Origin of the sequence: Bacillus sp. SKDU12, from assembly GCF_010093085.1 — a bacterium.
In the GTDB taxonomy this organism is placed as follows: domain Bacteria; phylum Bacillota; class Bacilli; order Bacillales; family Bacillaceae; genus Bacillus; species Bacillus mexicanus.
The window spans coordinates 115,343-230,345 of record NZ_MSRC01000007.1; the positions used below are offsets into that span (position 1 = coordinate 115,343).

General features: G+C 41.8%; 125 protein-coding genes and 6 pseudogenes (2 of these 131 cut by a window edge). 89 read left to right on the plus strand and 42 right to left on the minus strand.

Annotated elements, in window-relative coordinates:
• The 3 genes from BTW01_RS07000 to BTW01_RS07010 form a co-directional block, all read left to right on the plus strand.
• Positions 1-821: the 3' portion of a bifunctional cystathionine gamma-lyase/homocysteine desulfhydrase gene (locus BTW01_RS07000; RefSeq protein ID WP_162102301.1), read on the plus strand. Its footprint begins 319 nt before the window's first position; 821 of the gene's 1,140 nt are visible here — the last part of the coding sequence; its start codon lies beyond the left edge, outside the window; its stop codon occupies positions 819-821.
• Between the two features lie 82 nt (positions 822-903).
• Positions 904-1,134, plus strand: coding sequence for a YrhC family protein (locus BTW01_RS07005; protein WP_162102302.1), 231 nt, complete (start codon positions 904-906; stop codon positions 1,132-1,134).
• A gap of 263 nt (positions 1,135-1,397) precedes the next feature.
• Positions 1,398-2,345, plus strand: a complete 948-nt coding sequence (locus BTW01_RS07010) for a cation diffusion facilitator family transporter (RefSeq protein WP_162102303.1) — start codon at positions 1,398-1,400, stop codon at positions 2,343-2,345.
• 408 nt (positions 2,346-2,753) lie between these two features.
• Here the strand turns inward: BTW01_RS07010 and BTW01_RS07015 are convergent, their stop codons facing one another.
• A complete protein-coding gene (locus tag BTW01_RS07015; protein ID WP_162102304.1) occupies positions 2,754-3,236 on the minus strand; it encodes a DUF1641 domain-containing protein in 483 nt (160 codons plus the stop codon).
• An 18-nt stretch (positions 3,237-3,254) separates the two neighbouring features.
• Positions 3,255-6,197, minus strand: coding sequence for a formate dehydrogenase subunit alpha (gene fdhF, locus BTW01_RS07020; protein WP_162102305.1), 2,943 nt, complete (start codon positions 6,195-6,197; stop codon positions 3,255-3,257).
• 313 nt (positions 6,198-6,510) lie between these two features.
• On the opposite strand from fdhF, the gene BTW01_RS07025 reads away from it, so the two are divergent.
• The 7 genes from BTW01_RS07025 (at position 6,511) to cypB (ending at position 13,696) form a co-directional block, all read left to right on the plus strand.
• Complete coding sequence (locus BTW01_RS07025; protein ID WP_162102306.1) at positions 6,511-6,879, plus strand: DUF2294 domain-containing protein; 369 nt, start codon at positions 6,511-6,513, stop codon at positions 6,877-6,879.
• A 261-nt stretch (positions 6,880-7,140) separates the two neighbouring features.
• Positions 7,141-7,941: a formate/nitrite transporter family protein gene (locus BTW01_RS07030; RefSeq protein WP_162102307.1), complete on the plus strand. Its 801-nt coding sequence runs from the start codon at positions 7,141-7,143 to the stop codon at positions 7,939-7,941.
• 378 nt (positions 7,942-8,319) lie between these two features.
• Positions 8,320-8,469, plus strand: a complete 150-nt coding sequence (locus tag BTW01_RS07035; RefSeq protein WP_162102308.1) for a YrzI family small protein — start codon at positions 8,320-8,322, stop codon at positions 8,467-8,469.
• Between the two features lie 152 nt (positions 8,470-8,621).
• Positions 8,622-8,780, plus strand: a complete 159-nt coding sequence (locus tag BTW01_RS07040; protein ID WP_162102309.1) for a hypothetical protein — start codon at positions 8,622-8,624, stop codon at positions 8,778-8,780.
• A gap of 384 nt (positions 8,781-9,164) precedes the next feature.
• Positions 9,165-9,707 (plus strand): class I SAM-dependent methyltransferase, encoded by a 543-nt coding sequence (locus BTW01_RS07045; protein ID WP_162102310.1) that lies wholly within the window; start codon positions 9,165-9,167, stop codon positions 9,705-9,707.
• A 222-nt stretch (positions 9,708-9,929) separates the two neighbouring features.
• Positions 9,930-10,514, plus strand: coding sequence for a TetR/AcrR family transcriptional regulator (locus BTW01_RS07050; protein WP_162102803.1), 585 nt, complete (start codon positions 9,930-9,932; stop codon positions 10,512-10,514).
• A gap of 17 nt (positions 10,515-10,531) precedes the next feature.
• Complete coding sequence (gene cypB / locus BTW01_RS07055; protein ID WP_162102311.1) at positions 10,532-13,696, plus strand: bifunctional cytochrome P450/NADPH--P450 reductase CypB; 3,165 nt, start codon at positions 10,532-10,534, stop codon at positions 13,694-13,696.
• 222 nt (positions 13,697-13,918) lie between these two features.
• Here the strand turns inward: cypB and BTW01_RS07060 are convergent, their stop codons facing one another.
• Positions 13,919-14,209 (minus strand): YrhK family protein, encoded by a 291-nt coding sequence (locus tag BTW01_RS07060; RefSeq protein ID WP_162102312.1) that lies wholly within the window; start codon positions 14,207-14,209, stop codon positions 13,919-13,921.
• 400 nt (positions 14,210-14,609) lie between these two features.
• Here BTW01_RS07060 and BTW01_RS18415 point away from each other — a divergent pair.
• A pseudogene (locus tag BTW01_RS18415) lies at positions 14,610-14,994 on the plus strand (LysE family transporter); the annotation flags it as partial.
• 94 nt (positions 14,995-15,088) lie between these two features.
• Here the strand turns inward: BTW01_RS18415 and BTW01_RS07065 are convergent.
• Positions 15,089-16,477 (minus strand): amino acid permease, encoded by a 1,389-nt coding sequence (locus tag BTW01_RS07065; RefSeq protein ID WP_162102313.1) that lies wholly within the window; start codon positions 16,475-16,477, stop codon positions 15,089-15,091.
• A 441-nt stretch (positions 16,478-16,918) separates the two neighbouring features.
• Between BTW01_RS07065 and BTW01_RS07070 the strand changes: the two genes are divergently transcribed.
• Positions 16,919-18,952 (plus strand): GH32 C-terminal domain-containing protein, encoded by a 2,034-nt coding sequence (locus BTW01_RS07070; RefSeq protein WP_162102314.1) that lies wholly within the window; start codon positions 16,919-16,921, stop codon positions 18,950-18,952.
• A gap of 41 nt (positions 18,953-18,993) precedes the next feature.
• On the opposite strand, the gene BTW01_RS07075 is transcribed toward BTW01_RS07070, so the two are convergent.
• From BTW01_RS07075 to BTW01_RS07100, 6 genes are all read right to left on the minus strand, one after another.
• The gene (locus tag BTW01_RS07075; RefSeq protein ID WP_162102315.1) at positions 18,994-19,503 is read right to left on the minus strand and encodes a type 1 glutamine amidotransferase domain-containing protein; all 510 of its coding nucleotides are present in this window, start codon (positions 19,501-19,503) and stop codon (positions 18,994-18,996) included.
• A gap of 507 nt (positions 19,504-20,010) precedes the next feature.
• The gene (locus BTW01_RS07080; protein WP_162102316.1) at positions 20,011-20,310 is read right to left on the minus strand and encodes a spore coat protein; all 300 of its coding nucleotides are present in this window, start codon (positions 20,308-20,310) and stop codon (positions 20,011-20,013) included.
• A gap of 15 nt (positions 20,311-20,325) precedes the next feature.
• Positions 20,326-20,523: a hypothetical protein gene (locus BTW01_RS07085; RefSeq protein WP_162102317.1), complete on the minus strand. Its 198-nt coding sequence runs from the start codon at positions 20,521-20,523 to the stop codon at positions 20,326-20,328.
• Between the two features lie 19 nt (positions 20,524-20,542).
• Positions 20,543-21,679 carry a zinc-dependent alcohol dehydrogenase gene (locus BTW01_RS07090; protein WP_162102318.1) on the minus strand — a complete coding sequence of 379 codons (1,137 nt, stop codon included), beginning with the start codon at positions 21,677-21,679 and terminating at the stop codon, positions 20,543-20,545.
• Positions 21,680-21,697: 18 nt separating this feature from the next.
• The gene (locus BTW01_RS07095) at positions 21,698-22,066 is read right to left on the minus strand and encodes a spore coat protein (protein ID WP_162102319.1); all 369 of its coding nucleotides are present in this window, start codon (positions 22,064-22,066) and stop codon (positions 21,698-21,700) included.
• A 17-nt stretch (positions 22,067-22,083) separates the two neighbouring features.
• Entirely contained in the window at positions 22,084-22,329 is a 246-nt protein-coding gene (locus tag BTW01_RS07100) for a spore gernimation protein GerQ (protein WP_162102320.1), read from the minus strand.
• A 296-nt stretch (positions 22,330-22,625) separates the two neighbouring features.
• On the opposite strand from BTW01_RS07100, the gene aadK reads away from it, so the two are divergent.
• Entirely contained in the window at positions 22,626-23,480 is an 855-nt protein-coding gene (aadK, locus tag BTW01_RS07105; RefSeq protein WP_162102321.1) for an aminoglycoside 6-adenylyltransferase AadK, read from the plus strand.
• Between the two features lie 68 nt (positions 23,481-23,548).
• Positions 23,549-23,824 carry a barstar family protein gene (locus BTW01_RS07110; RefSeq protein WP_162102322.1) on the plus strand — a complete coding sequence of 92 codons (276 nt, stop codon included), beginning with the start codon at positions 23,549-23,551 and terminating at the stop codon, positions 23,822-23,824.
• A gap of 130 nt (positions 23,825-23,954) precedes the next feature.
• Here the strand turns inward: BTW01_RS07110 and BTW01_RS07115 are convergent.
• Together BTW01_RS07115 and BTW01_RS07120 are read right to left on the minus strand one after the other, a co-directional pair.
• Positions 23,955-24,337: pseudogene (locus tag BTW01_RS07115) on the minus strand (sigma-70 family RNA polymerase sigma factor); the annotation flags it as partial.
• Positions 24,337-24,641 (minus strand): annotated as a pseudogene (locus tag BTW01_RS07120) (ImmA/IrrE family metallo-endopeptidase); the annotation flags it as partial. The pseudogenes BTW01_RS07120 and BTW01_RS07115, both read right to left, overlap by 1 nt.
• Before the next feature lie 129 nt (positions 24,642-24,770).
• Between BTW01_RS07120 and BTW01_RS07125 the strand changes: the two are divergent.
• The gene (locus BTW01_RS07125) at positions 24,771-25,307 is read left to right on the plus strand and encodes an AAA family ATPase (protein WP_162102323.1); all 537 of its coding nucleotides are present in this window, start codon (positions 24,771-24,773) and stop codon (positions 25,305-25,307) included.
• A gap of 362 nt (positions 25,308-25,669) precedes the next feature.
• On the opposite strand, the gene BTW01_RS07130 is transcribed toward BTW01_RS07125, so the two are convergent.
• Genes BTW01_RS07130 through BTW01_RS07155 form a run of 6 tightly spaced genes read right to left on the minus strand, consistent with a single transcriptional unit; the run spans position 25,670 to position 32,512 of the window.
• Positions 25,670-26,662, minus strand: coding sequence for a carbohydrate kinase family protein (locus BTW01_RS07130; protein WP_202923593.1), 993 nt, complete (start codon positions 26,660-26,662; stop codon positions 25,670-25,672).
• On the minus strand, positions 26,637-28,136 hold the full coding sequence (locus tag BTW01_RS07135; RefSeq protein WP_162102325.1) for a glycoside hydrolase family 32 protein: 1,500 nt from the start codon (positions 28,134-28,136) through the stop codon (positions 26,637-26,639). The genes BTW01_RS07130 and BTW01_RS07135 overlap by 26 nt, the downstream gene beginning before the upstream one ends.
• A gap of 14 nt (positions 28,137-28,150) precedes the next feature.
• A complete protein-coding gene (locus BTW01_RS07140; protein WP_162102326.1) occupies positions 28,151-29,386 on the minus strand; it encodes an MFS transporter in 1,236 nt (411 codons plus the stop codon).
• A 31-nt stretch (positions 29,387-29,417) separates the two neighbouring features.
• Entirely contained in the window at positions 29,418-30,266 is an 849-nt protein-coding gene (locus tag BTW01_RS07145; RefSeq protein ID WP_162102327.1) for a carbohydrate ABC transporter permease, read from the minus strand.
• On the minus strand, positions 30,263-31,201 hold the full coding sequence (locus BTW01_RS07150) for a carbohydrate ABC transporter permease (RefSeq protein ID WP_162102328.1): 939 nt from the start codon (positions 31,199-31,201) through the stop codon (positions 30,263-30,265). The genes BTW01_RS07145 and BTW01_RS07150 overlap by 4 nt, the downstream gene beginning before the upstream one ends.
• Positions 31,202-31,213: 12 nt before the next feature.
• Positions 31,214-32,512, minus strand: coding sequence for an ABC transporter substrate-binding protein (locus BTW01_RS07155; RefSeq protein ID WP_162102329.1), 1,299 nt, complete (start codon positions 32,510-32,512; stop codon positions 31,214-31,216).
• 239 nt (positions 32,513-32,751) lie between these two features.
• On the opposite strand from BTW01_RS07155, the gene BTW01_RS07160 reads away from it, so the two are divergent.
• Complete coding sequence (locus tag BTW01_RS07160; protein ID WP_162102330.1) at positions 32,752-33,726, plus strand: LacI family DNA-binding transcriptional regulator; 975 nt, start codon at positions 32,752-32,754, stop codon at positions 33,724-33,726.
• A gap of 148 nt (positions 33,727-33,874) precedes the next feature.
• On the opposite strand, the pseudogene BTW01_RS07165 reads toward BTW01_RS07160, so the two are convergent.
• From BTW01_RS07165 to BTW01_RS07190, 6 genes and pseudogenes are all read right to left on the minus strand, one after another.
• Positions 33,875-34,123, minus strand: a pseudogene (locus BTW01_RS07165) (IS3 family transposase); the annotation flags it as partial.
• Positions 34,124-34,278: 155 nt separating this feature from the next.
• Positions 34,279-34,566, minus strand: a complete 288-nt coding sequence (locus BTW01_RS07170; protein ID WP_162102331.1) for a hypothetical protein — start codon at positions 34,564-34,566, stop codon at positions 34,279-34,281.
• 132 nt (positions 34,567-34,698) lie between these two features.
• Positions 34,699-35,097 carry a ribonuclease toxin immunity protein CdiI gene (gene cdiI, locus BTW01_RS07175; RefSeq protein ID WP_162102332.1) on the minus strand — a complete coding sequence of 133 codons (399 nt, stop codon included), beginning with the start codon at positions 35,095-35,097 and terminating at the stop codon, positions 34,699-34,701.
• A 238-nt stretch (positions 35,098-35,335) separates the two neighbouring features.
• Positions 35,336-35,779, minus strand: coding sequence for an EVE domain-containing protein (locus tag BTW01_RS07180; protein ID WP_162102333.1), 444 nt, complete (start codon positions 35,777-35,779; stop codon positions 35,336-35,338).
• Positions 35,780-35,783: 4 nt separating this feature from the next.
• Positions 35,784-36,176, minus strand: a complete 393-nt coding sequence (locus BTW01_RS07185; protein WP_162102334.1) for a rhodanese-like domain-containing protein — start codon at positions 36,174-36,176, stop codon at positions 35,784-35,786.
• Positions 36,177-36,196: 20 nt separating this feature from the next.
• Complete coding sequence (locus BTW01_RS07190) at positions 36,197-36,616, minus strand: MarR family winged helix-turn-helix transcriptional regulator (RefSeq protein WP_162102335.1); 420 nt, start codon at positions 36,614-36,616, stop codon at positions 36,197-36,199.
• Positions 36,617-36,841: 225 nt separating this feature from the next.
• Between BTW01_RS07190 and BTW01_RS07195 the strand changes: the two genes are divergently transcribed.
• On the plus strand, positions 36,842-36,991 hold the full coding sequence (locus tag BTW01_RS07195) for a hypothetical protein (RefSeq protein WP_238391402.1): 150 nt from the start codon (positions 36,842-36,844) through the stop codon (positions 36,989-36,991).
• Between the two features lie 201 nt (positions 36,992-37,192).
• Here the strand turns inward: BTW01_RS07195 and BTW01_RS07200 are convergent, their stop codons facing one another.
• Complete coding sequence (locus BTW01_RS07200) at positions 37,193-37,939, minus strand: SDR family NAD(P)-dependent oxidoreductase (protein ID WP_162102336.1); 747 nt, start codon at positions 37,937-37,939, stop codon at positions 37,193-37,195.
• Between the two features lie 168 nt (positions 37,940-38,107).
• On the opposite strand from BTW01_RS07200, the gene BTW01_RS07205 reads away from it, so the two are divergent.
• The 3 genes and pseudogenes from BTW01_RS07205 to BTW01_RS07210 form a co-directional block, all read left to right on the plus strand.
• A complete protein-coding gene (locus BTW01_RS07205; RefSeq protein WP_162102337.1) occupies positions 38,108-38,467 on the plus strand; it encodes a winged helix-turn-helix transcriptional regulator in 360 nt (119 codons plus the stop codon).
• Positions 38,468-38,825: 358 nt separating this feature from the next.
• A pseudogene (locus BTW01_RS18420) lies at positions 38,826-39,004 on the plus strand (hypothetical protein).
• Positions 38,962-39,065 (plus strand): annotated as a pseudogene (locus BTW01_RS07210) (recombinase); the annotation flags it as partial. The pseudogenes BTW01_RS18420 and BTW01_RS07210, both read left to right, overlap by 43 nt.
• 102 nt (positions 39,066-39,167) lie before the next feature.
• On the opposite strand, the gene sigK reads toward BTW01_RS07210, so the two are convergent.
• On the minus strand, positions 39,168-39,893 hold the full coding sequence (gene sigK, locus BTW01_RS07215) for an RNA polymerase sporulation sigma factor SigK (RefSeq protein ID WP_003226102.1): 726 nt from the start codon (positions 39,891-39,893) through the stop codon (positions 39,168-39,170).
• Between the two features lie 197 nt (positions 39,894-40,090).
• Between sigK and BTW01_RS07220 the strand changes: the two genes are divergently transcribed.
• On the plus strand, positions 40,091-40,501 hold the full coding sequence (locus tag BTW01_RS07220; RefSeq protein ID WP_162102338.1) for a NucA/NucB deoxyribonuclease domain-containing protein: 411 nt from the start codon (positions 40,091-40,093) through the stop codon (positions 40,499-40,501).
• A 28-nt stretch (positions 40,502-40,529) separates the two neighbouring features.
• On the opposite strand, the gene BTW01_RS07225 is transcribed toward BTW01_RS07220, so the two are convergent.
• Both BTW01_RS07225 and BTW01_RS07230 read right to left on the minus strand, forming a co-directional pair.
• Positions 40,530-41,249 (minus strand): DUF308 domain-containing protein, encoded by a 720-nt coding sequence (locus BTW01_RS07225; RefSeq protein WP_162102339.1) that lies wholly within the window; start codon positions 41,247-41,249, stop codon positions 40,530-40,532.
• Between the two features lie 258 nt (positions 41,250-41,507).
• On the minus strand, positions 41,508-42,134 hold the full coding sequence (locus BTW01_RS07230; RefSeq protein WP_162102340.1) for a TVP38/TMEM64 family protein: 627 nt from the start codon (positions 42,132-42,134) through the stop codon (positions 41,508-41,510).
• A 509-nt stretch (positions 42,135-42,643) separates the two neighbouring features.
• Here BTW01_RS07230 and BTW01_RS07235 point away from each other — a divergent pair.
• A complete protein-coding gene (locus BTW01_RS07235; RefSeq protein ID WP_162102341.1) occupies positions 42,644-43,375 on the plus strand; it encodes an SGNH/GDSL hydrolase family protein in 732 nt (243 codons plus the stop codon).
• 304 nt (positions 43,376-43,679) lie between these two features.
• Here the strand turns inward: BTW01_RS07235 and BTW01_RS07240 are convergent, their stop codons facing one another.
• Positions 43,680-43,820, minus strand: a complete 141-nt coding sequence (locus tag BTW01_RS07240; RefSeq protein ID WP_003226124.1) for a sporulation histidine kinase inhibitor Sda — start codon at positions 43,818-43,820, stop codon at positions 43,680-43,682.
• Between the two features lie 361 nt (positions 43,821-44,181).
• Here BTW01_RS07240 and BTW01_RS07245 point away from each other — a divergent pair, with 361 nt between their 5' ends.
• From BTW01_RS07245 to BTW01_RS07280, 8 genes are read left to right on the plus strand one after another with little or no spacing between them, the layout of a single operon-like run.
• Positions 44,182-44,700 (plus strand): YqeG family HAD IIIA-type phosphatase, encoded by a 519-nt coding sequence (locus BTW01_RS07245; RefSeq protein WP_162102342.1) that lies wholly within the window; start codon positions 44,182-44,184, stop codon positions 44,698-44,700.
• Positions 44,701-44,703: 3 nt separating this feature from the next.
• On the plus strand, positions 44,704-45,804 hold the full coding sequence (yqeH, locus tag BTW01_RS07250; RefSeq protein WP_162102343.1) for a ribosome biogenesis GTPase YqeH: 1,101 nt from the start codon (positions 44,704-44,706) through the stop codon (positions 45,802-45,804).
• A gap of 18 nt (positions 45,805-45,822) precedes the next feature.
• Positions 45,823-46,665 carry a shikimate dehydrogenase gene (aroE, locus tag BTW01_RS07255; RefSeq protein WP_162102344.1) on the plus strand — a complete coding sequence of 281 codons (843 nt, stop codon included), beginning with the start codon at positions 45,823-45,825 and terminating at the stop codon, positions 46,663-46,665.
• Positions 46,659-46,949 carry a ribosome assembly RNA-binding protein YhbY gene (gene yhbY, locus BTW01_RS07260; protein WP_003226133.1) on the plus strand — a complete coding sequence of 97 codons (291 nt, stop codon included), beginning with the start codon at positions 46,659-46,661 and terminating at the stop codon, positions 46,947-46,949. Before aroE ends, yhbY begins: the two co-directional genes overlap by 7 nt.
• A gap of 11 nt (positions 46,950-46,960) precedes the next feature.
• Positions 46,961-47,530, plus strand: a complete 570-nt coding sequence (locus BTW01_RS07265) for a nicotinate-nucleotide adenylyltransferase (protein WP_162102345.1) — start codon at positions 46,961-46,963, stop codon at positions 47,528-47,530.
• A complete protein-coding gene (yqeK, locus tag BTW01_RS07270; RefSeq protein ID WP_162102346.1) occupies positions 47,520-48,098 on the plus strand; it encodes a bis(5'-nucleosyl)-tetraphosphatase (symmetrical) YqeK in 579 nt (192 codons plus the stop codon). The genes BTW01_RS07265 and yqeK overlap by 11 nt, the downstream gene beginning before the upstream one ends.
• Positions 48,099-48,455 carry a ribosome silencing factor gene (gene rsfS / locus BTW01_RS07275; RefSeq protein ID WP_162102347.1) on the plus strand — a complete coding sequence of 119 codons (357 nt, stop codon included), beginning with the start codon at positions 48,099-48,101 and terminating at the stop codon, positions 48,453-48,455.
• Complete coding sequence (locus BTW01_RS07280) at positions 48,452-49,195, plus strand: class I SAM-dependent DNA methyltransferase (protein ID WP_162102348.1); 744 nt, start codon at positions 48,452-48,454, stop codon at positions 49,193-49,195. The genes rsfS and BTW01_RS07280 overlap by 4 nt, the downstream gene beginning before the upstream one ends.
• Before the next feature lie 65 nt (positions 49,196-49,260).
• Here the strand turns inward: BTW01_RS07280 and comER are convergent, their stop codons facing one another.
• Positions 49,261-50,082 (minus strand): late competence protein ComER, encoded by an 822-nt coding sequence (gene comER / locus BTW01_RS07285; protein WP_162102349.1) that lies wholly within the window; start codon positions 50,080-50,082, stop codon positions 49,261-49,263.
• Positions 50,083-50,166: 84 nt separating this feature from the next.
• Between comER and BTW01_RS07290 the strand changes: the two genes are divergently transcribed.
• The 3 genes from BTW01_RS07290 (at position 50,167) to BTW01_RS07300 (ending at position 53,754) form a co-directional block, all read left to right on the plus strand.
• Positions 50,167-50,784, plus strand: coding sequence for a helix-hairpin-helix domain-containing protein (locus BTW01_RS07290; RefSeq protein WP_162102350.1), 618 nt, complete (start codon positions 50,167-50,169; stop codon positions 50,782-50,784).
• A 66-nt stretch (positions 50,785-50,850) separates the two neighbouring features.
• Positions 50,851-51,420, plus strand: a complete 570-nt coding sequence (locus BTW01_RS07295) for a ComE operon protein 2 (protein ID WP_162102351.1) — start codon at positions 50,851-50,853, stop codon at positions 51,418-51,420.
• 3 nt (positions 51,421-51,423) lie between these two features.
• Positions 51,424-53,754, plus strand: coding sequence for a DNA internalization-related competence protein ComEC/Rec2 (locus BTW01_RS07300; RefSeq protein ID WP_162102805.1), 2,331 nt, complete (start codon positions 51,424-51,426; stop codon positions 53,752-53,754).
• A 39-nt stretch (positions 53,755-53,793) separates the two neighbouring features.
• Here BTW01_RS07300 and BTW01_RS07305 read toward each other — a convergent pair whose 3' ends face one another.
• Positions 53,794-53,928, minus strand: coding sequence for a YqzM family protein (locus tag BTW01_RS07305; RefSeq protein WP_003229983.1), 135 nt, complete (start codon positions 53,926-53,928; stop codon positions 53,794-53,796).
• Positions 53,929-53,968: 40 nt separating this feature from the next.
• Here BTW01_RS07305 and BTW01_RS07310 point away from each other — a divergent pair, with 40 nt between their 5' ends.
• Positions 53,969-54,118 carry a hypothetical protein gene (locus BTW01_RS07310; protein ID WP_162102352.1) on the plus strand — a complete coding sequence of 50 codons (150 nt, stop codon included), beginning with the start codon at positions 53,969-53,971 and terminating at the stop codon, positions 54,116-54,118.
• Positions 54,119-54,157: 39 nt separating this feature from the next.
• A complete protein-coding gene (holA, locus tag BTW01_RS07315) occupies positions 54,158-55,201 on the plus strand; it encodes a DNA polymerase III subunit delta (protein WP_162102806.1) in 1,044 nt (347 codons plus the stop codon).
• Positions 55,202-55,215: 14 nt separating this feature from the next.
• On the opposite strand, the gene rpsT is transcribed toward holA, so the two are convergent.
• The gene (gene rpsT, locus BTW01_RS07320) at positions 55,216-55,482 is read right to left on the minus strand and encodes a 30S ribosomal protein S20 (protein ID WP_162102353.1); all 267 of its coding nucleotides are present in this window, start codon (positions 55,480-55,482) and stop codon (positions 55,216-55,218) included.
• Positions 55,483-55,685: 203 nt separating this feature from the next.
• On the opposite strand from rpsT, the gene gpr reads away from it, so the two are divergent.
• From gpr to mtaB, 12 genes are all read left to right on the plus strand, one after another.
• Positions 55,686-56,792: a GPR endopeptidase gene (gene gpr, locus BTW01_RS07325; protein WP_162102354.1), complete on the plus strand. Its 1,107-nt coding sequence runs from the start codon at positions 55,686-55,688 to the stop codon at positions 56,790-56,792.
• Between the two features lie 63 nt (positions 56,793-56,855).
• Entirely contained in the window at positions 56,856-58,061 is a 1,206-nt protein-coding gene (gene spoIIP / locus BTW01_RS07330) for a spore autolysin SpoIIP (RefSeq protein ID WP_162102355.1), read from the plus strand.
• Between the two features lie 16 nt (positions 58,062-58,077).
• Entirely contained in the window at positions 58,078-58,413 is a 336-nt protein-coding gene (locus BTW01_RS07335; RefSeq protein WP_225493890.1) for a YqxA family protein, read from the plus strand.
• A gap of 132 nt (positions 58,414-58,545) precedes the next feature.
• Positions 58,546-60,381, plus strand: a complete 1,836-nt coding sequence (lepA, locus tag BTW01_RS07340; protein ID WP_162102357.1) for a translation elongation factor 4 — start codon at positions 58,546-58,548, stop codon at positions 60,379-60,381.
• Positions 60,382-60,436: 55 nt separating this feature from the next.
• Positions 60,437-61,576 carry a radical SAM family heme chaperone HemW gene (hemW, locus tag BTW01_RS07345; RefSeq protein ID WP_162102358.1) on the plus strand — a complete coding sequence of 380 codons (1,140 nt, stop codon included), beginning with the start codon at positions 60,437-60,439 and terminating at the stop codon, positions 61,574-61,576.
• Between the two features lie 80 nt (positions 61,577-61,656).
• Positions 61,657-62,688: a heat-inducible transcriptional repressor HrcA gene (hrcA, locus tag BTW01_RS07350; RefSeq protein ID WP_162102359.1), complete on the plus strand. Its 1,032-nt coding sequence runs from the start codon at positions 61,657-61,659 to the stop codon at positions 62,686-62,688.
• 70 nt (positions 62,689-62,758) lie between these two features.
• On the plus strand, positions 62,759-63,322 hold the full coding sequence (gene grpE, locus BTW01_RS07355) for a nucleotide exchange factor GrpE (protein ID WP_162102360.1): 564 nt from the start codon (positions 62,759-62,761) through the stop codon (positions 63,320-63,322).
• A 23-nt stretch (positions 63,323-63,345) separates the two neighbouring features.
• Positions 63,346-65,181, plus strand: coding sequence for a molecular chaperone DnaK (gene dnaK, locus BTW01_RS07360; RefSeq protein WP_162102361.1), 1,836 nt, complete (start codon positions 63,346-63,348; stop codon positions 65,179-65,181).
• Positions 65,182-65,381: 200 nt separating this feature from the next.
• Positions 65,382-66,509: a molecular chaperone DnaJ gene (gene dnaJ, locus BTW01_RS07365; RefSeq protein WP_162102362.1), complete on the plus strand. Its 1,128-nt coding sequence runs from the start codon at positions 65,382-65,384 to the stop codon at positions 66,507-66,509.
• 24 nt (positions 66,510-66,533) lie between these two features.
• Complete coding sequence (gene prmA, locus BTW01_RS07370; protein WP_162102363.1) at positions 66,534-67,469, plus strand: 50S ribosomal protein L11 methyltransferase; 936 nt, start codon at positions 66,534-66,536, stop codon at positions 67,467-67,469.
• A gap of 22 nt (positions 67,470-67,491) precedes the next feature.
• On the plus strand, positions 67,492-68,262 hold the full coding sequence (locus tag BTW01_RS07375) for a 16S rRNA (uracil(1498)-N(3))-methyltransferase (protein ID WP_162102364.1): 771 nt from the start codon (positions 67,492-67,494) through the stop codon (positions 68,260-68,262).
• A complete protein-coding gene (gene mtaB / locus BTW01_RS07380; protein WP_162102365.1) occupies positions 68,262-69,617 on the plus strand; it encodes a tRNA (N(6)-L-threonylcarbamoyladenosine(37)-C(2))-methylthiotransferase MtaB in 1,356 nt (451 codons plus the stop codon). Before BTW01_RS07375 ends, mtaB begins: the two co-directional genes overlap by 1 nt.
• 33 nt (positions 69,618-69,650) lie before the next feature.
• Here mtaB and BTW01_RS07385 read toward each other — a convergent pair whose 3' ends face one another.
• Entirely contained in the window at positions 69,651-70,574 is a 924-nt protein-coding gene (locus BTW01_RS07385; protein ID WP_162102366.1) for a Na/Pi symporter, read from the minus strand.
• A gap of 173 nt (positions 70,575-70,747) precedes the next feature.
• Here BTW01_RS07385 and rpsU point away from each other — a divergent pair, with 173 nt between their 5' ends.
• The 25 genes from rpsU to BTW01_RS07510 all read left to right on the plus strand — a co-directional run bounded on the left by rpsU (position 70,748) and on the right by BTW01_RS07510 (position 93,787).
• Positions 70,748-70,921: a 30S ribosomal protein S21 gene (gene rpsU, locus BTW01_RS07390; RefSeq protein WP_003152957.1), complete on the plus strand. Its 174-nt coding sequence runs from the start codon at positions 70,748-70,750 to the stop codon at positions 70,919-70,921.
• 14 nt (positions 70,922-70,935) lie between these two features.
• Positions 70,936-71,382, plus strand: a complete 447-nt coding sequence (locus BTW01_RS07395; protein ID WP_003230022.1) for a GatB/YqeY domain-containing protein — start codon at positions 70,936-70,938, stop codon at positions 71,380-71,382.
• Positions 71,383-71,512: 130 nt separating this feature from the next.
• Positions 71,513-72,826 (plus strand): NfeD family protein, encoded by a 1,314-nt coding sequence (locus BTW01_RS07400; RefSeq protein WP_162102367.1) that lies wholly within the window; start codon positions 71,513-71,515, stop codon positions 72,824-72,826.
• 21 nt (positions 72,827-72,847) lie between these two features.
• On the plus strand, positions 72,848-73,843 hold the full coding sequence (floA, locus tag BTW01_RS07405; RefSeq protein ID WP_162102368.1) for a flotillin-like protein FloA: 996 nt from the start codon (positions 72,848-72,850) through the stop codon (positions 73,841-73,843).
• Positions 73,844-73,867: 24 nt separating this feature from the next.
• Positions 73,868-74,287 carry a hypothetical protein gene (locus BTW01_RS07410; RefSeq protein WP_162102369.1) on the plus strand — a complete coding sequence of 140 codons (420 nt, stop codon included), beginning with the start codon at positions 73,868-73,870 and terminating at the stop codon, positions 74,285-74,287.
• A 56-nt stretch (positions 74,288-74,343) separates the two neighbouring features.
• Positions 74,344-74,625 carry a sporulation protein YqfC gene (gene yqfC / locus BTW01_RS07415; protein WP_024122093.1) on the plus strand — a complete coding sequence of 94 codons (282 nt, stop codon included), beginning with the start codon at positions 74,344-74,346 and terminating at the stop codon, positions 74,623-74,625.
• An 18-nt stretch (positions 74,626-74,643) separates the two neighbouring features.
• The gene (gene yqfD / locus BTW01_RS07420; protein ID WP_162102370.1) at positions 74,644-75,840 is read left to right on the plus strand and encodes a sporulation protein YqfD; all 1,197 of its coding nucleotides are present in this window, start codon (positions 74,644-74,646) and stop codon (positions 75,838-75,840) included.
• Positions 75,837-76,796 (plus strand): PhoH family protein, encoded by a 960-nt coding sequence (locus tag BTW01_RS07425; RefSeq protein WP_162102371.1) that lies wholly within the window; start codon positions 75,837-75,839, stop codon positions 76,794-76,796. Before yqfD ends, BTW01_RS07425 begins: the two co-directional genes overlap by 4 nt.
• A 79-nt stretch (positions 76,797-76,875) precedes the next feature.
• Positions 76,876-79,011, plus strand: coding sequence for a cyclic-di-AMP phosphodiesterase PgpH (gene pgpH, locus BTW01_RS07430; protein WP_162102372.1), 2,136 nt, complete (start codon positions 76,876-76,878; stop codon positions 79,009-79,011).
• Complete coding sequence (ybeY, locus tag BTW01_RS07435) at positions 79,012-79,485, plus strand: rRNA maturation RNase YbeY (protein WP_162102373.1); 474 nt, start codon at positions 79,012-79,014, stop codon at positions 79,483-79,485.
• Complete coding sequence (locus tag BTW01_RS07440; RefSeq protein ID WP_162102374.1) at positions 79,466-79,837, plus strand: diacylglycerol kinase family protein; 372 nt, start codon at positions 79,466-79,468, stop codon at positions 79,835-79,837. The genes ybeY and BTW01_RS07440 overlap by 20 nt, the downstream gene beginning before the upstream one ends.
• A 119-nt stretch (positions 79,838-79,956) precedes the next feature.
• Complete coding sequence (locus BTW01_RS07445) at positions 79,957-80,367, plus strand: cytidine deaminase (protein WP_162102375.1); 411 nt, start codon at positions 79,957-79,959, stop codon at positions 80,365-80,367.
• On the plus strand, positions 80,348-81,253 hold the full coding sequence (gene era, locus BTW01_RS07450; RefSeq protein ID WP_162102376.1) for a GTPase Era: 906 nt from the start codon (positions 80,348-80,350) through the stop codon (positions 81,251-81,253). The genes BTW01_RS07445 and era overlap by 20 nt, the downstream gene beginning before the upstream one ends.
• Positions 81,254-81,397: 144 nt before the next feature.
• Positions 81,398-81,541 carry a YqzL family protein gene (locus tag BTW01_RS07455; protein ID WP_162102377.1) on the plus strand — a complete coding sequence of 48 codons (144 nt, stop codon included), beginning with the start codon at positions 81,398-81,400 and terminating at the stop codon, positions 81,539-81,541.
• Between the two features lie 36 nt (positions 81,542-81,577).
• On the plus strand, positions 81,578-82,345 hold the full coding sequence (recO, locus tag BTW01_RS07460; RefSeq protein WP_162102378.1) for a DNA repair protein RecO: 768 nt from the start codon (positions 81,578-81,580) through the stop codon (positions 82,343-82,345).
• Between the two features lie 297 nt (positions 82,346-82,642).
• Complete coding sequence (glyQ, locus tag BTW01_RS07465) at positions 82,643-83,530, plus strand: glycine--tRNA ligase subunit alpha (protein WP_162102379.1); 888 nt, start codon at positions 82,643-82,645, stop codon at positions 83,528-83,530.
• Positions 83,523-85,562: a glycine--tRNA ligase subunit beta gene (gene glyS, locus BTW01_RS07470; protein WP_162102380.1), complete on the plus strand. Its 2,040-nt coding sequence runs from the start codon at positions 83,523-83,525 to the stop codon at positions 85,560-85,562. Before glyQ ends, glyS begins: the two co-directional genes overlap by 8 nt.
• Positions 85,563-85,697: 135 nt before the next feature.
• Entirely contained in the window at positions 85,698-86,336 is a 639-nt protein-coding gene (ccpN, locus tag BTW01_RS07475; protein ID WP_162102381.1) for a transcriptional regulator CcpN, read from the plus strand.
• Between the two features lie 25 nt (positions 86,337-86,361).
• Entirely contained in the window at positions 86,362-87,174 is an 813-nt protein-coding gene (locus BTW01_RS07480; protein WP_162102382.1) for a pyruvate, water dikinase regulatory protein, read from the plus strand.
• Positions 87,175-87,427: 253 nt separating this feature from the next.
• Positions 87,428-87,922 (plus strand): YaiI/YqxD family protein, encoded by a 495-nt coding sequence (locus tag BTW01_RS07485; RefSeq protein ID WP_162102383.1) that lies wholly within the window; start codon positions 87,428-87,430, stop codon positions 87,920-87,922.
• Between the two features lie 33 nt (positions 87,923-87,955).
• Positions 87,956-89,767, plus strand: a complete 1,812-nt coding sequence (dnaG, locus tag BTW01_RS07490; protein ID WP_162102384.1) for a DNA primase — start codon at positions 87,956-87,958, stop codon at positions 89,765-89,767.
• A gap of 196 nt (positions 89,768-89,963) precedes the next feature.
• Positions 89,964-91,079 (plus strand): RNA polymerase sigma factor RpoD, encoded by a 1,116-nt coding sequence (gene rpoD, locus BTW01_RS07495; RefSeq protein ID WP_162102385.1) that lies wholly within the window; start codon positions 89,964-89,966, stop codon positions 91,077-91,079.
• Positions 91,080-91,409: 330 nt separating this feature from the next.
• On the plus strand, positions 91,410-91,772 hold the full coding sequence (cccA, locus tag BTW01_RS07500; protein ID WP_162102386.1) for a cytochrome c550: 363 nt from the start codon (positions 91,410-91,412) through the stop codon (positions 91,770-91,772).
• 250 nt (positions 91,773-92,022) lie between these two features.
• The gene (trmK, locus tag BTW01_RS07505; protein ID WP_238391407.1) at positions 92,023-92,673 is read left to right on the plus strand and encodes a tRNA (adenine(22)-N(1))-methyltransferase TrmK; all 651 of its coding nucleotides are present in this window, start codon (positions 92,023-92,025) and stop codon (positions 92,671-92,673) included.
• On the plus strand, positions 92,666-93,787 hold the full coding sequence (locus BTW01_RS07510; RefSeq protein WP_162102387.1) for a Nif3-like dinuclear metal center hexameric protein: 1,122 nt from the start codon (positions 92,666-92,668) through the stop codon (positions 93,785-93,787). The genes trmK and BTW01_RS07510 overlap by 8 nt, the downstream gene beginning before the upstream one ends.
• A gap of 22 nt (positions 93,788-93,809) precedes the next feature.
• Here the strand turns inward: BTW01_RS07510 and BTW01_RS07515 are convergent, their stop codons facing one another.
• Positions 93,810-94,754 (minus strand): 4-hydroxy-3-methylbut-2-enyl diphosphate reductase, encoded by a 945-nt coding sequence (locus BTW01_RS07515; protein WP_162102388.1) that lies wholly within the window; start codon positions 94,752-94,754, stop codon positions 93,810-93,812.
• Positions 94,755-94,875: 121 nt separating this feature from the next.
• Positions 94,876-95,682 (minus strand): VrrA/YqfQ family protein, encoded by an 807-nt coding sequence (vrrA, locus tag BTW01_RS07520; protein WP_162102389.1) that lies wholly within the window; start codon positions 95,680-95,682, stop codon positions 94,876-94,878.
• A 168-nt stretch (positions 95,683-95,850) separates the two neighbouring features.
• On the opposite strand from vrrA, the gene cshB reads away from it, so the two are divergent.
• Positions 95,851-97,167, plus strand: a complete 1,317-nt coding sequence (gene cshB / locus BTW01_RS07525; RefSeq protein WP_162102390.1) for a DEAD-box ATP-dependent RNA helicase CshB — start codon at positions 95,851-95,853, stop codon at positions 97,165-97,167.
• 9 nt (positions 97,168-97,176) lie between these two features.
• Positions 97,177-98,070, plus strand: a complete 894-nt coding sequence (locus tag BTW01_RS07530; protein ID WP_162102391.1) for a deoxyribonuclease IV — start codon at positions 97,177-97,179, stop codon at positions 98,068-98,070.
• Positions 98,071-98,096: 26 nt separating this feature from the next.
• On the opposite strand, the gene BTW01_RS07535 is transcribed toward BTW01_RS07530, so the two are convergent.
• Complete coding sequence (locus BTW01_RS07535) at positions 98,097-98,351, minus strand: DUF2624 domain-containing protein (protein ID WP_162102392.1); 255 nt, start codon at positions 98,349-98,351, stop codon at positions 98,097-98,099.
• A gap of 114 nt (positions 98,352-98,465) precedes the next feature.
• Between BTW01_RS07535 and BTW01_RS07540 the strand changes: the two genes are divergently transcribed.
• On the plus strand, positions 98,466-99,347 hold the full coding sequence (locus BTW01_RS07540) for a YitT family protein (RefSeq protein ID WP_162102393.1): 882 nt from the start codon (positions 98,466-98,468) through the stop codon (positions 99,345-99,347).
• Positions 99,348-99,484: 137 nt separating this feature from the next.
• Positions 99,485-99,922 (plus strand): zinc uptake transcriptional repressor Zur, encoded by a 438-nt coding sequence (zur, locus tag BTW01_RS07545; RefSeq protein WP_162102394.1) that lies wholly within the window; start codon positions 99,485-99,487, stop codon positions 99,920-99,922.
• Positions 99,923-99,966: 44 nt separating this feature from the next.
• On the opposite strand, the gene BTW01_RS07550 is transcribed toward zur, so the two are convergent.
• Positions 99,967-100,548: a hypothetical protein gene (locus BTW01_RS07550; RefSeq protein WP_162102395.1), complete on the minus strand. Its 582-nt coding sequence runs from the start codon at positions 100,546-100,548 to the stop codon at positions 99,967-99,969.
• A gap of 132 nt (positions 100,549-100,680) precedes the next feature.
• Between BTW01_RS07550 and BTW01_RS07555 the strand changes: the two genes are divergently transcribed.
• A complete protein-coding gene (locus BTW01_RS07555) occupies positions 100,681-101,070 on the plus strand; it encodes a DUF308 domain-containing protein (RefSeq protein WP_162102396.1) in 390 nt (129 codons plus the stop codon).
• Between the two features lie 25 nt (positions 101,071-101,095).
• Here the strand turns inward: BTW01_RS07555 and ispG are convergent, their stop codons facing one another.
• The 3 genes from ispG to BTW01_RS07570 form a co-directional block, all read right to left on the minus strand.
• Positions 101,096-102,229 carry a flavodoxin-dependent (E)-4-hydroxy-3-methylbut-2-enyl-diphosphate synthase gene (gene ispG, locus BTW01_RS07560; RefSeq protein WP_162102397.1) on the minus strand — a complete coding sequence of 378 codons (1,134 nt, stop codon included), beginning with the start codon at positions 102,227-102,229 and terminating at the stop codon, positions 101,096-101,098.
• Between the two features lie 122 nt (positions 102,230-102,351).
• Entirely contained in the window at positions 102,352-102,651 is a 300-nt protein-coding gene (locus BTW01_RS07565; protein WP_162102398.1) for a LysM peptidoglycan-binding domain-containing protein, read from the minus strand.
• A 93-nt stretch (positions 102,652-102,744) separates the two neighbouring features.
• Positions 102,745-103,506, minus strand: coding sequence for a DUF1189 domain-containing protein (locus tag BTW01_RS07570; RefSeq protein WP_162102399.1), 762 nt, complete (start codon positions 103,504-103,506; stop codon positions 102,745-102,747).
• A gap of 111 nt (positions 103,507-103,617) precedes the next feature.
• Here BTW01_RS07570 and BTW01_RS07575 point away from each other — a divergent pair, with 111 nt between their 5' ends.
• From BTW01_RS07575 to pstB (BTW01_RS07615), 9 genes are all read left to right on the plus strand, one after another.
• Complete coding sequence (locus BTW01_RS07575) at positions 103,618-104,100, plus strand: DUF456 domain-containing protein (RefSeq protein ID WP_162102400.1); 483 nt, start codon at positions 103,618-103,620, stop codon at positions 104,098-104,100.
• A 182-nt stretch (positions 104,101-104,282) separates the two neighbouring features.
• Positions 104,283-104,891, plus strand: a complete 609-nt coding sequence (sodA, locus tag BTW01_RS07580) for a superoxide dismutase SodA (protein WP_162102401.1) — start codon at positions 104,283-104,285, stop codon at positions 104,889-104,891.
• A 106-nt stretch (positions 104,892-104,997) separates the two neighbouring features.
• Complete coding sequence (locus BTW01_RS07585; RefSeq protein ID WP_162102402.1) at positions 104,998-106,290, plus strand: MFS transporter; 1,293 nt, start codon at positions 104,998-105,000, stop codon at positions 106,288-106,290.
• Positions 106,291-106,403: 113 nt separating this feature from the next.
• Entirely contained in the window at positions 106,404-108,554 is a 2,151-nt protein-coding gene (gene pbpA, locus BTW01_RS07590) for a penicillin-binding protein 2A (RefSeq protein WP_162102403.1), read from the plus strand.
• Positions 108,555-108,707: 153 nt separating this feature from the next.
• Positions 108,708-109,610 carry a phosphate ABC transporter substrate-binding protein gene (locus BTW01_RS07595; protein ID WP_162102404.1) on the plus strand — a complete coding sequence of 301 codons (903 nt, stop codon included), beginning with the start codon at positions 108,708-108,710 and terminating at the stop codon, positions 109,608-109,610.
• 68 nt (positions 109,611-109,678) lie between these two features.
• Complete coding sequence (gene pstC / locus BTW01_RS07600; protein ID WP_162102405.1) at positions 109,679-110,608, plus strand: phosphate ABC transporter permease subunit PstC; 930 nt, start codon at positions 109,679-109,681, stop codon at positions 110,606-110,608.
• Positions 110,608-111,492, plus strand: coding sequence for a phosphate ABC transporter permease PstA (gene pstA, locus BTW01_RS07605; protein ID WP_162102406.1), 885 nt, complete (start codon positions 110,608-110,610; stop codon positions 111,490-111,492). The genes pstC and pstA overlap by 1 nt, the downstream gene beginning before the upstream one ends.
• Positions 111,493-111,512: 20 nt before the next feature.
• Positions 111,513-112,322, plus strand: coding sequence for a phosphate ABC transporter ATP-binding protein PstB (pstB, locus tag BTW01_RS07610; RefSeq protein ID WP_162102407.1), 810 nt, complete (start codon positions 111,513-111,515; stop codon positions 112,320-112,322).
• A 10-nt stretch (positions 112,323-112,332) separates the two neighbouring features.
• Positions 112,333-113,115, plus strand: a complete 783-nt coding sequence (gene pstB, locus BTW01_RS07615; protein WP_162102408.1) for a phosphate ABC transporter ATP-binding protein PstB — start codon at positions 112,333-112,335, stop codon at positions 113,113-113,115.
• A gap of 29 nt (positions 113,116-113,144) precedes the next feature.
• Here the strand turns inward: pstB (BTW01_RS07615) and BTW01_RS07620 are convergent, their stop codons facing one another.
• Together BTW01_RS07620 and BTW01_RS07625 are read right to left on the minus strand one after the other, a co-directional pair.
• On the minus strand, positions 113,145-113,609 hold the full coding sequence (locus BTW01_RS07620) for an endolytic transglycosylase MltG (protein WP_162102409.1): 465 nt from the start codon (positions 113,607-113,609) through the stop codon (positions 113,145-113,147).
• Positions 113,606-113,959, minus strand: a complete 354-nt coding sequence (locus BTW01_RS07625; protein ID WP_162102410.1) for a hypothetical protein — start codon at positions 113,957-113,959, stop codon at positions 113,606-113,608. The genes BTW01_RS07620 and BTW01_RS07625 overlap by 4 nt, the downstream gene beginning before the upstream one ends.
• 418 nt (positions 113,960-114,377) lie before the next feature.
• Between BTW01_RS07625 and BTW01_RS07630 the strand changes: the two genes are divergently transcribed.
• The 3 genes from BTW01_RS07630 to BTW01_RS07640 all read left to right on the plus strand — a co-directional run.
• Entirely contained in the window at positions 114,378-114,653 is a 276-nt protein-coding gene (locus BTW01_RS07630) for a hypothetical protein (protein ID WP_162102411.1), read from the plus strand.
• A gap of 83 nt (positions 114,654-114,736) precedes the next feature.
• A complete protein-coding gene (rpmG, locus tag BTW01_RS07635) occupies positions 114,737-114,886 on the plus strand; it encodes a 50S ribosomal protein L33 (protein WP_003153056.1) in 150 nt (49 codons plus the stop codon).
• Between the two features lie 83 nt (positions 114,887-114,969).
• A protein-coding gene (locus tag BTW01_RS07640) for a 5-formyltetrahydrofolate cyclo-ligase (RefSeq protein ID WP_162102412.1) crosses the window boundary here: on the plus strand, positions 114,970-115,003 show its start. 530 nt of this gene lie beyond the right edge of the window; only the first 34 of its 564 coding nucleotides appear in the window; it begins with the start codon at positions 114,970-114,972; the stop codon falls past the right edge of the window.

Below are 115,003 nucleotides of genomic sequence, written 5' to 3' on the forward strand. Positions count from 1 at the left end.
AGGTGCTTAATCGTCTCGGTATTGAGTCAACATTTGTCGATACAAGTAGCAGAGAAGAAGTTGAAAATGCGATTCGCCCTAACACAAAAGCCATCTATATTGAGACACCGACAAATCCGCTGCTCAAAATTACCGATTTGGCGCTTATGTCTGATATTGCCAAAAAAGCGGATGTTCTGCTTATCGTAGACAATACCTTCAACACGCCTTATTTTCAGCAGCCGCTTGCTTTAGGAGCTGATATCGTGCTTCATAGTGCGACAAAATATCTTGGCGGACACAGTGACGTCGTCGGGGGTTTAGTTGTGACCGCTTCGAAAGAACTTGGTGAAGAGCTCCATTTTGTGCAAAATTCCACAGGCGGCGTGCTCGGTCCTCAAGATTCCTGGCTGTTGATGAGAGGAATTAAAACATTGGGTCTTAGAATGGAAGCGATCGATCAAAATGCGCGGAAAATCGCAAGTTTTCTTGAGAATCACCCTGCTGTTCAAACGTTATATTACCCTGGTTCTTCAAATCATCCCGGACATGAGCTCGCAAAAACACAAGGATCTGGCTTCGGCGGCATGATCTCCTTTGATATCGGCAGTGAAAAGCAGGTTGATGCATTTTTAGGGAAGTTGAAACTGTTTACCATTGCCGAAAGTCTTGGCGCTGTAGAAAGTTTAATTTCTGTTCCGGCAAGAATGACACATGCCTCTATACCGAGAGAGCGTCGGATTGAGCTTGGCATTACAGACGGGCTGATCAGAATTTCGGTAGGAATTGAAGATGCGGAAGATTTACTGGACGATATTGAGCGGGCGCTTAAAAATATATAACAAATGGATACAATTACTTTCTCTGTAAGCCGCCAGATTATATTATAATAGTCGTATACTATGAATCTGGCAGGTGATTCTTTTGAACAAAATTAGAATTAAATCTTTAAAAGAAGACTATAAGCATTTTGCTTTTACATTGCTTGCAGTCAGCACTTTTTTATATATAGGCGCAGTTCTTCCTGATCAAGGCTTAACGTTAGCCCAGAAATCAACGATGTTTCTAGCGGATTGCGTATTTTTAGCCGGTGCCTTCTTTTGCGCTGATCGTTCACTGATTTATAAGAAGCGTTTAGAGGAAGCTGACGAATAAAAAATGAAGGCAGAGAAGCAAAGCGTGTGTTTGCTTCTCTTTTTTCTGTTTAAATAGTTGCACATATGGTGTTTTGAAATGAGTGGTGAGAAAATTGAGAATGTTTTATGAGGGTCATTTTGACATTTTTATCATCATCATTTATATTATATGAATACATGATCATATATATCGGTTTGAGTCTTGTTAGAATGTGTAATAACAGATAAGAAATAATAATCGCACATGCATCAAGGAACTTTAATTGAAGGAGGAGATTTTTTATGGGCCACAACCATAGCCACAATCATGCTGCAGGATCCAATAAAAAGGTTTTATTGTTCTCTTTTATCCTTATTACAGGTTATATGGTGATAGAAGTGATAGGCGGGTTTTTAACAAATAGTCTTGCACTCTTATCAGATGCAGGCCATATGCTAAGTGATTCAATCTCATTAATGGTTGCCCTGATTGCTTTTACATTAGCTGAGAAAAAGGCAAGTCACAATCAGACTTTCGGCTATAAACGATTTGAGATTCTTGCCGCTGTTATAAATGGTGTGGCATTAATTCTTATTTCCCTATATATCATTTATGAAGCAATCGGGCGTTTTTCTCATCCGGCAGAAGTAGCAACAACCGGCATGCTTACGATTAGTATCATCGGGTTAATTGTGAATATATTAGTCGCATGGATTATGCTGAGTGGCGGAAATACAGAGCATAATTTGAACATAAGAGGCGCTTATTTACATGTGATAAGCGATGTGCTCGGCTCTGTAGGTGCTATTCTAGCTGCGATACTTATCATCTTTTTTGGGTGGAGCTGGGCAGACCCACTTGCTAGTGTTATTGTGGCTATTCTAGTTCTAAGAAGCGGTTACAATGTCACCAAAGATTCCATTCACGTCTTAATGGAAGGAACACCAAAAAATATAGATGTCGATGACATCATTTTGACAATTGAGGAGACAGAGGGAATTCAAAATATACATGATTTACACATCTGGTCCATCACAAGCGGATTAAACGCTCTTTCTTGCCACGCTGTTGTTGATGAGCAGCTGACCATTTCAGAAAGTGAAGGTATTTTGCGTAAAATTGAACATAAGCTTGAACACAAAGACATCACGCATGTAACGATTCAAATGGAAACCGAAGCACATAATCATGACAATGCAATCCTTTGTCAGGCCAAGGTTGAGAAACCTCATGATCACCATCATCACTAAAGCATCTGATTATTCTCGAGGCCATTATAGCCAGTATGAGCGTCTCGCGTGTTAATAACATGTACGATCGAAGCTGGTCGATTTCAAAAGGTTTATCAATTTGAAAATACGTAATGAAGTGGGGACTCTGATGTTGTCAGGGTGGCTCATTTATTTGGTTTCCTTCGCGTAAACATGGATTTTCTTCAAAATATGAATTGCTGCGTATCTACAGAAATACATTGTGAAATAATTGCAGACAGAAGTAAAAACTGCCCTCAAACGAAAGAAACAAATTGCTTAGGGATTGTCCATTCATTTTATGGCAGCCCATGCAAAAAAAATCCTTCAAACGTTCAATGAACGAAAGAAGGATTTTTTTAATCAATCAGCAAATAGTTGAATCATGATACGCTAGCAGATTTTAAGTTATTTCTCTTGCAGTTCTTTTCCCATGCCTTTTAAAAACTGAAGGCCGAAGCCGACCGCTCTGTTGATATCAGGATCGTTCATTGCTTTTAAAAGGTCAAGAATTCCGACTTTCTTGTCTTCTTTTAAAAAGCTTTGCGCCTGTTCAGTTCCAGCCATCATGCTTTCTAAAAGTTTTCCTGTGAATTCAGGATCAGCTTTTGTCAATGCGCTTCCGGCGGCCATCATCGTGTTGATGAGATTGGTGACAGGCTCGCGCGAAACTTGGCCAAGTGCAATCTTTGCGATGTCTTCCTTCGCTCTCAGCATGCTTGCTGCAGCATCAAAAATGCCAAGCTCATTGAGCTCATTCATTACCGTCATCGTTTTAGAGACGGCATCTTCATTTTCCGCCAGCAATTCTTTCAGTTCTTCTAATTTTTCAAGTTTGATTTGTTCTGCTGTTTTTGTTTCTTTTTTGATCGTTGTAATCGGAGCTGCCATTTGTTCTCCTCCTTTCGTTTAATCGGTCAGATGGACATAGCCTGGTCGGTTCCATTTTCTTTCTGCTTCAACCCCGTTTTGCGGGTGGCGTTTTTTGTTGCGCGGATTTGTTTTCGGAAGCGGCGCTGTTTCACAGCCTCCAAGCACCTCCATGCGAACTTTTGTCTGTTTGTAAGCAGGCGTATGTGTCCGTGTATCAGCCGCAGGACCTGTCAGGAAGTTAATCGCTGACTCCTTGTCTGTTGAATTCATCGGCAGATAGAGTTCATTTTTTCGCACACGGTCTGTGATCAGCGCGTTTAATTTGACTGCCCCGAACGGAGACACGAGACGGACAAACGAACCGTCACAAATTCCTCGCTCCTCTGCAAGCTCAGGTGAGATTTCAACAAATACGTTCGGTACTTTGGCTTGAATGCCTTTCGATTTATTTGTCATGTTTCCTTCATGGAAGTGCTCCAGCATCCGGCCGTTATTGATATGAAGGTCATATTCTTCTGGGAAGAACGCTGGCTCAGTCCAATCATTAAGGGCAAAGCGAGCTTTTTTGTCAGGGAAATTAAATCCGTCTTCATATAGAAGAGGTGTGCTTTCGCCTGTGAAGCTGCCCCATAGGAAGGTGTTCCAGCCTTCAAGCACCTCATAGCTTGCTTGAGCAAACAGAGGAGAAAGGCTTGCCATTTCTGAGAAAATGTCACTTGGATGACTGTAATTCCAGTTCGCTCCTAAACGGTTCGCCACCTCTTGGATAATCCACCAGTCCGGTTTCGCATCACCAAGCGTTGGGAGCGCCTGATACAATCGCTGCACGCGGCGTTCTGTATTTGTAAATGTCCCGTCTTTTTCAAGCGAAGGAGTGGCAGGCAAGATGACATCGGCATATTGAGCTGTTCTTGACATGAAGATGTCCTGAACGACAAAGAAATCAAGGCTTGATAAAATATCATGCACACGGTTTGCGTTTGAATCGACAAGCGCCATATCTTCACCGACAAGGTACATTGCTTTCATGTCACCATCTTCAATGGAATGAAGCATTTGAATATTATCTAAACCAGGCTTACCGTCAATTGTGACACCATATGCCTTTTCAAATTTTGCACGGGCATTGTCATCTGTAATATGCTGATATCCCGGCAGCCAGCCTGGCAGTGTACCCATATCACAAGCGCCTTGGACGTTATTATGACCGCGCAAAGGATAAGCGCCTGCACCGGGACGGCGATAGTTGCCTGTAGCGAGAAGCAGGTTTGAAATCGCTGCTGATGTATCAGAACCGCCTGTATTTTGTGTGACACCCATTCCCCAAAGGACACAAGTGCCGTCAGCATCACGAATCATTTCAGCAATTTCAATCATGTTTTCTTTTGAAAGACCTGTGACGCGTTCTGCATATTCAAGTGTATACGTTTGAAGCGTCTCTTTATAATCTTCAAAGAAATTCACGTTTTCATCAATAAATGCCTGATCGTGCCAGCCTTGGTCAATCATATATTTCGTCACAGCCATCAGCCAAACTTGGTCTGTGCCTTGTTGAGGGCTGATGAACAAATCAGACCGCTCAGCCATTTCGTTTTTACGCAAATCGGCAACAATCAGTTTTTGACCGTTGAGCTTGTGAGCCCGTTTGACACGAGTGGCAAGCACAGGGTGTCCTTCCGCCGGATTGGCGCCAACAATAATAACAAGACCGGCTTTGGCAATATCTTTAATCGTGCCGGCGTCACCGCCCATGCCGACAGTGCGGAACAATCCGTCTGTAGCAGGAGACTGGCAGTAGCGTGAGCAGTTATCGACGTTATTTGTCTCAAATACCTGACGCGCTAATTTTTGGATAACATAGTTTTCTTCATTCGTAATTTTAGAAGAAGAAATAAATCCGACAGAGCCATTGCCGTGCTGCTCTTTAATCGTTCCTAATCTGCTTGCGACAAGGTCGAGGGCTTCTTCCCAAGAAGATTCAACAAAAGCTCCGTTTTTACGGATTAAAGGTTTTGTGATCCGTTCTTCAGAATTGACGAAATCCCAGCCGAATTTCCCTTTGACACATGTAGAAATCGCATTAACAGGAGCGTCAGAAACAGGCTGGATTTTTAAAATATCCCGTCCTTTTGTCCATACTTCAAAAGAACATCCGACACCGCAGAACGTACATACTGTTTTTGTTTTTTTCGTTCTCGTTTCACGCATAGCCGCCTCAACTTCAGAAACAGCAAAAATGCTGCCGTAATCAGGCTCAACGTTTTTCACGAGGTCAATCATCGGTTCCATGACATCCTCTTTGATGCCTGTCATAAAGCCAGCCTGTCCGAGCATTGATTTTTCCATCAGCGCATTGCATGGGCATACAGTGACACATTGGCCGCAGCTGACACAAGAGGATTCATTAATTGAAACTCCCTCATCCCAAATCACACGAGGACGTTCGCGTTCCCAGTCGATTGAGAGTGTTTCATTTACCTGAAGGTTTTGACAAACTTCAACACACTGGCCGCAGGCAATGCATTGGTTTGGATCATAGCGGTAAAAAGGGTGAGACATATCTACCGCACAAGATGGATCTTCTTTTGGCGTATAAGGGTATTTTTGATGCTCGATTCCCATCATTTCCGCTGTATTATGCAACGTACAGTTCCCATTGTTGTTATCGCAAACCGTGCAATATAGCAAATGATTTTCAAGAAGGCGGTCCATTGCTTCGGTTTGCGCCTCTTTCACCCGGTTGCACGAAAGGTCAATTGACATTCCGTTTTCTGCAACAGTAGAACATGAACGAACCAGTTTGCCATCCACTTCTACAATACAAGTATCACAAGTTTGAATCGGGTCAACCTCCGGAACGTGGCAGATCTGCGGATACTCAATCCCATTTTCATTTAAAATATCTAAAATTGTGGCACCTGCTCGTGCTTGAATCTCTGTTCCGTCTACACGGACATTGACCGACTTAACGTCCATCATATTCATATTCCCCTCCATCTGTCTTTCAAGAAGTCAAAAAGCCATGTGTAGATACACCTGCCCTTCATTATAAGAAAGGTGTAAACACACATGGCGGAATAGTTCACTAGCAAGTCTTACTAACAGACCAATCCTTGATTTTTATAAACCGATAGACTCATAACAAGAACCTATTACAAATCCATCAATACTGCTTTTATTATAAAGTGATATTTATTATAATACAATATAGTATGAAAATTTTAACCAAGTGAAATGTCCTAAGGGGAATTGGGAAAAGCTTTTGTAAGCAATATCGGAAGGGGTAATCGGCTTGTCAAAAAAAATTCATGAGTTCAATGATATTATACGAAAACTTCGCAAAGAATTGTTCGGAAAAGGGCCTGAAAGGATTCATACTGTATTTGTAGAAAATATGGCAGTATCAACACTGTACGGAAACCTGAGTGCAAGCGAGCAGTTTATCGCCCGCACACCTGAAGGAAGAGAAATGGTGCATGCGGCCCGGACAAGCTTGATTCAAGACCTTTATTCTAAACAAACACCGGAAGGAATGGAGGAACTGATTGGCGCAAAGCTTGTTCATTTGTTTTCAGATATTAAAATTGAGGAAAATATCGCTGTATCTGTGTTTGTCTTTGACCAAAAAGTAGATGAGCAAAAAGAAGCTCTGCAAAACTAGCAAATTCGTCGTTGACACAAATTTGTCACATTTGATATGATGTTGCTACAGTTATAGAAGGCTTAAAGCGATGGAATGTATGCAAGAACTGTATATATTCTCTTTCAAAATCTTACATTCTGCTTGATATTGTTGTATGGGTATGCATACAAATTAGGCAGCATTCAAACGCCTGTTTGGTACGGGTTATTTGAGTGCTGTCTTTTTTATTGCCTTTCTGTCATGACTGAGGAAAAGAAGAAATAATGGAGGCGTTCTAATATGGCTTTTCGTAAACCGGATGAAATTGCGGATATAGCAATTGAAGCAGGAGTGAAAAAAATAAAGCTCCCGCTGTCATCTCTGCTTGTGCTCGGATTTTTAGGAGGCGCATTTATCGCGCTTGGTTACTTGCTTGATATCAGGGTCATCGGTGATCTTCCGAAAGAATGGGGGAGTCTGTCCAGCTTGATCGGAGCTGCAGTATTTCCCGTCGGTCTGGTCCTTGTGGTTCTCGCTGGCGGTGAACTGATCACAGGCAATATGATGTCAGTGGCAATGGCTTTATTTTCGAGAAAAATATCAGTAAAAGAATTGGCGATTAACTGGGGAATCATCACGATGATGAACTTAATCGGCGCATTGTTTGTTGCTTACTTTTTCGGGCATTTGGTTGGATTGACTGAAACAGGGCCTTATTTAGAAAAAACGGTCGCTGTTGCGCAAGGAAAGCTTGATATGAGCTTCGGCAAAGTTCTCGTTTCCGGTATCGGCTGTAACTGGCTTGTATGTCTTGCGGTATGGCTTTCGTTTGGCGCTCAAGACGGAGCAGGGAAAATCCTCGGCATCTGGTTCCCGGTTATGGCTTTTGTGGCAATTGGATTTCAGCACGTTGTCGCCAACATGTTTGTGATACCTGCTGCTATTTTTGCAGGTTCGTTCACATGGGGGCAGTTCCTCGGCAACATTATTCCGGCTTTTATCGGAAATGTCATCGGCGGAGCGATCTTTGTCGGTCTCATTTATTTTATCGCATATCATAAAAAAGATCGCTCTAGAAAAGAAATGAAACAAGTATCATAACTGTAGGACAAATTGATCTGATGATCCATACAATTTCCGTCCATTTTTAGTAAAATATGTTTACAAAATATAATTTGGTGGATATACTTACAAAGGAAGAAAAAAGCAAAGGAGGCTGAACAAAATGACAATGAGACAACGACGTCGACCTGTATGTGGTATTCATCGTTCATTCAGCCTGTGGAAGAGTTCGTGTCCTTCCTTAACCGTTGCTTATTGCACGCGTTAAATTTGGAATAGTCGGACATACGCAGCTCCCCGCAGGCAGTAGAGGCATTGGTGTCTTCTTTTGTCTGCGGTTTTTTATTTGCCCGCGGCAGAAAGGATAATGCCGCGGGTTATTTCGCTGAAAGTGGACTTTGAAAGGGGGTGAGCGATATGACGATTAACCTATTCTTTTTAACAGTAACGATTAACAAACGGTTTAAAAGACCGGAAGAGTTCGAACGAGAACAGCAGATTGAGCAGATTTATGATGAAATGAAAGAGTCTCAGCTAAAGCATCTTTATTTAACAAACTGGATCTAAATCAATGAGAAACCTGAAGGGGGAGATGAAATATGCTTAGAATGGAGCTATTAATGCATTATACAATAGAGAAGGACCAGGTTTAGCGAGGCTGTCAAGAAATGATCAGCCTGCATATGATAAATCAATATTACAGTAAGGCAGGTGATGGCATGATGAACAATGATCAAAAGAGACTGCCGTCGATTGGACATGGCTATGCTTCTATGCCGCATTCCTTTAAACATGGTTATGGAAATCCATTTCGTCAGCAAAGACTGATGGCCATGCAGCAGCAAAGGCTTTATGTGTTCCCTTATCATTGGCAGTAGAAAACATGTTATTTTCTTTTCGGCAGGTCGACAATTTCTTGCGTTCATTGTCAGGACTGAGGAAAGAAACGGGCGGCTAAATGCCAAACACACTCTATCTAAACAACGCAGTCATCACCTTCTAAACTTCAAAGGGATTCCATCACGCTGAAAATATGACAAAATGCTAAAATGAAAACCATTTTAGCATTTTGTCAACAAATCTAGGCAGAAAACATGTTGTTTTCTGCTTTTTTTGCGGGAGAAACGAAAAAGTTCAGTTCTATTGAAACATTCTTAAACACATTGCCGTCTAGTTGATATCTCATTCCCAATCCAATATGAAGACACTGTTTATTTTTTAAATATAATAAATCAACATAGAACCAAAAGCAGGTGTTTAAAATGCTAGAAAATAAACTTTATAAACGATCAAATTTTTTGGAATTATTTTATCGGAAATATAAGCAAACAAAAACAATTGAGTATATGATGATTGACTTTATAAACATACAAGAAAATGACAGAATTTTAGAAATTGGAATCAGTAATGGCAAGGTTTTTAAGAGCATAAACGAGAGACTGGAAAAGGGAAGTTTAAAAAGTATTGACCCTTCAAAGCGAAAAGTAAGGCAGCTTTCTCGTGCAAATCGAAGGAACAAGAGGAAAAGAGAGATTGTTCATGGCTATCCTGAGAACATTCCCTTTGCTGACCGCACCTTTAATAAAGTGTTTTCTTTACATACAGTTCAGAGCTGCACTGATATAAGGATTGCCTTAAGGGAAATTTACCGTGTGCTTCAAATCGATGGCCGCTTTTACCTCTGTATTGATGGAAATATAGGTGAGAAAAAGAACATGTATATTCAGCTGCTGAGAGATCAGTATTTTAGGGACCTTTCTGTCATGAGGTGTGATTCCTGTCTTTGTATTGTGGCTGTTAAATAAAATCATTTCTCGGGAAATATATCCAGTCCATTCATTTGATGATTTGGGTATATTTTCTTAATTTTTAATTATTTACATATAATTTATATTAAAAAAAGTTTTTTTCAGATAAACTAGGGATATAAGAAAAGATAAAGAGGTGATATCAGACAGATCAAACATCATAACGAACAAAAGGAATGAATATTCATTCCGCAAATGAATCGGAGGTTGTCACATTACATGTTATCCGCATCCAGCAGTAAATACGACATGATTATGAAAGCGGCCGTCTCGCTTTTTACGGAAAGGGGATTTAATGCTGCCACTATCCCTATGATAGCCGAGCGTGCTCATGTAGGAACGGGAACGATCTACCGTTATTTTGAAAGCAAAGAAACACTTGTCAACGTATTGTTTCAAGAAAGCATCCAGCGCTTTACGGAAAAGCTAAAGCAGGATTTTTCAGAATTGCCAGTCAGAGAGGGCTTTCACCACGTATTTTGCTGTCTTGTTCAATTTACGAAAGAGAGTGACTACGCGCTTTTTTTCCTTGAAACGAAGAAAGACGCTCATTACTTAAATGATACAAGCAGATTCATGTTAGAAAATCTGATTCACATGCTTGATGACTATTTTAACAAGGGAAAAGCAGAAGGCGTGATACGCAGCTTGCCCTCTAATGTGTTAATTGCGATTGTGTTAGGGGCGTTTCTGAAGATATATCAGCTTGTCCAATCGGGTGACATCGAGATGGACATAGGTTTAATGACTGAATTAGAACAATGCTGCTGGGATGCCATTAAGCTCCATTCGTCACAAAAATAGGAAAGGAAGATGTGTTAGTGAAACAGGCAAGCGCAATACCTCAGCCCAAAACATACGGACCTTTAAAAAACCTTCCGCATTTGGAAAAAGAACAGCTTTCTCAATCTTTATGGCGGATAGCTGATGACTTGGGACCGATTTTCCGTTTCGATTTTCCGGGGGTTTCCAGTGTTTTTGTGTCCGGACACAATCTCGTAGCCGAAGTGTGTGATGAAAGCCGCTTTGATAAAAATCTTGGTAAAGCCTTGCAAAAGGTGCGCGAGTTCGGCGGAGATGGCTTATTTACTAGCTGGTCACATGAACCGAATTGGCAAAAAGCCCACCGCATTTTGCTGCCGAGTTTCAGTCAAAAAGCAATGAAAGGCTATCATTCTATGATGCTGGATATCGCAACCCAGCTGATTCAGAAATGGAGCCGGCTTAATCCTAATGAAGAAATTGATGTAGCGGACGATATGACTCGTCTGACGCTTGATACAATCGGGTTATGCGGGTTTAACTATCGATTCAACAGCTTTTATCGTGATTCTCAGCATCCGTTTATCACCAGTATGCTTCGTGCTTTAAAAGAAGCGATGAATCAATCGAAAAGACTGGGTCTGCAAGATAAGATGATGGTGAAAAAGAAGCTGCAGTTCCAAAAGGATATAGAAGACATGAACTCTCTGGTTGATAGAATGATAGCGGAGCGAAAAGCGAATCCGGATGAAAATATTAAAGATCTTTTATCACTCATGCTTTATGCCAAAGATCCTGTAACAGGTGAAACGCTGGATGATGAAAACATCAGATACCAAATCATCACATTTTTAATTGCGGGGCACGAAACAACAAGCGGTTTGCTTTCATTTGCGATCTACTGTCTGCTTTCATATCCGGAAAAACTGAAAAAAGCCCAGGAGGAAGCGGATCGGGTATTAACGGGTGACACGCCGGAATATAAACAAATTCAGCAGCTGAAATACATTCGGATGGTTTTAAATGAAACAATCAGGCTGTACCCAACAGCTCCAGCCTTTTCTCTCTACGCGAAGGAAGATACCGTTTTAGGAGGGGAATACCCAATCAGCAAAGGGCAGCCTGTTACCGTTTTGATTCCGAAACTGCACCGGGATCAAGATGCATGGGGCGAGGATGCGGAAGAGTTTCGTCCGGAACGATTTGAAGACCCTTCGCGTATTCCTCACCATGCGTATAAGCCGTTTGGAAACGGACAGCGCGCTTGTATCGGTATGCAGTTTGCTCTCCAAGAGGCCACAATGGTTCTCGGCCTTGTATTGAAGCATTTTGATTTGATGAGCAATCCTGGGTATGAACTGAAAATCAAAGAGGCATTAACGATCAAGCCGGATGAATTTAAAATCACTGTGAAACCGCGGAAAACAGCAGAAATCAATATGCGAACAAAAGAACAAGCTGATATCAAAACAGAACGAAAGCCGCAAGAAACAAAATCCAAACACGGCACACCATTACTCGTTCTTTATGGTTCAAATCTAGGAACAGCGGAAGGAATAGCCGGTGAACTGGCTGCTTACGGCCGCCAAATGGGCTTTACAGCCGAAACAGCGCCGCTGGACGATTATATCGGCAAGCTTCCCACACAAGGCGCAGTAATCATCGTCACCGCTTCTTATAATGGGACTCCTCCTGATAATGCTGCCGGCTTTGTAGAGTGGCTGGATGAGCTTGAGGAAGGCCAATTGAAAGGGGTTTCCTATGCGGTGTTCGGGTGCGGAAATCGGAGCTGGGCCAGCACGTATCAGCGAATTCCCCGCCTCATAGATGACATGATGGAAGCAAAGGGAGCATCACGTTTAACAACGATTGGGGAAGGCGATGCCGCCGATGACTTTGAAAGCCATCGCGAGTCTTGGGAAAACCGCTTCTGGAAGGAAACGATGGAGGCATTCGATATAAACGAAGTATCTGAGAAAAAAGACAGGTCTTCCTTATCGATTACTTTTCTCAGTGAAGCGACGGACACGCCGCTTGCCAAAGCATATGGCGCGTTTGAAGGGCTCATTTTGGAGAATCGCGAGCTTCAATCAGCGGACAGCCAGCGTTCCACCCGTCATATAGAATTGCAGCTTCCTGACGGCAACACATATAAAGAAGGCGATCATATTGGCATATTGCCAAAAAACAGCCAGAAGCTCGTTCAGCGGGTTCTCAACCGATTCGATTTGCAGCCAAGCCATGTAATCAAAATCAGCGGAAGCCCTCATATGGCTCATCTTCCGATGGATCGGCCAATCAAAGTGGCAGATTTGTTGGCATCCTATGTGGAGCTTCAGGAGCCGGCTTCACGGCTTCAGCTGCGGGAACTGGCTTCATATACAGTCTGTCCGCCGCATCAAAAAGAGCTTGAAATGCTCATTTCAGAGGATCGCATTTACAAAGAGCAGGTATTGGCAAAACGTCTCACCATGCTTGATCTTTTAGAGGATTATCCTGCCTGCGAAATACCGTTTGAACGATTTTTAGAGCTATTGCCTTCATTAAAACCGAGATATTATTCCATTTCAAGCTCACCGAAAGTCCATGCCAACATCGTGAGTATGACAGTAGGTGTTGTTAAAGCTTCGGCTTGGAGCGGGCGAGGTGAATACCGTGGTGTCGCTTCTAATTATTTAGCAGAGCTGGGTACAGGTGATACAGCAGCCTGCTTCATTCGAACGCCGCAATCCGGATTCCAGATGCCTGATAACCCTGAAACACCAATAATTATGGTCGGACCGGGTACAGGAATTGCGCCATTCAGAGGCTTTATTCAGGCAAGATCTGTTTTAAAGAATGAAGGCAACACGCTTGGTGAAGCTCTTTTATACTTCGGCTGCCGGTGTCCGGATCATGATGATCTTTACAGGCAAGAGCTGGATCAAGCGGAACAGGATGGTTTGGTGACAATCCGCCGATGCTACTCACGCGTCGATAACGCACCAAAAGAATATGTACAGCATTTGCTCAAACAAGATATGAAGGAATTGATATCACTCATTGAAAAAGGGGCTCACATTTACATCTGCGGTGACGGATCGCAAATGGCTCCTGATGTAGAGAATACATTGCGTCTCGCTTATGAAGCTGAAAAAGGAGCCAGTCGAGAAGAATCAGCTGATTGGCTGATCAAGCTGCAAGCCCAAAAACGTTATGTAAAAGACGTATGGACAGGTATGTAAAAAATAAAATCCCGCCATCAGCTTGGCGGGATGATTTTGCATGTGAGAAAACCGGCACGATAATGAAATCTACTGAAAAGGATGTTATAGGGAGTATCGCACCGGCCTTATTGTTCATATCGTCACACAAGGACAAAAGTTTAGTATTTTTCACCTTGTTTTTTGAATTGAGTAGTCTTAAAGTCTTATTTTGAGTGTTTTATTCTCGCCTTTTTCTCAAGATTAGCTATCTTTTGAAGGTCGATGTTTAAATTGGTGTTCCAAATGTTTTCGGTAATGAAAGTCATGAATGAGCCGGATCGTGGGCCTTATTAACAGCAGGAAGCTTCCAAGCGCAAACAGCCATATCCCTGCTGACATTAATTGGTCATAAAAAAAGAAAAAGCTCCCGATGAGAAACAAAGCACCAATGATAAAATCATTTACTGTATAAAGAACCTTATATTGTTTTTTGAAAAAAGGCTCGTATTGAGTGAATTCCTTTTTGATCTCATTTTCTGTGTGAGGCGCCATTCTTACTCCTCCTCCTTCAATATTCCTTACCCTACTCTAAATTCTAGGTAAACATACAGAGGAAAGAAATCTCTTTTGTTTTTTACCATAATGTATCTCAGTCGAATCCTTGCATACTCACTAATTGACCGAATAGGCTATCGATTATATAGATCTCTATCAGGTTTTTATTTCAAAATGGTACAAGCAAAAGAAGTAGCTGACAAAGCTATTTGGCTGTTCAAGGGAAGCAGAGTGTGAAAAAATAATTTCATCACAGCAGGGTTCCAAACTTCTCAATCCGTGACAAATGGAGGGGAAATGCTTGTCGAAAAAACATCTACCCAAATATAGCGTATTTTGAAATCTGAATGGGCAGAAATTTTCGCCGCAACTGAATGAGATTTTCTCCAAACCTTTTTATTTAGGAATCAACATTTTTTGCCAAAAGCAATTTCTGATAGGTGATTTGCAGTCTCAAACAACAACCACAGAATGTACTCCTCCGAAACGTTATTATTAAACTTCCTTTATGCAGGAGTCACTCAGTAACATTCTCAATCCTAAAACTGTTTTGGTCTATTTACAATCATGCCCTAATTTATCAATTTAAACGAAAATATAAACCAGCAGCTCATCATTTTTGCCCCACTTTTTACTTTGTTAGCGGTGTTGTGGTTTCATTTTCTCATTTATATAATTGATTTCGTGAAAAAATGGATGAAAACTCGAAGTTTCAGAAAGCTTTCAAAAAATAAATGGAATCATATTAGTTATTTGTTGGTATCAAAACTGGTTTGAACTGATACTTGCGTTTTCTAGACTCCGGTAATATCAATTTTATTTCATGTCAGGCGCATAAAAAAAGACAGGGAGTGTGTACTCCTTGTCTTTTTGTTATTATTTGATTTTATGTCCTCTTATGGTCTGTATTTTATACATCACAATCAATAAAAGAAACCAGACCGGGGTGACAAACAAAGCAACACGCGTATCATTCGCCAGTGCCAATACGACAAGTATGAACACGAGAAATGCGAGTGTTAAGTAGTTGGATAATGGGTAAAAAGGCATTTTGAATTTGATTTCCTTCGCAGCTTGCTGTCTTGTTTTTCGATATTTCAAATGGCAAATCACCGTAATGCCCCAAATGAATATGAAGCATATAGTAGAAACACTAGTAATCAGTGTAAAGACTTGTTCCGGCATTATATAATTCAGGCTAACACCAATCAGAATAGCGATAGTGGAAAAAAACAAGGCATTGCTTGGAACGTTAGATGAAGTCAATTTTTTTAGTGCCCCAGGTGCATGATGATCTTTCGCAAGAGAATAGACCATACGGCTTGTACTGAATAAAGCACTGTTGGCAGCTGATGCCGCTGATGTTAAAACCACAAAATTGATCATACTGGCAGCCGCAACAATACCTACAGCAGAAAATACTTGAACAAATGGGCTTTCATTTGGATCCAATACGTTCCAAGGATAGATACACATAATGACAAAAAGTGCACCGACATAAAAAAGTAAAATCCGGGCAGGAATTTGATTGATGGCTTTAGGAATTACTTTTTGCGGATTTTCGGTTTCACCTGCAGTCAATCCAACAAGCTCAATTCCCACAAAAGCGAAGGCCACCATTTGAAATGAGAGGATAAATCCATGCCATCCATTAGGAAACATACCGCCGTGGCTCCAAAGGTTTGTAAGGCTTGCTGAGCCGGAAGCTGCGGAAAAACCTTTCACAATCAAGATAATACCAGTTACGATAAGAGCCAGTATGGCAATGACTTTGATTAATGCAAACCAGAACTCTAATTCTCCGAAAAGTTTAACAGTGGCAAGATTCATAGTCAGCAGGATGATAAGCGCAATAAGGCCCGGCAGCCATTGAGGCACATCGGGAATCCAATATTGCGTATAAATACCGACCGCTGTTAAATCAGCCATCGCCAGCGAAATCCAGCAAAACCAGTAGGTCCAGCCGGTGATATATGCTGCCATGTTGCCTAAATAGTCCCTTACAAAATCAACAAAAGAGTGATATCCCGTATTTGATAGGAGCAGTTCTCCGAGCGAACGCATAATGAAAAAGCAAAAGACTCCAGTGATCAAGTAAGCAAATAAAATGGATGGTCCTGCAAAGTGGATGGATTTTCCCGATCCTAAGAAGAGGCCTGTTCCGATTGCACCACCGATCGCCATTAATTGTATATGCCTGTTTTTAAGGCCTCTAGACAATTTTTGGGGTTGTCCAAAATTGTCTTTCGTAGAATTGCCTGTCAATGTCAACTTCCTCCAATAACCAAAGATAAATAAAGTTTTACCGAATATTATATCATCTAAGAGAATACAATATTTAATTTTTGAATTTTGAAAATATAATTCACTTCTTCAAAATGTTAAGTTTCTCCTGAAAAAATATTTGGTGAAGAAAGGAATGAAATCATTTTGTTCACAATAAAGGATAAAAGAACGCCCAAACCGTTAGACACATTATGCCGGATGCGCTGCCTCTAGGGTTAATATTATTGAGGCATGGATGCTGCGTAAAAGAGTGATTGGGCTGGATTTCAGCATAAGTTTTAAGGTAAGAAAGAAGAGAGAAACTGCATATATCAACGATTCGATAATAGCGAAACAGAGGAGAATGTCCAGCAGCAGATCAATTTGCACAGCAGTTTCTCTTCGAAGTGTTCAAGCATGAAGAGAGGAGCGAAGAAACAAATGAAAAAGAGGTTTTCCCAAGTTATTATTATGTTCACTTTGCTGTTTTCGATGGCATTTCCGGTTAAGGCGGCCAACCCAAGCTACTATGATGAAGATCACCGTCCTCAATATCATTTCACGCCGGAGGCTAACTGGATGAATGATCCTAACGGGATGGTATATTATGCCGGAGAGTACCACTTGTTTTATCAATACCATCCATATGGGCTTCAGTGGGGGCCCATGCATTGGGGGCATGCCGTAAGCAAAGATTTGGTTACGTGGAAGCACCTTCCTGTTGCGCTGGCTCCGGATGAGAAAGGCACGATCTTTTCTGGAAGCGCAGTTGTAGACACGAATAACACAAGCGGTTTTCAAACAGGCAAAGAGAAGCCGCTTGTGGCAATCTATACACAGGATCGGGAAGGCCATCAAGTGCAAAGCATCGCATACAGCAATGATAAAGGAAGAACGTGGGTAAAATATGCAGGCAATCCTGTCATTCCAAACCCGGGAGCAAAAGATTTTCGCGACCCGAAAGTTTTTTGGTATGAAAAAGAAAATAAGTGGGTGATGGTGCTCGCGGCCGGTGACCGTATTCTCATTTATACATCCAAAAATCTGAAGCAGTGGACGTATGTAAGTGAGTTTGGACAGGGGCAAGGGAGTCATGGGGGAGTATGGGAGTGCCCGGATTTGTTTGAACTTCCGGTAGACGGCAAATCAAATCGAAAAAAATGGGTAATGCAGGTCAGTGTCGGGAACGGAGCGGTTTCGGGAGGGTCAGGCATGCAATATTTTGTAGGAGATTTTGATGGAACTCATTTTAAAAACGAAAATCCGTCAAACAAAGTTCTCTGGACGGATTACGGCAAAGACTTTTATGCGGCTGTATCCTGGTCTGATATTCCAGCCTCAGATGGCCGGCGGCTGTGGTTAGGGTGGATGAGCAATTGGCAATACGCCAATGATGTGCCTACCTCCCCATGGAAAAGTGCAGCATCCATTCCAAGAGAACTAAAATTGAAAGCGTTTACTAACGGCGTTAAGATCGTCCAAATGCCAGTAAAGGAGCTGCAAGCCATTCGCGGGGATTCTAAGAAGTGGAAAAATCAGACCGTATCGTCCGCAAGTCAAAATGTGTTAAGAGGCCTATCTGGAGACGCGTATGAGTTACAAGCAGAATTTCAAGTGAGCCCAGGTTCAGCTGCTGAATTTGGTTTTAAAGTTCGAACTGGCAGAAATCAATTCACAAAAGTCGGGTATGATCGAAAGAACAGCAAACTGTTCGTTGACAGGAGCGAGTCAGGGAACGTCACCTTTAATCCAACCTTTCATACCGGACAACAAACAGCTCCCCTGAAGCCAGTAAACGGAAAGATTAAGATGCGTATGTTTGTTGACCGCTCTTCAGTTGAAATGTTCGGAAATGACGGGCAGCAGGTCATAACCGATATCATTCTTCCAGATCGCTCAAGCAAAGGTCTTGAATTATATGCTGTAAAGGGCGGTATAAAGCTAAAATCGTTAACGATATATCCTTTGAAAAAGGTGTGGGGGACATCACCTTTTGTCTCGAATGTGACTGGCTGGACGGCAGTAAATGGCACGTGGGCTGACACAATAGAGGGAAAACAAGGGAGGTCGGACGGTGATTCCTTTATTTTGTCTTCAGCATCCGGGTCTGACTTTACCTATGAATCAGATATTACTATTAAGGATGGAAATGGGAGAGGAGCAGGGGCGCTTATGTTTCGCTCTGACAAATACGGAAAAAATGGTTACCTCACCAACGTGGATGCGAAAAATGACTTAGTGAAATTCTTTAAGCTTGAGAATGGCGTTGCTTCTATTATTGCCGAATACAAAACGCCAATTAAGGTAAATAGCAAGTATCATCTGAAAACGGAGGCCGAGGGCCATCACTTTAAAATCTATTTAGACGATCGTCTTGTGATCGACGCGAATGATTCCTCATTCTCAAAAGGGCAATTTGGCTTGAATGTGTGGGATGCGACTGCTGTCTTTCAGAATGTAAACAAGGAGTCTTAAGTTGAAAAAAGGCACAGACCGAAGCGGCCTGTGCCTTTTTGTTATTTCAACAAATTCAATGATTCGCGGTTAAATGCTTCCAAATCATCGGGGGTTCTGCTTGTGACAATGTTGTGGCTGACGATGACTTCTGCATCTTTGTAGTTTGCGCCGGCATTGATTAAATCTTTGCGAATGCTGCGATATCCTGTAATCTCTTTGTCTTTCAGAAGATCGGTATCAATCAGCACTTGCGGGCCGTGGCAAATAGCGAAAACAGGTTTTTTATTTTCAACAAATGCTTTCGCGAATTCACCAGGACGGTCGTCAGCGCGAAGCAAATCTGGGGAGAATCCGCCAGGAATTAAAAGCGCATCAAATTCACTTGCATCCGCATCAGAGATGGCTTTATCGATTTTCACTTTTTCTCCATGCTTACCTGTAACTTCTTTACCAGCCTCCACATCAATGTTTGTGATACTATGGCCAGCTTCCTGATACGCTTTTACCGGACTCGTATATTCGATATCTTCGAATTGGTTTGTAACGAGAACTGCAATTTTTTTACTCATATCAAAAACCTCCTATATCCTTCTATGTCTATAGAATAACAAGGGGATTCGCTTTTTTTCAAAAAATGTGCTTATGGAGATCGTTTTTTTCGTGAATTTCTACTCCGTAAAAAGCTGGTCAGGCCTAACCCATTTTTGAGATGTGCAATATGGAATATCAATTACAAATTGATAATGGATTTTACTTCGGAGGATACGTTCTGTGCATTGTCTGCTTTGTCAATGCTGATGAAGTTTAAGTTTCTGCAATTGCCGACAAGTGAACCAGCAAGGCTGAGGGTCTCGGATTATTTCTTTGATAGTCATTCTTGCGTTGCACTCGCACTCACATGCAAATAAGAGCTGAAGGAGTGGACAAAGGTCAAACAAGTATTGCGAGCGGCAGAAGACGAGCTGGGAAGGAATCCTGTATTTGGTGACTCATGGCGCTTCAACTATTTTAAAAAAAACAGCTGAGCAACAGCCGGAGTCAACTTGACTGTTCCTCAGCAAATCAATCATTTTATCTTAAAGGGTTGGCAACTGAATCGCAGTTTCGATATTTTGTAAATTCAATTTGACTTGTTCGTCTGTGTTCCAAGGGTGGTACCAGCCTTTTTTCATCATATAACTTGAGAGTTGCTCGTGCATATCAAGAGCTTCCTCTAAGTGGCGGGTAAGGATCTCTTTTACTTCAGGCGTTCCAGCTTCCGTTGCGGCCATCGCATAATTCCTGACTCCGCTTTTTGCTGCAATTAATAAGTCCATGGCAATGATTTGGTCTGTTAAAACGTTCATGCCGGTCAGGTGTTCAATGATAGGGTTCATGATTTACTCATCTCCTCAGTTAGGCTTTGCATTAGATAATATAGAGGCGAATTCCTGCAGCTGCCGTGAAGTGGTGTCAACGTCTTGCTGCATGATTTCTTTAAGCTTTGGATCAGATACCAGCGCCTTCATTGTTTTGGATTTCGTTAAACAAAGTGTTTTAAATGCTGTCATTTCTTGAACCTCAAGCACTTCATGTAAGGCGTATTCCATTTCTGTAACCTCCGTTTTTTTAAGGTTTTAACACAACTTTTATACAATCATCCATTTTTGTATCAAAAATGTCATAGCCGTGCTTGGCCTCACTAAGCGGGAGGACATGACTTACAACATCGCCCGGATCAATTTTACCTGTTGATACTAATTCAAACATATATGGCATATAATGGATGACGGGGGCTTGTCCAGAGCGTATATTGATATTTCGCTGCATGATATCACCTAGCGGAAAACCGTTATATCTGCCGCCATACACTCCTGTAATTTGGATGGTTCCTCCTTTTCGAACGGCTTGGGAAGCGATAACCAATGCACTCATCGTTCCGCCATGAAGCTTTAATCCGCTGGCAAGGAACTCTAGATCGTTCATTTTCCCATCCATCCCAACAGCGTCAATGACAACATCCGCTCCGCCTTTGGTGATCTCTTTCAAGTAACTCCCTGTATGTTCATGTTCTTCAAAATTAACGATTTCGACTTTGTTTGTTCGTTTGGCATGCTGTAAGCGATAGTTTACATAGTCAACGGCTATGACGCGTTTTGCGCCCTTCAGCCAACAAAATTTCTGAGCAAACAGACCGACTGGTCCGCAGCCGAGAACGATAACTGTATCTCCATCTTTTACCCCCGCGTTGTCAACACTCCAGAAGCCGGTCGTCATGGCATCGGATATCACGCTTAGCTTCTCATCGGGTTCCTCGCAAGTTTCAGGTATTTTAAAATGGGTGAAATTCGCAAAGGGCACTCTTAAATATTCAGCCTGCCCGCCTGGATAACCGCCTGTTTGCCCTGAGTAGCCGAAATAGGCGCCCATATCCCCATTGTCATTAGATTGATCGCATTGGCTTTCCAGTTGGTTTTTACAGAAAAAGCATTCACCGCAGGCGATGTTAAAAGGAATAATAACGCGGTCGCCTTTTTTCACCTTTGTAACCCCTGATCCAACTTCTTCAACGATTCCCATCGGTTCATGGCCGATGACATAGTCTTCTTGCATATTGGGAATCATTCCATGGATTAAATGTAAATCTGACCCGCAGATGGCGGTACTTGTGACTTTTACAATCATGTCATCGGATTTTTCAATCTTTGGATCTGGAACATCTTTGACAACAACATTTTTAATGCCTTGATACGTTACTGCCTTCATGCTGTATAACCTCCAGTGTTAATGTTCATCAGGTGTCCGGTCAAACATCCCTTTTCGATTTGTTTCTTCAGGAAAAAGATCCATGTTGCCGACCATAATCGTGTTTTTTGCAGAGAGCTGATCCAGCTTATATTGTTCACTCAGCTCATATGGATGGAACCATTTTTTGCTTATCATCAGTTCTGTTATTTCTTGGTGCGTTGCGATTCCTTGCATGAGCTGTTTCCGAAGCAAGGCTCTTACATCTGGTGAAGCAGTTTCGGTCAAGGCTACAGCAGTATTTCTCACGCCTTCCTTTGCGCGAATAAGAAAATCCATCGCAAATGTAGTGTCTGCAAGTTCAGGCACATTAAGAGAATTAATGGGGTCTAAATGATCTTGGTTCAAAAGTGTTTCCCTTCCTTTCAATTGATGATTGGCGTTGGACGGCTTTGAGGGACAGGGGCCTGAAATGATGCGCGCTCGTAAACGGCTTGTAAATCAGTAAGGTCTTGAATGGATTGCTGCACATCTTTTTGCATGAAGTCCTTAAGGTCTTGGTCAAATACAAGCCCCTGCATTAATTTCGATTTCGCTATACAAAGTGTTTTAAAGTTAATGATTTCATGTAAGTCTACAGCCTCGTGAGCAGCTAATGTTTGATGATCCATCGTATTTTAACCTCCTTTAATCAACGTTACGTTTCCCGAAAGTAGGGTGAAGCATACAGAGAGAACTTTTTGCTGCTATAAATGGCATCACATTTTTTCTTGGCGCAACTGATCCGATTATGCTTTGTCACTAGGAATGATAGGATAAACAAAAGTTTGAAATGCAGCTAAGAATATTTCCTGACAATAATTGATAACAAAAAGAATTTGTTTCATAATGAGATTAATATTTCCGTTATGGAGTTAGAACTAGTTGCGCTGCAAAAAGAAAAGGGTGGAACGGAGGAAGACCGACAATGCGAAGTGAACAGGAAATGATGGACATGTTTTTAGACTTTGCTTTGGATGATGAAAGAATACGCTTGGTTACTTTGGAAGGTTCACGTACAAACAAAAATATTCTCCCTGATCACTTCCAAGACTATGATATTTCGTATTTTGTCACTGATATGGATTCTTTTACGGAAAATGATCTGTGGCTCGAACTCTTTGGGAGTCGAATAATGATGCAAAAACCTGAAGATATGGAGCTTTTCCCTCCTGAATTAGATCATTGGTTTTCATACATCATTCTTTTTGAAGATGGCAACAAAGTGGATCTAACCCTTATTCCAATTCATGAAGCGGAAGGATATTTTGCTAAGAATGATGGTTTGGTTGAGGTGTTGCTTGATAAGGATGCTTTCATCACAAATAAAGTGATCCCAAATGATCGTCAGTATTGGATCAAAAAGCCGACGGCAAGGGAATTTGATGATTGCTGTAATGAGTTCTGGATGGTTTCAACATACGTAGTAAAAGGATTAGCAAGAAAAGAAATCCTTTTTGCCATAGACCATTTAAATGAAATTGTACGTCCTAATTTATTGAGAATGATGGCTTGGCATATTGCATCCCAGCAAGGGTATACATTTAGTATGGGGAAGAACTATAAATTTATGAAACGTTACATGTCAAATAAAGAATGGGAGGAGCTAATGACTACATATTCTGTGAATGGGTATCAACAAATGTGGAAGTCATTATTCACTTGCTATGCATTATTTAGAAAATATTCAAAAGCTGTATCAGAAAGTCTTGGATATAAGTATCCGGATTACGATGAAGGCATCACAAAGTATACGGAAGGGATTTATAGCTCGTTAAAGTGATCGTCTTCTGAGCTAGGGGGCGGTAAAAAGAAATAAGATTGCGATTAATGATGGAGGGCATAGTTTTAATGAAAAAAATAATAATAGATGGAAAAGACACTGAACATAAAGATGCTTTACACGATGCTTTAAAAAATAAATTAGATTTTCCAGATTACTATGGGGGAAATTTAGACGCTTTATGGGATTGCCTTACAGGGTGGATAGAATTGCCGCAAACTTTAGTCTGGAGGAATTTTGAGTGCAGTAAAAAGTTTTTAGGTTCATACGCTGATCTTGCATTAGAAGTGTTACAAGAGGCTCAAGAAGAATTAGAAGGTGAGTTTTATATCATAGTAGAGTAGGCTTTTTTGTTTTGCTCAGCCTTGAAAAGCAAAACAAGAGTGGAGTCAGTTCCAAACTGTCGTGTTTTTTATTTGTTTTCGTTTAAAAGAATAAAATAAAGAAAGCCGGAATCGTCATCCGGCTCCCTAATTATTTCCCCTTAGTTTTCTTCCGCTTCTCCTTCTTCGCCCGATAAAACTCATGAAACATCTTCATCAGCGCCCGTTTTTCAATCCGCGATACATAGCTGCGCGAGATACCGAGTTCCTTGGCAATCTCACGCTGCGTTTTTTCCTTCTTCAAATCAAGCCCAAAGCGCCCGACAATCACTTCCTTCTCACGGTCATCTAAAATGTCGATGTATTGCTTTACTTTTTCAAGCTCCATATTGAGCTGAATCGTATCAATCATATCTTCATTTTCTGATTTCAAAACGTCGATCAGACTTTTTTCATTCCCTTCCTTATCCTGCCCGATCGGATCATGAAGGGAGACGTCTTTTTGCGCAAATGCATGAGGATTTCATTATTCATTACAAAAGGGGGGGGCGCAGATTTCCCGTAACTGTTTGATTAAATACATGTTCAGCCAGCTTCCTGTAATAAATGCTCAAACGTTTCTTAGCGAACGAAGGAGATACCTTAAATAACTAAGCTGCATTTTCAATTGCCTGTGATTATATGTAAGAAAGATTAAATTACGTAACATGGAAGTTGGAATGCAAAAGTGCATACCATGTACAGTTCGGCTTTTTCAGCTGTCCAAGCATATGTTTTAAATTCCGCTATGTTTAAGTGCGAAGCTTGTAACAGGTTCAAACAACAGCGTAATATCTAAGCATTATGCTTTAAACACACATCTGGATTTCTCTAGACAAGCAAAGGTCTTTGAGGATTTATGTCAAAATAATAGTAAGTCCCTTATGCACAAACAGGGAATTTGGTTGCTTAATAAGGAGGGGGAACTATGAAAAAAAACATTCACATATTAGGAGCCTCTGGTGTCGGAACTTCAACATTGGGTGTTGCATTATCAAAGCATTTGCCTCATATGCATTTTGATACTGATGATTACTATTGGATAGATAAATTCACTAAAAAAAGAGAAATTCCTGAAAGAAGAAAGTTGCTTGAAAAAGACTTAACAATAAATGAGAAATGGATTCTTTCTGGTGCAGTGTGTCGCTGGGGCGATGATCTAAAAAGTTATTTTGACCTTGTCGTCTTCTTATGGGTTCCACAAGATATACGGCTTGAGAGATTAAGGCAAAGGGAATTTCAGCGTTATGGAAACGAAGTGTTAGCCGGTGGCAGTAAATATGAACAATCAAAAACATTTTTAGAGTGGGCTTCTTTATATGATAATGCTGGAATGGAAGTTAGAAGTAAAGCTTTACACGAACATTGGATGTCAGATTTATCATGTCCTGTGTTAAAAATTGAAGGCGATCATTCAGTTAATGAAAGAGTTGACCGTGTCTTGGATTATCTGAATTCCAAATAAACTAATGTATAGTAGATTTGTACACTAGGTCCAAGCATACAATTATCACCAAATCGGACTCCACATACATCTAAAAAGGTTATCACCTACATAAGTGTTATATCCATAAAAACCCAATATCAGGTTGCATATATACATTTTCTTCTGATGAACCAAGTAACTCTTTCAATAATTACCTCGTTTAACGACTTCGGTTTCTGTAGTTTGATTGTCAATTCTAACAAATTGACTTGCTTTTGTCTGTCTTTTGTTAACTCGGAGTCCGAGTTATGTATTCATAATGTACGATTGTAAGAGTCGGTACGGCGCAAGAGAAATAATCCACTCTTCTTTAATAATATGAGTGGATTATTTCTAAATTCTTATTTTTCTTCGATTTCTGTCTTTGCCGAAATAAAGTCCAGTACATGCTGTCTGCCTGGTGCAGCGTGAATTGCTCCTTTTACAGAGGCAGTGAGGGCTCCGCTTGCATTTGCAAACGTCAGCAAGCGCCGGTGATGTTTACCTATTTGTTCGCATAGTGTCGCCTTTGATATGCCGATTGACATCAACTCAGATAAAAAACCGCCGATAAAGGCATCACCCGCACCGGTTGTATCCGAAACATTGACTTTAAACCCTTTATGTTTGTACGCCTCGCCATTTTTTAAATAAATCGCCGCACCGTTGCTTCCTTTTGTCAGAACAACGACGTTAACACGTCCGGTGAAAAGCGATGTGACTGCTTCTTGTTCGTCATCAATATTTGAGATAAACTTCAGCTCCTCATCGGACACTTTTACGATATCCGCAAGAGGTAAAAACCTCTGAATGGTTTCACGGCAGCTTGCCTCATCAGGCCATAAAGGAAGCCTGATATTGGGGTCAAAGCTTATGATGCCACCAATGTTTTGAAAGTCCCTAATAACTTTGATATGGGCTTGTTTCATTGGGCTGTCAACTAAATCGATTGAACAAAAGTGAAGCATATCTCCTTGGTTAAACCTTTCTGACATCAACTCATCCGGTGAAAGCAGCAAATCGGCGGCATTTTTTCGATAAAAATGGAAACTCCTTTCCCCAGACTGGTCTACGGATACAAATGCCAATCCGGTTTCGCCTTCATCACTTTGAATCATATAAGAAGTATCTACGCCATTTTCTTTAAGTACGCCAACTATATAATCCCCGAAATGATCGTTAGCAATCTTCGTCAGCATGACGGCATGCGCACCGTATTTTGCAGCAGCGATTGCCGCATTCATCGGCGCACCGCCGGCAACGCGTTCAAAGGATGTGACATCTTGTAAAGCCTTTTCTTTTTGGACGGGAATAAAATCAATCAGTGTTTCACCTATGCAAAATATTTTTTTCATGCGAATCATCTTCCTTCCAAATGTCTTTTAAAGTCCAATAGGTGAACTCTTCAAGCCTTACAGCGCCTTGCTCAGAAAACAGCTCAATTCCCAATCGGCCTTCTTTCGGATAAATGCGGCTTGTCATCGTTGTTTCCCCATGGTTGGAGAATACTTCAATCGAGGATCTGTCAATAAATATACGAAGTGTCAGCTTTCCATTTGCTTCTAGAGGCGCATTTCTCACACTGTCTCGAGATTTCCCCATCTTAGAGCAATCGAGTGAGAGCTTTTGATCAGTTATGCTGTATGTGATAGCTGTTTCTTCTTCTTCAAGGCCTCGAATCTTCAAACCTACTGATTTCGCATTACAATCTGTTAAGTCATACACGACTTGAATTTCAAGCAGCTCTTCGGCTGTTTTTGCCAAGTAATTCCCTGAGATCAACTGATCAGCACAATCCAGATGTTTTGATTCTCTCAGTAACTTAGTTTCTTCCACAGGATTCATCAAAATTTTATGATCATCCCGCAATGTTAACTCTCTCGGCAATGTCAAAGCACCGCACCATCCATCTGCTTTTGTCGGCATCTCAGATTCCCACATATCCATCCAGCCTATGGCAATTCTGCGTCCTTTATCATCTAGTAACGTTTGTACAGCATAGAAGTCATGGCCGTAATCCAGCTCTGTAAAAGCCCCGTACACAAAGTCATTTGTTGCCTCATCATATTCTCCAATTAAATAACCGGTTTGATGCAAATTCTTATATAAATCACCGTCTGCTTCAATGCCTTGAGGAGAAATCAGCAAGACATATTTGTTGCCCAATTTGAAGAAGTCAGGACATTCCCACATATAGCCGAGATTTCCATCACTTTGGGCAAGAACACCTTTGTATTCCCAATCTCGCAAATTAGGCGAGCGGTATAAAATAACTCGTCCGACGTTTTCTTTCGTTGAATTTCCGACGACCATATACCAGCTGTTACGATGCTTCCATACTTTGGGATCGCGGAAATGGCGGGAGCTATCTGCCGGCGGTTTCGCAATGACAGGGTTTTCCTGAAGCTTTTCAAACACGATCCCATCTTGACTGACAGCGATATTTTGATTTTGATAGAAAATGTCTTTCTCTTGATCTATCACATTATGCCCTGTATAAATTAAAGCAAGTTTTCCATTATAATCTACCGCGCTTCCTGAGAAACAGCCGCTTTTATCAAAAGAGTCACCAGGGGCCAAAGCCACCGGGAGATGCTCCCAATGAATGAGATCTTTGCTTTTTGCATGGCCCCAATGCATTTGTGCCCAATTCTCATCATACGGATGATGCTGATAAAAAACATGGTATTCTCCTTTATAGTGTATAAGCCCGTTCGGGTCATTTATCCAGTTAGCCCGAGGCATAATATGGTACCCCAATCGATAACGAGTGTTCATCTTTTCTTCCGCTTTTTTCAACGCTTTCTCTGCCTGTTTGATTCTATCCATTTGTGACATCCTCTCTATATCTGTTTTTTTTGAAAAGGGTGAGCATATGCGACGCCTTTCTTTGAATCTAGTAAAGTGAAAATTGAAATAACTGTGAAGCACAGAACCAGGGTTCCCATGAAAAGATATGTGTGACGAAAACCTATATTATCGTATAAACCACCCGCAATCGGGGAGAAAATCGACGTGCCTACTTGATTTGCAAATTGAAAGCCGACAAGGTAAAGAATTGATGAAAGACGTGTATCAAAATTCGCGGCTAAATATTTAAAAATCGCAATCAGCATGATTGGCAATTCTAAAGCATGAATAAGTTTCATCGATGAAATTCCGAATGGACTGATGACAATGCCTGACCCAATAATACGGAAAGACATCAAAAGCCCCGCGAGAATCAAGCTTTTTTTAGGGCCGAATCTATTCACTATAAAGGGGGCCAGAAACAACATGCCTGCCTCAATAAATACTTGAAATGAGTTTAAATATCCAAATATCTGATTCCCCATAGTCGATGTGGGGAATAAAGAAGCGTAGTAAATCGGGAATTGCTGATCATAGACGCCGTATACACATGTCACCCCGATGACGTATAACATTAAAAACCAAAAGTCTTTTAATAGAAAGAGTCCTCCTACGTCTTTTAACCGGATCGAATCCGCTCTTTCCTTATCATAATCCGTCATCTCAATTTTTATGGACATAATAATGGCTACCAATATAACTGCTGAAAGGGAAGCAATCCAGAAATTGATATTCGGATTGATATTGAACAGCTGTCCTGCAAAAAAAGTTGCTGCGGCCCAGCCGAGTGACCCCCACATCCTTGTCTTGCCGTATTCGAACTGATATTTTCGGCTGACCTTTTCAATATAGGTTTCAATAGCGCCAACTCCCGCAAGAAAAGCAGTTCCTAGATAAATACCGCCGACAATAGCGCCAAGGAAGACATCATATTGTAAAAGAGGTCCGTAGATAAAGATATAAAACGGACCGGTAAAAACGATAAGTATACTAATGATAAATAGTATGTTTTTCTTCAGCCCGAGTTTATCAGAGATAAAGCCGTATAGAGGCTGCATGCACAAAGTAAAGAGAGCGTTTACAGAAAAGATAATCCCAGTCGCCGATCCATTCAATTTGACTTCCTGTCCCAACCAAATTGCAAACAAAGAGTAGCTTGAGGACCATGTGAAAAAGAAAAAGAAAAGATAAGCACTCAGTTTCCAATACAGACTTTTTGAGCCTTTCATTTCTACAGCTCCTTTAACCCGACATTGATATCTATTTTATACCAGTCCCTGAACCGCTAAGACCTTCCAAAATGTAGCGCTGAGCCACAATATAAATCAAGATCAATGGGATGGTGGAAATCGTCAATACAGCCATAACTTGATTTGTGTAGACAGGCTCTGTGCTGTTGATAGCAGTAATCGCAACTTGAATCGGAAATTTCGACTTATCCGTCAAAACCATTAGCGGCCAAATATAATCATTCCAGCTGCCGATAAAGGCTAAGGTTCCGACAGTAGCGACAGCTGGTTTAGACATCGGTATCATAATCCGCCAGAAGATTTGCCATGTATTTGCCCCGTCAAGCTTGGCAGATTCAATCATTTCCTCGGGAATGGCCATAAAAAAGTTACGGAACAAATAAATATTGAAGGCACCCGCTAACGCTGGCAAAATAACGGCAAGGCGTGTATCGACCAGACCAATTTTATGAATAATTGTAAACTGTGAGATTAAAATTGTTTCAAACGGTACAATTAAAAGCGCCAACAAAATGCCAAAGAGCATCTTTTTCCCTGTAAATTGCAGTTTGGCGAATGCAAACCCTGCCATTCCGTTAATCACAACAGAGCCAGCTGCTACGCACAAACCATAAAAAAGACTGTTACCAATATACATAAGCAAATCAAACCGAGTCAGCACTTCCCTATAGGACGAAAACCATTCTGCCAGATGAAGAGAGGGCAGGAAGGCTTTGAAGCTGTTCATATTGTTGTAAATTTCCGCTTCCGGTTTCATTGAAGATGCAATCATCCAAATGAGCGGAAAAATAAATAGTACGGCCAGCAAAACAAGACACGTATACTCCAGAATTGTCAATGGCCCGAACTTACGTCTCAATGGTCTTCATCCTCCTTAACCAGCTTGCGTTGTGCGAGTGTCACCAATCCAATAATCGTTCCAAACAAGAGCGCGACCGAGCTTGCATATCCGACCATTCGATCGGTAAATCCAGTTTGATAAATATAATAGACAACTGTCATCGTTGAATTGACTGGTCCGCCCTGAGTCATAACCATCGGCTGAACAAGGAGTTTAAACGCGCTGATCAGCGTTGTGATAAAGATAAAAACAGATGTCGGTTTTAACAAAGGTAGTGTAATGTAAATAAAACGCTGCCATTTATTCATACCATCTAATTGCGCTGCCTCGTAGACATCCTCGGGAATATTTTGCAATCCAGCTAAAAAAATGAGCATTTGAAAACCTGCTCCCTGCCAAGCGGAAACGACAACGATCGTAAAGATTGCTTGCTTAGGGCTCGTCAAGAAAGGCTGTGGTGATAGTCCGAAGTGCGCCAATACATTATTTATCATCCCTTCATTCGGATTCAGCAAGTACATCCACAAAACGGAGATGACAACCAGTGACATGACGACAGGACTAAAGTATGCGACTTTGAAAAAAGCATTGGCTTTGCGTTTTTTATTCAATAGGAGGGCAAGCCCGAGTGCTGCCCCGATCTGTAACGGCATTAAAAAGACAACAAATGTAATGGTGTTGCCCAAACTTTTTAAGAATATCGGATCCTGAAAAAGTTTGATGAAATTATCAAAGCCGATAAACTTACGCAAATCAGGCGTCAATAAGTAGTAATCTGTAAATGCGTAGTACACAGCCATGATGGAAGGAATCACAAGAAACATTAATAAAATAAGCAACGCCGGCCCTAAGAACATATATGCGACTGCGTTTTTCCGCCAGCTTATTTTATTCACTGTCTTTCTTTCTAATGGAAAGTCCGGCCTAGTCTCTTTCAATATTGTTTTATTCATGGCGTCCACCTGCTAGTTTGCCTTATCGATGGCAGATTGCATTTCTTTTACACGTGTATCCAGCACTTTTTGAACATCCTGATTTTGATCATAAAAGCTAATGTCATCGATTGTTTGCTGAAATGCTCGAGTTACCTGCGGATATGCCGGTGTCACCGGACGTGCATGGCCAGTTTCTTTCAGCTGCTGCATAAAGACATTCATTTCATCTGAAAATTCTTTTGTCAGCACTTTCTCTGATGAATAACGCACAGGCAGGGCGGCGATCGATCGGCTCAATTCAATATTGGAATGCTTATTAGTCATCCAATCTACTAATTTTGCTGCCCAATCCTTATTTTCAGACGCTTGTGTTATTGCGAACTGCCAGCTTCCTGAAGGAGAGACGAGCTTTTTGGTTTTTGGCGATACAGGATATGGCATCACTCCATAATCGACGTCGGAAAAGTTTGTTTTCATATCGGTTATTGTCCACACGCCGCTCATCTTCATCGGGTATTTCTCCGTTTCAAACGCTTGTTTGACAGGGGTGCGTGTTGTATAGCCCTCTTTAAGCATTGTTTGTATAAACGTCATCGCGTCAGCGGTTGGTTTTTTGTTAAAGACGCCATCCGCTTTCTTCCCGTTTTCTGATAGAATATTCCCGCCAGCTGACCAAACAAATGGTAAGAGCGCATAAGTCAATATTTCGTCTTTTGACTGTAATTGCATATCGATAGCTGGTTTATCGTATTTATTTTTCAGCTTTTTGCAAAGCTCAAGAAATTCTTTCCATGTCCAAGGATCTTTTACTGTTGGCAGCGTTTTCAAATCAACCCCGGCATCCTTAAGCATTTTTTTGTTATAGTAGATGCCGACCGACGATTCACTGACGCCGATGGCATACAGTTTACCTTGGTAGGTGCCTTGCTGCTTAATGCTTGGCAATAAATCATCCTGATCTTTAACATACTCATCCATTGGTGCAATAACGCCAGATTTCGCATAAGCCGCAGTATTTGGTCCGTCCAAAGTGATGACATCAGGCAGGGTGTTCGTTGTGAGTGCCGCATTCACTTTGTCTTCATAACCTCCGCCGTTACCGCTTCGGGGGATGAATTCAATTTTTGCCTCGACATTTTCTGAAGCGAACTTTTTATTAAAGGCATCCACCCTTTTTTTATAAACCTTGCCTTCTTCGTTATCATCAGATACATGCACCCACATCGAAATCGTTTTCTTTCCGCCGCTATTTGCACTTTCGTTTTTATTACAACCCCAAACTGAAAACATGAACAACAATGACAAACTTCCTAACAATAACCTTTTCATATTCGTTATTTTCCCTCCTTTTCCATAAATTATAAAAGCGCTTTCAAGAAGAATTGTATGTCAACCGGTTTCTTGTGTCAACCGGTTGACACAAATTTATACATCATTCTAAATTCAAGGAACAAATCTGTGTATTGCAATATGATCCTTGGAAAATCCTTGCACATGTCAGTCTGATTCTCTAAAATAAGTGCGTGATGAGTACTGTAAGCCATTTCAGTAAAGCAGGGGGAAAGGGAATGAAGCCGAGCATTCATGATGTTGCAAAAATAGCGGGAGTTTCATCTACAACCGTTTCGAGAGTACTAAATAATCGCGGCTATATTAGCGAAAAAACGAAAGATAAAGTTTACAAGGCGATGGAAGAAATCAATTACTTTCCAAATGATTTGGCCCGTTCTTTATTTCGAAAGCGTACCAATTTAATAGGGCTTGTCATTCCAAACTCCAGCAATCCGTTTTTTGGCGAACTCGCCTTTTTTATTGAAAGCATTTGCACGTCTAAGGGCTATAAACTGCTGCTTTGCAACAGTTTAAATCGAATAGATAAAGAAGAAAAATATCTCGAAATGCTGATTAGAAATCAAGTGGATGGTGTCATCGCCGTCACTTACAACCGAGGAATACTCAATTATCACCAGCAAAATCTTCCGATTGTCGCAATTGACCATTACTTATCGGAAACAGTTCCTGTCGTAGGCTCAGACAACTTTGATGGAGGCAAAAAGGCAGCAGAATTACTAATAAAAAAGGACTGTCAGCACATCGTTCACATCAGTGGGCCGATTGAACTCGAAACACCTGCAAATCTCAGGAGAAAAGCATATGAAGATGTTATGCGTGAACACGGAAGACAGCCTATTACATATGAAGTGTCGTTTCATGAAAACTACCGGAACATCATTTCAAAACTATTTGATGAACAGCCTGCAGTTGACGGAATTTTTGCCAGTGATGATATCATAGCTGCAGGAGTCATTACGGAAGCCAAAAAACGTGGAAAAGACATTCCAGGTCAATTAAAAGTGATTGGTTATGATGGTACAGAAACCATTCAGGCTATTCTGCCAGAATTGACGACTATCCAACAGCCGATCGAATTAATTTCCAAAACAGCCATTGAGATTTTAGAAAAACAAATTGAAGGCGAATTTGATGATGTGCCGCTTGAAACGTATTTGCCCATACAGCTTTTTGAAAGTGGGACGACTTAATGAACATATGAGAATCGTTCTATGAAAGTAGATGGTCTGTTTTTATATTTGATATGCATAAAATCAGAAACAAGAGTTGATTTTGAATGTTGAACCAAAATAATTCACTGGTTAAGAAAAAGTTTTGAGACAGGAATCAAAACACCTTTTAAACAGCCAATTGCCGATAGTGTAACGGTGATTGGCTGTTTAGTGTCGTTTGAATACGAATGTTGTTATCATATTGAATGTAGTCTTCGGCAGTACGCTTTTTGATGGGGGTCGGAGTTCGAACTATGCTGTTGAGATAGAACGTTTCAGAATTCTGTGTGGAATGAAACGATTCGATGGTGGCTTTATCAACGGGCATTCCTCGGGACATGCTCATGGTAATGCCTTTTCCTTTTACAGCCCTCTGTTTGATTTCAACCGGATAAACTTACCCTTGTTCCATAGAAAAACACCTCCAAGTCTAATGTCGGATAACAATCATCCGTTTTCAAACTTGAAGGTGTTTTTTGTTTGTCTCATTTTATGGGGGCAGTTACATTCAAGAGGACCTTTTGTATTATATTAATCCTCAATATTTTCGATTACCTGTCTAACCATCTCATGTATTTGGTCAAATTGCCATTCTACATCACCAATTACTAAATGTAACTGTAGTAATTCAGAAGTTAGTTTGTCTTTATCTTCAATTTGACTTAAGTTAGCTAAAATTTTATTCATTCTTTCATCTATTTGCGGAAGTTCTTTAATATTTTCCTCTTCCTCTAAAAGTTCTTCTGTGGAAATTAATGTACTATTATATTTTTCATTCAATTCTTTTAAAGCATTAAAGGTTTTTTCGATGTTTTTCATTTTTTATATCACCAATACTATCCTTGAACTTCACTTCACAATTAGGGTATGTTTGGATATATCTTTCTTACAATACCCCATGTTGCTTATTTTACAAAATCAGCTATCAAAAACGATTGGAGAATAAGACACTTATTTCACTTTATATTTTTCTTTTATTTTTTGTAAATATCTTTGTACTGCTTCAGCCTCTTCATTGTGTTTTTCAACATAAAAATCGCAGACTATCTGCAAATAATTACACAACTCGCCAAACGTGATAATATCATGCCAATTATCGTCTACTCCATAATAGAATAAAACCTTATCTTCTCCAAAGTAGCCCTCGTCGCTTTCGTCGAACTCATCTGAGTAAACAACACCAATTGTATCCCTTCTTATTACATCCTCTTTAAAGAAACCATCTAAAACTTTTATAAAGTCGAAATCTAAAGCGAATTTAGCTAGGACAGTAATAACAAAACTTTTATTTAGTCCATTCTTTTTAAATCTGTCGACTAATAATTGATAATCTTTTTGAGAATTTTCCATAAATTGTTCACTCCTAATTAATTACTCATTTAAAGACCTCTTATAAGAGAAGGGCTTTCCACCTTTTAATACCGGAGAAAGTATGAAAGAGCCTTCCTCCTCCAAAAGAAAATGGTGGTTTCGGAATAGCTTAGAGTTTGAATCTTTTCTTCATATGATAAATGGTTAATTTTAAAACTTGTTGAATCGGGATGCAAATAGTGACAAGTTAAAGATATATAAGAAAGTTTTAAGGAGATTAGAATATTCTAATCTCCTTAAGCATCGCCATTTTTTTTGCAATTAGCATAAAATCTTTTTCACTTATCTCAAAATGTCCAAATCGAAAAGAATACCCCCAACGCTGCTCGTCTTTAATGAAAGAAAGCTTTGGGATTAATGGTCGAATCGGTGTTTCTGTGCAATGAATAAAACTTATTTTTCTCCGGAAAGGTTTGAAGTCATTTCCCATTTCAAACTGAAAAATATGATTATCTACTACTTTGCCTAAAGCAGTAAATTTTTGATGTGGTGTGCTTTCCTTAAAATTCATCTTAGGGGAGTAATAAATAATCCAATCACCAGTATTCATCTTTTTTAAAGGTGCCTCTTTGCCATGACAAAGTTGAGCAAAACCACCTTGGACAGCTCTCATTACATGATCTCGAGAAGCAACCCCAATCCAGTATCTTTTATCTTGCACTAAGTCAACACCCACAATTATCAGGTGTGTTATTGCCTTGATCTGAGTTTGTGATAGGAAAGTTCATTTCTTTCCATGCTGCAATACCACCGGTCAATTCTTTGACTTTATATCCATGTTCTAATAAAAACTTAGCAACTTTGGCAGCTGTATTGCACCAGACATCCCAACAATAAACAATTATTTCTTTATCCTTTGGTATTTCATTTAAACGAGATTGCAGTTCTTGTTCAGGAATAACATTAGCATCCTTAATTGTTACACTCCTTACATGAGTTGGACCGTTTCTGACATCGATTAAGAAGTATTTCTCGGGACTCATTTGCTTCGCTTTTACATAATCCATAGGGCTTATCGTTGCTTCGAGACGTGTATTAAAATAATCGAGAGCATGCATATTATGAAACCTCCTGTTTTTTATAGTGACTTCCAAATCTTAACGAGAAAATCTTTAAATAATTGTCTTTCTTGTTGATTTAAAGGATCTAATACTTCTAATTCCGTCTTCATTAAAAACTCCCAACGTGAATCCAATACATTGTTACCCTTTTCCGTGATTTTAAGGCTATAGGATCTTCTGTCATTAGGATTTTTTGTTCTCTCAACAAATCCTAAAGTTTCGAGATGGTCGATATGACCGACCATAGTAGTCCGATCTATTTGCAGATTTTCAGAAATATCTTTTTGCGATGAGTAAGGGTTTCCTTTGATAAACAATAGAACTCCGTATTGTCTAGCATTAATCTCATATGGATTAAGCCCTTCAGCAAATTTGCTTTCCAGTCGTTGAAGAACTTTTCCGAGTAAAAAACCATAAGATTGATTCCATCTCTCCAATTAAGTTTGCACCTCCTGTTAATCAGTTTAACATATAATCAGTTTAACTGATTATTTTTTAGAAAACAAGGTTTAAGTTCAATTTTATTAAAGTATGTCTAACAAGAATGGTCTTCAGTTAGTAGTATTCATATTCATATGGCTATTTTAATAGACTGACTTGTTGCGGCATCAGGTGACACAACAGATGAACCTAAGGATGCTAAAAAAATAGCAGTAGCGATAATGGGAGATCCGCCAAATAAGAATAATGATTATACAGTAGAGGCTACTTGGAAAGAAAATGGGAAAACGCAAAAAGACATTATTCAAGTAAATAAAGAGATCAAACGGTCAGTTATTCCTAATATAAAAAGAATTTTAAGTTTAAGATAAAGCTAAAATACTCTCATGGCATAAAAGCAGGTAAAAAAGTTTTATTAAAAGTCAAGATATTTATTAAAACCCTTATTAATATTGGTTTCTTATTTAATGTCAGACATTATTAGAGTAAATAATAAAGGATAGATGAGCAGAATACAATCTGCTTTATCTATCCCTTTTTTGGGGACTATTTGTAATCTCTGCGCAGTGAAATTATACCTGTGCTAGCCCGCCATCTACGAACAATTCAACACCCGTCAAGTAACTGCTTTCGTCTGAAGCAAGGAAAGACACAGCGTTTGCTACTTCTTCAGGTGTCCCAACTTTTCCAGCTGGAACAGTATTTCTGCTATTTTCCATTACTTCTTCAAGTGCATCACCAAAAAGCTCATCGTAGGCAGGTGTAAGAATACCTCCTGGACTAACCACATTTACACGGATTTCAGTATCTTTTAGGTCAAGAATCCAGTTGCGAACTAGTGCTCTTAATGCTGCTTTAGATGCTCCATATACACTAAACGCTGGGTTGCCAATTGATCCAGCAGTAGAGCCCGTTACAATAATAGAACCTACTTTGTCCGGGAATAGTGATAACGCTTTTTGAACAGTAAAGATGGTTCCTTTAACGTTAATGTCGAACGTTCTATCAACCTGCTCTTCAGTAATTTCACCTAATGGAAGGAAGTTGCCGATGCCTGCATTAGCAAAAAGGATGTCCAACTTACCTTTTTCCTGCTTTATAATGTCATATAGTTTGTCTAAGTCTTCAAGCTTAGAAATATCACCTTGAACACCGGTTACGTTCTTGCCAATTTGGTTAACAGCTTTATCAAGTTCGTTTTGTCTACGTCCCGTGATATAAACATATGCACCTTCGTTTACAAATTTTTGTGCTGTAGCAAGACCAATCCCACTTGTTCCACCCGTTACAAGCGCTATTTTACCTTCAAATTTACCCATACTTAACACTCCTTTAGAATTATTTTTATTTTATGTTTAATACCTTTAAGTACTTGAAGAACAACTTACAAGATATAGTATCCTTCAGTAAGCATATTAACGGAAGTACCCACTTTTTTGTAATATAGTAACTAAAAAGTAATAAATGTGGAATGGAGAGGTTTAGTCTTGAAAAAATTCAGTTGTGGGTTTGAAGTGACAAAGGAAGTTATTGGCGGAAAATGGAAAGGTCTTGTATTATACTTTTTAATGAATGGACCAAAGAGAACGAGTGAATTAAAGCGCATTGTCCCAAATATAACTCAGAAAATGCTGATTCAAACACTTAGAGAGCTTGAAGACAGTGGACTTGTGAGCAGAAAGATGTATAATCAAGTACCACCGAAGGTTGAATATTCATCCACTGAACTTGGAGAATCTCTTAAACCTATCTTGCAGGAGCTCTGTCAATGGGGAATCCATTATGCGGAGCAAGAGTATGCAGAAGGTGAATATGAAATTGTACAACCAGAACAAGTTTCATATTAAAGATAATATAATTTCATAGAGATCTAAAGGTATTAGTCATCTTAATCAATACCTTCAGAATAAGGTTTAGGAATACTTGAACCATAATGTAATACAGCATTACCTAAAACACGGAGGACTACTTTAGATTAGATGAATCTTATTATTATTTTAACTTACTTAATTACTATAGTATTTGTAGTTTTTATCTGATATATTTTCTAAAATTACAAAAAAAGAAAAGTGGGCGTGGTATATGTCAGAAAAGAAACCGATGATTCAAACCATCGGTTTTTTTATTTGCTTTCATACTCATTGAAAATCACCTCATTAGGACAAACAGTTGTTACATAGCATTACCCAAGGGGTGATGCATTTTATGAAAGTAATAATCATCGAGGGACCGCAAGCTGACAAATGCATTAACGATTGCTATCATTATTTAATAAAACTTTATAGGAAGGAGATCCAGGGTGATAGCAATATATGTAAGGGTATCGACCGAGGAACAAGCGATCAAGGGATCGAGCATCGACAGCCAGATCGAGGCCTGCATAAAGAAAGCAGAGACTAAGGATGTGCTGAGTAGGCCGATGAAGGATTTTCTGGAGAGCTTATCAGTGATAACAAAATGATATTCATAACTCTTTTATATATTCTTTCTCTATTTCTTTTAAAAGAAATAGAGAAAGCCGGAATATGAGATCCGGCCACTTCTTTATTATTTCCCCTTCGCCTTCTTCCGCTTTTCCTTCTCCGCCCGATAAAACTCATGAAACATCTTCATCAGCGCCCGTTTTTCAATCCGCGATACATAGCTGCGCGAGATACCGAGTTCCTTGGCAATCTCACGCTGCGTTTTTTCCTTCTTCAAATCAAGCCCAAAGCGCCCGACAATCACTTCCTTCTCACGGTCATCTAAAATGTCAATGTATTGCTTTACTTTTTCAAGCTCCATATTGAGCTGAATCGTATCAATCACATCTTCATTTTCTGATTTCAAAACGTCGATCAGACTTATTTCATTCCCTTCCTTATCCTGCCCGATCGGATCATGAAGGGAGACGTCTTTTTTGGTTTTTTTCAATGCGCGCAGATGCATGAGGATTTCATTTTCAATACACCGCGCGGCATACGTCGCCAGCTTTGTCCCTTTTCCGGCGGAATAGCTTTCAATGCCTTTGATCAGCCCGATTGTTCCGATGGAGATTAAGTCCTCTGCATCTTCACCTGTATTTTCGAACTTTTTCACAATATGGGCGACCAAGCGAAGATTATGCTCAATCAGCATGTTTCTGGCATGTTCATCCCCTTTAGCCATGAGCTCTAAGTATTTTTTTTCCTCGCTGCTTGAGAGCGGTTGTGGAAAGGCATTGTTTTTCACGTAAGATACTAAAAAGACAAGCTCTTTAACAACAAAGCCGAGCGCTGCGAAAACACCTGTCATCATCGTCACCTCCACAAAAGTATGTAGGCAAAAGCCTATATGTAAATGTATGTGAGCGGGAGGCTGTCTGTGTCTGTACCGGGAAATTTCTCGCGGGTGAGCAAAGATATCGTGAGCGGCAGCCAAATTCACATTTGAAAAATATTCTTTATCCAGTGCCCATACATTGAAAGGAACAAATGTATGGGGGGATGGGGATGAAAAAATGGATGGCAGGCCTGTTTCTTGCTGCAGCAATTCTGCTTTGTTTAATCGTTCCGCAGCAAATTCAAAGCGCTTCTTTGTATGACAAAGTGTTGCATTTTCCGCTTTCTCGCTATCCGGAAACTGGGAATCATATGAAAGATGCGATTGCAGAAGGACACTCTGATATTTGCACCATCGACAGGGGCGGAGCAGATAAAAGGCGAGAGGAATCATTGAAAGGAATTCCGACGAAGCCGGGCTATGATAGGGATGAATGGCCGATGGCAGTTTGTGAGGAAGGCGGCGTTGGGGCTTCTGTCCGATATGTCACACCGTCTGATAATCGCGGGGCCGGCTCATGGGTAGGGAATCAAATGAACGGTTATCCTGACGGCACCAGAGTATTGTTTATCGTGCAGTGATCATAAAGAGGCTTTTTTATGGGCCTCTTTATGTTCCATCACGCTGAATGTTCGGGAGGGCGGTTTGCGTTTTTCGCCAATACTGGCGTGTGCCTTCGTCTCGAACAACAATACCCAGCAGTGCAAGCTCGAGACGGAATTCTTCCATATCGTCTGTGTCCTCTTCTTTCAGCGCTTTTTCGCGCGCTTTCAATAAAGCATGGTCGCCTGGCGAGAGGTCTGGTGCATCAGGTATCCACCGGCGAAATTGATCTTTAAACGGATCGCCATATGCTGTCCATTCATAATGATGCTGCCTGAAGTCCTTTTCGACGTTCGCTGGTTTTTCATCGATTTCCTCCCGAGCCAATTCATATCCGGCTGTTCCGAGAAGGACAAGCTGTTTGCGGTCGATAAATACTAAAGTGATGTCCTCGGAACGAATCGTTTGCACTTTTTTTCCTTTGATTAATTTTACTGTGTCATTTGTTATCTCTACAGACAGCAGCATGGCGATAACCGTATGAACGAACCATATCCTTGAAGACAGCCCGATAAGTGCGGTGATAAATGATGCTGGTGATCCTTGAAAAGAGGTGACCAGCCGGAGCGGTCCTTCAAAAGGATTCCACGGGAGGGATAACGCCCATTTCGCAAACTGCGGGATAAAATACCCGATTGTAAGCCCGATGATTGCAAATACGGCGTATAAAAAATATGTAGCGGTTTTCGTAACTCCAATTGTAGTGTGAGATTGATTGTGCAACATATCACCTTCTTTTACAGAAAAAATCGAATTATTTTCCATATTTTAACTTAGCGTGATGGTGAATCAAGGGTAAACTGAATGTTTTGTTATAAAAGGAGAGTAACAAAAACATAAGAAATGAATGGTGGAGGTAATGCCTAAGCTAAAGACCCGCAACTCCCTTCTGATAAGATACCGCTCTTTAAGAAACGGTACGTTTACAGGCTTCGTTCGGAGGGCGTGCGACAGAAAAGAAGGAAGGGGGCGGATAGGCTCCCCTTATTTTTTTTGCACCTTCAGCAGATGAGGAAACTTTTTATAAATGATCAGCACCATGATCAGAATATAGGCTCCGTAAATGCTGAAAGAAAGCAGTTTATTGCTGTCAAAATTGGCACCGGCAATGGTGACAACGACAATATTGGGGATTTTTCCTATAAAAGACGCGAAGAAAAAAACATGCCAGCGAACCTGACTTAGTCCGCATATCACGTTCATGACAAGAGAAGGAATGAACGGAACGAGTCTTCCTAATAAAACTGCGGCAAAAGCATTTTTGTGGAAGGAAACCTCGTAATGTTGAATGGCAGGATAGGCCTGAGCTTTTTTTCTGGCCCAATCTCTAAAGCTGTACCTGGCGAGAAAAAACAGCATCATTGTACCAAACATTGAGCCGATCAGTGTAATCCAAATCCCGTTGACTATTCCGAACACAGCTCCATTTAAGGCGGCAATCAAAGCAAACGGCACAATTGGGAAAAAGACGTCAGCAGCAATCAGCAGCATACTGAATAAAACAGAAAACATCCCTCCTGCTTTGATCGCGTCAAGCCAAGCTTCTTTCTGAAAAAAACCGACTGCGATGATTGCAATCATTACGATGATAACGATTATCTTTTTTAACATGTCTAAGGTCACTCCTAACGAAGGTGATGTCAGGAGCACAATCTCCGTCATCTAGGGTAAGTATAACTGCTGTCATTTCAGCGATTCAACTACAAGGATTGCAAACATTATTCTTTTTCACTTTGTAAAATAGGCTGTCCATCTTACTGTCGTCTGTATTATTGAGGCAGTAATGATCACGGACGTCTTGCATTTGTAAAAAGCTTTAGGTGCGCTTCATTTTTTCTAAGACACCAAAAATAATGAAAAGGACGGAATTAATGGATTAAAAAGCTCAAATCGAAATGGGGGAAATTTAAATGGTGTCGCTTCTTTCTATTAACTGTGTGTTTTTCCGATTGAAAAAAAGGGAAAAATCACCCGACATCCATATCCCGCCGCTGAGAGAATGATTTTCACTGAAGGGGATACGTTAACAAAAGGAAAAAACAGTGCTAACGAAAAAACTCTTCATTGAATGAAGGGAATCAGAGGTATAACATTAAGGTAAGGTTTTTGGGGGTGTAAAGATGAAGCGTTTTTTTATCCTTTTCCTTCTGCTGTTCGCTATAGCAGGGTGTGAGGAAAGGGGATACGAAGATGTTGTAGCATTTGGTGACAGTAATACGCGAGGCTCAAATTGGGATTATCGCGATTATCCAAAAGCACAGCAGTGGGTCAATATGTTAAAAACAGCTGAACGCGGAAAGCTTGATATACTCAATGCGGGAATTGGCGGACAGACGACAGAGGATGCCCGTCTGCGGTTTCAGACAGATGTCTTGGATCAAAAACCGAAGTATTTGTTTATTATGTTTGGTACCAATGACGCCGGGATACTGACTGAAGGCAAACCGAGAGTATCGAAGCAGCGATTTAGAGAAAACCTTGTTTATTTTGTTAAAGAAAGCAGAAAACACGGGATCAAGCCAATCCTGATGACATGTATTCCCATTGTCGAAGGAAATGGGAAACATCAGTTGTTTTACTATTCGAGATATAAAGCAGCTGCTTTTGAAGCGAAGGGCGGGGCGAGGAAATGGCACAACTCGTACAACGATATTACAAGAGATGTGTCGAAGCGCCTGAATGTCCCTCTTGTAGACAACTGGAAGCATTTTATAGAAGCAGACGGCGGCAAAGCAACTGATGAAGCGCTTATCCAATCCGGTCTGATTGATCCTTCGGGCAATCATATGACACCTAAAGGGGCAAGGGTTGTATTTGAAGGAATACAAGATGGGCAGGTTTTGAAGCACTAAGCCGGACAGAGGCCTAAGCCGTTTTACTTCTCCTACATAGGCTGTTATAAACCTTATTTAAGGAGGCGCTTCACATGTATGGCGCAGGCAGAGCATATGGATACGCTTTTATCGTTGTTTTAGTTGTTGTTCTCCTGGTTGTGGGCGGCATATATTGGTTAGCATAATGACCGTCCCTTGAAAACACCTCTTTTAGGGGTGTTTTTTGCTGAAAACAGTAGTAAAGCCCGTAACTGAAGTGATATAATATCAGTCATCTGAGTAAAAAAAGGAAATACGCCCGGAAAAAATAGACAAATTCCTATTAAGAAGATACGGAAATAATATGTCCGAGCGATCTTCTTTTTATTTCGTTTTCAATTAACTCGATAAAGTCACGGTTTAAATTCATTTCGGTGGCTTTGAAATAAGATTCTATTAGTAATTCATCAGACAGTTTTCTCATGCTAGGAACCCAATTAATGGGAGAGGCACCTCCTTAAAAGTTGGAATCATTCATGATTGAAACGCATAGACTGATAAGTTGCGTTCATCTGTGGCTGAAGTTATCTTTAATCTACCATGAATTGCATATAAGAACAATCGTTCTGTTATCCACACCAAAAAGTGGATAACTTGTGAGTATCATGTTTATAATTTGTCTAAAGATTGATGTAATAAGAGTGGATAGTGTGTGTAATTTTATCCACAACTGGTGAAGAAACCCAATTTTTGTCGAAATATTTTTGCTCAGTTTTTCATGAATCGCAAGTTCGATTTTTTTCGACAATCATTTTAAAGAGAAAGAAAAGGGAAGGGTGCGGGTTTTGTTAAAAAAGTTTTTTTTACCTGATGAGTTTGTAAAAAACATTTTTCATATTACACCTGAGAAATTAAAGGAACGAAATGTAAAAGGAATTATTACTGACCTTGATAATACGCTTGTTGAGTGGGACAGGCCGAACGCGACGCCGCGTTTGCTCGAGTGGTTTGAAGAAATGAAGGAGCACGGCATTAAAGTGACGATTGTCTCTAATAATAATGAGAGAAGAGTAAAAATTTTCTCGGAACCGCTTGGAATCCCATTCATCTATAAAGCGAGAAAACCGATGGGCAAAGCCTTTAACAGAGCGGTGCGCAATATGGAACTGAAAAAAGAAGACTGCGTTGTCATCGGGGACCAGCTGATGACTGATGTACTCGGGGGAAACCGAAACGGATACCATACTATTTTGGTTGTGCCTGTCGCTTCCTCTGACGGATTCATGACGCGCTTTAACCGTCAGGTCGAACGCAGAATACTGAGTGCTCTCAAACGAAAAGGGCACATTCAGTGGGAGGAGTAAGAAATGGAAAAGGTTGTTTGTATCGGCTGCGGAGTTGCAATCCAAACCGAAGACAAAACAGGTCTGGGATATGCGCCGCCGGCGTCGCTTGCGAAAGAAAATGTGATTTGCCAGCGTTGCTTCAGACTGAAAAACTATAATGAAATACAAGATGTTTCCTTAACGGATGATGACTTTTTAAACATCCTTCATGGTATTGGAGAAACAGATTCACTCGTTGTTAAGATTGTTGATATTTTTGATTTTAATGGCAGCTGGATCAATGGGCTGCAGCGCTTGGTGGGAGGAAACCCTGTTTTATTGGTTGGCAATAAAGCGGATATCTTGCCTAAGTCATTGAAAAGAGAGCGTTTAATCCAGTGGATGAAGCGTGAAGCGAAAGAGCTTGGCTTAAAACCGGTTGACGTATTTTTGGTCAGTGCGGGACGCGGCCAGGGGGTCAGGGAAGTAATTGATGCGATTGAGCATTATCGCAACGGCAAAGATGTCTATGTTGTCGGTTGTACGAATGTAGGGAAGTCAACCTTTATTAACCGGGTTATTAAAGAAGTGTCAGGGGAAGAAGATATTATTACGACATCCCAATTTCCCGGTACAACCCTTGATGCAATAGAAATCCCGCTGGACGACGGCTCAGCGCTTTATGATACACCGGGGATCATCAATCATCATCAAATGGCGCATTATGTCAATAAAAAGGACCTGAAAATACTATCTCCTAAAAAGGAGCTGAAACCTCGCACATTCCAGCTTAACGATCAGCAGACACTGTATTTCGGCGGACTTGCAAGGTTTGATTATGTTTCAGGGGAAAGGTCTCCTTTTATTTGCTATATGCCGAATGAGCTGATGATTCATAGAACAAAGCTTGAGAATGCAGATGCGCTTTATGAAAAGCATGCAGGGGAAATGCTCACACCTCCAGGAAAAGATGAAATGGATGAGTTTCCGAAATTGGTCGCCCATACGTTTACGATAAAAGACGAAAAGACGGACATCGTTTTCTCTGGATTAGGCTGGGTAACAGTGCATGACGCTAATAAAAAAGTAACGGCTTATGCGCCAAAAGGCGTTCACGTATTTGTCCGGCGCTCATTAATTTGATGAAAAGGGGAGAGGCGTATGAAAAAGCTGTACGGAGTTATCGGGAATCCGATTGCGCATTCCATGTCACCTGATATTCATAATGCATCATTAAAAGATCTCGGTATTGACGGGGATTACCATGCCTTCAAAGTCGAAGAGGATGATCTGGAAGATGCGGTAAAAGGAATAAAAGCACTTGGCGTACAAGGAATCAATGTGACGGTTCCGCATAAGGTTTCCATTATGGATTTTCTAGACCATATCGATGACAGTGCAAAAGTGATCGGTGCCGTAAACACAGTCAGAAGAGAGGGAGACAAGCTTGTCGGATACAATACCGACGGGGATGGCTTTGTGAAGTCATTAATCAAGGTATTGGACAAGCCCATCTCTGAATTGTCATTTCTAATGATCGGTGCAGGCGGAGCGGCAAGAGCCATTTTTACAACAATTGCCCGTCACACTCCGAAAAAGTTTGACATATGCAACCGGACGCTGGAAAAAGCCAAACAGCTTACAGAATTCACTCCCTCATTTCACAATAAAGAAGTGTTAAGCATAAAAGAAGCGGAAGAGCGGCTTGAGCGGTATGATGTTATTATCCATACAACGTCTGTAGGCATGCATCCCAACGTGGACGACGCACCGCTTTCATTACAGCGCGCAGCCCGAAGTGCCGTCGTATGCGATATCGTGTATAATCCAATTCAGACGGCTCTGTTAAAAGAAGCAAACCAAAAAGGCCTGAAAACACTCGATGGAGTGGGCATGTTTGTTGAACAGGCAGCATTGTCCTTCCAGCTGTGGACTGGGCAAGAGCCTGACATTGAAAAAATGAGATCGATTGTCATAGGAAAATTAGGAGGAACAGAATGTTAACAGGTAAACAAAAACGTTTTTTGCGCTCAAAAGCGCATCATTTAACGCCGATTTTTCAAGTGGGAAAAGGCGGGGTAAACGACAACATGATTAAGCAAATTGCTGAGGCGCTTGAAGCGCGAGAGCTGATTAAAGTCAGTGTTCTGCAAAATTGCGAAGAGGATAAAAATGATGTAGCAGAAGCTTTGGTAAAAGGAAGCCGCTCTCAATTGGTGCAGACAATCGGCAATACGATTGTGTTATATAAAGAATCAAAGGAAAATAAACAAATCGAGCTTCCGTAAAGGTGGTTGAAATGAAGAAAATCGGAATTTTCGGAGGCACGTTTGATCCTCCGCATAACGGTCACCTTTTAATGGCGAATGAGGTGCTGTATCAAGCGGGGCTTGATGAAATTTGGTTTATGCCCAATCAAATTCCGCCGCATAAACAGGACGAGGATTATACGGACAGCTTTCATCGCGTAGAAATGCTGAAGATTGCGATCCAGTCTAACCCGTCCTTTAAGCTGGAGCTGGCTGAAATGGAAAGAGAAGGGCCTTCATATACCTTTGATACCGTCTCTTTACTGAAGCAGCGTTATCCGAATGATGAGCTGTTCTTTATTATCGGTGCCGATATGATTGAATATTTGCCGAAATGGTATAAACTGGACGAGCTATTGAACCTAATTCAATTCATTGGAGTAAAGCGCCCCGGCTTTCATGTTGAAACCCCTTATCCGCTTCTCTTTGCAGACGTTCCGGAATTTGAGGTATCCTCAACTATGCTAAGAGAACGGTTTAAAAGCAAGAAGCCCACTGACTACTTAATCCCTGAAAAAGTGAAGAAGTATGTAGAGGAGAATGGTTTATATGAATCGTGAAGAGGCACTTGCCTGCGTTAAGCAGCAATTGACTGAACATCGATATATCCATACGATTGGCGTGATGGACACGGCGATCGAACTTGCGGAGCGTTTTGGAGCCGACCCTAAAAAAGCGGAAACAGCAGCTATCTTTCATGATTACGCCAAATTCCGCCCGAAAGAAGAAATGAAACAAATTATTGCGCGAGAAAAAATGCCTCCGCATTTATTAGATCATAATCCGGAGCTGTGGCATGCTCCGGTCGGCGCTTATTTGGCCCAAAGAGAAGCAGGGATTCAAGATGAAGATATTCTTGATGCCATCAGATATCATACCTCTGGGCGCCCTGGCATGACACTTTTGGAAAAAGTCATTTACGTTGCCGATTATATTGAACCGAACCGGGCATTTCCCGGTGTCGATGAGGTGCGTAAGCTTGCTGAGACAGATTTGAATCAAGCATTGATTCAAGCCATCAAAAATACGATGATGTTTCTTATGAAAAAAAATCAACCGGTTTTTCCAGACACATTTTTAACATATAATTGGCTTGTGTCTGGCAAACTGAACAGGAGGAATTTGTGAATGAACAAAACGTCCATTTTAAAGAATGCAGCTGCGGCTTGCGATGATAAACGGGCAGAGGATATTTTAGCCCTGGATATGGAAGGTATTTCATTGGTTGCTGATTATTTTCTAATCTGCCACGGGAATTCAGATAAACAGGTGCAGGCAATCGCCCGTGAAATTAAAGATCAAGCTGAAGAAAACGGCATTCAAGTCAAAAAAATGGAAGGCTTCGATGAAGCAAGATGGGTGCTCGTTGACCTTGGCGATGTGATCGTCCATGTCTTCCACAAGGACGAAAGAAGCTATTACAACCTTGAAAAACTGTGGGGAGACGCTCCGCTCGCAGATCTTGAGTTTGGGATGGAACAATGATTTACCAAGGTTTTGCAAGCGTGTATGACGAGTTAATGTCACACGCACCTTATGAACATTGGACAAAGTGGATTGAAACCTCTCTCCCGGAAAAAAGCCGTATCCTCGATCTGGCATGCGGCACGGGGGAAATTTCAATCCGGCTTGCCGAAAAAGGCTTTGAAGTCACAGGGATCGATCTTAGTGAGGACATGCTTTCCTACGCTCAGCAAAAGGTCTCTCATAACCAGCCTATTCTGTTTCTTCAGCAGGATATGAGAGAGATTACCGGCTTTGACGGTCAGTTTGATGCCGTTGTGATATGCTGTGACTCGTTGAATTATTTAAAAACGAAAAATGATGTTCTCGAAACCTTCAAAAGTGTATTTCGGGTATTAAAGCCTGAAGGCATTTTGCTGTTTGATGTTCATTCATCTTATAAAATGGCCGAAGTTTTTCCAGATAGTACATTTGCTGACCAAGACGAGGATATCAGCTATATTTGGCAGAGCTTTGCCGGAAGTGAAGAGCTTTCTGTCATTCATGACATGTCGTTTTTTGTATGGAACGGAGAAGCGTATGACCGCTTTGATGAGACGCACGAGCAAAGAACGTTTCCAGTGGATAAATATGAAGAAATGCTGGAGAACTGCGGCTTTCACCTACATCATGTGACAGCTGATTTTACGGATTCAGAGCCATCAGCACAATCAGAACGCCTATTTTTCAAGGCGCAGAAATCAAAAACCATCGTTTCCTAAGACGATGGTTTTTAAAATGCTTTTTTATGCTTTTGCATTACAGACAAAAGGATGGCATACTCGGTCTACACATGAAACTGTTTCTTCACTGCGGATATATCTTCCTCGTACTTCACATGAGTATTTTGAAATACCCGATGAAACATATCCTGCACACCGCTTTCCAGCGCTTTAATGCCTTCTCCTGTCACACCGCCCTTGACGCAGACTTTTTCCTGTAACGTGGGCAAGGTATATAATTCGGTTTCTAACAGTTTCCCCATTCCGACAAGCATTTCCTTACACATCAGAATAGCGTCCTGTTTGGACACTGACGTTTCCGCCACGGCTGCATCTATAAACCGCTGAATCAAATAGCTCATAAAAGCCGGACCGCAGCTGACGATATCTGATGCCACCCTCGTGATGTCACTTTCAATTTGGAGCGGATGGGAGATATGTCTCATCAGCCCATTGATTTTCGTTTTAGAAGATTCTCCGCAGCTTATGCCGAAAGTGACGAGAGAAACGCCTGCCAGCGCTCTGTTCGTAATACTAGGGATCACACGAGCCACTTGGCACGGCACATACTGTTCGAGCTGTTCAGTTTGAACTGGGCTTGTAATTGAAATGAGAATATGGTCTTTTCTTAAATAAGGGTACATTCTTGCTAGTAAAGGATGTATATCAAGCGGCTTCACACAAATAAAAATCATTTCGTTTTCAGAAACAAGCTCTTCCAGACTTTCTGTTACGTTTATACTGTTGTAGCGCTTTTTGATGTGCAGCGCTTTTTCAATTGTGCGGTTTGTGATTGTGATGTTTGAGGGATCGGCTGCGTTTGATTCAATAAATGATTCTATAAGGATCGTACCCATATTGCCTGTGCCGATAAAGCCTATTTTCAATGGTTTCCCCTCCTTTGGCTATTATCCTCTAAACACGATATGTGTTATGAAAATAAAATATGACGAAAGCGGGGAACATGCACGATGAAATGGTTGAATCAGCATAAGAAAGCAATTAGTTTAACTGCTTCTTTGGCTATTTTCATAGCGGTTATTTTTTTCTTTGGCACCGATAAAAACAAAGAGCCGGTAAAGCAGACTATATCAACTGAGACAGAAAATATAGAGGCGAAGAAAAAAACAGTTAAAAAGGACTCAAGCGAAACAATTGTGATAGATATCAAAGGTGCTGTCCGGCATCCTGGCGTTTATGAAATGCGAACAGGGGACAGAGTATCGCAGGCAATTGAGAAAGCAGGAGGGGCCGGTGAACAAGCAGATGAAGTGCAAGTGAATTTAGCGGAGGTTCTGCAGGACGGGACAGTAGTATACATTCCGAAAAAGGGAGAGGAAACAGCAGTGCAGCAAGCTACCTCAGGATCTGATCAAAGCGGTGAAAGGAAGGGAGCGCTGGTAAATATCAATACAGCAACATTAGAGGAATTACAGGGCATTTCAGGGGTGGGACCATCCAAAGCTGAAGCGATTATAGCATACCGGGAAGAAAACGGACGTTTCCAGACAATTGAAGATATGACAAAGGTTTCGGGAATAGGTGAAAAGTCATTCGAAAAAATAAAGTCTTCCATTACTGTAAAGTGATTTGACGGTCATGCATTATGATAGGTAAACTAAAGGTCAGGCAACACAACATTTGGAGGGAACAACGTGGAACGAATTTCATGGAATCAATACTTTATGGCTCAAAGCCATTTACTGGCGCTGCGCAGCACCTGCCCGAGATTGTCTGTCGGCGCTACTATAGTCAGAGACAAACGTATGATTGCAGGAGGCTATAACGGTTCAATAGCGGGCGGCGTGCATTGTGCAGACGAAGGGTGTTTAATGATAGATGGTCATTGTGCAAGAACGATTCACGCTGAAATGAATGCAATCCTTCAATGCTCAAAGTTCGGGGTGCCGACTGATGGAGCGGAGATTTATGTGACGCATTATCCGTGCATTCAATGCTGCAAATCTATTATTCAAGCTGGTATCAAAACGGTTTATTATGCTGAGGATTACAAAACAAATCCGTACGCACAGGAATTATTTGCACAGGCCGGTGTAACTGTTGAACAAGTGGAGCTCGATGAAATGATCGTTGATCTGAAAAACAGAGAAAAGCTTTCATTTATAGCGGGTCTTTTAGAAAAACTGGCAGATGCCGGTCTTGCAGAGGAAGATTTGAAAAAGATACATGAACAGGCGAATACACTTTTCACGAGCTATGTGTGATTGATGCGTAACGCGCGTTTAATATTGCCTTTGGCGGCAGCTTCAGCAACGGCTGGAATTACTGCCGCCGCTTATTTCTCTGCTGTTTTTCTTTTCTTCCTCCTTCTCCTCATCATTTTCATCAAAACGAGGCACGCTCTTCTCATTTTTGTTTGTTTTTTCTCTTTTCTATTGTTTTTTGTCTTGTATACAGTTACAGATTCCAGAAATGTCTCTTCCTATCAGCAGGGCACCTATCAATTTAAGGCAGTGATTAACAGTATTCCTAAAATTGACGGAGACCGTATGTCTATGGTGGTTAAGACGCCAGATGGCGAAAAATGGGCCGCTTCGCACCGCATTCAGTCTGAGGATGAAAAAGGCAGGCTGTCATATATAGAACCAGGTATGTCATGTCAATTGACTGGTTCGTTGGAAATGCCTAAACATGCAACTGTGCCGGGCACATATGATTATCACAATTATCTTTACCGGCAGCATATTCACTGGAACTATTCTGTTACATCGATTGTAAATTGCAGCGAACCTGAAAATGTCAGGCATAAGCTGCTCGGTGTGAGAAAATACATCGTATCATTCACAAACGGTCTGCTGCCTCCTGAGTCGGCAGGAATCGTACAAGCACTTACAGTCGGTGACAGATTTTATGTGGAGGACGAAGTGCTTAACGCGTATCAAAAGCTCGGTGTCATCCATCTCTTGGCGATTTCAGGACTCCATGTCGGCATTTTGATAGCTGGTTTGTTTTACATCATGATCCGTATCGGTATGACAAGAGAAAAGGCGTCATTTCTGCTGCTGCTATTACTGCCGCTCTATGTGATGCTGACAGGCGCTGCTCCTTCAGTGCTCCGCGCCGCTCTGATGTCGGGGATTTACTTAGCTGGAAGCCTCCTGAGATATCGCGTGCATTCAGCCGGTGCAATCTGCCTTTCGTATATTATTCTCTTGCTGTTCAATCCCTACCACCTCTTCGAAGCTGGTTTCCAGCTGTCATTCGCAGTCAGTTTTTCTTTAATCCTTTCCGCTTCTATTTTTCAACATGTCAAAACCCTTTTAGGCCAGCTGGCAATCGGATCGATGATCGCTCAGCTAGGCTCACTTCCTATTCTTCTGCACCATTTCCAGCAGTTTTCTATGATTAGTATACCAATGAACATGGTGATGGTTCCTTTTTATACATTCTGTGTTTTGCCGGGGGCTATAGCAGGTGTTTTTCTATTAAGCCTTTCTGCTTCAGCCGGCCGATTGTTCTTCAACTGGTTTGATTTATTGATAAGCTGGACCAACAAGCTGATCACAAAAATTGCTGAGATTGATGCGTTTATGCTCATGATTGCACGTCCTGCACCTGCTCTGCTCTTTTTGTTCACGGTCACGATCATTTTATTGTTTCTGGCGATTGAAAAACGTTCCTTTTCGCAGTTGGCGATTACTGGAGGTCTTTGCTGTGCAGTGCTCTGTCTGCTCTTTTTTTATCCGCGTTTTAGTTCTGAAGGAGAGGTTGATATGATTGATATTGGACAGGGTGACAGCATGTTTGTAGGTGCACCGCATCAACGAGGGCGCGTCTTAATTGATACAGGAGGCACCTTGTCTTACTCATCAGAGCCCTGGCGGGAAAAGCAGCATCCATTTTCACTGGGGGAAAAGGTGCTGATTCCATTTTTAACTGCCAAGGGAATCAAACAGCTTGACGCTTTAATTCTGACACATGCTGACCAAGATCATATAGGAGAGGCAGAGACTTTGCTGAAGCATCATAAAATAAAGCGCCTCGTGATACCGAAAGGGTTCGTTTCTGGACCGAAAGACGAGAAAGTGTTACAGGCAGCCAGAGAGGAAGGAGTGCCGATTGAAGAGGTGAAGCGAGGCGATGTGATGCAAATAAAGGATTTGCAGTTTCAAGTCCTGTCACCGGAAGCACCTGATCCGGCAAGCAAAAATAATTCTTCTCTCGTTCTCTGGATGCAAACGGGCAGTATGAGCTGGATTTTGACAGGTGATCTGGAGAAAGACGGGGAACAAGAGATCATGAACGTGCTTCCAAATATAAAAGCAGACATATTAAAGGTCGGGCACCATGGAAGCAAAGGTTCTACCAGTGAAGAATTCATCAAACGGCTTCAGCCAGAAACGGCCATTATCTCGGTCGGGGAAAACAACCGGTACCAACATCCTCATCAAGAAGTTCTGCAAATATTACAGAGGAATTCCATCCGCGCACTCCGCACCGACCAAAAGGGAACGATCCAATATCGATATAAAAACAGAGTTGGAACCTTTTCTGTCTATCCTCCATATGATACATCAGATATAACAGAGACGAACTAAAAAAGACTGCCGAGAAATCAGCAGCCCGGGCAGTCGCTGTTATGAACCAACTAGGTGAATAACCGTTGCCATGACAAACAAGAAGGCGAAAAATCCGAAGGACACAACAAAACCAACAGCTGAATCTACAGCATCATTTCGTTTGCTTTGAACGTTTTTTTCAAAATCATTCAACTTTATCCCTCCTGACTGATTTAAGTATAATGGAATCGTTTTGAAAAATCTAGAAGCTATGGTAACGTTTTCTGTTCTGGTGATTATCGCCTTTTTACAAGCTGTCCCGGGGGCTTGCGAACAGGCGTTTAATATAAATGGGGAAGCAGCGGTCAGGCTTCCTCTTTACTATTTTGCCAACACAATTTAGGATAGAAGAGGATGATGAATGAGAGGAAGTCGTACAACAATGGTATTTGATGTGTGGAAAAGCCTGAATAAAGGCGATGTCCATCCGGTTTATTGTTTATACGGAAAAGAGACATACCTGCTGCAAGAAACCGTCAGCAGGATCAGACAGACGGTCATTGAGCAGGAGACAAAGGATTTTAATCTATCCGTTTTTGATCTGGAAGAGGACCCACTGGATCAAGCAATTGAAGATGCTGAAACATTCCCATTTATGGGGGAGCGGCGTCTTGTCATTGTGAAAAATCCATCTTTTTTAACAGGTGAAAAGAAAAAAGAAAAAATGGAGCACAATGTCAGTGCGCTTGAAGCATATATACAATCGCCTGCGCCTTACACGGTCTTTGTCCTGCTTGCGCCGTATGAAAAGCTTGATGAGCGAAAAAAATTGACGAAAGCGTTAAAGAAGCACGCCTTTATGATGGAGGCGAAGGAATTAAACGCGAAGGAAACGACAGATTTTACTGTCAACCTTGCAAAAACCGAGCAGAAAACAATCGGCACTGAGGCTGCAGAGCATCTGGTTCTGCTTGTGAACGGACATCTGTCATCGATTTTTCAAGAGATTCAAAAGCTCTGCACATTTATTGGAGATCGCGAAGAAATTACCCTGGATGATGTGAAAATGCTTGTTGCCAGAAGCCTTGAACAAAATATTTTTGAGTTGATTAATAAAATTGTCAACCGGAAACGAACAGAGAGTCTGCAAATTTTTTATGATTTGCTCAAACAAAATGAAGAACCGATCAAAATTATGGCGCTTATTTCGAACCAATTCCGGCTGATCCTGCAGACAAAGTACTTTGCGGAACAAGGATACGGGCAAAAGCAAATCGCTTCTAATTTAAAAGTTCATCCATTTCGGGTGAAACTGGCGATGGATCAAGCAAGGCTTTTTTCAGAGGCTGAGCTCCGGTCAATTATTGAGCAGCTAGCTGTGATGGACTATGAGATGAAAACCGGAAAAAAGGACAAGCAGCTCTTGCTTGAACTGTTCCTTTTACAGCTGTTAAAAAGGAATGAAAAAAACGATCCCCATTATTGAGGATCGTTTTTATATTATGCAGAAAGTCCGTTCACTTTTTTCGCTAGTTTTGATTTGTAACGAGCTGCGGTATTTTTGTGTACAAGACCTGTTTTCACTGCTTTATCAATACGTTTAGCTGCTTCAGTAAGAGCAGTTTTCGCTTTGTCTGCTTCGTTGTTGGCAACAGAAGCTTCAACTTGTTTGATTGCAGTACGCATAGCAGATTTGATTGTCGCGTTATGAACGCGGCGTTCGTTGTTTGTTTTTGTACGTTTAATCGCTGATTTAATGTTTGGCATGTGTTTCACCTCCTAAGATACAACCTGTAGCACAGTGTCTTAAGGTTAAATCTTCTTCACAATAGAACAAATTGTATTCTATCAAACACACCTTTAGATTGCAATATAAATGTAAAGTATTTTTCGTTGAAGGATCTCTTTTTCGCATGATTTATTCAGCAAATGGCAACGATATAGGTATTGAATATGAAGGAGGCCCCCTGATGAAAAATAATGAGCTGGATGTGAATCAGTATTTGGTACGTACCGATCTAGCGGTCGAAACGAAGGAAGCGATGGCCAATCAGCAGGCTGTGCCGGTAAAAGAAATTAAAGGTTTTATTGAAAAGGAACGCGACCGCGGTGGCATTAAAATTCGCACAGTTGATATTACAAAGGAAGGCGCTGAGCTTTCTGGAAAAAAAGAAGGGCGCTATTTAACGCTTGAGGCGCAAGGGATCAGAGAGAATGATTCGGAAATGCAGGAAAAGATTTCTGCTGTCTTTGCGGAGGAATTCTCGGCTTTTCTTGAAAACCTTAAAATCTCAAAAGATGCGAGCTGCTTGATTGTTGGTCTCGGCAACTGGAACGTGACACCTGATGCATTGGGCCCGATGGCTGTAGAAAGTCTATTGGTCACAAGGCACTTATTTAAGCTTCAGCCGGAAAACGTGCAGGAGGGCTACAGGCCTGTCAGTGCATTTGCGCCAGGAGTGATGGGGATTACGGGAATCGAAACAAGCGACATTATAAAAGGTGTGATTGAGCAATCGAAGCCTGATTTTGTCATTGCCATTGATGCATTGGCGGCGCGGGCGGTGGAAAGGGTCAACACAACCATTCAAATATCCGATACAGGCATTCATCCAGGATCTGGTGTGGGGAATAAACGAAAAGATTTAAGCAAAGACACGCTCGGCGTGCCGGTCATTGCCATCGGAGTGCCGACGGTCGTTGATGCCGTAACAATCGCCAGCGATACGGTGGACTACATATTAAAACATTTTGGCAGAGAAATGAAAGATAACAGTCCGTCAAGATCGCTTGTTCCGGCCGGCATGACGTTTGGGAAAAAGAAAGTGCTCACTGAAGACGATCTTCCCGATGAAAAGCAGCGGCAATCGTTCCTCGGCATTGTCGGGACCCTTGAAGAAAATGAAAAACGCCAGCTCATTCACGAGGTTCTTTCGCCATTAGGGCACAATTTAATGGTTACGCCGAAGGAAGTTGATTCATTTATCGATGATATGGCAAATGTGCTGGCGAACGGATTGAATACAGCGCTTCATGACAAAGTGTCACAAGAAAACAAAGGCTCCTATAATCACTAAACAAGTTCTACTTCCTCTAGCTTGTTCATAGAGTAATAACTAGACAAGCGCTGGAGGGATTCAATGAGAAACAAACGCAGAAACAGACAAATTGTTGTTGCGGTAAATGGCAGGAAAGCGGTAAAAGCCATCTTTCTATTTATCGCCAGCCTTATCGTGATTTTTGTTCTATCCGGTGTGCTGACGTCTCTCCGGCCGGAGCTCAGACCGTCGTCCGACTCTTTTTACGGAATTGCTGAAGAATTGCCGGGTGACGTGTTTGCACACTTGCTGCGAATGGAGAATCATTATTTCGCTTCTGATCTTTCTCAAGCTGACAGCTCATTTCATCTCTCGCGTCTTTCTTTGAAGCTGGCGACAAGCATCAACCTCGAAGATCCGCGAAGTTTTCTCGGCCGGGAGCTGCCGGGATTTGCACAATTTGATACCGAAATTCTGTTAGCTGGACAAGGTACAGACTATACAAATATGCCTGCGGAATCTCCGCCGCCGTCTAAAGTGATGGAGGAGGAGAGAGAAGCCAATTTGGCAGTGATAGAAAAACAGCAAACACAATCAGACAACGCGCAAAAAGATCCGCCGAAACAAACGACTGGTGATAAAAAGGTAATCTTTATCTATCACACACACAATACGGAGTCGTATCTTCCTCTATTAAAAGGAGAAACAGATCCTGATATGGCGCGCCATTCTAAAGCCAACGTCACGCTTGTAGGAGAGATGCTCGGAAAAGCGCTTGAAGCCCAAGGCATTGGAGCAACAGTGAACAAAACCGATATACAGGCGAAGCTGAACAAAAAAGGATTAAACTATGCCAGATCCTATGATGAATCAAAGCCGGTCGTGAAAGATGCGCTTGCTTCAAACAAAAATCTGCAGTACATCATTGACATCCATAGAGACTCAAGGCGCAAAAAAGATACGACGGCAACGGTTAAGGGAAAAACCTATGCCCGGGTCTCTTTTGTCGTCGGCAAAAAAAGCAAAAACTTCGAAGAAAACTATAAAATTGCGAGTGAGCTTCATAAGCTGATGGAGAAAAAATATCCCGGACTCAGCACAGGTGTCTTTTCAAAAGGCTCGCCAGGCGATAACGGTGTTTACAATCAGGACTTAACTGACAGAGCGCTTTTGCTCGAATTTGGCGGAGTAGATAATAATCTCGAAGAGCTGCAGCGTGCGGCTGACGCAGCCGCGGACGTATTCAGCGAAATGTACTGGGATGCGGAAAAGGTCAACGCGGAGAGCGGCGAGACGAAAAAACAATAAGAAATAGGTGGTTGATTTGATTTACTTTGGCAAATGCCTGCTGCTTGTCACGCTCATGTTTTTAGGTGTTCTGTTCGGCATGCAGCAGGCGAATAATGGGATGCTCAGTATGAAAGGCTATCAAGACCCGTCACTTAAGGGAGCGTTCATGCTCACCGACGGGGAAAATAATGAAAAGGAAGCCTCAATCCTAGGGGAAACAGTCACTGCGAAAGATTTAGAAGAAAAACAAAAAGAGCTGGAACAGGTGGAAACGTTCAATATGTTCTCTAAAGCTGGCAAAACGCTTTCCGATACTGTGACCAACTCAGCAAAGTCAATGTATGAATGGATACGGGATATGAATCAATAGGTCGCGAAAGAGAAAAGCAGCCCAGAGATGACAGGGAACTTTTCTCTTTCTTGTTTTACATTGAATCTTTACAATCCTATTGATATAATCTAAGCTAGTGTATTTTGCGTTTAATAGTAGGAGTGATAGATTGTGACAGATAAAGAAAAGCGTTTAGAGAGGCAGTCGAGAATACGGAATTTCTCTATCATTGCCCATATTGACCACGGGAAATCGACCTTAGCGGATCGTATTTTAGAAAAAACGTCGGCAATCACTCAACGAGAAATGAAAGAACAATTGCTCGATTCTATGGATCTTGAACGTGAGCGGGGCATAACGATTAAGTTAAACTCTGTTCAGCTTACATACAAAGCAAAAGACGGAGAGGAATATATTTTCCATCTGATTGATACGCCGGGGCACGTCGACTTTACGTATGAAGTATCACGAAGCCTTGCTGCCTGCGAAGGAGCGATTCTTGTCGTGGACGCGGCACAGGGAATTGAAGCGCAGACGCTTGCCAATGTTTACTTAGCGCTTGACAATGACCTTGAAATTTTGCCAGTCATTAACAAAATCGATCTTCCGAGCGCAGAGCCTGAACGTGTGCGCCAAGAGGTAGAGGACGTCATCGGTCTTGATGCATCAGAAGCGGTTCTTGCTTCAGCAAAAGCCGGTATTGGAATTGAGGAAATTTTAGAACAGATCGTAGAAAAGGTGCCAGCACCGACAGGAGATCCGGAGGCGCCGCTCAAAGCGCTGATCTTCGACTCGCTTTATGACGCCTACCGCGGTGTCGTGGCGTATATCAGAGTCGTTGAAGGAACGGTAAAGCCGGGACAAAAAATCAAAATGATGGCAACCGGCAAAGAATTCGAAGTAACAGAAGTCGGTGTATTCACGCCGAAAGCGACTCCGACAGATGAACTGACAGTCGGTGACGTAGGCTTCCTGACTGCTTCAATCAAAAATGTCGGTGATACACGTGTCGGTGATACGATAACGGGCGCTGCTAAACCTGCAGACGAAGCACTGCCGGGATACCGCAAGCTCAATCCGATGGTGTACTGCGGTTTGTATCCGATTGATACAGCAAAATATAATGATTTAAGAGAAGCGCTTGAAAAACTTGAGCTGAATGATTCCTCCCTTCAATATGAAGCGGAAACGTCACAGGCGCTTGGATTCGGATTTCGCTGCGGATTTTTAGGCATGCTTCACATGGAAATCATTCAGGAACGGATAGAGCGTGAGTTCAAGATCGACCTGATTACGACAGCACCAAGCGTTATTTATGACGTGTATATGACAGACGGCGAAAAGGTTGTTGTCGACAACCCATCCAACATGCCTGACCCTCAAAAGATCGAAAGAATTGAGGAACCGTATGTGAAAGCGACAATGATGGTGCCGAATGATTATGTCGGCGCTGTAATGGAGCTTTGCCAAGGAAAACGGGGTAATTTTATTGATATGCAATATTTAGACGCAAACCGTGTCAGTATTGTCTATGATATGCCGTTGGCAGAGATCGTCTATGAATTTTTTGACCAGCTTAAATCAAGCACAAAAGGCTACGCGTCCTTTGACTATGAGCTGATTGGCTACAAACCGTCTCAGCTTGTCAAAATGGACATTATGCTGAACGGAGAAAAAATCGATGCCCTATCCTTTATCGTGCATCGTGATTACGCGTATGAACGAGGAAAAGTGATCGTTGAGAAGCTGAAAGAGCTTATCCCGCGTCAGCACTTTGAAGTACCGATTCAAGCGGCAATCGGCCAGAAAATCGTGGCGCGTTCTACGATAAAAGCGATGCGCAAAAACGTATTGGCTAAGTGTTACGGCGGGGATATCTCCCGTAAACGGAAACTTCTTGAGAAACAAAAAGAAGGAAAACGCCGAATGAAGCAAGTCGGCTCAGTTGAAGTGCCGCAAGAAGCATTTATGGCAGTCCTGAAAATGGACGACAGTCCGAAAAAATAATAGAAGCCGCCGCAGTCTTGTACTGCGGCTTCTTTCTGTAAAGAAGGTGAATACGTTGAAATCAGCTTATATCCATATCCCGTTTTGTGAGCACATTTGCCACTACTGCGATTTCAATAAATATTTTATTCAAAGCCAGCCTGTTGATGAGTATTTAAACGCGCTTGAACAGGAAATGATAAATACAATAACGAAAACAGGACAGCCTGATCTCCAAACGATCTTTATCGGAGGAGGCACGCCGACCTCTCTTTCTGAGGAACAACTCAAAAAGCTGATGGACATGATCATCCGAGTGCTGAAGCCCTCAAGCTCTTTAACGGAGTTTGCAGTTGAGGCCAATCCCGACGACCTGTCCGCAGAGAAATTAAACATATTAAAAGAAGCCGGTGTCAATCGCCTCAGCTTTGGTGTCCAAACGTTCGAAGACGATCTATTAGAAAAAATCGGCCGGGTGCACAAACAAAAAGATGTATTTGCCTCTTTTGAAAGAGCGCGGAAAATAGGTTTTGACAACATCAGTCTTGATTTAATGTTCGGGCTTCCGGGACAAACTCTGAAGCATCTGGATCATTCTTTAAACACTGCCTTATCGTTGGATGCGGAGCATTATTCCGTATACTCTCTCATTGTAGAACCGAAAACGGTGTTTTATAATTTGATGCAAAAAGGACGGCTTCACCTTCCGCCGCAGGAGCAGGAAGCCGAAATGTATGAAATGGTGATGAGCCGTATGGAAGCTCAAGGCATTCATCAATATGAAATCAGCAACTTTGCTAAGCAAGGTATGGAATCAAAGCACAATCTGACCTATTGGAGCAACGAGGAATATTTCGGCTTCGGAGCAGGAGCCCATGGTTATATTGGCGGCACACGGACCGTAAACGTCGGACCGGTCAAGCATTACATTGACCTGATCGCTGAAAAAGGCTTTCCGTACAGAGATACACATGCAGTGACAACAGAAGAGCAAATTGAAGAAGAAATGTTTTTAGGCTTGAGAAAAACAGCCGGTGTCAGCAAAATACGATTTGCAGAAAAATACGGTCGTTCACTGAATGAACTTTTTCCAAGTGTATTAAAAGACCTCACTGAAAAAGGGCTGATTCACAATTCGGAGTCTGCCATTTGTTTGACCCATCAGGGGAAATTATTAGGGAATGAAGTTTTTGGCGCTTTTTTGGGTGAGTTATAATTGACATTTTTCTCGTGGTTTGATACTTTTGTTATAGAATTAGCACTCGCTTATTGAGAGTGCTAACAGAGGTGATGATGATGTTAACAAATCGTCAGCTGCTGATCCTTCAGGTCATAATCAACGATTTTATTCAATCGGCTCAGCCGGTAGGATCAAGAACTCTTTCGAAAAAAGATGAAATCACATTTAGCTCTGCAACAATTAGAAACGAGATGGCTGACTTGGAAGAATTGGGCTTTATTGAAAAAACCCATTCATCCTCAGGACGTGTTCCGTCAGAAAAAGGGTATCGGTACTATGTTGACCATTTGCTGTCACCCGTCAAACTGACAAAAAGCGATCTGGATCATATCCACTCGATTTTCAAAGAGAAAATTTTCGAGCTGGAGAAGACAGTTCAGAAATCAGCTCAAATTTTATCCGATCTGACGGATTATACATCCATCGTACTCGGGCCGAAGCTGAGTGAGAATTATCTTAAACAGATTCAAATCATACCGATTCAGCCTGATATGGCGGTAGCAATCCTTGTTACCAACACAGGGCATGTGGAAAACAAAACGATTAATTTCCCGGCCAAAATGGATCTGTCTGATATTGAAAAACTGGTAAATATACTGAATGACCGTTTAAGCGGTGTTCCAATGGATGAGCTGAATGAGCGCATATTTAAGGAAGTCGTCATGTATCTAAGACAGCACATTAAAAACTATGACAATATACTTGACGCGCTTCGTTCAACCTTTCATTCCACAAGTCACGTTGAAAAATTATTTTTCGGCGGAAAAATCAATATGCTGAACCAGCCGGAGTTCCATGATATCACCAGAGTCCGTTCTCTGCTCTCATTAATCGAAAAAGAACAGGATGTTTTGAAACTCGTTCAATCCCCGCACACGGGAATTTCGATTAAAATCGGGAAAGAGAACGACTATGAAGAGATGGAAAACTGCAGTTTGATTACGGCCTCTTATTCCGTTGATCAGAAGCAGATCGGCTCAATTGCAATTATCGGCCCGACCCGCATGAATTATTCCAGGGTTGTCAGCCTGCTTGAGCATGTGACTTCGGACTTGTCAAAAGCATTAACAAGTTTGTATGATGAATAAGGTATTTATGGCTGATTTTATCGAGGGGCAGCATCGCCCTTCTCTTTACACTTTGAGGGAGGTGAACACAATGTCAGAAGAAAAACAATCCGTTGAACAAAACGAAACAGAAGAGCAGGAAGTCATTGAAGAAGAAGCTGCTGCTGAAGAACAGCAGGAAGAAACAAATGAAAGCGAACCTCTTCAACATCAAATTAACGAATTGCAAGGTTTGCTTGAAGAAAAAGAAAACAAACTTTTGCGTGTTCAAGCAGACTTTGAAAACTATAAACGACGCAGCCGTCTAGAGATGGAAACGTCCCAAAAATACCGTTCGCAAAACATCGTGGCTGATTTGCTGCCGGCTCTTGACAGCTTTGAAAGAGCGCTTCAGGTAGAAGCCGACAATGAACAGACGAAAAGTTTGCTCCAAGGAATGGAAATGGTCCACCGTCAGCTCGTAGAAGCCTTGAAAAAAGAAGGCGTTGAAGCTATCGAAGCTGTAGGGCAAGAATTTGATCCTAATCTGCATCAAGCCGTTATGCAAGCTGAAGATGAAAACTACGGCTCCAACATTGTTGTTGAGGAAATGCAAAAAGGCTATAAGCTGAAGGATCGCGTCATTCGTCCTTCCATGGTTAAAGTAAATCAATAATTACATAGCAGGAGGTTATTCAAGTGAGTAAAGTTATCGGAATCGACTTAGGAACAACAAACTCATGTGTGGCAGTACTTGAAGGCGGCGAGCCTAAAGTTATTGCTAACGCTGAAGGAAATCGCACAACGCCATCAGTTGTTGCATTCAAAAATGGCGAACGCCAAGTAGGGGAAGTAGCTAAACGTCAGTCTATCACAAACCCTAACACAATCATGTCTGTTAAACGCCATATGGGTACTGATTATAAAGTTGAGGTTGAAGGGAAAGATTACACTCCTCAAGAAGTGTCTGCAATCATCCTTCAACACCTTAAATCATACGCTGAAAGCTATCTTGGCGAAACAGTATCAAAAGCAGTTATCACAGTTCCTGCGTACTTTAACGATGCTGAGCGTCAAGCAACAAAAGACGCTGGTAAAATTGCAGGTCTTGAAGTAGAACGTATCATCAATGAGCCGACTGCAGCAGCGCTTGCATACGGACTTGACAAAACAGATGAAGATCAAACGATCCTTGTATACGACCTTGGCGGCGGTACATTCGACGTGTCAATCCTTGAACTTGGCGACGGTGTATTCGAAGTTCGTTCAACTGCTGGTGACAACCGTCTGGGCGGTGACGATTTTGACCAAGTTATCATCGATCACCTTGTGTCTGAATTCAAAAAAGAAAATGGCATTGATCTTTCAAAAGACAAAATGGCGCTTCAACGTTTGAAAGACGCAGCTGAAAAAGCGAAAAAAGATCTCTCCGGCGTATCTTCTACGCAAATTTCTTTACCGTTTATCACAGCTGGAGAAGCAGGACCGCTTCACCTTGAACTGACATTAACCCGCGCTAAATTCGAAGAGCTTTCTTCTCATTTAGTAGAGCGCACAATGGGTCCTGTCCGTCAAGCGCTTCAAGATGCAGGACTTTCTGCAAGCGAAATCGACAAAGTCATCCTTGTCGGCGGATCAACTCGTATCCCTGCTGTACAAGAAGCGATCAAAAAAGAAACTGGAAAAGAAGCGCATAAAGGCGTAAACCCAGATGAAGTTGTGGCGCTTGGTGCAGCGATTCAGGGCGGCGTAATTACTGGTGACGTAAAAGACGTTGTTCTTCTTGACGTTACACCGCTTTCTCTCGGTATTGAAACAATGGGCGGCGTATTCACAAAACTGATTGACCGCAACACAACGATCCCGACGAGCAAATCACAAGTGTTCTCAACTGCTGCTGATAACCAAACAGCTGTTGATATTCATGTGCTTCAAGGTGAGCGCCCAATGTCTGCGGACAACAAAACACTCGGACGCTTCCAGCTTACTGATATCCCGCCAGCACCGCGCGGCGTGCCTCAAATCGAAGTTTCTTTCGATATTGACAAAAACGGTATTGTAAACGTACGAGCAAAAGACTTAGGTACAGGAAAAGAACAAAACATTACAATCAAATCTTCTTCAGGTCTTTCTGATGATGAGATCGAACGCATGGTAAAAGAAGCAGAAGAAAATGCTGACGCTGATGCGAAGAAAAAAGAAGAAATCGAAGTCCGCAATGAAGCAGATCAGCTTGTTTTCCAAACTGAGAAAACATTAAAAGATCTTGAAGGCAAAGTGGACGAAGAACAAGTGAAAAAAGCCAACGATGCCAAAGACGCTTTACAAGCAGCGATTGAGAAAAACGAATTTGAAGACATCAAAGCGAAAAAAGATGAGCTTCAAACAATCGTTCAAGAGCTTTCTATGAAGCTTTATGAAGAAGCTGCCAAAGCACAGCAGGCTCAAGAGGGCGCAAACGCTGAAGGCAAAGCGGATGACAATGTTGTCGACGCTGAATACGAAGAAGTAAACGACGATCAAAACAAAAAATAAGTTCTTCTTAAAGCCAGTCCCACTTTTCGGGGCTGGCCGAAAAGAACACATTTCATAATCTGATTCAATGATTAGAAAGTCAAAGTCAGGCATCTCTTGGCTTTGACTTTTTTTCTTGCCCGGGATAAAAGGAATTGAAAAATCATAATTCAAAATGATACAATCTAATTTATGTGAGAAATTCGGGAGAGTGAAGCGAGATGAGTAAGCGTGATCACTACGAAGTGCTGGGAGTAAGCAAGAGCGCTTCAAAGGATGAAATTAAAAAGGCTTATCGGAAGCTGTCAAAAAAATACCACCCTGATATTAACAAAGAAGCCGGATCAGACGAAAAATTCAAAGAGGTAAAAGAAGCGTACGAAACACTGTCAGATGATCAAAAACGTGCGCATTACGACCAATTTGGGCATGCAGATCCTAATCAGGGATTCGGCGGCGGAGGTTTTGGCGGCGGCGATTTCGGCGGTTTTGGTTTCGATGATATTTTCTCAAGTATTTTCGGCGGAGGCACAAGACGACGAGATCCAAACGCACCGCGCCAAGGTGCCGATTTGCAGTATACGATGACCTTGTCGTTTGAGGATGCCGCTTTCGGTAAAGAAACAACCATTGAAATTCCGCGTGAGGAAACATGTGAGACATGTAAAGGCTCAGGGGCGAAACCTGGGACAAATCCGGAAACGTGCTCGCACTGCGGAGGCTCCGGCCAGTTAAACGTGGAGCAAAATACGCCGTTTGGAAAAGTCGTGAACAGACGGGTCTGCCACCACTGTGAAGGTACGGGTAAAATCATTAAAGACAAATGTGCAGATTGCGGCGGCAAAGGTAAAATCAAAAAACGCAAAAAAATTAGTGTGACAATCCCAGCCGGTGTGGATGACGGGCAGCAGCTTCGTCTCGCTGGACAGGGTGAACCTGGAGTAAATGGCGGTCCTGCCGGGGATTTATTTGTCGTGTTCCACGTGCGCCCTCATGAGTTCTTCGAGCGTGATGGCGATGATATTTACTGTGAAATGCCGTTAACGTTTGCTCAGGCTGCTCTTGGTGATGAAGTAGAAGTTCCGACGCTGCATGGAAAAGTGAAATTGAAAATTCCAGCCGGTACACAAACAGGAACGAAATTCAGATTAAGAGGCAAAGGCGTTCAAAATGTCAGAGGCTACGGACAGGGTGACCAGCATATTGTCGTTCGTGTCGTAACGCCGACAAACCTGACAGATAAACAAAAAGACATTATACGTGAATTCGCCGAAGTCAGCGGAAACCTGCCTGATGAACAGGAAATGAGTTTCTTCGACAAGGTAAAACGCGCGTTTAAAGGCGATTAATTATTGGATGAGGAGTTGGTAGTTTTGAAATGGTCCGAATTAAGCATTCACACAACACATGAAGCGGTCGAACCTATCTCAAATATATTGCATGAAGCTGGTGCAAGTGGGGTTGTGATAGAGGACCCGCTTGATTTAATTAAAGAACGTGAGAATGTGTACGGGGAAATCTACCAGCTCGACCCCAATGATTATCCAGACGAGGGTGTCATTGTTAAAGCATACCTGCCGGTTAACAGCTTTCTAGGTGAAACGGTGGAAGGCATTAAAGAAACGATTAATAATTTGCTTCTTTACGATATTGATTTGGGGAGAAATCACATCACGATTTCTGAAGTGAACGAAGAAGAGTGGGCGACTGCCTGGAAAAAGTATTATCATCCTGTGAAAATTTCTGAAAAATTTACGATTGTGCCAACCTGGGAGGAATATAATCCGGTTCATACTGATGAACTGATTATTGAAATGGACCCGGGAATGGCCTTTGGCACAGGAACACATCCGACAACTGTACTCTGCATTCAGGCGCTTGAACGCATTGTGCAAAAGGGTGATAAGGTGATTGATGTCGGCACAGGTTCTGGTATTTTAAGTATTGCGGCTGCGATGCTTGAGGCTGAATCAGTTCATGCCTACGATCTTGATCCCGTAGCTGTAGAAAGTGCACGTCTCAATCTCAAGCTGAACAAGGTGAGCGAAATTGCGCAAGTGAAGCAAAACAACTTGTTAGACGGGATTGAAGGAGAACATGATGTCATTGTTGCTAACATTTTGGCTGAAGTCATTCTTCGCTTTACATCACAAGCGTACAGCCTGTTAAAAGAAGGCGGCCATTTTATTACATCAGGGATCATCGGCCATAAAAAACAAGAAGTAAAAGAAGCACTGGAACAAGCTGGCTTCACTATTGTAGAAATCCTGTCAATGGAAGATTGGGTCAGCATAATTGCGAAAAAATAATAGTTAGTAGGTGTCACAGCGTATGCAACGATATTTTATCGAGCTCACGAAGCAGCAAATGGAGGAAACGCCGGCTTTTTCGGTTACAGGCGAAGATGTTCATCATATTGTGAACGTGATGAGGATGAATGAGGGAGACCAGATTGTCTGCTGCTCTCAGGACGGCTTCGAGGCAAAATGTGAACTTCAATCTGTTTCCAAAGATAATGTATCATGCCTTGTGGTAGAATGGACGAATGAAAACAGAGAGCTTCCGATAAAGGTCTATATAGCGAGCGGTCTCCCGAAAGGAGATAAGCTTGAATGGATTATCCAAAAAGGGACTGAGCTTGGAGCTCATGCCTTTATTCCTTTCCAAGCCGCGCGTTCTGTTGTTAAGCTGGATGACAAGAAGGCTAAGAAAAAGCAGGAAAGATGGACGAAAATTGCGAAGGAAGCGGCTGAACAATCGTACCGTAACGAAGTGCCTCAAGTAATGGGTGTCCATTCTTTTCAGCAGCTTCTTCAAAGGGTGCAGAATTTCGATAAATGTGTCGTTGCATACGAGGAGTCATCGAAGCAAGGTGAAATGAGCGCATTTGGCTCAGCAGTTAGCAGCCTTCCGAAAGGATCATCTCTTTTGATCATATTTGGTCCCGAAGGCGGGTTAACAGAAGCAGAGGTTGAACAGGTCACAGAGAAAGACGGTGTGCCGTGCGGCCTTGGACCGAGAATTTTAAGGACAGAAACCGCTCCGCTATACGCGTTGAGTGCGATTTCTTATCAAACAGAGTTATTAAGAGGTGATCAGTAATGGCAACTGTTGCTTTCCATACGCTTGGCTGTAAAGTCAACCATTATGAAACAGAAGCAATCTGGCAGCTTTTCAAAGAAGCCGGCTATGAAAGAAGAGACTTTGAACAAACAGCTGATGTATATGTTATTAATACATGTACGGTAACAAATACGGGAGATAAAAAAAGCCGCCAAGTGATCAGACGTGCCATTCGTCAAAATCCTGACGGTGTCATCTGTGTCACAGGCTGCTATGCGCAAACCTCTCCTGCTGAGATTATGGCAATCCCTGGCGTTGATATTGTAGTCGGAACACAGGACCGGGAAAAAATGCTCGGCTACATCGATCAATACCGTGAAGAACGCCAGCCGATTAACGGTGTCGGCAATATCATGAAAGCAAGAGTTTATGAGGAACTTGACGTGCCTGCTTTCACGGACCGGACAAGAGCGTCATTGAAAATACAGGAGGGCTGCAATAATTTCTGCACATTCTGTATCATTCCGTGGGCACGCGGCCTGCTTCGCTCCCGCGATCCTGAAGAAGTCATTAAACAAGCGCAGCAGCTTGTCGATGCAGGATATAAAGAAATTGTTCTTACAGGCATTCATACAGGCGGCTACGGCGAAGATATGAAAGATTACAACTTCGCTAAGCTTTTGAGCGAATTAGACACTCGGGTTGAAGGCGTGAAGCGAATCAGAATTTCTTCAATTGAAGCCAGCCAAATCACAGACGAAGTGATCGAGGTCTTAGACCGCTCAGATAAGATTGTTAATCATTTGCATATTCCTATTCAATCTGCGTCAAATACAGTGCTTAAACGGATGAGACGTAAATATACGATGGAGTTTTTTGCAGACCGTTTAAACAAACTGAAAAAAGCACTGCCGGGCCTAGCGGTTACATCTGATGTCATTGTAGGATTTCCCGGTGAAACAGAAGAAGAATTTATGGAAACCTATCACTTTATTAAAGAACATCAATTCTCAGAACTGCATGTTTTCCCTTACAGCAAACGTACAGGAACGCCAGCTGCGCGAATGGAAGACCAAGTGGATGAAACCGTGAAAAATGAACGTGTACACCGCTTGATTGCTCTTTCTGACCAGCTTGCGAAAGAATATGCTTCACAATACGAAAATGAAGTGCTTGAGATTATTCCAGAGGAAGCGTATAAGGAAACAGAAGAAGAGAATATGTTTGTCGGTTACACAGACAACTATATGAAGGTTGTTTTCAAAGGTACGGAAGATATGATCGGCAAAATCGTGAAAGTCAAAATCCTAAAAGCAGGCTATCCTTACAACGAAGGACAATTTGTCCGTGTGGTTGAGGATGAAATAACTGAACATATGCGTTTGTCTTCTTAATAAAAAACCGGTGCATCCCCATGTACCGGTTTTTTATTTTGCTGGAATAAGAAAATGAATCAAACGGTAAAACAAGTTTGTAAGCGGAAGAAATAAGAAAGCTGTCACCACATTAAAAAAGAGGCTGAAATGTGCAATTTTTTGTGCGGGATCAGATGATAACTGTTCTACAAAGCCGGTTGCAGCCGCCAGAAAAGGAAATACAAGAGCCACGCCCAGCACATTAAACACTACATGGGCATACGCTGTCTGTTTCGCCGCATACCCGCCGGATACAGCAGCCATGACAGCTGTAATGCATGTCCCGATATTGGAACCGAGCACGACGCTCATTGCCTGTGTCAGTCCGATAATTCCTTCATTCATAAAGCTCATCAAAATACCGATACAGACAGAGCTTGAGTGAATAATGGCAGTTAACACCATACCGATGAGCAAAGCGGACCAGTTTGAATCGTTCACATGGTGCAGAACCTCCGCTCCCGTTTTCAGCTTTGTAAGCGGTCCTGCAAGATGACTGAACCCGCTGATGCAAAAAAAGATGATGCCGAGACCGAGGAAGCTTGTGCCCAGCTGTTTCAAAGGATACTTGCCAGTCAGAAAAAACAATAAACCGCCTATTAGAAGAACCCAAATCAAAACATCCATTTTGATCGCGATAAATTCAGTTGTAAAGGTAGACCCGACATTTGTTCCCAGAATCATTGGGATCGTCCGCTTAAAAGACAGAACGCCTGCACTGACAAAGCCGATGACAATAACCATAAATGCTGAACTGCTTTGAAGAATGCCTGTAAATAAAATGCTGATCAGAAACGCTTTTATCGGATGGTCCGTAAATAAAAGCAAATGTTCTTCGATTTTTGAGTACGCCATTGAAACTAAGCCTTTCCGAAGCATATTCATGCCTGCTAGAAAGAATAGTATAAGAGCAGTGAAGCTAATTAGAATTAACATCTTTTTTTACCAACCCCTTTCTACCAGTATATAGACAGGCAGCCGCACTCATGACGGAAAAGTGAACTCACTTAGTTGACCTGAATGGTGGCTTATATTATAATGTCAAAGTACATGTTTATATGTGTAACTTAAAGGTAGTCGATTGGTGTATTCGGAGGGAGGGAAAGAGAATGTCAAAAACGGTCGTTAGAAAAAACGAATCGCTTGAAGATGCTCTTCGTCGCTTCAAACGCAGTGTATCAAAGACAGGTACTTTGCAAGAAGCAAGAAAGCGCGAATTTTATGAAAAACCTAGCGTAAAGCGCAAGAAAAAATCTGAAGCTGCTAGAAAACGCAAATTCTAAAAGAGGGTGGATTTATGAGTCTTCTTGAGCGTCTTAACCAGGATATGAAGCTATATATGAAAAACCGTGAGAAAGACAAACTGACTGTCGTTCGAATGGTTAAGGCTTCACTTCAAAATGAAGCAATTAAGCTTAAGAAAGACAGTTTGACCGAGGATGAGGAACTCACTGTCCTTTCTCGTGAACTTAAGCAACGTAAAGACTCCCTCCAGGAATTTTCAAACGCTAATCGTTTAGATTTAGTAGATAAAGTTCAAAAAGAGCTGGACATTTTAGAAGTTTATTTACCTGAGCAGCTGTCAGAAGAAGAGCTGCGTACAATCGTAAATGAAACCATTGCTGAAGTCGGTGCAAGCTCAAAAGCGGACATGGGCAAAGTAATGGGGGCAATTATGCCTAAAGTAAAAGGTAAAGCTGACGGAAGTTTAATAAATAAGCTTGTGAGCAGTCAACTGTCTTAAATGGCAAAGAAAAGGACATCTTTCTAAGAGAGATGTCTTTTTTTATACATAAAAAAATGAAACCTTCGATACATTTGTTACGTATAGAGAGAAGGCACTTATTATAAAAGGAAGGAGGGATACATCGCCCTTGCTTCAGAACAAAGGATTCCGTGCTGTTCTTTTGAGTATATTTTTACTTTCTTTATTAGGCGTACAGCTGCACGCCAAAGCAGAAAAACAAATAGTTTATGTAATTCCAGTAGAAAAAAATGTCGAACAGAGCCTCGCTTCGTTTTTGTCTCGTTCGTTACAAGATGCAAAAGAAGCACATGCAGATCATATTATTCTTGACATCAATACGCCCGGAGGATTAGTCAAATCAGCTATTGATATAGCGGACCTGATAACCGAAAGCGAAATTCCTGTAACTGCATATGTTAACAAACGTGCATTGTCTGCCGGTGCATATATTGCGTTGCAAGCCGATCATATTTATATGGCGCCTGGCGGAAAAATGGGGGCGGCGGCAATTATTGATGCCAAAGGCAATGCAGCTGACCAAAAAGCTGAATCACTTTGGCTGGCAGAACTGGAAGATGCTGCAGTGAAAAATCACCGCGATCCAAAGTATGCGCTCGCAATGGCTGACCCGGATATAGATGCCAAGGAAGTCGGCGCCCCGCGGGGGGATCTGCTGACACTTAACGCCGATAAGGCGATTGATGTAGGCTATTCAGAAGGCACGGCTGACAATTTATCCGCGCTCGTAAAAAAGCTTGGGTTTGAAAAAGCAAACATCAGTCATGCGAAGGAAAGCTTTGCAGAAAAGACGGTAAGGTGGCTGACGAATCCATTCATTGTTACTGTTCTGCTGACAATCGCTTTTTTAGGTTTGACGGTTGAGCTTTTTTCTCCGGGCATCGGCATTCCTGGAACGCTTGGATTCATCGCGTTATTGTTGTTCTTTTATGGACATCTCGCAGCCGGTCTTGCTGGATACGAGACGGTCCTCCTCTTTATAGCAGGGGTGCTTCTCATTCTGATTGAGATTTTCCTTCCCGGAGGCATCATTGGTTTACTGGGCTTAGGAGCGATTGTTGCGAGCCTGTTTTTAGCCGCGGGGAGTTTTACTGTCATGGCGGTTTCTCTCTTGATCGCCATAGCTGTTTCTATTACAGCTTTTATCTTACTGACAAGGGTGTTGGGAAAGCGTATGAAATTTTTTAAGAAATTTGTATTAAATGATTCTACAAATACAGAGAGCGGCTATGTGTCAAATCAAACACGCACAGATTTAATAGGAAAAGTAGGTATAACCTTTACACCGCTTCGTCCTGCTGGTACTGTTATTATTGATGATGAACGCCTTGATGTTGTTTCAGAAGGATCGTTTACAGAAAAAGATAAGGAAGTAAAAGTGGTGAAAGTGGAAGGCTCACGTATTGTTGTGAGAGAAATTTAAACAGAAACGAGGAGAATAAATATGGATCCATCAACACTCATGATACTGGCTATTATCGTAGTAGGGATCATTGTTTTAGCTGTATTTTTTACATTTGTGCCTGTGATGCTTTGGATTTCAGCTTTAGCAGCCGGAGTAAAAATCAGTATTTTCACGCTAGTCGGAATGAGGCTTCGCCGCGTCATACCAAACAGAGTGGTAAACCCGCTGATTAAAGCGCATAAAGCTGGGCTTGATGCTACGACTAATCAGCTTGAAAGCCATTATCTCGCTGGAGGAAACGTTGACAGAGTTGTCAACGCGCTTATCGCCGCCCAGCGAGCGAACATCGAACTGACATTCGAACGCTGTGCTGCTATTGATCTTGCCGGCCGGGACGTATTGGAAGCTGTTCAAATGAGCGTTAATCCTAAGGTGATTGAAACGCCGTTTATTGCCGGTGTTGCTATGGACGGGATTGAAGTAAAGGCAAAAGCGAGAATTACAGTACGCGCGAATATCGAACGGCTCGTCGGGGGAGCTGGGGAAGAAACCATCGTAGCCCGTGTTGGCGAAGGGATCGTTTCAACAATCGGTTCATCAGAAAATCACAAAAAAGTGCTTGAAAACCCTGACATGATTTCTCAGACGGTACTTGGAAAAGGGTTGGACTCGGGAACTGCGTTTGAAATTCTCTCGATTGATATTGCTGATGTTGACATCGGTAAAAATATCGGCGCGATTTTACAAACTGATCAGGCCGAAGCAGATAAAAACATTGCGCAGGCAAAAGCGGAAGAACGCCGCGCGATGGCAGTTGCTCAAGAACAGGAAATGCGCGCCCGCGTGGAGGAAATGCGCGCGAAAGTGGTAGAAGCCGAAGCAGAAGTGCCGCTTGCGATGGCAGAAGCTTTGCGTGAAGGAAATATCGGTGTCATGGACTACATGAATATCAAAAACATCGATGCTGACACAGACATGCGTGATTCATTCGGCAAGCTGACGACAGATTCGTCTGATGAAGACCGCAAATCATAATCTCTCTAAGAAGGGAGAACGCTGATGAAAGATATACTGACCAATCCGCTCATTATCGCAGCGGTTATCGGACTCATTTCTATGATTTTCGGTAAAAAGAACAAAGAGGACAAGGAAAACAGCCCAAATAGAAACAAACCTCAGCAGGTACAAACTGCTTCTTCTCAGAAGAAGCAATCACAAGAAGACGTTCCCGTGCCTCCCTCTAACCCTATGGAGCAGGAAAGACGGGATGCCGAGGAAAGACGCAGGGAAACAGAAAGAAACCTGAAAGGGCTGGAACAAAACCTTACTGCAGTTAAACAAAAAGCAGTATACACAAAACAAAAAATGCTTCAGGTCAATAAAGACACTGTAGTACAGGGAATCGTCTTAGGAGAGGTATTCGGACCTCCGAGGGCGAAAAAGCCTCACCATACGATGCGCTCGGCTCGTAAAAATTAAAGTGTTAGAACCCCCTTTCAAATCATACATATGAGATGAAAGGGGGTTCTTTTTGTATGGGGCAGAGAAAGAATCGTTTGAAAGCTTGGCTGACAAGAGCATTGGAAATTCCCCCGGACGTTATGATGGATCTGCCGCGGATTACAATGGTTGGCAGACTTCATATCTACATAGAGAACCATAGAGGTCTTTTGCTTTTCAGTGAAAATGAAGTGAGACTGATGCTGAAGCAGGGCCAATGCATCATATCAGGAAAAAATTTCGTCATCAAAGCGATCCTGCCGGAAGAAATTCTTTTAGAGGGTACAATTGATGTCGTTCGATATGTTGAGTCATAAAGTCGAGGGGGGAATATCGTGAAAAATAAATGGCTGTCTTTTTTTTCGGGTAAGGTCCAGCTTGAATTGACGGGAAAAGGAATTGAACGGCTTCTTAATGAATGCATAAGACAGGAGATTCCGGTCTTTCATGTCAAAAAAAAGAAAGAAGCCGTATCGTTATATATACAGCTTCGGGATGTCCATGCCTTTCGCCGGGTGAGAAGAAAATTCACATGTAAAGCCCGGTTTATCAATCGGAAGGGACTTCCTTTCCTGTTGCTGAAATCAAAGCTGAATGTAGGGTTTACGATCGGTTTTGCGATGTTTTTCATCCTTTTGTTTTTGCTTTCCAATATGGTGTGGAAAATTGATGTGACAGGTGCTGAGCCTGAAACAGAACACCAGATGAGGCAGCATCTCAATGAAATCGGAGTCAAAAAGGGGCGCCTGCAGTTTTTCATGATGTCACCTGAAAAAATACAAAAGTCGTTAACCAATGGGATAGACAATATCACTTGGGTCGGAGTTGATTTGAAGGGGACGACCATCCATATGAAAGTCGTGGAGAAAAATGAACCCGAAAAAGAAAAGTATGTCAGCCCGCGCGATATTGTCGCCAAAAAGAAAGCGACCATTACAAGAATGTATGTGCAAAAAGGACAGCCAATGGCCGCCATCCATGATCATGTGGAAAAGGGCCAGCTTCTTGTCTCAGGACTGATAGGCAGTGAAGAGAATCAGCAGGAAGTCGCCTCAAAGGCAAAAATTTACGGAGAAACTTGGTACAGATCCGAGGTAACAGTCCCGCTCGAAACATTATTTAACGTCTATACGGGCAAAGTAAGGACAAAGCACAAGCTTTCTTTTGGTTCTTTGGCAATCCCGATATGGGGCATGACGTTAAAAAAAGAGGAATTGAAACATCCGAAAACAGAGCTAGAAAAACATTCGCTGAATTTTCTCGGATTTACGCTCCCTGTATCCTATCTCAAAGAGCAAACGAGAGAAAGTGAAGAGGCTTTGCGAAAATATACGAAAGACGAAGCGGTTCAAGAAGGCATTAAATTGGGTAAACAGGATGTAGAGGATAAAATCGGCGAAAACGGCGAGGTGAAGAATGAAAAAGTTTTGCACCAGACTGTCGAGAATGGTAAAGTAAAGTTGATTATTCTCTACCAAGTTATAGAAGATATTGTTCAAACCACACCTATTGTCAGGGAGACTGAAGAATGACAGAACATTTACTTGCGATGAATCAAAAACTGAAAAGCCCGGACGAGGCGCTTTCCCTGTTCGGGAACCAAGATTCTTTTTTGAAATTGATGGAGAAAGATCTGAATGTAAATATCATTACGCGCGGTGAAACCATTTATGTTTCCGGCGATGAAGAATCGTATCAGATTGCAGACAAGCTGCTGGGATCGCTCCTCGCTTTAATTCGCAAGGGGATAGAGATTTCTGAACGTGATGTAATTTACGCCGTCAAAATGGCAAAGAAGGATGAACTTGAATACTTTGAAAGCATGTATGAAGAAGAAATTACAAAAACCGCAAAAGGCAAACCAATCCGTGTAAAAACGATGGGGCAGCGGGAATACGTGGCTGCTATGAAGCAAAATGACCTTGTATTCGGCATTGGCCCGGCGGGAACCGGAAAAACATATCTGGCTGTCGTAAAAGCAGTCCATGCTTTAAAAAACGGCCATATCAAAAAAATCATCTTAACAAGACCTGCTGTGGAAGCCGGTGAAAGCCTTGGTTTTCTCCCGGGTGACCTCAAAGAAAAAGTAGATCCTTATTTGCGCCCGCTGTACGACGCTCTTCATGATGTACTTGGAGCAGACCATACAGAACGCCTGATGGAAAGGGGCACCATTGAAATTGCCCCGCTTGCATATATGAGGGGACGGACGCTTGATGATGCGTATGTTATACTTGATGAAGCACAGAATACCACACCTGCTCAGATGAAAATGTTTTTGACGAGACTGGGTTTTGGCTCTAAAATGATCATTACAGGTGACATTAGTCAAATTGATCTGCCGAAAGGCGTCAAATCGGGGCTTGCAGTAGCGAAGGAGATGCTAAAAGGGATAAACGGCATTTCTATGATTGAGCTAGACCAGACAGACGTGGTCAGACATCCGCTCGTTGCGAAAATTATTGAAGCATACGATAAGCAAAATTAATGCTGAATGACCCGATCGCGCGTTATCGGGTCATTTTTATGATTGCTTAGTGGGCTTGATGTTTCAAGAGGAGGTTCTTGTGTTGAAAAAGAAGGGGAAGACCAAAAGTAGCTCGAAAAAATGGGACAGCTTTAAAAATGCCCGCTCTATGCATGTACTATTGTATCTTCTGCTGGCTGCTATTATGTTTGCTTTACTCTTTGTACATGTTAAGCCGGAAACACTTGATTTAGACCTGTTTTCTGTCAGCGACAAGACCATTTACGCTCCGGCAACCGTGGAAGATCAAAAAGCCACAGAGGAAAAAAAGCAAGCCGCTGAGGATGCGGTTGAAGATCAATACACGCTGAAAAAAGAATATGCAGACAATCGGATTGACCTTGTGTCGTCTATATTCGACAGTATCAGCGAAGTGAAAAAATCATCGGAAGAGGACAGCAAATCACCATCGGAAAAATCAATGGTTAAGTCTGTAAAGAACAAATTAACGTCCGATGTGAATGATTCCATATCAGAGAATTCCATCAAGACATTGCTGAAAGCAGACAAGGAAGAGTTTTCTTTTGTCAGAGATACGGTCATTACGGCAGTAAATATGGTCATGAGCAGTGAAATCTCATCTGATAAACTAACTGATGCGAAGGATAAAGTAGAAAAAGAGCTAAAGGGCAATTCTATCCCCTCAAAATATTTGGGCGCTGCGACGGAAATCGGGCGTTTTGCTATTATTCCGAATTATGTCTTCGATCCGAAAGCGACAGAAGCAAAACGGCAGGAAGCGTCAGATAATGTCCAGCAGGTTCAGATCAAACAGGGGCAGGTGCTTGTGGAGGAAAATGACCTCATTGATCGGGAAGTGTACAGAAAGCTTGAGCTGACTGGGTTATTAAATAACTCAAATCTCTTTAAACCGATCAGCGGCCTATTGATTATGATCGGACTTTTCATTGCAACCCTTGTGTATTATTTTGAAAAGCAGAAGCAAGACTTGAAGTATAAAAATCAATCCATCCTGCTGTTCTCCATTATCATAACGCTTTTGCTTGTTATTATGGAGGTTGTCAGTTTATTTCAGAAGATGGAGTATCATAATATCGGCTATCTTGTTCCCATTGCGGCGGGCGCGATCTTAATCAAACTGCTTATGAATGAACGCATCGCTATTTTGGGAAGTATCATTCTTGCGATTTCCGGAAGTATGATGTTTAATCAGGGTGTAACAGGTACATTTAACTACGTCATAGGAATTTACTATTTAATCAGCGGGATTTCAGGCATTTTATTTTTAGGAAAACAAAATGCCAGATCAAAGATTTTGCAGACCGGACTTTTCGTAGCGTTTATTAATATGGTTGTCGTTCTTTCCTTGTTATTAATCCAAAACACTGCGCTGTCGGGCCTTGAAATCGGCACGTTAATGCTCATGGGTGTTGTATCGGGATTTGCGACGTCTGTATTGATTATCGGTCTGATGCCATTTTTTGAGACAGGCTTTGGCATTTTATCCACTGTGAGGCTGATTGAACTGTCTAATCCTAATCATCCGCTGCTGCGCAAAATATTAACAGAAACGCCAGGTACATATCATCACAGTGTAATGGTCGCCAATTTGTCAGAGGCTGCTTGTGAAGCGGTTGGGGCTAATGGTTTGCTTGCAAGAGTCGGCGCGTATTATCATGATCTCGGTAAAACAAAGCGTCCTCAATATTTTATTGAAAACCAAATGAATATAGACAATCCGCATGACAAGCTGTCACCTCAGCTGAGTAAAAATATTATCATTTCGCATACCACTGACGGCGCGAACATGCTGAGAAGCTATAAATTTCCGAGAGAGCTTGTAGACATTGCTGAACAGCATCACGGAACATCGCTTCTAAAGTTCTTTTATTATAAAGCGAAAGAAAAAGGAGACCAGATTACAGAAGAGGAGTTCCGTTACCCGGGACCGAAGCCGCAGTCAAAGGAAGCCGCGATTATATCAGTGGCTGACAGTGTTGAAGCGGCTGTCAGATCCATGCACAACCCAAACCCTGAACGGATTGAAAAGCTTGTCCGGGGTATTATATCCGATAAACTGCAGGACGGACAGTTCAGTGAATGCGATTTGACATTTAAAGAACTGGATACTATTGCAAAAACGCTATGTGCAACATTAAAAGGAATTTTCCACTCCCGGATTGAATATCCGGAGGCTACTAAGAAGGTGAAATAGATGAGTTTACTGATTGATATCGTTGATGAAACGGGGAGTGTCTCTGAAGAGATGCTCAAAGAAGTAGAAAATCTGCTTCAATTTGCCGCTGATCGTGAAGGCATTCAGGATGAGGCTGAAGTGTCTGTCACGATCGTTTCTAATGAAGATATTCAGCAGATCAATAAAGAATACCGCGGAAAGGATACACCGACAGATGTCATCTCATTTGCTCTTGAAGAAGAGGGAGAAGGCGAAGTTGAAATTGTCGGAGCAGACATGCCGCCGGTTTTAGGTGATATTATCATCAGTGCGGATCGCACAAGAGAGCAAGCAGAGGAGTATAACCATTCTTTTAAAAGAGAGCTTGGATTTCTGGCTGTGCACGGATTTCTGCATCTTTTAGGATATGACCATATGACGAAAGAGGAGGAAAAGGAGATGTTTACTAAGCAAAAGGATTTGCTGGACGCCTATGGACTCAAGAGATCATAGAAATGAGCTGATGCGATTCTTCAAAAGCTTTGTGCATGCAGGCCGAGGCATCTGGGAAACAGCGCGGACGGAGCGGAATTTTCAATTTCATGCCGCAGCAGCCTGCGCTGTTCTCATTTGCGGCTTCCTCGTGGAGCTCAGCTCAATGGAATGGGTGGTTATTTTCCTTTTGATCGGAGGAATGTTTTCCCTGGAGCTTTTAAATACAGCCATTGAACATACGGTTGATTTAGTAACAGATAAACATCACCCTCTTGCAAAAGCGGCTAAGGACGCTGCCGCCGGGGCAGTTTGCGTTTTTGCCGTTATTTCGTGTATCATTGGTTTACTTATTTTTTTGCCAAAGTTATAATAGTTGAAAATTCTTACATTTATTTTACATTTTTAGAAATGGGCGTGAAAAAAAACGCGCGATTATGTAAAATATAAAGTGATAGCGGTACCATATAGGTAAGAGAGGAACATGTACACATGAACAGACAAGAATTAATAGCTGAAGCTTTAAAAGCGCGTGATAAGGCATATGCGCCGTATTCCAAGTTTCAAGTAGGAGCCGCTCTTCTTACCAAGGATGGAAAAGTGTACAAAGGCTGCAACATCGAGAACGCGGCATACAGCATGTGCAATTGCGCTGAGCGTACCGCTTTATTTAAAGCTGTTTCTGAAGGGGATACAGAGTTTCAGATGCTGGCTGTTGCGGCTGACACCCCTGGCCCGGTATCTCCGTGCGGAGCCTGCCGCCAGGTGATTTCTGAGCTTTGCGCAAAGGACGTTATGGTCGTGCTGACTAATTTACAAGGACAAATAAAAGAAATGACAGTGGAAGAATTATTGCCAGGCGCATTTTCATCGGAGGATTTACATGACGAACGAAAGCTTTAAATCAGGGTTTGTATCCATTATCGGAAGACCAAATGTGGGGAAATCTACATTTTTGAACAGAGTTATTGGGCAAAAAATCGCGATTATGAGCGATAAGCCCCAAACGACGAGAAACAAGGTGCAAGGAGTTTTGACGACAAGCACATCACAAACGATTTTTATTGACACACCAGGAATTCATAAACCTAAGCATAAGCTTGGAGACTTTATGATGAAAGTGGCGCAAAATACATTAAAAGAAGTCGATTTGGTCTTGTTTATGATCAATGCCGAGGAAGGATACGGGAAGGGCGATGAATTCATCATTGAAAAACTGCAGCAGATGTCAACGCCAGTGTTTTTAATCGTAAACAAAATTGACAAAATTCATCCTGATCAATTGTTTCTCCTAATTGACGAGTACCGAAAACGTTATCCTTTTAAGGAAATTGTTCCGATTTCAGCTTTAGAAGGAAATAATATCGAAACACTGCTCACTCAGATTGAAGCATATTTGCCGGAAGGACCGCAATTTTATCCGAGTGACCAGGTGACCGACCACCCAGAGCGCTTTATTATTTCTGAATTAATCAGAGAAAAGGTGCTGCATCTGACGAGAGAAGAGATTCCGCACAGTATTGCTGTGGCCATCGAATCCATCAAAGGGCAGGACAACGGTTCCATACATGTGGCTGCTACAATTGTGGTTGAGCGGGATTCGCAAAAAGGCATTGTAATCGGGAAAAAGGGAAGCCTCCTAAAAGAGGTTGGAAAAAGAGCGAGAGCAGATATTGAAGCGCTGTTAGGCTCTCGTGTCTACCTTGAATTGTGGGTGAAAGTACAGAAAGATTGGCGTAATAAAATGTCTCAGCTACGCGATTTTGGTTTTAATGAGGACGAATATTAATCCGCTTGCTGTGTCATTATCTCACAGGAAAAGGGATGCATTAGTAAATTTTGTTTAACATGAAATGGGGGACATCTGGTCAAGATAAAGGTAAGAATTTGGACTTTAGGTAAGCTAGTTTAACAACTGAAAGGTGGGTTTCTTGTGTTGAATTTTACCTGGAACGTATTTTCGCAAACAGGAAATGTTGATACGTATCTTCTTTTTAAAGAGCTGGAAAAAGAGAACATAGAAAGACCCGAAGAATTAAAAGATGAGCTAGCCCGATTTGACTATCCAATTTTTTAAACCTCTTGGCCGCTCCTGCTTTAGGAAGGTGCGGAAATGCTGACAAAATGTGAAGGAATCGTTCTTCGCACAAATGATTACGGAGAGACGAATAAAATCGTTACATTGCTGACAAGAGAGCACGGAAAAATAGGTGTTATGGCAAGAGGCGCTAAAAAACCGAACAGCCGTTTATCAGCAGTTAGCCAGCCCTTTTTGTATGGTTCATTCTTAATGCAAAAAACAACGGGCCTCGGAACGCTTCAGCAGGGTGAAATGATCCTCAGCATGAGAGGCATCAGGGAAGATTTGTTTTTAACAGCATATGCTGCGTATATTGCTGAGCTTGTCGACAAAGGCACAGAAGAAAAGAAGCCAAATCCTTATTTGTTTGAATTTATTCTAGAATCATTTAAACAGCTGGATGATGGAACAGATCCGGATGTCATCGCCTTCATTGTTCAAATGAAGATGTTTAATGTCATGGGACTGTATCCTGAGCTGAATCATTGTGTGCATTGTAAAAGCCAGGATGGGATGTTTCACTTCTCTGTCCGTGATAACGGTTTTATTTGCCATCGCTGTTTTGATAAAGATCCTTACAGAATTCCGATTAAACCGCAAACGGCAAGGCTGCTGAGACTGTTTTATTACTTTGATCTGTCAAGGCTGGGCAATGTGTCTTTAAAGCAAGAAACAAAAGCTGAATTAAAGCAAGTGATCGATTTATATTATGAAGAATATTCAGGATTATATTTAAAATCAAAGCGATTTTTAGATCAAATGGAAAGCATGAAGCATCTTTTAGGTGAAAACAAAAGTTGACATCTGGTCCATCTTTTTATATGATCATTTATTATACAATATGTTGCAGTGAGAGAAAGAAGTACTTGCGTTACCCTCATGAAAGCGACCTTAGGGCGGTGTAAGCTAAGGATGAGCACGCAACGAAAGGCATTCTTGAGCAATTTTGAAAAAAGAGGCTGGGATTTCGTTCTCAGCAACTAGGGTGGAACCGCGGGAGAACTCTCGTCCCTATGTTTGCGGCTGGCAAGCATAGAGACGGGAGTTTTTTGGTTGCTGCCGCAGTCATCTTATGAAGGAAAAGTGGAGGTGCTTGAAATGAATATTCAAGACATGATTCTAACATTGCAAAAGCATTGGTCTAATCAAGGCTGTGTGCTTATGCAGGCTTACGATGTAGAAAAAGGGGCCGGCACGATGAGCCCATATACGTTTTTGCGCAGTATCGGCCCTGAGCCGTGGAAAGTGGCTTATGTAGAGCCTTCCAGACGCCCTGCAGACGGCCGCTATGGGGAGAACCCGAACAGACTGTATCAGCATCATCAGTTTCAGGTCATTATTAAACCATCTCCTGATAACATTCAAGAACTGTATTTAGATTCCTTGCGCGCTCTTGGAATTGATCCTCTTGAGCACGATATTCGTTTTGTTGAAGACAATTGGGAAAATCCATCTTTAGGCTGCGCGGGTCTCGGCTGGGAAGTATGGCTTGACGGGATGGAAATCACACAATTCACGTATTTCCAACAGGTCGGAGGACTAGAGTGTAAACCGGTTTCTGTAGAGATTACATACGGAATTGAGCGCCTCGCGTCTTATATACAGGATAAAGAAAATGTTTTCGACTTAGAATGGACGCCAGGATTTACAGTAAAAGATTTATTCATGATGGCAGAATATGAGCATTCCGTTTATACGTTTGAAACGTCTAATGTCGATATGCTGTTCCAATTGTTCAGCACGTATGAAAAAGAAGCGATCAAGCAAATGGATAACGGACTTGTCCATCCTGCATATGATTATGTATTGAAATGCTCGCACACCTTTAACCTGCTTGATGCCAAAGGTGCGATTTCTGTTACCGAGCGAACAGGCTATATCGCAAGAGTGCGGAATTTAGCAAGAAAAGTAGCAAAAACGTATTATGAGGAACGAGAAAAACTAGGGTTCCCAATGCTTAAAGGGGAGGGCTCTTCTCATGAGTAAACAGGATTTACTTTTAGAGATCGGTTTAGAGGAAATGCCGGCGCGCTTTTTACATGATGGCATGGTTCAGCTTGGCGACAAGCTGACAGGCTGGCTTGAAGAAAAAAATATCACTCACGGTGAAGTGAAGCTTTTTAACACACCGAGACGTCTTGCAGTATTCGTCAAGGATGTAGCAGAAAAGCAGGATGATATAAAAGAAGAAGCGAAAGGGCCTGCGAAAAAAATTGCCCTTGATGCAGACGGTAACTGGACGAAAGCGGCAATCGGCTTTTCAAAAGGCCAGGGAGCAGATGTAAAAGACCTATATATCAAAGAAGTAAAAGGCACAGAGTATGTGTTTGTGCAAAAATTCCAAGCCGGCCAAGAAACGAAATCGCTTCTGCCGGAATTGAGCGGTTTAGTTACAAGCTTGCATTTCCCGAAAAACATGCGCTGGGGCAATGAAGATTTGCGTTATATCCGTCCAATCAAATGGATTGTCGCTTTATTCGGGCAGAATGTCATTCCATTTTCAATCACAAATGTTGAGTCTGGACGCTTAACACAGGGACATCGTTTCCTCGGACATGAAGTGTCAATTGAATCGCCTTCAGCCTATGAAGAGCAGTTGAAAGAACAGCACGTGATTGCTGATCCTAACGTCCGAAAACAAATGATTCAATCTCAGTTGGAAGCGATGGCTGCAGAGAACAATTGGAGCATTCCAGTTGACGAAGCCCTTCTTGATGAAGTAAACCATTTAGTAGAATACCCGACAGCTCTTTACGGTTCATTTGAATCTGAGTTTCTGTCAATTCCTGAGGAAGTGCTTGTCACGACAATGAAGGAGCACCAGCGCTACTTCCCTGTCAAAGGCAAGAACGGTGATTTGCTGCCTCACTTTATTACAGTCCGAAACGGGAACAGCCATGCGATTGAAAATGTTGCTCGAGGCAATGAAAAAGTGCTGCGCGCGCGTTTATCTGATGCTTCATTCTTCTACAAGGAAGATCAGAAGCTAAATATTGATGCAAACGTGAAGAAGCTGGAAAACATTGTTTTCCACGAAGAGCTTGGTTCGCTTGCTGATAAGGTTAGACGAGTTACTTCAATCGCGGAAAAGCTAGCTGTCCGTCTTCAAGCTGATGAAGACACATTACAACATGTAAAGCGGGCTGCTGAAATTTCTAAATTCGATCTAGTCACACATATGATATACGAATTCCCTGAGCTCCAAGGAATTATGGGTGAGAAATATGCGAGAATGCTCGGTGAAGCTGAAGCTGTAGCTGTGGCAGTGAATGAACACTATATGCCGAGATCAGCAGGAGGAGAAACGCCATCCACCTTTACCGGAGCTGTTGTAGCAATGGCTGATAAGCTTGACACAATCGTTTCGTTTTTCTCTATCGGTGTTATTCCGACCGGTTCTCAGGATCCTTACGGGCTGCGCCGACAAGCGAGCGGTATTGTTGCGATTCTCCTTGACCGCAACTGGGGGATTTCGTTTGAAGAGCTGCTTACTTTCGTCCAAACAGAAAAAGAAAATGACCTGCTGGATTTCTTTACTCAGCGCCTCAAATATGTGCTGAATGCTGAACAGATCAGACACGATGTCATCGATGCTGTGCTGGAAAGCTCTGAGCTTGAGCCGTATTCAGCGGTGCATAAAGCACAAGTGCTGGAGCAAAAGCTTGGTGCGCCGGGCTTTAAGGAAACAGCTGAGGCTTTAGGCCGAGTGATCTCTATCAGCAAAAAAGGGGTTCGCGGAGACATTCAGCCTGATCTGTTTGAAAATGAATACGAAGCAAAACTGTTTGATGCCTACCAAACAGTAAAGCAAAACCTGCGGGAAAACTTCAGCAAAAAAGATTACGAGGCGGCGCTTGCATCACTTGCAGCCTTAAAAGAACCGATTGAGGCTTACTTCGATCATACAATGGTTATAGCAGATAACGAGACATTAAAGGCAAACCGTTTAGCGCAAATGGTAAGCTTGGCGGATGAAATCAAGTCCTTTGCGAATATGAATGCCCTTATTGTAAAATAAAGAGAGAAAAGGCGGTTGCTGTGTGATCGGTAATCGTCTTTTCCCTATTTATAAGTTTTTTTTGTTTGATGACAAGATATTTACGATATAATATGGATTATTATTTCTTTACATAAGATATGAAGTGAAAAGGTGGTGAGTACGATCGAACTAAATAAACGGCAAGAACATATTTTGCAGATTGTAAAAGAAAACGGGCCGATTACAGGGGAGCATATTGCAGAAAAGCTGAACCTCACCAGGGCAACATTGCGACCGGATTTAGCCATACTCACCATGTCAGGATTCCTCGAGGCGCGCCCGAGAGTCGGTTATTTTTACACTGGGAAAACCGGTACCCAGCTTTTGGCGGATAAACTCAAAAAGCTGCAGGTGAAAGATTTCCAATCTATCCCCGTCGTAATTCACGAAAATGTTTCAGTGTACGATGCGATTTGCACCATGTTTTTAGAAGACGTGGGTACTCTTTTTGTGGTGGACGGCGATGCTGTTTTAGTCGGAGTGCTTTCGCGAAAAGATTTGCTGAGAGCCAGCATAGGCCAGCAGGAGCTTACATCTGTCCCTGTTCACATCATCATGACAAGGATGCCGAATATTACGGTGTGCAGGCGTGAGGATTATGTGATGGACATTGCAAAGCATTTGATAGAAAAACAAATTGATGCATTGCCTGTCATCAAAGATACAGATAAGGGCTTTGAAGTAATCGGCAGAGTGACAAAAACAAATATGACAAAAATACTTGTCAGCTTATCTGAAAATGAAATCCTATAAGACGGCAAACTAACGGGGGGATAATATGAATAATCGCATCATCTATGTTGTATCGGATTCCGTCGGTGAAACAGCTGAATTGGTCATAAAAGCAGCGCTAAGCCAATTTAACGGTTCGGCGGACGATACACATGTAAGAAGAATACCTTATGTTGAAGATATAGGCACAATCAATGAAGTGATTTCCCTTGCAAAGACAGACGGCGGCATTATTTGTTTTACACTCGTGGTGCCAGAGATCAGAGAATATTTGATTGCCGAAGCGGAAAAAGCAAATGTGTTATATTATGATATTATTGGCCCGTTAATTGATAAAATGGAAACAGCCTACGGTTTAACAGCGAAATACGAACCGGGGCGGGTGCGCCAGCTTGATGAAGATTATTTCAAAAAAGTAGAGGCCATCGAGTTTGCAGTGAAATACGATGATGGACGTGATCCAAGAGGGATTTTAAAAGCTGATATCGTGTTGATCGGTGTATCCAGAACGTCTAAAACACCGCTGTCCCAGTATCTCGCCCACAAGCGCCTGAAGGTTGCAAATGTTCCGATTGTTCCCGAGGTTGATCCGCCGGAAGAACTCTTTCATGTTGACCCGAAAAAATGCATCGGCTTAAAGATCAGTCCGGACAAACTGAATCATATCAGAAAAGAACGATTAAAATCACTCGGGCTCAATGACAGAGCGATTTATGCAAATATCAACAGAATCAAAGAGGAACTGGAATACTTCGAAAAGATTGTGGATCGGATCGGGTGCCAGATAGTGGATGTTTCAAATAAAGCGGTTGAAGAAACAGCGAATATTATCCATCATCTCAAAACAAAAAATATGTAACTCAGGACGCTCTATCCTGGGTTTTTGGTTATGCCAAAAGGGAATAATGAAAAATAATAGCATCTTTAAGAAGTTTGTATTATAATAAAAAATTGTGATAAAATGATTAATTTTAGGTTTAAGGTTCGTGTGATACGAATAAACTATTATGGGTAAGATGTCAAGAATTTCTCCGGGAAATTTTTCGACAAACGTAAATACATCCGCAATGATAAAGGGTGTGTGAATTTGCTTGCTTTTATGCAGGAGTTTAATGGAGGGATGGAGAATTACTCTTCTTAATGAACAAGAAAAGACGATTTTTGTCGATGCAGATGCTTGTCCGGTAAAAGATGAAATTTTACAAACAGCATCCCATTATGAAGTTCAAGTTCTTTTTGTCGCTTCATTTGAACATTATCAGCTTTCCAGAAGCAATGAAGAAAAATGGAAGTACGTTGATCCTCATAAAGAAGCTGCTGATTTATATATCGCAAATCACGTAAAGCCGGGAGATATTGTTGTAACACAGGACATCGGTTTAGCATCCCTGCTGTTGAATAGAAATGTCTCCGTCATGTCGGAAAGAGGGCGTCTCTACAAAGAAGACACGATTGATTTTGCTCTTGAGAGCCGTCATCTTTCTGGTAAACAAAGGAAAAAAGGCATATACAGTAAAGGGCCTAAAAAATTGAATAATGAAGATCGAGAACGATTTATTACACTGCTGCAAAAAATCCTGTCGAATGATGAAGGGATTTTGCACTAATGCATCGAATAATGTACGACGGAGTGTTATAAGATGGGAAATCGGATACCAGATGAAATTGTGGATCAGGTGCAAAAGTCGGCAGATGTCGTTGAAGTCATAGGTGATTATGTTCAATTAAAGAAGCAAGGCCGAAACTATTTTGGACTCTGTCCTTTTCATGGAGAAAGCACACCTTCGTTTTCCGTATCGCCCGACAAACAGATTTTTCATTGCTTTGGCTGCGGAGCGGGCGGCAATGTTTTCTCTTTTTTAAGGCAGATGGAAGGCTATACATTTGCCGAGTCGGTTTCTCACCTTGCTGACAAATACCAAATTGATTTTCCAGATGACATAACAGTCCATTCCGGAACCCGGACAGAATCGTCTGGAGAACAAAAAATGGCTGAGGCTCATGAGCTCTTGAAGAAATTCTACCATCATTTGTTAATAAATACAAAAGAAGGTCAAGAGGCACTGGATTATCTTCTTTCCAGAGGCTTTACGAAAGAGCTGATTGATGAATTTCAGATTGGCTATGCGCTCGATTCTTGGGACTTCATCACAAAATTTCTCGTAAAAAGAGGCTTTAGTGAAGCGGAAATGGAAAAAGCGGGTCTCCTGATCAGACGCGAAGACGGCAGCGGATATTTTGACCGCTTCAGAAACCGCGTCATGTTTCCAATCCATGATCATCACGGTACGGTTGTTGCTTTTTCAGGCAGGGCGCTTGGCAGCCAGCAGCCTAAGTATATGAACAGTCCTGAAACGCCGCTCTTCCATAAAAGTAAGCTGCTTTACAATTTTTATAAAGCCCGCCTTCATATCAGAAAGCAGGAAAGAGCAGTCTTATTTGAAGGATTTGCGGATGTTATATCGGCTGTAAGCTCAGGCGTAAAAGAAAGCATAGCCACGATGGGGACGTCTCTGACAGATGAACATGTCAAGATTTTGAGAAGAAATGTCGAAGAAATCATTCTTTGCTATGACTCTGATAAAGCCGGTTATGAAGCCACCTTAAAAGCTTCAGAGCTTCTCCAAAATAAAGGCTGCAAAGTCAGGATTGCAATGATTCCTGACGGGCTGGACCCTGACGATTACATCAAAAAGTTCGGCGGGGAAAAATTTAAAAACGATATTATCGATGCCAGTGTCACCGTAATGGCGTTCAAAATGCAATATTTCCGAAAAGGAAAGAACTTGTCCGATGAAGGCGATCGCTTAGCTTACATTAAAGATGTACTGAAGGAAATCAGCTCGCTCTCAGGATCGCTGGAGCAGGAAGTCTATGTAAAACAGCTTGCTGCGGAGTTTTCACTTTCGCAGGAGTCGTTGACTGAGCAGCTGGCTGTTTTTAGCAAGCAAAGCAAACCTGCTGACAATAGCGGTGAAACCAAAACACGGCGAGCGCATCTGACGACAAAGGCAAGGCAAAGACGTCTGCGTCCGGCGTATGAAAATGCAGAAAGGCTGTTACTCGCTCATATGCTGAGAGATCGGACAGTTATCAAAAAAGTAATTGACCGGGTAGGCTTTCAATTTAATATTGATGAGCACCGCGCATTAGCTGCCTATCTTTATGCTTTTTATGAAGAGGGGGCTGAACTGACACCTCAGCATCTTCTAGCCAGGGTGACGGATGAGCATATAAGCCAGCTTTTGTCTGATATACTAATGCTTCAGGTTAATCAAGAACTCAGTGAAGCCGAGTTATCAGATTATGTAAAAAAAGTGTTGAATCACAAAAATTGGTCAATGATAAAAGAAAAAGAGGCGGAAAGAGCCGAAGCCGAAAGGCAAAAAGATTTTTTAAGAGCTGCTTCTCTTGCTCAAGAAATCATTACATTGAACCGATCTTTAAAATAGCTGGTAAAAATGATGAGAAGCATGTATTGGCAATGATTCCTTGCGGAGGAGCAAATAGATCGCTTGACCTCATCATGAATTGTCATTTCATTATTCGCGCATTAATAGGCGGTTCACATAGAAAAGCCTGAATGGACCGAATAAGAATCATACCGCTTATAGAATTCGTTGCAAGCTTTGGAAGGAGGGATCCATAATGGCTGATAAACAAACCCACGAGACAGAATTAACATTCGACCAAGTGAAAGAGCAATTAACTGAGGCTGGTAAAAAACGTGGCGTTCTGACATATGAAGAGATTGCCGAGCGTATGTCCAGCTTTGAAATTGAATCAGACCAAATGGATGAGTATTATGAATTTTTAGGTGAACAAGGTGTTGAATTAATTAGTGAGAATGAAGAAACAGAAGATCCTAATATTCAGCAGCTTGCCAAAGCCGAAGAAGAATTTGACCTTAATGACCTAAGTGTACCGCCTGGTGTCAAAATCAATGACCCGGTTCGTATGTATTTAAAGGAAATCGGCCGGGTTAACCTTCTATCTGCAAAAGAAGAAATCGCCTATGCTCAAAAGATTGAAGAAGGTGACGAAGAATCTAAACGCAGATTGGCTGAAGCGAACCTGCGGCTTGTTGTCAGTATCGCGAAACGGTATGTCGGACGCGGAATGCTGTTTCTTGACTTGATTCAGGAAGGCAACATGGGCCTGATGAAAGCCGTTGAAAAATTTGATTACCGCAAAGGTTATAAATTCAGTACGTATGCTACGTGGTGGATCAGACAGGCGATTACTCGCGCCATTGCCGATCAGGCGAGAACGATCAGGATTCCTGTTCATATGGTTGAAACCATTAATAAACTAATCCGTGTGCAGCGTCAATTGCTGCAAGATTTAGGTAGAGAACCAACCCCTGAAGAAATTGCGGAAGATATGGATTTAACACCTGAAAAAGTACGTGAAATCTTAAAGATTGCACAAGAACCTGTATCGTTGGAAACACCGATCGGTGAAGAGGATGATTCGCATCTTGGTGACTTCATTGAAGACCAAGAAGCAACTTCACCTTCAGATCACGCTGCATATGAGCTGTTGAAAGAACAGTTGGAAGATGTACTTGATACGTTAACTGATCGTGAAGAAAATGTATTGCGCCTTCGATTCGGTCTTGATGACGGCCGTACAAGAACATTAGAAGAGGTCGGCAAGGTATTTGGAGTAACGAGAGAGCGTATTCGACAAATCGAAGCTAAAGCGTTGCGGAAACTAAGACATCCTAGCAGAAGTAAACGTTTGAAAGATTTCCTCGAATAGAATGGAACGGGTCTTGTAGATCCGTTCTTTTTTTGTTTTTAAAAGATATATGGTTAAGATGCCTTTATTTTACTGAAAAATGAAGTCATTTGCAAATGAACATTGTGACGAAAAGTTTCAAAATACGATTCCATATTTTCTATTGTAAGCGTATACAATCCATTATACAATAGAATAAAAAGAATATTAGAGGAAGAGATTTGTTTCTATTCAATTTTGTATAAAGTGTGAATAAAAAAAATTTGTATAGTAATCCATTTACATTTTGTAAAAATAAGTTAGAATTAGAAGTGTTTACATAGGGGTAAGGATCACAAAGGGGGAAGGGAAATGAAATGGAACCCGCTTATTCCATTTTTATTGATCGCTGTTTTAGGAATTGGTCTAACTTTCTTTTTTTCAGTAAAGGGACTTGATGATTCTCGGAAAATTGCAAGCGGCGGAGAAAGCAAATCTGCTGAAAAGGAAGATGCAAACGCTTCACCGGAGGATATATATAAGGCAAATTGCATTTCTTGCCACGGTGAAAATTATGAAGGTGTTTCAGGGCCGAGCTTAAAAGGTGTAGGGGATAAGAAGGACGTCGCTGACATTAAAACAAAGATCGAAAAAGGCGGTAATGGAATGCCTTCAGGGCTTGTTCCGGCCGATAAGCTGGATGATATGGCAAAGTGGGTGTCTAACATTAAATAAAAATGTATTTCTCCTTATATGTTCTCAGGCCGCCGAGACGATCTCGTCAGCCTTTTATTTTTGTCTGCCGCATGTAAACACAACAAAAGAAATAAACTGAAAATCATTCACTCAGCTTGGATTCCGGGCTGATTTTTTATATGATAGTAAAGGAAAAAATGATGGAGAAAAGTTGTGATGACAAGTGAATGAATTAAAATTATCTAAACGACTGCAAACAGTAGCAGAATACATACCGAATGGGGCGGTGGTGGCTGATATCGGGTCTGATCACGCTTACCTTCCATGTTATGCGGTGCTGAATCATAAAGCCAGCGGGGCAATTGCGGGAGAAATAACAGACGGTCCGTTTCTGTCAGCCAAGCGGCAGGTTGAAAAATCAGGCTTAAGCGCGCATATATCGGTAAGACAAGGAGATGGTTTGGCGGTCCTAAGAAAAGGTGAAGCCGATGCCATTACGATTGCCGGAATGGGCGGATCATTGATTGCTCACATTTTAGAAACGGGTAAAGACAAATTAACGGGGAAGGAGCGGCTTATTTTACAGCCGAATATCCATGCTGTTCATATCAGGGAGTGGCTTTATAAAGAAGGATATGAATTGACAGATGAAATGATCCTTGAAGAAGACGGAAAGTGTTATGAGGTGCTTGTCGCTGAAGCAGGGGACAGAGATGCGGCCTATGCCGGTATTTCTTTATCAGCCGGAATGCTCGTCGGTCCTTTCTTGGCTAAAGAAAAGAATGCTGTCTTTTTGAAAAAATGGACACAAGAGTTTCAGCACACGCAAAGTATTTATGAACAAATCAGCCGAGCTGCAAGTACAGAGCAGAATAAGCAGAAATTAAAGGAGCTCGCAGAACGAATAGAGCTGCTAAAGGAGGTTATCGATCATGGCTAAAAACGTAAATGGGCAGCAGATTATCCAGCTGTTTGAGCAATTTTCCCCGAAATCCTATGCGGTCGAAGGGGATAAAATCGGCCTGCAAATTGGCACTTTAAACAAACCAATTCAAAATGTGATGGTTACACTTGATGTATTAGAGAGTGTAATCGATGAAGCGATTGAAAAAGAGGTTGATTTAATTATTGCACACCATCCTCCTATTTTCAGACCGTTAAAGCACATTTCAACAGATCAGCCTGCCGGAAGGTTAATTGAAAAGTGTTTGAAGCATGATATTGCCGTTTATGCAGCCCATACTAATTTAGACGTTGCAGACGGCGGTGTGAATGATTTGCTTGCTGAAGCATTAGAGCTGAGTGAAACAGAGGTGCTGGTGCCTACTTACACCGATCCTTTGAAAAAGCTGGCCGTATACGTACCGAAAGAGTATGAAGAGCAGGTCAGAACGGCGCTCGGAAATGCGGGAGCAGGTCATATTGGCGAATATAGCCATTGCGCGTTTTCATCTGAAGGAATCGGCAGCTTTAAGCCATTAGATGGCGCTCAGCCTTTTATTGGGGAAGTGGGAGAACTTGAACTTGTTCATGAAGTTAGGCTTGAGACTGTGTTCCCTAAAAGTATCGAAAAAGCTGTTATAAATGCAATGATAAATAGCCATCCATATGAAGAAGTCGCTTACGACATCTATCCTGTCGAACAGTCTCCTGCTGAAAAAGGGCTCGGCCGTGTCGGAACGCTCAAACAGGAGATGACACTTCAGGAATTCGCTTTATTTGTAAAAGACAAGCTCGAAGTGAATGGCGTCAGAATGGTGGGTGAAGCTGACAGCTTGGTGAAGAAGGTAGCTGTTCTGGGCGGAGATGGAAACAAGTATATTCATCAGGCGAAACGAAAGGGCGCCGATGTTTATGTGACAGGAGATTTATACTTCCATGTGGCTCATGATGCGATGATGCTAGGATTGAATGTTGTTGATCCGGGTCATTATGCAGAGAAAATCATGAAAGAAGGCGTCAAGAGAAAACTGGCGTCAATGTGCAGTGATAAAAAGCTGGCCGTAAATATATTTGTTTCTGAAACAGATACAAATCCATTTACATTTCTATAAAAAAACTGAGGCTTTTACAGCCTCAGTTTTTTGCTTTTACTTTCGGGAGTATTTTTTTGAGCGGTACATTGTGTTCCGTTGTCCAAGTTGATGGATCTCCATGCTCATACTGCTCCAAAAATCGAATGACTTCCTTTGTGATCGGCGTTGGTGTTGAAGCGCCCGCAGTAACTGCGACGGTATTCACGCCTTTCAGCCATTCGAGCTTTAATTCGCTTAGATCGCCGATTCGGTATGCTTTTGTGCCGGCTACTTCCTCTGATACTTGAGCGAGCCTATTTGAATTGTTGCTTTTCGGGTCGCCGACAACGATTGTTAAGTCCGCTTTTGTTGCCTGTTCTGATACAGCTTCCTGCCGCACTTGAGTTGCGAGGCAAATCTCCTGGTGATATTCGACATGAGGATATTTCTCTTTGACAAGCTCCATAATGTCGTGAACGTCCCATTGAGACATCGTTGTTTGATTGGTCACAATTAATTTCTCTGCTTGGATATCAAGGTTTTTCACATCTTCTTCTGTTTCAACTAAGTGAACGATCTCAGGCGCTACGCCCACGGCTCCCTCAGGCTCTGGATGGCCTTTTTTGCCGATATAGATGATGTGATAACCTTTTGCTTTCATCTCTAAAATTAAATTGTGGGTTTTCGTCACATCAGGACATGTCGCATCAATTGCAACTAATCCTTTTTCCTCAGCGATTTTTCTGACTTCGGGAGAAACACCATGCGCAGTAAAAATGACAGTTCCTTTTTCAACCTGCTTCAGGATGTCCAGACGGTTAGCGCCGTCTAAAGTAAAGATTCCTTCCTCTTCAAACGCATCAGTCACGTGTTTATTATGAACAATCATCCCGAGTATATAGATAGGTCTTGGCAAGCTTTTATCTAGTGATGCGTTTTTGGCAATGACCATAGCATCAACAACACCATAGCAATAGCCGCGCGGCGAAATTTTAATTACGTCCATTTCGGTTGTCCTCCAATACTGAAGTGGGTAAAGGCAATATAAAAAGCCGTAATCAAACGGCTCTATTCTTGCATTCTTCTGATCTCATTATAGCCAATCTCACTTCAGATATCAAAGAATGTTAAATATATAATCTCGGCTTTGAACTGCCTGATGTTCTTTTCGGTGAAGAAGATGCATTTTTCTTTTTCTTTGGAGAAGGTGTCTTTGATTCTTGTTCTTTATTATCGGGTGTTTTTGATTTCTTGGGCTGAGAAGAACTTTTGGGTTTTGATTTTTTGTTCACAGCTTTCTCATCTTTTTCATCTTTCTCATCTTTCTTTTCATCTTTCTTTTCATCTTTCTTTTCATCTTTCTTTTCATCTTTCTCATCAGCGGTTTTTGCTTCAGTTTCATTTTCTGTTTCTGAGGTTTCTTCTGAATCTGTTTGCTTTTCGTTTTCCTCATTGCTCTCTGCATCATCACTTTTACTTAATTGGCTGTACAGCTTCATCATTGCCGGCAGATTGCGGACTAATGGGCCATATTGCTGGATCATAGGAGTAACTTGCTGCGCCATGCCGAGCACTTTCTGAACATTCCCGAGCATACTTGATAAAGATGCGGGATTGGCGATGTTTTGAATGCCTTGCAGACCTGCTCCTCCACTCGCTGCTACGCCTGTTCCTGGGACTCCGACGCCGCCAGCGCCACCTCCGCCGGGTAAGAATTTTGACAGCATTCCTTTTAGGCCTCCGCCAGCGCTATTTCCCGCTCCGGCATTTGCCTGGGGGAAAAATGCTCTCGTTTGCTGAAAACCTTGCTGCTGCGGTCCAAATGATGGTCTGCTCATATTAAACGCTCTTCTACCCATCATTTGCTGATTTGGCATAGGGCGGGGCGGTCCTTGCTGCGGAAAATTTCTCATCGGCTGCTGCGGTGAAAACATACTTGTACCTCCTTTCAGCTCTCTCTGCTATTAGAATATGCATGGGCCGCGGTATTTGCTTTATAAAACTGAATAAAACAACCGCCTTGCAAACGTGGTGTTTTTATACAAAATCGGGTATAATGTGATGATGGACACAGAATGTGCCGCTTTAAGGAGCTGGGAAAAATGAAAGAAACGAAATTTGAACTTTATGAATTGAAACCATTTATTATAGATGCAGTACACCGCCTTGGTTTTTACGAACCGACTGATATACAGAAAAGGCTGATCCCTGCAGTGTTAAAAAAAGAAAGCGTCATCGGCCAGTCGCAGACGGGAACTGGAAAGACACACGCTTATTTACTGCCTTTAATAAACAAAATCGATCCTGCTAAAGATGTGGTTCAGGTAGTTATTACGGCTCCAACAAGAGAGCTTGCCAACCAGATTCATCAAGAAGCTCTGAAAATCACACAGGGTGAGGAAGGCAGCCGTATTCGCTCGAAATGTTTTATCGGAGGAACAGATAAACAAAAATCAATTGATAAACTGAAGACACAGCCTCATCTCGTTGTCGGTACGCCTGGACGGATTGCTGATTTAATCAAAGAACAGGCGTTAAGTGTTCATAAAGCGGAAGCTCTCGTCATTGACGAAGCTGATTTAATGCTGGACATGGGATTTATTGCAGATGTAGATTACATTGGTTCCCGTATGCCTGAGGATTTGCAGATGCTTGTGTTCTCAGCGACCATTCCGGAAAAGCTGAAACCATTTTTGAAAAAATACATGGAAAATCCGAAATATGCTCATGTGGAGCCAAAACAGGTGACTGCTGCGAAAATCGAACATATTCTCATTCCTTCGAAACATCGTGACAAGGACAAGCTTCTTTTTGACATCATGTCTCATCTGAATCCATATTTAGGAATTGTGTTTGCCAATACGAAAAACACTGCTGATCATATCGCTCAATATCTAACTGGAAAAGGTATGAAAATCGGGCTTCTGCACGGCGGATTAACACCTCGTGAACGGAAAAAAGTCATGAAGCAGATCAATGATTTGGAATTCACTTATATCATTGCAACTGACCTTGCTGCAAGAGGGATTGACATTAAAGGTATCAGTCATGTTATCAACTATGAGCTGCCGGACGATCTCGATTTCTATGTTCACCGTGTGGGCCGAACGGCTCGCGCTGGGTCATCAGGACAAGCGATGACGATTTACGAGCTTTCTGATGAAGATGCATTAGCGAGACTTGAGAAAATGGGCATCGAATTTGACTACTTAGAGCTTGAAAAAGGCGAGTGGAAAAAAGGCGATGACCGCCAGCGCCGCAAGAAACGGAAAAAAACGCCGAATGAAGCGGATGAAATTGCGCAGCGCCTCGTGAAAAAGCCGAAGAAGGTAAAGCCTGGCTATAAAAAGAAAATGGGCTACGAGATGGAGAAAATCAAGAAAAAACAGAGAAGAAGTCAATCTAAAAAAAGAAAGTAGGGGAACCTGTTGCTGAGAATAGGCTCACACGTCTCTATGAGCGGAAAACATATGCTTCTTGCTGCAAGCCAAGAAGCAGTCTCTTATGGGGCGAACACGTTTATGATCTATACAGGCGCACCGCAAAATACGCGCCGCAAGAAAATTGAAGACTTAAATATAGAAGCCGGCCGGGCACACATGCAAGAAAACGGCATTGACGAGATTATTGTACATGCGCCTTATATTATTAATATTGGCAATACGACAAATCCGTCCACTTTTGAGCTTGGTGTCGATTTTCTTCGTTCTGAAATTGAGCGGACAGCTGCCATCGGAGCGAAGCAAATTGTCCTTCACCCCGGCGCTCATGTAGGAGCGGGAGCTGAAGCAGGCATCAAAAAAATAATAGAAGGCTTAAATGAAGTCATTGATCCGAATCAAAATGTCCAGATTGCATTAGAAACAATGGCAGGAAAAGGATCAGAATGCGGCAGAAGCTTTGAGGAGCTTGCACAGATTATAGAAGGTGTGACACACAATGAGCATCTTTCAGTGTGCTTTGACACATGCCATACACATGATGCTGGCTATAGCATTGCTGAAGACTTTGACGGAGTGCTGAATGAGTTTGATCAAATCGTCGGCATTGACCGTATTAAAGTGCTTCATGTCAATGACAGCAAAAATGTCAAAGGAGCAAGAAAAGATCGCCATGAAAACATCGGCTTTGGTGAAATCGGATTTGATGCACTGCAATATGTGATTCATCATGAGCAACTAAAAGACATTCCGAAAATCCTTGAGACACCATATGTTGGTGAAGATAAGAAGAATAAAAAGCCGCCATACCGTTTTGAGATCGAAATGCTCAAAGAAAAACAATTTGATGATACACTGCTTGAAAAAATTTTACAGCAATAAAAAATGGGGGAGTGGTCCCCCATTTTTTAGGTTGTGAATTGTTTGAATAGTTCATTAACGGTTTGGGCTGTTTCTTTTGACGTAATTGTTTCTACTTGTTTCAGCAGCCTCATTCGTTCACTCTCATTGAAAATGTTCACGTTTTTCCCGTATAACAGGTTTGCTACTTCAATGGCCTGTGCTCTTGTTAAATGAATTCCGTATTGTTTTGAGTACTTCAGCAAATCGTCAGCAGTAGCTTGATTAAGCCGCTGCAAAATGATTTTTTGAAATAAAATCATCAATCTTCCACCTCCAAGCTTAATGTATGGACAAATCAGCAAAATGTGTCAGTGTTTAATGGTAAAATCGATTTATAATGTATGTAAAATAGTTATTGCAGGAAAGGAGATTTTATGACCCCGACAAAACAACATAAGAAAGAAACATTTCCCTTCTTTATTTTCAGAGTCTTCTTAATTTTGATAGGCGCTGCCTGCGCGGCTGTGAGCATCGAATTATTTTTAATTCCCAACGATTTTATTGATGGCGGGATCATCGGTGTATCACTTATTTTAGACCACCTCTTTAAGTCAACCCCAATTCTGAATTTTGCTTTATTTGTTGTCGTGTTAAATATTCCCTTTATGATCTTTGGCTATAAATATATAGGTAAGACCTTTCTTGTCTCTACGATGATTGGGATTGGCGGGCTTGCCGTTATTGAATCCTTGCTTCACCATGTAGAAGCTATTACAACACAGCCTATTTTGGCGACTGTATTCGGAGGCCTTTTACTCGGTTTTGGTGTCGGGCTTGTTATCCGAAACGGAGGTTCAATGGATGGTACTGAAATTCTCGGGATTTTACTGACGAAAAAGCTGCCGTTTTCAGTAGGTGAGTTCGTGATGCTCATCAATGTATTCATTTTCATTTGGGCTGTTTTTGTGTTTGGCCCTGAGCAAGCGATGTACTCTTTCATGACTTATTATATTGCAATGAAAACCATTGATGCCGTGATTCAGGGACTTGATGAAACAAAAGCTGTCATTATTGTATCTGATCAATATGATGAGATTTCCGACGCGATTTTGCACCGTCTCGGTCGCGGAACAACAAAGCTGAAGGGAAAAGGCGGATATACGGACGAAGAAAAGGACGTCATTTATGCGGTTGTCACAAGGCTGGAAGTGACCAAGCTGAAATCGATCGTGTTTGAAGTTGATCTTAATGCATTCATTACGATTATGAATACCCATGAGACACGAGGCGGGAAATTCAAAAACGCAATCCACTAGGCTTTCATTTACTTTTATTCATTTAATGGGTATAATTTTATCTGCAGTAAAGAAAATGGCTTGCTGGTCGGACAGCTGCCATTTTCTTTTGCATACATGCGATACGTTCTTAAGCAAAGCGAAAAGGGGGAACCTTCATGAACGTACAAGAAGCGCTGAACCTACTGAAAGAAAATGGATATAAATATACAAACAAACGGGAGGATATGCTGCAGCTTTTTGCTGATTCAGACAAATATCTTACCGCTAAAAACGTACTTTCTGCATTAAATGATGATTATCCTGGTTTAAGCTTTGATACAATCTACAGAAACCTTTCTTTATATGAAGAACTTGGTATTTTGGAAACAACTGAGCTGTCAGGTGAAAAGCTCTTCCGATTTAAATGTTCATTTACTCATCATCATCATCACTTTATCTGTCTTGCCTGCGGGAAAACGAAGGAGATCGAATCATGTCCGATGGACAAGCTTTGTGAGGATTTGGATGGCTATCAGATCAGCGGGCATAAATTTGAAATTTACGGCACATGTCCCGACTGTACAGCGGAAAACCAAAAAAACGCCACTGCATAATTGTGTATATAAAAAAGGGCCCGGTTTTGAAGCGGGCTCCTTTTTCAGTTATTGACACATATGAAATGATGTTTGTTTTTGTCCATCCATTGAACAGCTTCCAGCCAGTTGTTTACTCTAATGATGTTTGAGTCAATCGGAAGCTGGTTATAAGGGGAATTGAATAAAATTACAGGTATACCGGCTTCTTTTGCGATCATCATAGCGTTTCCGTGATGATCCTCAAAAAACAAGTCGATGTTGTGATTTTTAACTGCTTCAACTTTGTGATGGCCGCCAACAAGTTCGATGTGGTCGTAGTGGATGCCTTGTCTGTTAAACCATTCATAGGTAATATCAGTTAAATGAGTCCGTCTCGCTGTAATATAAATAAGCTTGTGCTCCTCTTTGAGGAGGTCAAGCGACTGTTTTGCATGCTGTGCAAGCAATGCTTCTTTATATATAATTGCTTCATTTTGATTCATCCAATCCCAAAATTCTTCTTGGGTAATGTTTAACAGCTTTGTTAAATCATAATCCGTCATATCGTTTAATGAAATGGAAAGATTAAACGAGCGGTTCAAATAAGGGACGAATGTATCTTGAGCCGTGATTGTGCCGTCAATATCTATTCCTAAGCGTAACATGCCCACACTCCTTCAGTTTCATCCCTTCAAGTGTAACATAAACAATTGACATTAACAGAAAAGTTTAGCAAACATGAAACAGGCGAAATAGATCAAACTATAAAAGCTCCTTTAATAAAACAGAAGGGGGAATTGAAGGTGGCAAACGATTACGAAAAACGTGATAACAATGGCTACTATGTTGATCATGGTTCAGAAGGAACAAATATAACCCGTGACAATGATGGTTTTTTTGAGGAAACGTCTGCTGAAATCGCAGAACCTTACCGTGCTGCTGACCGCCGCAATGACCGAGAAAATGACCGCAGTGGAGACAATGTCAATGAAGGACGCGGAATAGGCTATATTGCTTTAGCCTTGTCGATTATTTCATTGTTTGTACTGCCTGTTTTATTGGGCGCTGTCGGTATTATTGTCGGATATATTGCAAGAAGAAGAGGTGCCCAAGGCCTTGGCGCTTGGGCAATGGGTATCGGTGTTGTCTCATTAGTGCTTGGAATATTTATTATTCCATTTTTTTAACACAAAAAAGCTTGACGGGTTCCCGTCAAGCTTTTTGTGTCTCTTCTTTTAAATTCGCTTTTTCAGCTTCAAGCTTTGCATAGTGTTCCTCTGCAAGAATGTCAATTTCTTTCTTGAGTTCCTCTACCATTGTTTCCTCTGGAACCTTTCGGACAATTTTTCCTTTCCGGAATAACAGTCCTTCACCGCGTGCTCCGGCAATACCGATATCAGCTTCTCTAGCTTCACCAGGACCGTTTACGGCACAGCCGAGAACAGCGACTTTAATCGGCGCTTTTATTTTAGAAATATACTCTTCCACTTCGTTGGCGATGCTGATAAGGTCAATCTCAATACGCCCGCAAGTCGGACATGAGATGAGTGTGGCAGCATTTGAAGCTAACCCGAAAGATTTTAGAAGCTCCCTTGCTACTTTTACCTCTTCCACAGGGTCTGCGCTTAATGAAATACGCAATGTGTTCCCGATGCCTTTGCTTAAAATTGCGCCGAGTCCTGCTGCGCTCTTTACTGTGCCGGCAAACAGTGTTCCTGACTCGGTAATCCCGAGATGCAGCGGGTAATCAAAAGCTTTTGATGCTTTTTCATATGCCTCGATCGCAAGGTTTACATCAGATGCCTTCATGCTGACGATAATATCATGAAAGTCAAGATCTTCAAGGATTTTAATATGATGAAGGGCGCTTTCTACCATTCCATCAGCAGTCGGATAACCGTATTTTTCTAAAATCCGTTTTTCCAGTGAACCAGCGTTAACGCCGATTCTGATCGGAATCCCTTTTTCTTTAGCTGCTTTAACGACCGCTTCGACTTTTTCGCGGCGGCCGATGTTGCCGGGGTTGATTCGGATTTTGTCTGCGCCGCCTTCAATCGCTTTTAGCGCAAGCTTATAATCAAAATGTATGTCAACAACGAGCGGAATCGAAATGCGTTTTTTAATATCTGCGATGGCGTTTGCTGCCCGTTCATCCGGACATGCCACCCGGACGATTTGACATCCGGCTTCAGCCAAACGGTTAATTTCCGCCACTGTTGCTTCTACATCATGTGTTTTTGTTGTTGTCATGCTTTGAATGACAACCTCATTGTTGCCGCCTATTGTTAAAGGTCCCACTTTGACGGGACGCGTTTTTGTACGATGTGTGATTTCACTCACTTGCAATCGCTCCTTAATTGTAGTTGCCGCTTCTAGATGTAAACAGTTCTAGTATGGTTTATGTGAATTTATTTTACAAATTACATTGTACCAGTGTCTTCGCCAAACTGACAAGAAATTAACGTTAATTAGGGGTAGACCGGGAATTTATACGCTGTACCGGCTTGAATGGTGTTGGCCTTTACGTTGGGATTCAGTGCTTCAAAATCCTTTACGATGTCATCTGGAGAATCTGCTGTTCCGACGATTGACATAACCGTGTCACCCGGCTTTACCTTCACCGTTTTAAACGCTTGTCCTTGTGGAGCCGTTTTTGCTGATGCTTTATAGACAGGGAGGTCTTGAATGGGGATCGTTCCAATTTTAAGGTCATAAAAAAGAATAAAAAGAATAAAAACAACGCTGCATACAAAGATGACACGCTTCATCGCTTTTCCTCCCGCATACAAAATTTATACTATAGTATGCTTGTCCAATTTGATTCATGACAAAAGAAAAGAGACTGCGAATGCAGTCTCGGGTTATACAGGAACTTTTTTAGACGGAATCTCTTTTAAAACAAGGAATAGGATGACAAAGTTGACAAACCAGTTCAGCAAAAATTCACTTGGAACGATCACTTCTAACGCGCGCATGATTGTAAAGAATACAGTCGAAAGGGTGATGGAATAAGCAGAAAGCTTCCAGAGCTGGTGATAGGACAGGTGCTTTTTCTGTGCATTCCTAATGATGATCCCGATAAGCGCTAAAAACGATACTTCAATAAACTTTCCTGCAGCTGTCACAAGAAAAATGAGAACTGAGAGAACAGTTACGATCATCGTTTGATTTTGATTTAAACCTGCAACAACATCTTTTTTTGTCAAATCTGACGGCATCATGGAGTAGGGCATTTCTTGGGCTTGTCCGTCAATGCACAACACAAATTTGTTCTGAAGGATGCCAATCGCGTTTTGTTTTGCTTTAATTTGCTCAGTGCCATAGGCGTCTGTCGGATCAAACACAATAACGAAACCATTTGCCTCTGATTCCGTGGCTTTTTTCTCATCCGTTTGAAGTTTGCCGTTTGAAATTGTGAAATCAGGGAAATCTTTGTTTAAAACGGTTTTAAAGCCGTTCATTGAATTTACAGTCCCTGAGCTTACATAATAAGCGGTTGGAATTGCAAAAAGGACAGAAAGCAAAAATACATAGAGAATTGCTTTCCCGATTCCTTGAAATCTTGTTTTTGCAATATCACGGGGAGAGTATGTACTTTTGATGAAAAGCTGAAATACATTCACTATCTTCACTTCCTAGCTATACTTAATATATGTTGCTTATTGTATCGTTGCCTGCGTGTGAATACAAGGAAGACATGAAGAAGATAGATGAAGAAAGGGAGAATGGATACTATGGATTTGTTGTATTGGCTGTTGATTGCGGCGGTATTTATCATCGCTTTTGTCGGGCTGGTGTACCCCGTTATTCCGAGTGTCGTATTTATTGTTGCCGGTTTTATATTGTACGGATTTTTGTTTTCGTTCAGCCCGTATTCTTATATGTTTTGGCTCATTGAAGCTGTTTTTGCCGCCGTATTATTCGCCGCAGATTATGTCTCTAATCTGATTGGAGTCAAAAGGTTCGGCGGAAGCAGGGCCGCTATATGGGGAAGCACGATCGGTTTATTGATCGGACCTTTCGTCATTCCGGTTGCGGGAATCATATTAGGGCCGTTTATCGGCTCGGTTTGTGCAGAACTTATCGTCCATCAAAAGGACATCAAGTCAGCGTTTAAAATCGGGCTCGGCTCACTCATTGGTTTTCTATCTGGAGTGATTGCGAAGGGTGTCATACAGCTTTTCATGATCGGATATTTTTTATGGACGGTCCTATAAGAATGAAGGTAGGCAGGTTTAAGGGCACGGATTATCGGTTAAAGTGAAATATGTCTGCTGAAATGAACCGCAGTGTGAGCTTTTTCATTGATTACAAAGTATTCTTTTGGTACATTAAATGAAGGAAAGGCTCGCTGTGAAAGCGGCATTTCAGTACATATATAACTAAGGAGGAATTTATCATGTCTTACAAACTTCCAGAACTACCTTATGCGTACGATGCTTTAGAACCGCATATTGATAAGGAAACTATGACTATTCACCATACGAAACACCATAACACATACGTGACAAATTTAAACAAAGCGGTTGAAGGAAACACTGCTCTTGCAAACAAATCAGTTGAAGAGCTTGTTGCAGATCTTGATTCTGTTCCAGAAAACATCCGCACTGCAGTTCGCAACAACGGCGGCGGACACGCGAACCACTCATTATTCTGGACACTTTTATCTCCAAACGGCGGCGGTGAGCCGACTGGCGCACTAGCTGATGAGATCAATAGTGTATTTGGAAGCTTTGACAAATTCAAAGAGCAATTCGGAGCAGCTGCGGCTGGACGTTTCGGTTCTGGCTGGGCATGGCTTGTTGTGAACAATGGCAAACTTGAAATCACAAGCACACCAAACCAAGATTCTCCGCTTTCTGAAGGCAAAACACCTATCTTAGGTCTTGACGTTTGGGAGCATGCTTACTACCTTAACTATCAAAACCGCCGTCCTGACTACATTTCAGCATTCTGGAATGTTGTGAACTGGGACGAAGTGGCTCGTCTATACAGCGAAGCAAAATAATGACACGAACAAGGCCCTGCTTGCAGGGTCTTGTTTTTTTATGTCTTCTTTTTACATATCTCGGTTTGAGTGAGACAGACTAAGGGATAGTAAAGGGGAGTCAGTAATGAGCAAACTAAAAAAAGTGATTGGCGATGTAGAGGTAAACAAAGGGTTACTCTTTCTGCTGACCATTGGCGGACTTTACTCACTGGGAATTGCACTGTCCAATACATTTGTGAATGTGTACCTTTGGAAGCAGTCAGGAAAATTTGTTGATTTGGCGATATATAACTTATCCATTGTGACGATGCAGCCGATAACCTTTTATTTGGCTGGACGATTAGCCAAAAAAATAGACAGGGTGTTCATTTTAAGGTTCGGTGTCATCTTTTTAGCTGCCTTTTATTTAAGTGTGCTTTTAGCCGGAGAAACAGCGGCCAGCCGTCTCGTTCTGATCGGTGCGGTGCTCGGGGTGGGTTATGGCTTTTATTGGCTTGCGTTTAACGTGCTGACCTTTGAAATAACAGAACCGGAGACGCGAGATTTCTTCAACGGATTTATGGGTATTTTGTCTTCCTCTGCAGGAATGATCGGTCCGATTGTAGCCGGGTTCGTTATCTCAAGACTTGAAAATAATACGGGTTATACAGTGATTTTCAGCCTCTCTCTCAGTTTATTTGCTCTGGCTGTTATGATGAGTTTCTTCTTAAAACGAAGAGAATCTAAGGGCCGTTTTATGCTGAGTAAAGTATTTGGAGAGCGCCATAGCAATATGAATTGGCGGAGAATCACGAATGCGCATTTTTTTCAAGGGTTGAGAGAAGGGATTTTTGTCTTTTTAATTAGTGTATTTGTTTTTATTGAGACAAACAGCGAACTGGCCCTCGGCACATTCGGACTCGTCAACTCAGCCGTTTCCTTCTTTGCCTACTACTTTGCCTCCAGGCTGATTAAGAAAAAGGCGAGAAAAAAATCAATTTTGCTGGGCGGACTTATTCTATATGGCGCGCTGTTTTTGATTTTGTTTCATATGAGCTTTACGACGTTATTGACGTACGGCGTTTTTATTGCCATCGGATATCCGCTTTTGCTCGTGCCATATGTATCACTTACATATGATGTGATCGGCCGGGCGAGGCATGCCAGAAAAGCAAGAATTGAATATATTGTTCTGAGGGAACTATTTTTAAACGCTGGCAGGATTGTTTCCATCTTATGCTTTCTTCTCATCGTAGCCCTTTTAAAAGAGGAAGTGGGAATTCCTTTGTCACTCGCGATATTGGGCATAGGACATCCGCTGATTTATTACTTTGTCAAGGATATCAGTTTTAAGGAAAAAGAAGAGGAAAATGAAACCATGGAAGAAGACGGCCAAAAACGGGTAACGGAACCGAATCTTTTAAAAGGCGAAAGATAATTTTTTGTCAAAAAGGAGTTATCTGTAGAAAAAAGTCGAAAAAACCTTTAAAATGAAAACTGGCACTCTTACTTGAGTGTCTTTTCTTTCTGTAAATAGAAAAAGGTGATGTTATGAGGAGAAATAAACCGAAAAAGCAAAATCATAAAGAGAAAAAGAAGTCGCTTCCGATCCGGCTGAATATTTTATTTTTAGCTGCCTTTGTTATATTTACCTGGATCATTGTGGAACTGGGCATTAAACAGATCGTGCAAGGCGATGATTACAAAAATCAAGCCAATAAGCAGGAACAAAGTGAAGTCAGCTCGGCAGTGCCGCGTGGGAAAATTTATGATCGAAACTTTAATTCCATTGTGACAAACAAGGCTTTAAATGCAATCACATACACCAGATCTAAATCGACGACGCAAAAACAGCGTTTAACGATCGCAAAAAAACTGTCTGACATGATTAAAGTTGACACAAAAAAGGTAACAGAACGGGATAAAAAAGATTATTGGATGTTGACCAGACCGAAAGAAGCAAAAAAGCTGATTACATCTAAAGAAAGACAGCAGGTTCAAGACAAAAAATTATCCGATGCTGATTTATATCAGCTTCAGCTGAAACGGGTAACAGATAAGCAGCTGAATGACCTGACGGATAAAGACATGCAGATCCTCGCCATCAAAAGACAGATGGACTCAGGATATGCGTTGACTCCTCAATATATTAAAAATGAGGATGTATCAGCGAAGGAAATGGCGGTAGTGAGTGAACATTTAGATGAACTGCCGGGTGTTGATGTCACGTCTGATTGGCAACGTGAATACCCGTATAAAAACCTTCTTCGCTCAGTGCTTGGAAGTGTTTCCAACTCTAATGAAGGTTTGCCGTCCAACTTGCTTGACCATTATCTGTCACTGGGCTACAGCCGAAATGACAGGGTCGGAAAAAGCTATCTGGAATACCAATACGAAAGCCTGCTGCAGGGCCAAAAAGCAAAAGTGGAAAACATCACAGATGCAAAAGGCAATGTGACAGGAACGAAAACCGTTTCTGAAGGCAAACCCGGAAAAGATCTCGTCCTTACGATTGATATTGATTTACAAAAATCAGTGGAAAAAATTATTGAAAAGAAACTTAAAGCTGCTAAAGCACATGCAAGCACCGAATTGTTGGACCGCGCATTCGTTGTCATGATGGATCCGAGAAATGGTGAAGTGCTGACGATGGCAGGCAAGCAGATTAAACGAGAAAACGGAGCCTATAAGTTTGATGATTATGCATTAGGAAACATGACTTCCTCCTATGCCATGGGATCAGCTGTTAAAGGTGCAACTGTTTTAACCGGCTTGCAAACTGGCGCTATTAATTTGAATACGGTATTTTACGATGAACCATTGTATATAGGTCAAGATAAAGTCGGTAAGAAATCATGGAAAAATTTGCGTTCTGTTAATATTCAACGGGCTTTAGAACAGTCTTCCAACGTATTTATGTTTAAAACGGCAATCGCGCTCGGTAAAGGAGAATATAAACCGCATCAAGCATTGCCGATTGATACGGCGGCCTTTGATACATTCCGTAATCACTTTAGCCAATTTGGACTAGGTGTCAAAACGGGAATTGACCTTCCGAATGAAATGACAGGCTATAAAGGAACAGACAGACTGACGGGATTCTTGCTGGACTATGCGATTGGTCAGTATGACACATATACACCGCTGGAAATGGCGCAATATGTATCAACGATTGCAAACGGCGGCTATCGCATGAAGCCTCAGCTTGTAAAAGAAGTCAGACAGTCAGATGCGAAAAAAGGAATCGGCGCTGTTGTTGAATCTGTTCAGCCTGAAGTATTGAATAAAGTTGATATGAAGAGTAGCTATATAGAAGAGGTCCAAGCTGGATTTAGACGGGTTGCCACTAAAGGGACTGCTGCAGGTCAATTGGCTTCAGCATCTTATAAACCGGCTGCAAAAACAGGTACAGCCCAATCATTCTATGACGGACCGGATAAATCAAAAGCAGGCACAAGCACTTATAATACGACACTTGTCGCTTATGCACCTGCTGATAATCCTGAGGTCGCTATTTCTGTCGTAGTTCCATGGACTTACATTGATTATAATGAAAGATTCTCCATTACAAACGAAATCGGCAGAGAAGTATTGGACAAATATTTTGAACTGAAATCAAAGCAGGACAAAGAAGGTACGCAGCAAAAGAATAAAAACAAAATTGAAGAAAAAGCAGAAAACACAACGTCTTCTGATCACTAAAAAGAAACGCTCACATCATGTGGGCGTTTTTTTATACAAAAAAACGCATTGATTTACAAAACCTTAACATTTGATTCAAACCCCTTTTACACAAAACCTTTACGCTATACGTGTAGGACAAATTACACATTATACGCAGGGGGAATTCAGGAAATGAAAAAAAACAAATGTGTGCTTATGCTTCTGATGGCTGCTTTTATGATGATTGCAGCTGCATGCGGAAATGCAGGAGAAAAAGAAAAATCGAATAGCGATTCTGCAAAAGGAGAAGAAAAGGCATCAGGTTCTTTAACCATTTCTGGTTCATCGGCTATGCAGCCATTAGTACTTGCGGCCGCAGAAAAATTTATGGAAGAAAACCCTGATGCTGATATACAGGTACAGGCCGGCGGCTCTGGAACAGGGCTTTCTCAAGTGTCTGAAGGAGCTGTGCAGATCGGAAATTCAGACGTCTTTGCTGAAGAAAAAGAAGGGATCGATGCAAAAGCGCTTGTTGATCATCAAGTCGCAGTAGTTGGCATGGCAGCAGCTGTAAACCCTCATGCTGGTGTGAAGGATATTTCAAAAGATGAATTGAAAAAAATCTTCACCGGCAAAATCAAAAACTGGAGAGAGCTTGGCGGCAAAGACCAAAAGATTACACTTGTAAACCGTCCAGATTCTTCTGGCACACGTGCTACATTTGTGAAATATGCGCTTGACGGAAAAGAACCTGCAGAAGGCATTACTGAAGATTCTTCCAACACAGTGAAAAAAATCATCGCTGATACTCCGGGAGCGGTTGGCTATCTTGCATTCTCGTATGTAACTGATAACAAGGTTACTGCTCTATCTATTGATGGCGTAAAGCCTGAAGCGAAAAATGTTGCAACAGGCGAGTATCCCATCTGGGCTTATCAGCATTCATATACAAAAGGTGAAGCGACAGATTTAGCTAAAGAATTTCTTGATTATCTAAAGAGTGAAGATATTCAAAAAAGCATTGTAACTGACCAAGGCTACATTCCGGTTACTGATATGAAAGTGACACGCGATGCAAACGGGAAGCAGAGCTGAGCTTCATAAAAAGAGGAGTGCGGAGACAGCCGTTTCTCCTCTTAACACATTCATAGGAGTGTAAAACAATGATAAACAATAGAGAAAATAGGTCTGTGAGCGAGCGTTTGATCAGCTCAAGGCAAAATCGGCAATTGGATGAAGTTCGGGGAAGAATGCTTGTAACAACGTGTGCGTTTATCATGATTGCGGCGTCTGTTGCGATCACTATTTTCCTCGGCGTGAAGGGGCTGCAATCTTTTCTTGTAAATGGTGTAAGCCCAATTGAATTCATAACGAGCTTAAATTGGAACCCTACAGATGCTGATCCAAAATACGGAGTGCTGCCATTTATTTTTGGGTCATTTGCAGTCACGATTCTTTCTGCTTTCATTGCTGCACCGCTTGGCATTGCAGGGGCAATTTTTATGACAGAAATTGCGCCGAATTGGGGAAAGAAAGTGCTGCAGCCGGTAATTGAGCTTTTAGTCGGCATTCCGTCAGTTGTTTATGGATTCATAGGTCTTACAGTATTGGTGCCATTTATCGCTCAGTTCAAATCGAGCGGAACAGGGCACAGTTTATTGGCGGGAACAATTGTCCTTTCCGTTATGATTCTGCCGACCATCACATCGATCTCTGCTGATGCGATGGCTGCCCTTCCGAAGAGCTTAAGAGAAGGTTCTTACGCATTAGGTGCGACTAGATGGCAAACGATCAGAAAAGTCCTTGTGCCTGCAGCTTTTCCAACATTAATGACGGCTATTGTGCTTGGTATGGCACGAGCGTTTGGAGAGGCTTTGGCTGTTCAGATGGTCATTGGAAATACAAGGGTATTGCCGGAAAGCCTGTTTGACACCGCCGGAACACTGACAACGATCATCACGCTGAATATGGGCCACACCACATACGGAAGTGTTGAAAACAATACGCTATGGTCCATGGGGCTTGTGCTTCTGGTCATGTCATTTATGTTTATCCTGTTTATTCGCTACTTGTCATCTAGGAGGAAAGTGTAATGAACCGCAAACTAACAGATAAACTGGCGACTGGAATGTTTGGTTTGTGTGCAGCCATCATCGCTGCCATTTTGGTAGGTTTGTTTTCCTATATTATAATAAACGGCGTTTCCCAGCTCAGCTTCGATTTTATTACGACAAAATCAAGCGCGATTGCAGCTGGAGGAGGAATACGCGACCAGCTATTCAATTCCTTTTATATTTTGTTTATCACGATGATAATTACAATCCCGCTCGGTGTGGGCGGCGGAGTGTTCATGGCTGAGTATGCGCCTCATCACAAAGTGACTGATTTCATTAGAACTTGTATAGAGGTGCTGTCATCTCTTCCATCAATTGTCATCGGGATGTTTGGATTGCTGATGTTCGTCAACTTAACAGGCTGGGGATATACGATCATAGGCGGAGCGCTTGCGTTAACTGTGTTTAACCTTCCTGTTATGGTGCGTGTGACAGAAGACGCGATCCGTTCAGTCCCTGCAGATCTGAAGGAAGCTTCTCTCGCTTTAGGTGTATCACGCTGGCATACCGTAAAAACGGTTTTAATTCCGAGTGCGATCCCTTCTATCATCACAGGAGCTATTTTAGCGTCAGGAAGGGTGTTCGGGGAAGCGGCGGCATTATTATTTACTGCCGGTCTGACAACACCGCGTCTGAATTTTACAGAGTGGAACCCGTTTTCTGAAACATCGCCCTTTAATATTTTCAGGCCCGCTGAAACACTGGCGGTTCACATTTGGAACGTCAATACGCAAGGGATCATTCCAGATGCTGAATCGATTGCCAACGGAGGTTCTGCGGTACTGGTGATTTCTGTTCTAGTATTTAATCTTGCAGCGAGATGGCTTGGCACGATGATCTGCAAAAAGCTTACGGCAAATTAGAACGGGAAGAGGCGAAAAACATGACTGAACAAATGGTAAAAGAAAAGCCTGAGCGTGCTGTTTTCATTCCGAAGCAGCGCCACGTGCTCGAAGTGAAAAACTTGTCTATTTTTTACGGAAATAAACAAGCGGTTCACCGCGTGAATATGGATATTGAAAAAAATGCGGTGACTGCTTTGATTGGGCCCTCAGGCTGCGGGAAGTCGACTTTTTTGAGAAATATTAACCGAATGAATGACTCCATTCCTTCTGCAAGAGCGGAGGGTGAGATTCTTTACGAAGGACTAAATATACTGGGCCGCAATATTAACGTGGTCAGCTTAAGAAAAGAAATCGGGATGGTGTTCCAAAAGCCGAACCCATTTCCAAAATCAATTTATGCGAATATCACACATGCTTTAAAATATGCGGGAGAGCGGAATAAAGCCGTTTTAGATGAGATTGTGGAAGAAAGCTTAAGAAAAGCAGCGCTCTGGGATGAGGTGAAGGGTCGCTTGCATTCGTCTGCCCTCTCTTTATCAGGCGGCCAGCAGCAGCGTTTATGCATTGCAAGAACGCTTGCGCTGAAGCCGGCTGTTCTTCTGCTGGATGAACCAGCTTCAGCGCTTGATCCGATTTCAAATGCAAAAATAGAAGAATTATTGACAGAATTGAAAAGTGAATACTCGATTATTATTGTCACGCACAATATGCAGCAGGCACTGCGTGTTTCCGACAGGACAGCATTCTTTTTAGATGGCGAGCTTGTAGAATACGGGCAGACAGAACAAATTTTTACAAGTCCGAAGCAGCAAAAGACCGAAGATTATATTAACGGGAAATTCGGATAGGAGGGCGGCAATGAGTGTAGCTACCGAAACTGTAAGGAAACACGAAGTCTATCAAGTCAATGGAATGAACTTATGGTATGGACAGCATCATGCTTTAAAAAATATCAACTTGAGCATTCATGAGAATGAAGTAACGGCGATCATCGGGCCATCTGGATGCGGGAAATCAACCTTCCTCAAAACCTTGAATATGATGATTCAAATGACGCCGAATGTAAAGCTCACGGGTGAGCTGAGCTATAATGGCAGCAACATTTTAAAGAATAAAGTGGATATCGTTGATTTGCGAAAAAATATCGGCATGGTATTTCAAAAAGGGAATCCGTTTCCACAATCTATCTTTGATAATGTTGCTTACGGTCCGAGAGTCCACGGCACCAAAAATAAAAAGAAGCTTCAAGAGATTGTGGAAAAGTCATTAAAAGATGTGGCGTTATGGGATGAGGTGAAGGATCGTTTGCATTCATCGGCCTTTTCGTTATCAGGCGGCCAGCAGCAGCGTCTTTGTATCGCCAGAGCGCTTGCGACAAATCCTGATATTTTGCTGATGGATGAACCGACATCTGCACTTGACCCAATCTCAACAAGGAAAATTGAAGAGCTCATTCTTGAGCTGAAACATAAATATACCATTGTCATCGTCACGCATAACATGCAGCAGGCAGCGAGGGTCTCTGATCAAACCGCCTTTTTCTACATGGGCGAGCTTGTTGAATGCGACAATACCAATAAAATGTTCTCTAACCCGCGGGATCAAAGAACACTCGATTATATTTCAGGAAAATTCGGATGAAAAAAACAGGCTGACTGTCAGCCTGTTTTTTATCGCGTTAACGTTTTTACGATCTTTTTGAAACTCATATCTGATTTCACTTTAAACTCACCGGCGCGGATTTCTTTGTGATAGCCGGCATCAATGACATAATCATTAAAGTCTTGAGCCGAGTTTATGATGCCTTCTTTTTCAAGAATATCAGATACATCCGCAGTGCTCATGCCGTCTTTAATTTTGAGCTTGTACGTTTTTACTTTGTCTTTTTTCTCATTTGAGCTGCTGTCATCGCTCAACGATTTCTCTTTTGAATCGAGAAGCTTTTGATATTCATCACGGTTCACAGAAACCATTTTTTTAGAATCAAGGTAATTGTTCACATCTTGTTCGGTTACTGTTTTATTTTCTTTTACAGCCACGGCCTGATCTTCGTCTGTCAGATAGAAAACAGCTGCAAGAACGGCTGTCGCTAAAATGATACCGCCAGCAAATGCTTGAATGCCCCGTTTTGTCATACGAGCACCTTCTCGTTATCTTTGATAATCGTATTCACGTCTTCTACTGATACATGCTCAGCTTTAGCGATGGCTTCAGCGGACATGCCGTTATTATATTTAGAAAGTATTTGTTTAGCGATCTTTTGATTGATATCGCTATGCTTTGATTTGCGGATGACAAGGTTTGTTTCCAGTAATTCTTCCTCAAGCACTGCCATTTTCTTTTTGAGTTTGTAAATTTCCTGCATGGCAGAAAGCTGCAGGGTTTCGAGCTCCTGTTCTACATCTTTCATTGGGTCTCTTTGAGAATATGAGAATGCAATTAGCGCTATACTGACAATAAACAACGCAATAATAGCAATTTCCACGTTTCATCACCTTCTATTCTTTTTTTATCCTTCTTTTTTATACCATAAAACCAATGGATTCTAAAGGCATTCCCGAAAAAAACGAGATTTTGTCGAGAAATCTTTCTTTGCTTCCTCTCTATGTAATGATTTTGAGTGAATGATAGGAAAGGAGAATGTTAGAAGTCCATGAATAAACACTCATTTCCCTATAATATACGACATAAGCTTTCTTTTTTAGGGACACATTTGACATAATCGTTTAAACGCTCACACCGGGAGGCAATACTTTTCAAAAAACCACAACCGATGGTAAAAAAATTGTGCATTTTTAACAAAAGATCCGAGCAAAGAATGCACGATTGAAAAGGCAGTTAGTGATACTATAGACAATAAAATTGCACATGTCATGAATGTCTTTCTCAGGTTTGCCGCTGCTGTGCAAGAAAGCATGGACCGAGGTATGCTGATTGCCGTTTCTCAGTCGAATGGCTTTTTTGGATATGCTGTTTATGATAAAATGGCAATGTCCGTTGATGTTATGCGTGCACAGAAAGTAATTGATCTTTGGACAGGTTTTTTAAGACCGGAAAAACGCCGCTGGGTAAAAGAAGCCGGCAGACAACAAGGCATCAATCTTCGCCATTACCGGCTCATTACGGAATCATATTTGCAGGTTTATGGGAGAATCCTCAATAATTCAGCAAATCATTAAAAAACAGCCTAGCATTCCGTCCATTATAGTGGTATTATGTATAAGTCTGAATAAGTAAATGATTTTAGTTTGGAGGGAAAATAATGCGCGTTAATATTACTTTGGCTTGCACTGAATGTGGTGAGCGTAACTATATTTCTAAAAAGAACAAACGCAACAATCCAGACCGCGTTGAATTTAAAAAATATTGCCCACGTGATAAAAAATCTACGTTACACCGTGAAACAAAATAACAGCCTAGCTGTTTGAGGTGTGAGAAAAAAGCCAGAGCTTTGAAAAAGGTTCTGGCTTTTTGCTGTTCCGAGGGGGATAAGGGATGAAATCACAATTAAGAAAAAAGACCATAGAAG

Coding starts and splice junctions, on each gene's coding strand:
- aroE (WP_162102344.1), top strand. CDS start 45,823: ATGAAAAAGCTGTACGGAGTTATCGGGAATCCGATTGCGCATTCCATG.
- BTW01_RS07185 (WP_162102334.1), bottom strand. CDS start 36,176: ATGCATGCTCTCGATTATTTTAATACACGTCTCGAAGCAACGATAAGC.
- aadK (WP_162102321.1), top strand. CDS start 22,626: ATGCGAAGTGAACAGGAAATGATGGACATGTTTTTAGACTTTGCTTTG.
- cshB (WP_162102390.1), top strand. CDS start 95,851: ATGAAAGAAACGAAATTTGAACTTTATGAATTGAAACCATTTATTATA.
- BTW01_RS07125 (WP_162102323.1), top strand. CDS start 24,771: ATGAAAAAAAACATTCACATATTAGGAGCCTCTGGTGTCGGAACTTCA.
- holA (WP_162102806.1), top strand. CDS start 54,158: ATGGTATTTGATGTGTGGAAAAGCCTGAATAAAGGCGATGTCCATCCG.
- BTW01_RS07195 (WP_238391402.1), top strand. CDS start 36,842: ATGGGAGATCCGCCAAATAAGAATAATGATTATACAGTAGAGGCTACT.
- recO (WP_162102378.1), top strand. CDS start 81,578: ATGCTGACAAAATGTGAAGGAATCGTTCTTCGCACAAATGATTACGGA.
- BTW01_RS07290 (WP_162102350.1), top strand. CDS start 50,167: ATGAAATGGTTGAATCAGCATAAGAAAGCAATTAGTTTAACTGCTTCT.
- spoIIP (WP_162102355.1), top strand. CDS start 56,856: ATGAGAAACAAACGCAGAAACAGACAAATTGTTGTTGCGGTAAATGGC.
- rpsU (WP_003152957.1), top strand. CDS start 70,748: ATGTCAAAAACGGTCGTTAGAAAAAACGAATCGCTTGAAGATGCTCTT.
- BTW01_RS07410 (WP_162102369.1), top strand. CDS start 73,868: ATGAAAGATATACTGACCAATCCGCTCATTATCGCAGCGGTTATCGGA.
- pbpA (WP_162102403.1), top strand. CDS start 106,404: ATGAGGAGAAATAAACCGAAAAAGCAAAATCATAAAGAGAAAAAGAAG.
- yhbY (WP_003226133.1), top strand. CDS start 46,659: ATGTTAACAGGTAAACAAAAACGTTTTTTGCGCTCAAAAGCGCATCAT.
- floA (WP_162102368.1), top strand. CDS start 72,848: ATGGATCCATCAACACTCATGATACTGGCTATTATCGTAGTAGGGATC.
- BTW01_RS07150 (WP_162102328.1), bottom strand. CDS start 31,201: ATGAATAAAACAATATTGAAAGAGACTAGGCCGGACTTTCCATTAGAA.
- cdiI (WP_162102332.1), bottom strand. CDS start 35,097: ATGGAAAATTCTCAAAAAGATTATCAATTATTAGTCGACAGATTTAAA.
- BTW01_RS07035 (WP_162102308.1), top strand. CDS start 8,320: ATGACGATTAACCTATTCTTTTTAACAGTAACGATTAACAAACGGTTT.
- pstA (WP_162102406.1), top strand. CDS start 110,608: ATGAACCGCAAACTAACAGATAAACTGGCGACTGGAATGTTTGGTTTG.
- BTW01_RS07060 (WP_162102312.1), bottom strand. CDS start 14,209: ATGGCGCCTCACACAGAAAATGAGATCAAAAAGGAATTCACTCAATAC.
- BTW01_RS07515 (WP_162102388.1), bottom strand. CDS start 94,754: ATGGACGTAATTAAAATTTCGCCGCGCGGCTATTGCTATGGTGTTGTT.
- rpoD (WP_162102385.1), top strand. CDS start 89,964: ATGGCTGATAAACAAACCCACGAGACAGAATTAACATTCGACCAAGTG.
- pstB (WP_162102408.1), top strand. CDS start 112,333: ATGAGTGTAGCTACCGAAACTGTAAGGAAACACGAAGTCTATCAAGTC.
- BTW01_RS07445 (WP_162102375.1), top strand. CDS start 79,957: ATGAACAGACAAGAATTAATAGCTGAAGCTTTAAAAGCGCGTGATAAG.
- BTW01_RS07395 (WP_003230022.1), top strand. CDS start 70,936: ATGAGTCTTCTTGAGCGTCTTAACCAGGATATGAAGCTATATATGAAA.
- BTW01_RS07075 (WP_162102315.1), bottom strand. CDS start 19,503: ATGAGTAAAAAAATTGCAGTTCTCGTTACAAACCAATTCGAAGATATC.
- BTW01_RS07575 (WP_162102400.1), top strand. CDS start 103,618: ATGGATTTGTTGTATTGGCTGTTGATTGCGGCGGTATTTATCATCGCT.
- BTW01_RS07235 (WP_162102341.1), top strand. CDS start 42,644: ATGAAGCGTTTTTTTATCCTTTTCCTTCTGCTGTTCGCTATAGCAGGG.
- BTW01_RS07155 (WP_162102329.1), bottom strand. CDS start 32,512: ATGAAAAGGTTATTGTTAGGAAGTTTGTCATTGTTGTTCATGTTTTCA.
- BTW01_RS07565 (WP_162102398.1), bottom strand. CDS start 102,651: ATGAAGCGTGTCATCTTTGTATGCAGCGTTGTTTTTATTCTTTTTATT.
- BTW01_RS07080 (WP_162102316.1), bottom strand. CDS start 20,310: ATGAACCCTATCATTGAACACCTGACCGGCATGAACGTTTTAACAGAC.
- BTW01_RS07485 (WP_162102383.1), top strand. CDS start 87,428: ATGGAGGGATGGAGAATTACTCTTCTTAATGAACAAGAAAAGACGATT.
- rsfS (WP_162102347.1), top strand. CDS start 48,099: ATGAACAAAACGTCCATTTTAAAGAATGCAGCTGCGGCTTGCGATGAT.
- BTW01_RS07425 (WP_162102371.1), top strand. CDS start 75,837: ATGACAGAACATTTACTTGCGATGAATCAAAAACTGAAAAGCCCGGAC.
- gpr (WP_162102354.1), top strand. CDS start 55,686: ATGAAAAATAATGAGCTGGATGTGAATCAGTATTTGGTACGTACCGAT.
- BTW01_RS07540 (WP_162102393.1), top strand. CDS start 98,466: ATGACCCCGACAAAACAACATAAGAAAGAAACATTTCCCTTCTTTATT.
- era (WP_162102376.1), top strand. CDS start 80,348: ATGACGAACGAAAGCTTTAAATCAGGGTTTGTATCCATTATCGGAAGA.
- yqeH (WP_162102343.1), top strand. CDS start 44,704: ATGGAAAAGGTTGTTTGTATCGGCTGCGGAGTTGCAATCCAAACCGAA.
- BTW01_RS07225 (WP_162102339.1), bottom strand. CDS start 41,249: ATGTTGCACAATCAATCTCACACTACAATTGGAGTTACGAAAACCGCT.
- BTW01_RS07440 (WP_162102374.1), top strand. CDS start 79,466: ATGGACTCAAGAGATCATAGAAATGAGCTGATGCGATTCTTCAAAAGC.
- BTW01_RS07535 (WP_162102392.1), bottom strand. CDS start 98,351: ATGATTTTATTTCAAAAAATCATTTTGCAGCGGCTTAATCAAGCTACT.
- BTW01_RS07085 (WP_162102317.1), bottom strand. CDS start 20,523: ATGGAATACGCCTTACATGAAGTGCTTGAGGTTCAAGAAATGACAGCA.
- BTW01_RS07160 (WP_162102330.1), top strand. CDS start 32,752: ATGAAGCCGAGCATTCATGATGTTGCAAAAATAGCGGGAGTTTCATCT.
- BTW01_RS07265 (WP_162102345.1), top strand. CDS start 46,961: ATGAAGAAAATCGGAATTTTCGGAGGCACGTTTGATCCTCCGCATAAC.
- BTW01_RS07230 (WP_162102340.1), bottom strand. CDS start 42,134: ATGTTAAAAAAGATAATCGTTATCATCGTAATGATTGCAATCATCGCA.
- BTW01_RS07595 (WP_162102404.1), top strand. CDS start 108,708: ATGAAAAAAAACAAATGTGTGCTTATGCTTCTGATGGCTGCTTTTATG.
- sodA (WP_162102401.1), top strand. CDS start 104,283: ATGTCTTACAAACTTCCAGAACTACCTTATGCGTACGATGCTTTAGAA.
- fdhF (WP_162102305.1), bottom strand. CDS start 6,197: ATGATGGACGTTAAGTCGGTCAATGTCCGTGTAGACGGAACAGAGATT.
- BTW01_RS07585 (WP_162102402.1), top strand. CDS start 104,998: ATGAGCAAACTAAAAAAAGTGATTGGCGATGTAGAGGTAAACAAAGGG.
- BTW01_RS07130 (WP_202923593.1), bottom strand. CDS start 26,662: ATGAAAAAAATATTTTGCATAGGTGAAACACTGATTGATTTTATTCCC.
- BTW01_RS07510 (WP_162102387.1), top strand. CDS start 92,666: ATGGCTAAAAACGTAAATGGGCAGCAGATTATCCAGCTGTTTGAGCAA.
- BTW01_RS07550 (WP_162102395.1), bottom strand. CDS start 100,548: ATGTTACGCTTAGGAATAGATATTGACGGCACAATCACGGCTCAAGAT.
- yqfC (WP_024122093.1), top strand. CDS start 74,344: ATGGGGCAGAGAAAGAATCGTTTGAAAGCTTGGCTGACAAGAGCATTG.
- BTW01_RS07300 (WP_162102805.1), top strand. CDS start 51,424: ATGCGTAACGCGCGTTTAATATTGCCTTTGGCGGCAGCTTCAGCAACG.
- BTW01_RS07070 (WP_162102314.1), top strand. CDS start 16,919: ATGAAAAAGAGGTTTTCCCAAGTTATTATTATGTTCACTTTGCTGTTT.
- zur (WP_162102394.1), top strand. CDS start 99,485: ATGAACGTACAAGAAGCGCTGAACCTACTGAAAGAAAATGGATATAAA.
- mtaB (WP_162102365.1), top strand. CDS start 68,262: ATGGCAACTGTTGCTTTCCATACGCTTGGCTGTAAAGTCAACCATTAT.
- BTW01_RS07480 (WP_162102382.1), top strand. CDS start 86,362: ATGAATAATCGCATCATCTATGTTGTATCGGATTCCGTCGGTGAAACA.
- rpmG (WP_003153056.1), top strand. CDS start 114,737: ATGCGCGTTAATATTACTTTGGCTTGCACTGAATGTGGTGAGCGTAAC.
- BTW01_RS07140 (WP_162102326.1), bottom strand. CDS start 29,386: ATGAAAGGCTCAAAAAGTCTGTATTGGAAACTGAGTGCTTATCTTTTC.
- BTW01_RS07090 (WP_162102318.1), bottom strand. CDS start 21,679: ATGAAGGCAGTAACGTATCAAGGCATTAAAAATGTTGTTGTCAAAGAT.
- vrrA (WP_162102389.1), bottom strand. CDS start 95,682: ATGTTTTCACCGCAGCAGCCGATGAGAAATTTTCCGCAGCAAGGACCG.
- BTW01_RS07015 (WP_162102304.1), bottom strand. CDS start 3,236: ATGGCAGCTCCGATTACAACGATCAAAAAAGAAACAAAAACAGCAGAA.
- BTW01_RS07375 (WP_162102364.1), top strand. CDS start 67,492: ATGCAACGATATTTTATCGAGCTCACGAAGCAGCAAATGGAGGAAACG.
- BTW01_RS07170 (WP_162102331.1), bottom strand. CDS start 34,566: ATGAAAAACATCGAAAAAACCTTTAATGCTTTAAAAGAATTGAATGAA.
- pstC (WP_162102405.1), top strand. CDS start 109,679: ATGATAAACAATAGAGAAAATAGGTCTGTGAGCGAGCGTTTGATCAGC.
- dnaJ (WP_162102362.1), top strand. CDS start 65,382: ATGAGTAAGCGTGATCACTACGAAGTGCTGGGAGTAAGCAAGAGCGCT.
- BTW01_RS07240 (WP_003226124.1), bottom strand. CDS start 43,820: ATGAGAAAACTGTCTGATGAATTACTAATAGAATCTTATTTCAAAGCC.
- yqeK (WP_162102346.1), top strand. CDS start 47,520: ATGAATCGTGAAGAGGCACTTGCCTGCGTTAAGCAGCAATTGACTGAA.
- BTW01_RS07040 (WP_162102309.1), top strand. CDS start 8,622: ATGATGAACAATGATCAAAAGAGACTGCCGTCGATTGGACATGGCTAT.
- BTW01_RS07050 (WP_162102803.1), top strand. CDS start 9,930: ATGTTATCCGCATCCAGCAGTAAATACGACATGATTATGAAAGCGGCC.
- pstB (WP_162102407.1), top strand. CDS start 111,513: ATGACTGAACAAATGGTAAAAGAAAAGCCTGAGCGTGCTGTTTTCATT.
- BTW01_RS07280 (WP_162102348.1), top strand. CDS start 48,452: ATGATTTACCAAGGTTTTGCAAGCGTGTATGACGAGTTAATGTCACAC.
- BTW01_RS07620 (WP_162102409.1), bottom strand. CDS start 113,609: ATGACAAAACGGGGCATTCAAGCATTTGCTGGCGGTATCATTTTAGCG.
- glyQ (WP_162102379.1), top strand. CDS start 82,643: ATGAATATTCAAGACATGATTCTAACATTGCAAAAGCATTGGTCTAAT.
- sigK (WP_003226102.1), bottom strand. CDS start 39,893: ATGACAGGTGTTTTCGCAGCGCTCGGCTTTGTTGTTAAAGAGCTTGTC.
- BTW01_RS07220 (WP_162102338.1), top strand. CDS start 40,091: ATGAAAAAATGGATGGCAGGCCTGTTTCTTGCTGCAGCAATTCTGCTT.
- BTW01_RS07110 (WP_162102322.1), top strand. CDS start 23,549: ATGAAAAAAATAATAATAGATGGAAAAGACACTGAACATAAAGATGCT.
- BTW01_RS07135 (WP_162102325.1), bottom strand. CDS start 28,136: ATGGATAGAATCAAACAGGCAGAGAAAGCGTTGAAAAAAGCGGAAGAA.
- BTW01_RS07200 (WP_162102336.1), bottom strand. CDS start 37,939: ATGGGTAAATTTGAAGGTAAAATAGCGCTTGTAACGGGTGGAACAAGT.
- hrcA (WP_162102359.1), top strand. CDS start 61,657: ATGTTAACAAATCGTCAGCTGCTGATCCTTCAGGTCATAATCAACGAT.
- cccA (WP_162102386.1), top strand. CDS start 91,410: ATGAAATGGAACCCGCTTATTCCATTTTTATTGATCGCTGTTTTAGGA.
- dnaG (WP_162102384.1), top strand. CDS start 87,956: ATGGGAAATCGGATACCAGATGAAATTGTGGATCAGGTGCAAAAGTCG.
- BTW01_RS07385 (WP_162102366.1), bottom strand. CDS start 70,574: ATGTTAATTCTAATTAGCTTCACTGCTCTTATACTATTCTTTCTAGCA.
- ybeY (WP_162102373.1), top strand. CDS start 79,012: ATGAGTTTACTGATTGATATCGTTGATGAAACGGGGAGTGTCTCTGAA.
- glyS (WP_162102380.1), top strand. CDS start 83,523: ATGAGTAAACAGGATTTACTTTTAGAGATCGGTTTAGAGGAAATGCCG.
- BTW01_RS07045 (WP_162102310.1), top strand. CDS start 9,165: ATGCTAGAAAATAAACTTTATAAACGATCAAATTTTTTGGAATTATTT.
- grpE (WP_162102360.1), top strand. CDS start 62,759: ATGTCAGAAGAAAAACAATCCGTTGAACAAAACGAAACAGAAGAGCAG.
- BTW01_RS07030 (WP_162102307.1), top strand. CDS start 7,141: ATGGCTTTTCGTAAACCGGATGAAATTGCGGATATAGCAATTGAAGCA.
- BTW01_RS07010 (WP_162102303.1), top strand. CDS start 1,398: ATGGGCCACAACCATAGCCACAATCATGCTGCAGGATCCAATAAAAAG.
- BTW01_RS07100 (WP_162102320.1), bottom strand. CDS start 22,329: ATGGATCATCAAACATTAGCTGCTCACGAGGCTGTAGACTTACATGAA.
- rpsT (WP_162102353.1), bottom strand. CDS start 55,482: ATGCCAAACATTAAATCAGCGATTAAACGTACAAAAACAAACAACGAA.